The organism is Pseudomonas atacamensis, from assembly GCF_017167965.1.
GTDB lineage: Bacteria > Pseudomonadota > Gammaproteobacteria > Pseudomonadales > Pseudomonadaceae > Aquipseudomonas > Aquipseudomonas atacamensis.
In genome coordinates this window covers 740,880-854,735 of sequence record NZ_CP070503.1, presented here as the reverse complement: position 1 = coordinate 854,735, position 113,856 = coordinate 740,880, and the positions used below count along the sequence as shown (strand labels likewise).

The following is a 113,856-nucleotide window of genomic DNA, read 5'->3' as shown; positions in this document are numbered from 1 at the left end:
CGCAGCCATGGCGGCGCGCAGGCTCCAGCGGCCCGGTTGCTTGACCATCAGCAGATCGCGCAGCGGGTCCATGTTGTGCACGCGAACCAGCGTCGGTTCTTCAGCGCAGACAGTGCCCAGCGTCAGGGCCATGTGCACGTCGCCTTCCACCGAATCACGATAGGTCACCAGGTTGAATTGGCCCAGTTCGCTGTCCAGCGGCTGCTCGGCAATCCGCTGAACGGTACGTTCGTGGATCATCCGGTAGTGGATCAGGTCGGCGATGGTGCCGATCTTGATGTTGTGTTCGGCGGCGAATGCTTCGAGTTCAGCGCGACGGGACATGGTGCCGTCGTCGTTCATCACTTCGCAGATCACTCCGCTCGGCTCGAAACCGGCCATGCGCGCCAGGTCGCAGGCGGCTTCGGTGTGGCCAGCGCGAGCGAGGGTGCCGCCGGCCTGCGCCATCAGCGGGAAGATGTGGCCCGGGCTGACGATATCTTCAGCCTTGGCGTCTTTAGCGGCAGCCGCTTGCACGGTGCGCGCGCGGTCAGCGGCGGAGATGCCGGTGGTCACGCCTTCGGCAGCTTCGATCGAAACGGTGAACTTGGTGCCGAAACCGGAACCGTTGCGCGGCGCCATCAGGGGCAGCTTCAACAGTTCGCAGCGCTCGCGGCTCATCGGCATGCAGATCAGGCCACGGGCGTGCTTGGCCATGAAGTTGATGTGTTCGGCCTGGCAGCATTCGGCGGCCATGATCAGGTCGCCTTCGTTCTCGCGGTCTTCGTCATCCATGAGGATAACCATCTTGCCTTGGCGGATGTCTTCAACCAGTTCTTCGATGCTATTGAGCGCCACAAGGCACCCCCTTCTTTTGAATTATTTGAGGTAGCCGTTTTGGGCCAGAAAGCTTTCGGTGATGGTGCTGCCGGCGGTCTTCTCGGCGGCCTTGTCGCCCAGCAGCAGACGCTCCAGATAACGCGCCAGCAGGTCGACTTCCAGATTCACCCGGCGGCCCGGCTTGTATGAAGCCATGATGGTTTCGCTGAGGGTGTGCGGAATGATCGTCAGCATGAATTCGGCGCCATCGACTTCGTTCACGGTCAGGCTGGTGCCGTCGACGGTGATCGAGCCTTTGTGGGCGATGTACTTGGCCAGCTCTTTCGGCGCGCGGATGCGAAATTCCACGGCGCGGGCATTGTCGCTGCGCGATACCACTTCGCCGACACCATCGACGTGGCCGCTGACCAGATGCCCGCCGAGGCGAGTGGTCGGGGTCAGGGCTTTTTCCAGATTGACCGGGCTGCCGCTTTTCAAGTCATTCATGGCGGTGCAATCGAGGGTTTCGCGGCTGACGTCGGCGGCAAAGCCGTCGCCCGGCAACTCGACGGCGGTCAGGCAAACGCCGTTGACCGCGATGCTGTCGCCGAGTTTGACGTCACTCAGATCGAGCTTGCCGGTTGCGACGTGCACCCGTACATCACCGCCCTTTGGGGTCAGTGCGCGGATACTGCCGATGGATTCGATGATGCCGGTGAACATGGGGTTCTCCTTGAGAACGAGGCCAGCGCTAACGCAATGGCCGGGAATTATACGCGGGCCGAAGGGACAGGGATCGCAGTGACTCGCCAGTCATCGCCCACCGCGCGGATTTCAGTGATTTTCAGTTCCGGCGCATCTTTCATCTGCGCCAGCGGCCAGTCGAGCAGCGGACGCGCCGTGGAGCCAAGGAACTTGCCGGCAATGAAGATCACGAATTCGTCGACCAGCCCCAGTTGCGCAATGGCGCCGGCCAGACGCGGCCCGGCCTCGACCAGCACCTCATTGGTGCCACGATGAGCCAGTTCGATGAGCAATTGATGCAGATCGACCTGGCCGTCGTCACCCGGCACGATCAGGCATTCCGGGCCATTGGCATATTGCTCCTCGACCGCGACACAGGTGGCGACCAGCGCCGGCCCGGCCTTGAAGAACGGTGCATCCAGCGGCACCCGCAGGCGGCCGTCGATCAATACGCGCAATGGCGGGCGACTCATGGCCAGCGCTGTTTGCTCGGTATTCAGGCCCAATTCGTCCGCGCGTACGGTCAACCGCGCGCCATCGGCCAGCACCGTGTCGGCGCCGGTCAGCACTACTGCCGCCTCAGCGCGCAAACGCTGTACCGCTGAACGCGCCGCCGGGCCGGTGATCCATTGGCTCTCGCCGCTTTCCATCGCTGTGCGCCCGTCGAGGCTCATGGCCAGCTTGACCCGCACGAACGGCAAGCCATGTTCCATGCGTTTCAGAAAACCTTGATTGAGCTTGCGTGCTTCAGCCTCCAGCACACCACTTTCGGTGGCGATACCGGCCTCGGCCAGGCGCTGCAAACCGCGCCCGGCGACTTGCGGATTGGGATCACGCATCGCCGCCACGACCCGGGCAACGCCAGCGGTCACCAAGGCATCGGCGCACGGCGGCGTGCGCCCGTGGTGGCTGCAAGGCTCGAGGGTCACATACGCCGTGGCGCCCCGGGCCTGCTCGCCAGCGGCGCGCAGGGCGTGGACTTCGGCATGGGGTTCGCCGGCGCGCTCATGCCAGCCTTCGCCGACAATCTGGCCGTCACGCACCACCACGCAACCGACTCGCGGATTGGGATGGGTGGTGTAGTGGCCTTTGCGCGCCAGTTCCAGCGCGCGGGCCATGAAGTGGGCGTCGAGGATCGCCTGCTCGGCGGCGGTGGTCATTCTTTCACCGGTTCGCGGGCGAGGCGGTCGATCTCTTCGCGGAATTCATTGAGGTCCTGGAAGCGCTTGTACACCGAGGCAAAACGGATATAGGCGACTTCATCGAGCTTTTGCAGCTCGGCCATCACCAGCTCGCCGACCACGAGGGATTTGACCTCGCGTTCGCCGGTGGCGCGCAGCTTGTGCTTGATATGGACCAGAGAGGATTCGAGGCGCTCGACGCTGACCGGACGTTTCTCCAGCGCGCGTTGCATGCCGGCGCGGAGTTTTTCTTCGTCGAACGGTTGGCGGCTGCCGTCGGTTTTGATCAGGCGCGGCAACACCAGTTCGGCCGTCTCGAACGTCGTGAAACGTTCGCCGCAGGCCAGGCATTCACGCCGGCGGCGCACCTGTTCGCCCTCGGCGACCAGACGCGAGTCGATGACCTTGGTGTCGTTGGCACCGCAGAAGGGACAGTGCATGGTGGCTGGCAACAAAAAATGGGAGGGCCATGGTAGCGCATCCCCGTGGCAAGACAAGCCATAGGCTTTGCGGTATACAGAACGGCATGATCGTCTGATCCATGGAATTCATTCTGCCGGAGCCTCCAATGCCGTTACGTCCGCTCGTTCTGCTCAGTCTTTTCAGCCTGCTGGTGGCCTGTGGCAGCGACGCACCCAAGCCGCAACCGCCGACCCCAGGCCCCGCGCCGCAACAGGCGCAGAAAAAAGCCAAAGAGGCCGCCGAACTCGGCCCGCTGCCAGCCCATCAGCGCGAATTGAGCGGCACCCTGCAGGGCGTGCCGGCCGGCGCCGAGGTCGAACTGGCGCTGCTGGTGATCGATGAAAAGGATCGCCCGCAACAATTGCTCGCCAGTTCCAGCCTGATCGGCAACAACCAGATCCTGCCGTTTCACCTGCGCTTCAACCCCGAGGCATTTCCGGCCGGCGCACGGGTTGAACTGCGCGGTCGCGCGAGCCAGTCCGGACAACTGATTCTGCACCTGCCGTCGCAGACCATCACTCAACCGACCACTCAGGCTTTGGGCCAGCTGCAATTCGTCAAAGCGCCATGACAGCACCGCTCGACCTGCGACAGGCCTTGGGGGAATTGCTCGGCGACGCCAGACTGAAAGCCTGTGCGTTGCCGGGCACTGATTTGCAGCTGTGGTTGATCGACGGCGACAACATGGCCCGCGAATTCAGCCAGGAAGAAACCCAGCGGATCCTGCATGAACCGCCGTATTGGAGTTTTTGCTGGGCCAGCGGCTTGGCCGTGGCGCGTTATCTGGCACAGTTTCCAGAGTGGGTGCGCGGCAAGCGCGTGCTGGATTTCGGCGCCGGTTCCGGGATCGCCGGCATCGCGGCGGTGAAGGCCGGGGCGCTGGAAGTGGTGGCCTGCGATCTCGATCCGTTGGCGATCGCCGCGTGCAAGGCGAACGCCGAGCTCAACGATGTGCAGATGAGTTATTCGACGGATTTCTTTGCCGAGGCCGATCGCTTCGATCTGATTCTGGTTGCCGACGTGTTGTATGACCGCGCCAATCTGCCGTTGCTCGACGCGTTTCTCAGTCGCGGACGCGAAGCGCTGGTGGCGGATTCACGGGTGCGGGATTTTCGTCATCCGTTGTATGAGCGAATTGAAGTGCTCGAGGCGATGACCTTGCCGGATCTGGCCGAGCCGGAAGAGTTTCGGCATGTGAGCCTTTACCACGCCACCCGCGCATGATCGTTCCCACGCTCTGCGTGGGAATGCAGCCCGGGACGCTCCGCGTCCCTTCGTACGGCGTAACGCAGAGCGTCACCGGAGGCATTCCCACGCGGAGCATGGGAACGATCAGTGTTACAGCTTTCAGCAGCCCCTCGCGAAGCTTTATAGTGAGCCCATCCACGCTTTGACGAGATCCCCCATGAGTCAGCAAACGCCGTACATCTTCGACGCCACGACTGCCGATTTCGACCAGTCGGTGATCGAAGCCTCCTTCAACAAACCGGTGCTGGTGGATTTCTGGGCCGAATGGTGTGCGCCGTGCAAGGCGTTGATGCCGATGCTGCAGGGCATTGCCGAGAGCTATCAGGGCGAGTTGCTGCTGGCCAAGGTCAACTGCGACATCGAGCAGGACATCGTCGCCCGCTTCGGCATTCGCAGCCTGCCGACCGTGGTGCTGTTCAAGGACGGTCAGCCGGTCGACGGCTTTGCCGGGGCACAACCGGAATCCGCCGTGCGCGCCCTGCTCGAACCGCATGTGCAGATGCCGCCACCGGCCGCTGCCGACCCGTTCGAACAGGCTCAGGCGATGTTCGACGAAGGTCACTTCGCCGAGGCGGAAGCGGTGCTGGTGACCATTCTCAATGAAGACAATACCAACGCCAAAGCGCTGATCCTTTACGCACGCTGCCTGACCGAACGCGGTGAGCTGGGCGAAGCGCAAACCGTGCTCGACGCGGTCAAGAGCGATGAGCACAAAGCCGCACTCGCCGGGGCCAAGGCGCAGATCCAGTTCCTCGGCCTCGCCCGCGACCTGCCGGACGCCGCCGACCTGAAAAGCCGCCTGGCGCAAAATCCGCAGGATGATGAAGCGGTGTACCAACTGGCGATCCAGCAACTGGCGCGCCAGCAATACGAAGCGGCGCTGGACGCCCTGCTGAAGCTATTCATCCGCAACCGCAGCTACGGCGAAGGCTTGCCGCACAAGACCTTGCTGCAGGTGTTCGAACTGCTGGGCAATGATCATCCGTTGGTGACGGCTTACCGTCGCAAAGTGTTTGCGGCGCTGTATTAAGGCCTCACCCGATCCAGCTATAGAGCGGCGTATCCCCGCCGCTCGCCACTTTCACATCGGCACTGTGGCGCAAACGCACCAGCAAACGCTTGCCCGCTGCCGCACTGCCGGTGAGCGCCTCCAACTGATCGAGCAGATCCGGCCCGCTAAGTTGCCCGGCGTTGCGCAGCAAGTCTTTGGCCACCTGCCACAGCGCATCGTCCTGATTCACCGGCTTCGCCGCCGGGGCCGACGCCACTGCCTCAGACTGCACGACCGGCGCCTGCCCGCTCAGCGCCGAACCCAGCCTCGCCCAATCGCTGTCATCCAGCTCCACCGTCAAATCCACCGGCACCTCGCCGACCGTTCCGCGTATCCGCAACATCGAGTTCGCTCCTGCATTTTTCTGACCTGCATGCTCCCACGGGACTTGTGCAACGCCAAGTAAAGGGCGCCAAACACATCTGGTAATTCCCGGTTAATCGGCTAAATTAATCTCTTTTTGCGGGAAGGATTCCCAATGTCTTCAGGACGAAAACTGGCCTCTAAAGGAGGCCCGACCTCTACAGGTGGCGTGATACTTGAAGGAAATGAGAACCTCAATATCGAAGGAAGAATAATCGCTTCCATTGGACAACTCGCCAGTTGTCCGGTCTGTGGGCCTGGCAAAGGCCCCATCGTAGCAGTGGGTGAAAGAACGCTGATTTTACCTGCCGGACCAGCTGCGCTAGAGGGTGACTACGTCGCCTGCGGTTGTCCGCCTATGACCAATAAGCTGCTCACTCAGCAACACAGTGGTTTCGCAGGAATTGGCCGGCCCGCTCCAATTGACATGGGGCCACCGATTGCTGCCCTGACCTCTTATCGCTACTTGCAGGTCATCATCGAACGCCTTGATGACACGGAAAAGCCAGGTTGGGCTTACAAAATCAAGGACAAGGCGAAGGTTGCCGTTTTACAAGACAGCACTTGCAACCTCACAGGCGAAGGCTGCGAACACCCGGTAAAAAACGCTTCGGATTACGACACCCTGTTGGTAGGGGAAGATTCCGAATGGACTTTCTATGCCTATGAAGAGCCCCTGACACAGGATTTGTCATGAAATCGGAAATCAAACTCATCTTTAAAGACTTTCTGATGCAGCCACCGCCAGGCGTAAAATTTCAGCTGCTTATCGACGGTCAGGTCGTAGATGACAACATCGTTCAAAACGATGACAGGCCTCGCATTTATTCATTGATATCCAAAAACGGCCAGATCGCTATAACGCTCGCGGGCAAGGAACTACCGTCGATCAAAACCCGAGACACCCACGAAGTGACGGTTCAGATTGTGGGGAACTCCGGTACAAAAAAAGGTATGCACACTGCTACGTTGAATCCAGGGAAGTCTCTTTCGATCGTAGCGATATCACCGTGGGTAAAAGTCCCGCTAACGACCAGCGGCGCTGTCTCGAACGACGCGTTCTACGAAGTCGAATATGGTGTGAAACGTACAAATGAAACCCGAACGGTGAAAGTCGTCATTCAGGACATGCCGCGCAGGATACTGATGGAGGCGCTGTCACACCGGGGATCAACACAGTGGGCAGGGAATAAAAGCAAAAAGTCGCTGCCACACCCTACTCTCAGGCAGAGCGTGGAATTTCCACCAAACACAAATAAATGCAATCTGTTCGTCTACGACGTGCTGACCGCAATTGGGGTCAACGTGGCGTTGATTGAACATGGCAAATCGAAATACCTGCCATATTTCTCCAAGGTTAGTCCTCCGCTTGCGGGTGAATGGGCGAATGGACAACGATTGCTCAATAGCTGGAAAGTCGAGCGCACGCCGTTGCCCGGGGACGTCGGCGCTTACGCAATGAATTATTCCGACGCCAGCGGCCATGTCGGCTTCGTTCTAACGAAGGGCGTATGCATTTCTGCAGGGTGGGAAAAAGTTGAAGTTAACGACGCAGGTTTTCGCCATGCGACCGGTAATGCAAATCCCAGCGACCATGACTTCACTATTTTCCGACGCTATAAACACAGCACGCCACAATGAAACGCCCTTATTCGCTCCTCCTCATAATTCCGTTTTTGCTCATCGTGGCATGGCGCATCTGGTTGCCTGCCGATCTTTCGGCTTGTCCCGCTGACGGGGAAACTGCAGGTCCACTGACCCTTGTTATTCGTGATTACTTTGAGCGCAATAACCGGACCGACTGGCGAGACATGGATGATCGTTTCGACATACTTTCAACCCCCGAAGGCCAGAGCATAGCGAGTCAACCGAATTCACACACTTGCGAAGCATTGCGGGTACTGCAGAGTCCGGCGTTCAGTCAGAGTGAAAAAATCTTCACCATGGCACTTATGTTCAGACTGCCAATCGACCAGTACATGGCCCTGATGGATCGCAGTCATCAACTCTACACGCAGGGCAAAATGGATAAGGAGGTGCTGACTCTGGTGGTATTTCCGCGCGGAACAGCCATCAACTACTGGTGGCTTCCGGCTTGGCGACAGCGTTTCAGTCGCGATGCGCCGAGCGTGCTCGACGCAAATCTGATCAACGATGTTCTTTCGGGACACTATTGGTTCGACTATCCCGGCGCAGGCTTCTGATTCTGCAAGCATGACATCCAATCCCAGCACCGCCCGCGAACTCATCCCGGGCGGTGCTTAGCCATGTCTTGCGCAATCTCAAGCGCACGGGCACACTCTGCGGACTTTCGTTATAAGATTACATAACAAACTTTTCATTTTTCTCGGAGTCCGTCATGCGTCGTTTGCTGCTCGCTTTGCCGTTTGCCCTGTTGCCGCTGGCCGCTGCCCATGCGGTTGATGAGCACGATCATGATCATGAGCACGGCAGCCTCGGCGCTCACGAACATGGTGTGGGTCGCCTGAACGCCGCGCTCGATGGTCAGACCCTAGAGCTGGAGCTGGAAAGCCCGGCGATGAATCTGGTCGGTTTTGAACACGCCGCCACGTCCGATGCCGACAAGGCCAAAGTCGCTGCCGCTCGGGCGCAACTGGAAAAACCATTGGCCCTGTTCAGTCTGCCCGCTGCGGCCGGCTGCAAGGTGGTCAGCCAGGAATTGGAAAGCCCGCTGTTCGGCGACAAGCCGGACGCCGATGATCACGACGAAGATGAAGCGGACAAGGACGGTCACGAGCATCACCACGACCACAGCGAAATCCATGCGCATTACCAATTCAGCTGCGCCACACCGGGGGCACTGAACACGCTGAACCTGACGAACATCTTCAAGACCTTCCCGGCGACGCAGAAGATTCAGGTACAACTGATCAGCGCGACCGGCCAGCAAGGTACCGAAGTGACGGCCAAGTCGGCTGCGCTGAAATTCTAGGATCCACCGAAATCCCCTGTGGGAGCGAGCCTGCTCGCGAAGGCGGCGTGTCAGCTGACATGTGGGTGTCTGACCCAGCGCTTTCGCTAGCAGGCGCGCTCCCACAGGGTTATGTGTTCACTTCATGAAAATCGGTGCCATGACCCAAGCACTCATCGAACTTTCCGACCTTGGCTTCAACTGGCCCGGTCACCCGCCGCTGCTGGAGATCCCGGCGTTTCGTCTGGAAGCCGGCGAAACCCTGTTTCTCAAAGGCCCCAGCGGCAGCGGCAAGACCACTCTGCTCGGCCTGCTCGGAGGGGTGCAGAAGCCCGGTCGCGGCAGCATTCGCCTGCTCGGCCAGGAGCTGACCGAACTGTCTGCCGGCAAGCGCGATACGTTTCGTGTCGATCACACCGGCTACATTTTCCAGCAATTCAACCTGCTGCCGTTTCTCTCGGTGCGCGAGAACGTTGAGTTGCCGTGTCACTTCTCGAAACTGCGTGCGCAACGGGCGAAACAGCGCCACGGCAGCGTTGATCAGGCCGCCGCCACCCTGCTCGCGCACTTGGGTCTGAAGGACGAAAGCCTGCTCAGTCGCCGCGCCGACTCCTTGTCCATCGGCCAGCAACAACGGGTCGCTGCCGCCCGCGCGTTGATCGGCCAACCGGAACTTGTGATCGCCGACGAACCAACCTCGGCACTGGATTACGACGCCCGCGAGAACTTCATTCGCCTGCTGTTTGCCGAGTGTCGCGAGGCCGGATCGAGTCTGTTGTTCGTCAGCCACGACCAGAGCCTGGCGCCGCTGTTCGACCGTCATCTGTCCCTGGCCGAACTCAATCGCGCCGCCACGTCCGCCGAGGTCTGAGATGTATCTGTTTCGTCTGGCCATGGCCAGCCTGGCCAACCGCCGTTTCACCGCATTGCTCACCGCCTTCGCCATCGCCCTGTCGGTGTGCCTGCTGCTCGCCGTCGAGCGCGTGCGCACCGAAGCCAAGGCCAGTTTCGCCAGCACCATCAGCGGCACTGACCTGATCGTCGGTGCTCGTTCGGGGTCGGTAAACCTGCTGCTGTATTCGGTGTTCCGCATCGGCAACGCTACCAACAACATCCGTTGGGACAGCTTTGAACACTTCGCCAACAACCCGAAAGTGAAGTGGGCAATCCCCATGTCCCTCGGCGATTCCCATCGCGGCTATCGCGTGATGGGCACCACCGAAGCCTACTTCGAGCACTACCAGTACGGGCGCCAGCAACACCTGGCGCTGGCCGACGGTCGCGCGTTTGCCACCGATCCTTTCGAAGTGGTGCTCGGCGCCGAAGTCGCCGAAGCGCTGCACTACAAGCTCGGCGACAAACTGGTACTGGCCCACGGCGTGGCGGCGATCAGCCTGGTCAAGCACGACGACAAACCCTTCACCGTGGTCGGCATCCTCCAGCGTACCGGCACGCCGGTGGACCGCACGTTGCACATCAGCCTCGGCGGCATGGAGGCGATCCACATTGACTGGCACAACGGCGTGCCGGCGCGCGGCAACGGGCGGATCAGCGCTGATCAGGCGCGCAACATGGACCTGACCCCGCAAGCGATCACCGCGTTCATGCTCGGCCTCAACAGCAAGATTTCCACCTTCGCCTTGCAGCGCGAGATCAACGAATACCGGGGCGAACCGATGCTGGCGATCCTGCCGGGCGTGGCCTTGCAGGAATTGTGGAGCCTGATGAGTACGGCCGAGAAAGCCTTGTTCGTGGTCTCGCTGTTCGTTGTGCTGACCGGGCTGATCGGCATGCTCACGGCGATTCTCACCAGCCTCAACGAGCGTCGCCGCGAGATGGCGATTCTGCGTTCGGTGGGCGCACGGCCGTGGCACATCGCAAGCCTGCTGGTGCTGGAAGCTTTCGCCCTGGCGCTGACCGGGGTGATTGCCGGGCTGGCGTTGCTGTACGTCGGCATCGCCGCTGCGCAAGGGTACGTGCAGGCCAATTACGGTTTGTACCTGCCGCTGGCATGGCCGAGCGAGTATGAATGGACGCTGCTCGGTGGCATTCTGGCGGCCGCGCTGCTGATGGGCAGCGTGCCGGCCTGGCGCGCGTATCGCCAATCCCTGGCCGATGGCCTGTCGATCCGTTTATGAGGACGTTCACCATGCCCCGCGCCCTGCTTGCGCTGCTGATGCTGGTCGCCCTGCCCGTGTGGGCGGCGGCGCCGAAAGACCTGACATGGTCGGAAATGATCCCGCCGGACGCCGCGCCGGAAGTGCCGAACATGACCCCGCTGCACGACCTGTCGAAGATGGGCGACGCACTCTCTGCCGAGTCCGCGCCGGCGGCCAAGCAGGACATGCCGAATGCGCCGGTCGTGAAGAGCCTCGACGGACAGAACATTCGCCTGCCCGGTTACATCGTGCCGCTGGAAGTCAGCGAAGAGGGGCGCACCACCGACTTTTTGCTGGTGCCGTATTTCGGCGCCTGCATCCACGTACCGCCACCGCCGTCGAACCAGATCGTCCATGTGAAAAGCGAACTGGGCGTGAAGCTTGATGAGCTGTATCAGCCGTACTGGGTTGAAGGACCGTTGCAGGTGAAAGCCTCGAGCAGTGAGCTGGCCGATGCCGGGTATCAGATGGAGGCGGAGAAGATTTATGCGTATGAACTGCCGGAGTAATTCCCGGTAGTTTTGTATTGGCTGGTCTATCGTCTTCGCGAGCAGGCTCGCTCCCACAGGTGATCACATTCCAAGGTGGGAGCGAGCCTGCTCGCGAATAGGCCCTCAAAGGTTCCACAAAACCCCGCCCCTTCACTGTTTCATTGAGCTGAGTCAAAACACCGTATCAGACGGCTTCGTACCCTAGGACATCGAATTTTTATGTCCTTTCGGAGCCCCCATGAACAAGTCCTTGCTCAGCGCCTCGCTGTTTGCCCTCGCGCTCGCAGCCCCGCTCGCCCACGCCCACGAAGCCGGTGACATCCTTGTGCGCGCTGGCGCGATCACCGTCAACCCGAAGGCCGACAGCTCCAGCGTCAAGGTCGATCAGGGTCCGCTGAGCGGCACCAATCTGGGCGGCAAGGCGACCATGAGCAGCGACACCCAACTGGGTCTGAACTTCGCCTACATGCTCACCAACAACATCGGTATCGAACTGCTGGCAGCCACGCCGTTCGAGCATGACGTCAAGCTCCAGGGCACCGCCCTGCCCGCCGCCAACGGCAAGCTGGGCACCTTGAAACACCTGCCGCCGACCCTCAGCGTCGTCTACTACCCGCTGGATTCGAAATCGGCTTTCCAGCCGTATGTCGGCGGTGGCATCAACTACACCTGGATCTACGACGAACACGTCGGCAGCGAAGCCAGCGCCAACGGCTTCAGCAACTTCAAGGCGAAAAACTCCTGGGGTCTGGCCTGGCAGGTCGGCGCCGACTACATGATCACCGACAACATCATGCTCAACGCCCAGGTGCGCTATATCGATATCGATACCCGCGCGACCGTCGAGAACAACGCCGTCGCCCCCGGCACCCGCGCACGGGTGAATGTGGATGTCGATCCGTTCATCTACATGGTCGGTTTGGGCTATAAGTTCTAAGTCGATTTTTTACTGAACGTTCACGTGGTGGTGAATGAGGCTTGGTGGCGGGCAGGCACAGACCTGACGAAGACCGTACGCAGTCGATCGGGGGATAACATCCCCTCGCCACAGGGATAGCAATATTCCGGCCGTGAAAAAGGCGCCTGATGAAGGGCGCCTTTTTCATGTCCGAAAGCTTGTTTCATCCGCGCCCGAGCAACCGCGCCAAGCCCACACTCATCGGCGTCTGCGGCGGCATTTCGAAGCGTTCCAGCAAACGCCGGTTATCGGCTCGCGAATGGCGGATATCACCCGAACGCGCAGGCCCGTAACTCACGGGCGGCAACTCACCGATTACCGATTTCAACGCTTCGAGCATCTGCTTCAGGCTCATCGCCTGATTCCAGCCGATATTGACCGCGCCTTCCTGTACATCAGGCTTTTCCAGCGCCTGCACCAGCAAATCGACCAGATCACCGACATAGAGGAAATCGCGAGTCTGCTCGCCATCGCCAAACACGGTGATCGGCAAACCCTTCGAGGCGCGCTCGCTGAAAATGCTGATCACCCCGGAATACGGCGAGGACGGATCCTGGCGTGGGCCGAAGATGTTGAAGAAGCGAAAAATTGCCGGTTCCAGGCCATGCTGGCGACGGTAGAAATCGAAGTACTGCTCACCGGCCAGTTTGTCCGAGGCATAGGGTGTCAGCGGCGCTTTTGGCGTGTCTTCATCAATCGACTCGCCCTCGCCATTGTTGCCGTACACCGCCGCGCTGGAGGCGTACACCACACGCTTGACCCCGGTCAGGCGCATGGCTTCGCAGACATTCAGGGTGCCGATGAAATTGCTCTGGTGGGTTTTCACCGGATCGTCCACCGAGGCCTGCACCGAAGCCACGGCCGCGAGATGCGCGACAGCGTTGCAACCTTGCATGGCGCGGGCGACCAAAGCGGCATCGGCGACATCGCCGACCATCAGTTCAACCTTGGGATTGTCCAGCGGCAGGTTGCTGCGCTTGCCGGTCGACAGATCGTCAAGCACGCGTACCGCATAGCCCTTGGCGAGCAAGGCATCGGTCAGGTGCGAGCCGATGAATCCGGCGCCGCCAGTGATTAGAACCGTTCCTTCAGCCATGTCGATAGAACCTGTCCAGTAGACCCGGGAGCGCGGCACGCCAGGCGCGCGGCTTGATCCCGAAAGTGTGGAGAATTTTCTTGCAGGCCAGCACCGCGTGTTGCGGTTCTTCGGCGGCGTCCGGGCGCGCGGCGTGGGCCTGCGCGGTCGGTGCTTCGATCGCCAGCGGATGCAGGCTGCGTGCTTCGGTGAGAATCGCCTGGCCCAGCGCCAGCGGTGTGGTCGCTTCGTGGCCGGCGTAATGGTAAGTGCCCCACAGCGGCGCGGCGCAGTCGAGTTGCTTGAGCACGGAGATGATCACTCGCGCGGCGTCATCGACCGGAGTCGGATTGCCGCGCCGATCATCGGCCAGCAGCAACTCTTCGGGTTGTTCCGCACGGGCGAGGAAGCGCCCGAGGGTGCCGTCCGGGCTGTCGTCGAGCAGCCAGCCGAAACGCAGCAGTACATGTTGCGGGCAGGTCGCGCGCACGCTTTGCTCGATGCGCCACAAGGCCTGACCGCGCAGGCCCAGCGGCACCGGTTCGTCTTTTTCGCTGTAGGCCGTGGCCCGCGAGCCGTCGAACACGCGATAGCTCGACGGCTGCACGAGGACAATGTTGTGGTGCTGGCACAGTTCGGCCAGCCGCTCGATGGCGCGTTCCTGACCGCTCATGCGGCTTTCGCTGACGCTCTCGGCCTGGAACCAGTCGAAATAGTAGGCGAGGTTGATCAACGCATCGGGACGGGTGTCGTCGAGCAGTTGGGTGAGGCTCGCGGCATCCCAGCCGTTTTCGGGCGGGCGGGGGGCGAGGAAACCGATGTCTTCTTCCGCACCGAGGCGAATCAGCGCCTGCCCAAGGGCATTTCCGCCGCCCAGTAACATAAGGCGCATTCGCATAGAGTCAGCAGGCCCAGTCTGATTGGAACGATGGCTTTGGCGACGGTTCTCGTGGAACCGTCGTCGATAATTGCCGGAATCGTTGCATTTTGCGGGTTTAGTGCGCAACCGTCATCCGTAAAGTGTAGATGCGGGGATTTGTATTGAGGCAACCGGCCTCATCGCTGGCAAGCCAGCTCCCACAGTTTTGTGCCAGGCATGAATCCTGTGGGAGTTGGCTTGCCGACGATAAGGGCCTGACTGTCGCTGAAGATCCCCAGCGGTACTTGCATCTTCCCGCCCTCGCCCGCATAACTTCAGTCATGAATCTGCCCCTCCCCGCCACCAGTGCGCTGGCCGGCTTTCACCCCGCCGTCAGCGCCTGGTTCAACAAGACTTTCCCGGCGGTCACCACCGCTCAGGCCCGTGCGTGGCCGTTGATCCGCCAGCGCCGGTCGACGCTGATTGCCGCGCCCACCGGCTCCGGCAAAACCCTGACCGCGTTCCTCGCCGTGCTTGATGAGCTTGTCCATCGAGGTCTGGAACAGCCCGATGGTCTGCCCGCCGAAACCCTGGTGGTCTATGTCTCGCCGTTGAAGGCACTGTCCAACGACATTCAGATCAACCTGCAAAATCCGCTCGCTGGCATTACCGCGCAATTGCGCGAAATGGGCCTGCCGGAGCTGACCATCACCACCGCCGTACGCACTGGCGACACGCCGCAGAAAGACCGCGCCGCCATGCGCAAGACCGCGCCGCACATTCTCGTGACCACCCCGGAATCGCTGTACGTGCTGCTTGGCTCGGAATCCGGGCGCAGGATGCTCGGCACCACGCGCACGGTGATCATTGACGAAATCCACGCCATGGCCGCCGGCAAGCGCGGCAGTCATCTGTCCTTGAGCCTCGAGCGTTTGCAAGCACTCTGCGCCGAACCGCTGACCCGCATCGGCCTGTCCGCCACGCAGAAGCCGGTAGAAGCCGTGGCGCAATTCCTGGTCGGTCACGATCGCCCCTGCGAAATCGTCGACATAGGCCACGCCCGCCCTCGGGATCTGGGCATCGAAGTGCCGCCGGTGCCGTTGTCGGCGGTGATGGCCAATGATGTCTGGGAACTGGTGTATGAGCGCCTCGCCGAACTCGCCCGCGAGCACCGCACCACACTGATTTTCGTCAACACCCGACGCCTTGCCGAGCGCCTCAGCCGGCATCTGAGCGAGCGCCTCGGCAAGCAGGCCGTAGCGGCGCACCACGGCAGCCTGGCCAAGGAGTTTCGTCTCGACGCCGAACAACGGCTCAAGCGCGGCGAGTTGCAGGTGCTGATCGCCACTGCATCATTGGAGTTGGGCATCGATATCGGTGAAGTCGACCTGGTCTGCCAGATCAGTTCACCGCGTTCGATCGCCGCGTTTCTGCAAAGGGTTGGCCGTTCCGGACACCAGGTCGGCGGCACGCCCAAGGGTCGTTTGTTCGCCACTACCCGCGACGATCTGATCGAGTGCGCCGCCCTGCTCGACTGCGTGCGCCGGGGCGAGCTGGATACGCTGCAGATTCCGGAAAAGCCGCTGGACGTGCTGGCGCAGCAGATCATTGCCGAGGTCAGTTGCCAGGAATGGTCGGAGGACGCGTTGCTGGCGATGTTCCGCCGAGCGTGGCCGTATCGCGATCTCGACGAAAAACACTATCAGGCCCTGCTGAGCATGCTCGCCGAGGGTTACAACGGCCGTCAGGGCATTCGCAGCGCCTACCTGCACCGCGACGCCGTCAGCCGCACATTACGTGGCCGGCGGGGCGCGCAACTGACTGCCGTGACCAGCGGCGGCACCATTCCGGACAACGCCGACTACAGCGTGCTGCTGGAACCCCAGGGCTTGAACATCGGCAGCGTCAACGAAGACTTCGCCGTGGAAAGTATCGCCGGCGACGTGTTCCAGCTCGGCAATACCTCGTACCGCATCCTGCGGGTGGAAAGCGGCAAAGTGCGGGTCGAGGATGCGCAGGGGATGCCGCCGACCATTCCGTTCTGGCTCGGCGAAGCGCCGGGGCGCAGTGATGAACTGTCGGCGGCCGTCGCGCGCCTGCAAGCGCAGTTGGACGAATTGCTCAGCGCCAGCCCCGGGAATCTGCAACCGGCGCTCGACTGGCTGACCACCATACTCGGCCTCAACCTCGCCAGCGCCGAGCAACTGGTCGAATATCTGGCGCGCGCACGGCAAACCCTCGGCGCCCTGCCCTCGCAGGACACGCTGTTGATGGAGCGGTTTTTCGACGAGTCCGGCGGCACCCAACTGATCATTCACACGCCGTTCGGCAGCCGCATCAACCGCGCCTGGGGCTTGGCCCTGCGCAAGCGTTTCTGCCGCACCTTCAACTTCGAATTGCAGGCCGCCGCCAGCGAAGACGCGATCGTGCTGTCGCTGTCCACCAGCCACAGCTTCGAGCTCGACGAAGTCTGGCGTTACCTGCACAGCAACAGCGCTGAACACACGCTCATTCAAGCGGTGCTTGATGCGCCATTGTTCGGCGTGCGCTGGCGCTGGAATGCCGGGGTGGCGCTGGCGTTGCCGCGCTTCACCGGCGGGCGCAAAGTCGCTCCGCAGCTGCAACGGATGAAGAGCGAAGACCTCATCGCCAGCGTCTTCCCCGACCAGATCGCCTGCCTGGAAAACCTCGCCGGCGAGCGCGAAGTCCCCGAGCATCCGTTGGTGGAACAGACCCTCGACGATTGCCTGCACGAAGCGATGGACAGCGAAGGCTGGCTGACCCTACTGCGGCGCATGGAGCGTGGCGAGGTGCGCTTGATCGCCCGTGATCTGCCGGCACCGTCGCCACTGGCGGCAGAAATTCTCAGCGCCCGGCCGTACACGTTTCTCGACGACGCACCGCTGGAGGAACGCCGCACGCAAGCGGTGATCAATCGACGCTGGAGCGATCCGCAGTCGACCGATGATCTCGGCGCACTCGATGCCGATGCGATCACCGCAGTGCGCGAAGAAGCCTGGCCGTCGCCCAATTCCATGGATGAAATGCACGAAGCGCTGATGAGCCTCGCCTGCATCAGCGACACCGAAGCGCGCGCCAACGCGGGTTGGCTGGACTGGCTGCAAACGCTGATGGCCAGCGGCCGCGCCTGCCTGTTGCAGATCGACGCCGAGCATCAGTTATGGCTGGCCCGCGAACGCCTGAGTTGTCTGCAAGCACTTTATCCACATGCGACGTTGCTGACTGAGGCGGTGGCGCTGCCCGGATTCGACGACACGTGGGCATTCGATGAGGCGCTGGTCGAAGTGATCCGCGCCCGCCTCGGCGCCTTTGGGCCAATCCCGTTGCCCGCCATTGCCGAGCCGCTCGCGCTGCCAGCCGCGCAAGTCAATCAGGCCCTCGCGCAACTGGAACGCGAAGGCTATGTGTTGCGCGGCCAGTTCACGCCGAACAGCGCGATTGAAGAATGGTGCGAACGCCATCTGCTGGCGCGCATCCATCGCTACACGGTCAAGCGCCTGCGTCGGGAAATCGAACCGGTGGCATTGCAGGACTTCATGCGTTTTCTGTTCGACTGGCAGCATCTGACGCCGGCCACCCAAGGTCAGGGCAGTGCGGTGCTGCCGGCGATTGTCGGCCAGTTCGAAGGCTACCCGGCGGCAGCTTCGGCGTGGGACAGCGACATCCTGCCGGCGCGCCTCAAGGACTATTCGCCGAGCTGGCTGGACGAACTGTGCCGCAACGGCAAACTGGTGTGGACGCGCATCAATGCGCGGCAGAAGGTCAGCGGCTCGGCATTGCGCAGTACACCGATTGTGCTGCTGCCGCGTAGCCAGGTGGGTTTGTGGAGTGCATTGGCGGAACAGACGCCAGTGAGCGAGTTATCGCCGAAAACACAGAAAGTCTTTGAGGCGCTGAGTCAGCATGGCGCGCTGTTTTTCGATGAGTTGATTCATGAAGCGCGCCTGCTGCGCAGCGAACTGGAAATCGCCTTGCAGGAACTGGTCGCCGCAGGTTTGGTGAACGCCGACAGCTTCGCCGGCTTGCGTGCGCTAATCACTCCTGCAAGCAAGCGCCAGCAGCGCAGTAGCCGACGCGGGCGCGGCGCGTTTATCGGCGGCATGGACGATGCCGGGCGCTGGGCATTGCTGCGCCGGGGTTCGTCAGCCGATGCCGCCGAGACACTCGAACATGTCGCCATGACCCTGCTGCGCCGCTACGGCGTGGTGTTCTGGCGTCTGCTGGAACGCGAAGCAGACTGGTTGCCGAGCTGGCGGGAATTGCTGCGCACCTTTCATCGTCTGGAAGCGCGGGGCGAGATTCGTGGCGGGCGGTTTGTCAGTGGTCTGGCTGGCGAGCAATTCGCCTTGCCCGAAGCCATTCCCTTGCTGCGCGAAGTACGCCGACGCCCGCAGGACGGCAGCCTGGTGGCGGTGTGTGGGGTTGATCCGCTGAATCTGGCCGGGACTTTGCTGCCCGGGGTGAAAGTGCCGGCGCTGGTGAGCAATCGGCTGGTGTATCGCGATGGGATTCCAGTGGCCGCTATGGTTGCGGGCAAGCCGCAGGTTTGGGTAGAGGCGGATCAGGTAGTCGTTGAGCAGATAGGCAGGAAACTCATCCGCAATTGAGGGTTTCTGTTCTGGCCTCATCGCGGGCAAGCCCGCTCCCACAGGGTTCTGCGGCGTACACAAAACCAATTTGGGAGCGGGCTTGCCCGCGATGAGGCCGGGAAATTCAACGCAAAGCTCAGATCAGGTCCGCGACTCCTGCGGCACCTCACCCGCAACCACCGCCCCCTCCTCCTGCCGCTTCGGCAACAGAACCTGCTGTGGATAAGTCTGCGCAAAATGCACATTCGGTGTGTTATCCACAAGCTTCTTCAAGCGCTGGTTGAACGCGCGGCTCACCGCATATTGGCCACCGGACACCGTGCGGAATTGCGCCGTCAACACCACGCCGTTGAGGTCCATCTTGTCCACCCCGAACACATCCAGCGGCCCTTGCAGGTTGTACTTGAGGAACGGGTCTTCGCGGATCGAATCGCCGGCCTCGCGGATCAGCTCGATGGCTCTGTCGACATCGGTGTCGTAGGTGAACTGCACCGAGAAGAATGCGAAGGCGAACTGGCGTGATTGGTTGGTCACAGCCTTGATCTGGCCGAACGGCACTGAATGCACAAAACCCTTGCCGTCGCGCAGGCGCAAGGTGCGGATGGTCAAACCTTCCACGGTGCCGGCGTGGCCGGAATCGAGCACCACCCAGTCGCCGATCGACAGGGTGTCTTCGATGATGATGAACAACCCGGTGATGACGTCCTGCACCAGTTGCTGCGAACCGAAACCGATCGCCAGACCGACCACGCCCGCACCGGCCAGTAGCGGCGCGACGTTGATGCCGAGGTTGGCCATGGTGGTAATCGCGCAGATCACCACGAGGATGATTTTGATCGCGTTGCGCAGCAGCGGCAGGATGGTTTTTACCCGCGTGCTCGGCTGGCGTGCCGCGCGTTTGCTCAGCGGCGGTTTCAGCGCTTCCTGAATCGCCGTGTCGAGCACCACCCACAGCAGCCACGTCACCAGGAAGATCAGACCGATGCTGCTCAAGGCATTGCTGATCGCCCGGCCGACCGTGCTGCTCTGGGCGAAATCGAGCAGCGACACGCCCCAGATCCGCCCGAGAATATCGATGAACACAATCGCCATGACGATCCGCAGCAACGCATGCAACAGGCTGAGAAAACGTTCCTTGTAGGCACTGCTGCGCTGGATCGCCTCGGCCTTGCGTGATTTGAACAGGTGCTGCAACACCGTGCTGAGAAACACCGTGGCGATCAGCAGCACGGTAGTGAACAAGGCGCAGCGCAGGGCTTTCTGATTGTCCTCGCCGATGCCGATCAGGCTGACTGCCGAGACCAGCACCATCAGCACGATCGGCCAGTACCACAGCCCGGAAAATATCCGCAGCGACTCCTGCAGCGACGGTTGTTTCAAACGCTGAGCGAGCGGGCGATTGCGGATCAGATGCGCCACGGGCCGGCGCAGGCGAATCACCAGCAAACCGAAGATGACCGAGGCGATCAGCCCGGTGAACACGGCGATGCTGCTGGTGATATTGCCGCCCAATTGTCGGGCGATCTGCGGGCTGGTCAGGGCATCGCTGAGGGCGGCGAGAAAGCCGATCAGGAACAGCGGGCGCGGGCAGTATTCACGGATGATTCGCGCGGCGGCGCGCTTGTGGCCGACGTTGAACATCACCACCACGCACAACAACATCGACGTGGAAAAAATGCCGCTGCTGGTGGCGTAGGCCAGACACAGTGCCAGCGCGCGGCCCACCGAAGCTTGCAGAAAGTGGCTGACATACAGCGTCAGCGGCAGGCAGATCAGCGCCGGCACGGTGTAAGGCAGCACGTAGCCGAGCAGATCCTGACTGCGCTGGCGGGTGCGCAACCAGCGGCCCTCACGCAGACGCTTGGCCAACAGACTGCCGAGCACGGTCAGCAGGGCGAAACTGCCCAGCCACACTCCCGACAACGTGAGGAAATCCCCGGCCACGCTCCAGCCCGAGCGGTTTGACGGTTGCTTGACCAGCCGATCGACCTCATCCGCCGCGCGGTCGGCGCGCAGCCGCCAGGCATCGACCAGGTGTTCGTTGAGATCGAGTTTGTCCTGCACATCGTCGATGCTCGTACTGATCGCCCCGAGCAGACCGCCCTGCACCAGCGGTTCCGGTTCGGCGGGTTTCTCCGCCGTGTCGGCGGCAGCCGGAACGCCCGGTAGCGCGACGGCTTGCGATGTATTGACGCCCAAGCACAGCAGCGCTCCCAGCAGAATGGCGATCCTGAAATTGCGCAAAGCTCCGATCTCCCGTGGCTGACCCTGGTAAGGAACTGATCGGTAATTGCGCGGCAAGTTCAAGAGCCCCCTCACCCCAGCCCTCTCCCCCAGGAGAGGGAGCCGACCGAGTTGCATGACCAAAATCACCAACTGCACGTCTTGAGTCGAACTCAAGTCCTGAACACCATGCAGATCTGCTCCCTTCACAGTCGTACGCGATTTCAGGAGACATGAAGATCTGCTCCCTTCCCCCTCGCCCCCTTGGGGGAGAGGGTTGGGGTGAGGGGGTAAGCTCTTGATCTTCGCTTCACCCGCGACCGTCCGTAACACCACCGAAACTTTCCCGCCCCCGCCGCAGTCATCACAGAACATCGGCAACACGAGGACTTTCTACGGGAGGATGGGATGGCGACGATTCACATCGGTATTTCAGGCTGGCGCTACGCCCCGTGGCGCGGGGATTTCTACCCGGAGGGACTGGCGCAGAAGCGCGAATTGCAGTTCGCCTCCCGCGCGGTCAACAGCATCGAAATCAATGGATCGTTCTACGCCCTGCAACGCCCCGAACGTTACGCCCAGTGGTACGCCGAAACGCCCGATGACTTCGTGTTCAGCGTCAAGGCGCCGCGCTTCATCACCCACGTGCGCCGCTTGCGCGAAATCGAAAAACCGCTGGCGAATTTCTTTGCCTCGGGCGTGCTGGAGCTGAAGGAAAAACTCGGGCCGATCCTCTGGCAGTTTCCGCCAAACTTCAAATTCGACGCCGAGCGTTTCGACCAGTTTCTCGCGCAACTGCCCCACGACACCCAAGCCGCAGCAGCCCTCGCCCGCCAGCACGATTCGCATCTGCCCGGCCACGCCAGCGTCAAAGCCTGGAGTAAAAAGCCGTTGCGCCATGCCGTGGAAATTCGTCACGAGAGTTTTATCGACCCGGAGTTCGTACGCCTGCTCAAGCGCCATAACACCGCGCTGGTGGTCGCCGACACCGCCGGCAAATGGCCGTACCGCGAAGACCTCACCAGCGACTTTGTCTACCTGCGTTTGCATGGCGCCGAAGAGCTCTACGCCAGCGGTTATTCCGAACAAGCGCTCAAGCGCTGGGCCGAGCGCATCGACGCCTGGCATCACGGTAAACAGCCAGAGGACGCCCACCTGATAGCGCCACGCCTGAAACCCCGCGCGCGCAAATCCCGCGAAGTGTTCTGCTACTTCGACAACGACATCAAAGTCCGCGCGCCCTACGACGCACGCAACCTCTTGCAGCGCTTCGACCTCGATAAAGACCTCGCCACGACTCCCGGGCAAGTTGCCGCAGAAGGAGTTCTGTCATGAGCATTCCCGAACCGGTCGGTTTTACCGACGAAGGCTCCGTGGTTGCGCCCTCGGTGCGCACTTTCACCGTACTGACGGTCAACACCCATAAGGGTTTCACTGCACTGAACCGGCGTTTCATTCTGCCGGAGCTGCGTGAAGCGGTGCGCAGTGTGGCTGCCGACGTGGTGTTTCTGCAGGAAGTCCACGGTACTCACGAGCAGCATCCGAAACGCTACGACAACTGGCCGACGATGCCGCAGTACGAATTTCTCGCCGACAGCCTCTGGCCGCAATTCGCCTACGGGCGCAACGCCGTGTACCCGGCGGGCGATCACGGCAATGCGCTGCTGTCGAAATTCCAGATCATCCGCCACGACAACCTCGACGTGTCGATCAGCGGCCATGAGAACCGCGGCCTGTTGCATTGCGTGCTGCGCCTGCCTGGCGACGGCACCGAAGTGCACGCGATCTGCGTGCATCTGGGCCTGCGCGAGAGCCACCGCAATGCGCAACTGGATCTGCTGATGCAACGTCTCGCCGAATTGCCCGCCGATGCCCCAGTGATCGTCGCTGGCGATTTCAACGACTGGCGCCAGCGCGCCGATGCGCAGCTCAAGCCCTGTGGCCTGCGCGAAGTGTTCGCCGAGCAGTACGGCAAGCCGGCGCGCAGCTTTCCCGCGCGGCTGCCAGCGCTACGACTCGACCGCATCTACGTACGCAACCTCAAGGCCAGCCGGCCAAAAGTATTGACGAACCGGCCCTGGTCCCACCTTTCCGACCACGCACCGTTATCGGTGGAGATTGAACTATGAACAGTGCGCCACTGGAAAAATCCGCCGTCGACCCGGTTCCGCTAAACCCGCCGGTGCGCGAACCCGGCCACGTTGACGTCGAGTATCAATGGCACAGCAATAACCGCGTAGAGCTGCTGGAGAACGGCGAGGAATATTTCCCCCGGGTATTCGAAGCGATGCGCGCAGCCAAGAGCGAGATCCTGCTGGAGACCTTCATCGTCTTCGAAGACAAGGTCGGCGCCGAGTTGCAGCAAATCCTCATCGAAGCCGCCCAGCGCGGCGTGCGCACCACGGTCAGCCTCGACGGCTTCGGCTGTGGCGAGCTGAGCACCGGCTATCTGTCGGCCTTGAGCGATGCCGGCGTGCATTTGCAGATCTTCGATCCGGCGCCAAAGCACTTGGGCATCCGCACCAACTGGTTCCGCCGCTTGCACCGCAAGATCGTGGTGGTCGACGGCTTGATCGCGTTCATTGGCGGGATCAATTTTTCCGGCGATCACCTGGCCGATTTCGGCCCTGAAGCCAAGCAGGATTACTCGGTTGAGATCCAAGGCCCGGTGGTCGCCGATATCCATCACTTCGCCCTGCTGCAAAGCGGTCGTCCCGGACGCGCGCGGTTCTGGTGGCAGCGCCGGCGCCAGCGTCTGGAGGAAATGGCCTTCACCGATCACGACGGCCAGGTGCGCCTGGTGTTCCGCGATAACGATCAACACAACACCGATATCGAAGACGTCTATCTGCAGGTGCTGCGCAAGGCCAAGCGCCGGGTGATCATCGCCAACGCCTACTTCTTTCCCGGCTACCGTTTGCTGCGCGAAATCCGCAACGCCGCCCGCCGTGGCGTCGAGGTGCGGCTGATCCTGCAAGGCCAGCCGGACATGCTCGTGGCGAAACTGGCGGCGCGCATGACATACGATTATCTGCTGCGTGCCGGCGTGCAGATTCACGAATACTGCCAGCGCCCGCTGCACGGCAAGGTCGCGCTGGTCGACGATGACTGGAGCACCGTGGGCTCGAGCAATCTCGACCCGCTGAGCCTGTCGCTGAATCTGGAAGCCAACGTGCTGATCCGCGATCGCGCGTTCAATCAGCACCTGTACGAACGCCTCGAAGACCTCAGCCAGAACCACTGCAAAGCCATGGACGCCAAACTCTTGCCGCGTGGGCGCATCTGGCACATGACCGTGGGGTTTCTGGTGTTCCACTTCCTGCGGCACTTTCCGGCCATGGCCGGTTGGCTGCCGGCGCATAAACCGCGTCTGAAGCCTTTCCGAGGTGCGCGTCCATGAGTCATTCCGAAGTGCACTCCGATAGCCATTCGGCACAGGCGGCGCCGTCGAAATGGAGCCGCTGGAAACGTCCGCTGACCATCCTGTTTTTCCTCGCGCTGATCGTCCTGTTGACGATGTTCGCCACGCGCATCGAATGGGCCGAGGTGCTGGAAACCCTCGCCGATTTCAAGGTGCGCACGCTGATCATCGCCGCCAGCCTGACCCTGCTGAGTTTTCTGGTGTACGCCAGTTTCGACCTGATCGGCCGCACCTACATTCGTCAGGACCTGACCTGGAAGCAGATCCTGCCGGTGGGCATCATCAGCTACGCCTTCAACCTCAATCTCAGCGCCTGGGTCGGCGGCATCGCCATGCGCTATCGCCTGTATTCGCGGCTGGGCGTAAGCAAAGGCAACATTGCCAAGATTCTCGGCCTGAGCCTGGCGACCAACTGGTTCGGCTACATGACCATCGCCGGCGTAGTGTTCAGCAGCGGTCTGGTGACGATGCCGCCGGGCTGGAAGCTCAGCAGTTCGGCCTTGCAACTGGTCGGTGTGTTATTGCTGCTGGTCAGCGCCGGCTATCTGGCGGCGTGTCAGTTTTCCAAGCGCCGCGAGTGGTCGATTCGCGGCGTGGAAATCAACCTGCCGTCGCTGCGCATGGCTGTGCTGCAATTGCTTTTGGGCGCGCTGAACTGGTCGCTGATGGCGGCGGTGATCTTCACTCTGCTGCCGAGCAAACTGGATTATCCGCTGGTGCTCGGCGTGCTGTTGATCAGCGCGATTGCCGGGGTCATCACGCACATTCCGGCGGGGCTGGGTGTGCTTGAGGCAGTGTTCGTGGCGCTGCTGCAGCACGAGGCATCACGCGGCAGTCTGGTCGCGGGATTGCTGGCGTATCGGGCGATCTATTTTCTGCTGCCGCTGTTGATTACGGTGGTGATGTATCTGGTGGTGGAAGCCAAGGCCAAGGCGTTGCGCATCGAGAAGAAACCGTCCTGACCGTGCATTGCTGCTGATGGCCCCTTCGCGAGCAGGCTCGCTCCACAAACTGTGGGAGCGAGCCTGCTCGCGAAGGGGCCGGTACATGCGAAACATCATCTGGATTGGATAATGCTCAACCGCTCCCCCACCACCATCTCGGTAATCCAGTCCACCAGAATCGAGGTGTAGGCCTGCTGCGAAACCGGATCGCTCAATGCGTGATCCGCGCCATCGATGATCCGGTGGGTCAACGAGTGAGTCTGCTGACATGCGGCGCGGTAACTCATGATCGTCGCGTGGGGCACGAAATCGTCGGTTTCCGATTCCACCAACAGCACGTCGCCAGTGAATTGCGAGCAGGCATGCAGGGCGCGATTGCTGTCGGCGCGCACCAGCGTGCCGCGATAATCGCGCAGGTCGGCCTTGTCCAGATCGCGTTTGGGCGTGTGCCATTGCTCGTCGCGGTACAGCGCCGGTACGCGCAGCGCCAGCCAGCGCACCGGGCGCAATGACGTCAGGATCGAGGCCAGATAGCCGCCATAACTGGTGCCGACCACAGCGATCGCCGAGGTATCCAGCGCCGGGTGCGCCAGCAAGCGATCGTAGGCCGCCAGCAAATCACGCAGATTGTCTTCACGGGTCACCCGGGTCAGCGGAATTCCGGTGCCGCCGGTGTGCCCGCGCAGGTCGAAGGTCAGGCAAACGCAACCCAGGCCGGCGATACCTTTGGCCCGTTCCAGATCACGTTCCTGACTGCCGCCCCAACCGTGAACAAACAACACCCCCGGGACTTTCGATTTGGGACTGAGAAAAGTCCCGCTCATCTGTTCGTCATCAATGTCGATTTGAATGCTTTCGCTTCTAGCCGTCATAGGATTGGACCATCACATATTTGAGAAGAAACGCGCTGTTTTCAGCCGGACCGCGATAGACCTCGATGGCGTCCGCCGGCAGCGCCTGATCGGTATAGGTTTCCACCGACGACACGCGAATCGCGCGCATCTGTGGATCGTTGACGAAGCTTTGCAGCGCCGCCACTTCGGCGCTGCTGGCACCGCCCATGCGCCAGGATTGTTCGAGCACGCCGCTGCGCGGGTTGCCGCTGGCGTCGAGGCCCTGGGCGATATCGTAATTGCGCCGCGAGGCGAAGAAGCGCGGGTAAGCTTCGTTGGCGGCACTGTCGAAGACCTGCGCCTGCTCGATGGCCAGACGCACATCATCAGGCAGATCCAGCGCGAGCAATTGGTCATAGCCCCCTTGCACCACCAGCAGATTCGAACCGCCGTAGACCTCTTCGCCCACGCCGTCCTCGGTCAAGTATTGATCACCGCAGTAGCTCAACACTTTGCCGCCGATGAACGACTGGCCGACGCTGTGGGTGACGACGTTGCTCAAGTCCTGCTCCAGCACTACGCCGTCCTTGAACAGATTTTGCGCCTCGGGCCGCGCGAGGATCTCATCGAACGCGTCGAGGCTTTTGATCACTTCCTGACCGCGACCGGCGCAAGCGTGAACCGGCTTCAAGCGAATCGGCCCGGCGTACAGCAAATGTTCTGCGGCGGGCCGTGCATCTTCCAGGGCAAATACGCTGACACCGTCGAGCACAACGTTGCGCACCCGCTCCGAAAACAGCGGCGACCAGCCCTGCGGCGCGTGCGCCAGATGACTGCGCAAACCGTGGCTGATGGCTTTGGTGCAGATGAAATCGTATTCGACGTAACCGCCCCACAAGTCATCGGGGCCGTTGATGCCAAGTGCTTGCGCGTGGGCCGCGCCGACGATGGTTTGTGTCGGCAGCAGATAGACGTCGCGACCCGAATGTTTGGCCGGGTCGTAACTGCCGCCGAACTTGCAACCGAGAATCTGCGCCAACCAGCGCGCCAGAGCCTTGTTGGTCTCGACTTCATGTTGCGGCGCCTCGGCACGCACCGAATGGGCAACGACGATTTTGTTGCTGGGTGTCGGGGTCATGCGTTCCCCTTGCATCAGTCGATGGGTTCACTCAGGGAATTTGCAGAGATCAGGCCAATCAACGATCCCCACGAACCGCCCGATAATCGGGAGCTTGCCGTGACTGTGCTGGCATCACGCCTGTTTCAAACTGCACGACAGCGGGCAAAACTCCGGCAAATTGCACGATCTCTCATCCTCGCCGCGATCATTGTGGGAGCGAGCCTGCTCGCGAAAGCGTAGTGTCAGCCGACTACAATTCTGTGGATCCAGCGCCTTCGCGAGCAGGCTCGCTCCCACATTAGTTCATGGTCGTTCTGGGAGCGGGGTTCACACCAAACCGCCCCCGGTACTCACTCGGCCCCAACCCGGTAATCTTCTTGAAAATCGCGCGAAACGCGCCCGGATCCTGATAGCCCACCGTCCAGGCAATGTGGTCGATCGTGCCATTGGTGAACTCGAGCATTTCTCGCGCTTTGCCAACCCGCAGGTGCTGGCAATACTCGGTCGGTTTCAAGCCTGTAGCGGCGCGGAATCGGCGCAGGAAAGTGCGTTCTTCAAGGCCCGCGCGCTCGGCCATCGCGTTCAGCGAAACATCCGTCGCCCCGGTGCTTTGCAGCCAGTGCTGGACCTTGAGAATCGCCGCGTCGCCATGGCTGAGAATCGGCGCAAAATTGCTTCCGCATTCGCTGGCGCTGTCGCTGTGTTCCATCACCAGAAAACGCGCGGTCGCGGTGGCGATGCTCGGGCCGAGCAAGCGATCGACCAGGCGCAGTCCCAGTTCCGACCAGGCCATCAGCCCCGCCGTGGTAATCAGGTCACCGTCGTCGACAATCGGCGTGTCGGCCTTGAGTTTGATCTTCGGGTAACGCTCGGCAAACGCCTGGGCCGAGGTCCAGTGGGTGGTGGCGCTGCGACCGTCGAGCAAGCCGCTTTCGGCGAGCATCAACGAGCCCACACAAACACCACCAAGGGTTGCGCCGTGCGCATGCTGATCGCGCAGCCAGTGCGCGAGACTCGCGGTCATCTGCGCCGCATCGAACCCGCCAAGGGACGGCGGAATCAGCACGGCGAGCAAAGCGTCTTCGGCACCGGGATGACTGTCATAGACCCGCATGGGCGACTGCTCGCCCTCGACCTGCCAGTGACTGACTCGCAGCACGGGCAACTGCACAGCCTGATACTCGGCGGCAATGCGGTTGGCCACCGCGAACAGGTCGGTCAGACCGTGCACCGCCGCCAGTTGCGCGCCGGGGTAAATCAGCACGCCCATTTCAGCGGTGGCGGCTCTTTGTGCAGCCATTGTCAGTTTTCCCCCGTCTATTGTCGGTGCGGCCAATCCTCGAATCCTCGGCCAGCGTCAATACTGAGGCCACACCCAATCACCGTCTCGAGGACAATCCCATGGCCAAGCAAGCGCTCATCGTAGTCGATATCCAGAACGACTACTTCCCCCAAGGCAAGTGGCCGCTGGTCGGCGCCGACGCCGCTGCCGACAACGCCGCACGGCTGATCGCAGCCTTTCGCGAAACGGGCAATCCGGTGGTGCACATTCGGCATGAATTCACCTCCGAGGATGCGCCGTTTTTCACTCCCGGCTCCGAAGGCGCGAAACTGCATCCGAAAGTGCTCAACCGCGCCGACGAGCCGGTGGTGCTCAAGCACTTCGTCAACTCGTTCCGTGAAACCGAACTGAAAGCGGTGCTCGACGAACACGGCATCACCGACCTGGTGGTGGTCGGCAGCATGAGCCATATGTGCGTCGATGGCATCACCCGCGCGGCGGCGGACATGGGGTATGCGGTCACGGTGGTTCACGATGCCTGCGCCAGCCGTGATCTGGAATTCAATGGCCTGACGGTGCCGGCCGCCCACGTGCACGCAGCATTCATGGCGGCGCTGGGTTTCGCCTATGCCAGCGTGGTATCGACTGAGCAGTTCCTGGGCAGCAACGCCTAGCAACAACTGCGCAATCCCCTGGCCCGCCGCGTTGCGGGCCTTTTTGCGTCTGTCACGAAAATCTCACGCGTGAGTCATTGATGGCACTTTGCATTGGTTGTAGTGTGGCCCACGCGTGAGACGCTCATAACCGGATTCCAGCCATGACAAGCCGCACTCGGACGACTGCCGCAGCCAGCCCCAAGGGCGAGCGTGGCAAGACGTCGGCGAAAAAACCATCGAGCTTCTACATGAAGCAGATGCGCGCAGGCCTGGCCGCCGCCGGTTATGTGAAACACGAAACTTGGGTGCTTCCGGAAAACCGAAGCTTGCTCAAGCAAATGGAGCAACAGCTACGCCAACCGATTCTGGCTGGCTCTTTCATGTCGGAGAAATACATGAGCGCAGGCAACAACTGGACCATCGACAGCCTCTTCAATGCCCTCAAGGCGCTGGAAGAGGTGGCTTCCCAAGAGATTTCGCTGTCCCTGATCCAGAGCTCCGAGCCGAGCATCAAGCTGGAAATGAACGAATTCGGCGGCCTGCCGATTCACATCGCCCTGGCCGGTCAGCAGATCATCGTCGACACCGTGCTGGTGGACATCGATTCGATCAGCAACGTCCAGGCGTTCAACGATGCCGTGCTGCGCAGCCGCGAGATGTTCCCGCTGTCGTCGATCGGGATCGAGTCGATGCCGAACGGGCAGACCGTCTACAACATGTTCGGCGCCCTCAGTGCTGATTCGAGCCTGACCAACGTGGTCACCGAGGTGAAAACCCTGGTCGACAACGTGCAGCGCGCCAGCGAAGCCTTCGAACACTTCTTCAAGTAATCAACAGGGAATATCCAATGACTCAGTCCATCTGGAGCAAGTTGTTCACCGCACTGCGCGGCGGCGCCAATGAAGTCGGCGAAGCCATCGCCGACCAGCAGGCCCTGCGCATCCTCGATCAGGAAATCCGCGACGCCGACACCGCGCTGTCCAATGCCCGCCGCGAACTGGTGACGATCATGGCCAAGCACAAACTGGCCGCCGACCGCGTCAGCGAATACGACGCCAAGATCAAGGACCTCGAAGCCAAGGCTGTAGCCGCGTTGAATGCCGGCCGTGAAGACCTGGCGCTGGAAGTGGCCGAAGCGATTTCGACCCTGACCAACGACCTCGCTGCCGAGAAGAAACTCAGCGATGAATTCGGCGCCTACGCCGACAACATGCGCAAAGACATCAGCAAAGCCGAATCGCGAATCAAGAGCCTGCGCCAGCAAGTGGACATGGCCAAGGCCCGCGATAGCGTGCAGAAAGCCCAGGTCAGCGCCTCGATTGCCAGCGGCGGCGCCAACGGCAAACTGGAAACCGCAGTCGGCACCCTGAACCGCCTGCAAGCCAAGCAGCAGCAACGCGCTGCCGAACTGAACGCCGCAGACGAACTGGCCGACGCCTCCACCGGTAACGATCTGGAACGCAAATTGCGCGACGCCGGCATCACGCCGAACGAAGGCAGCGCCAATGCGATCCTTGAGCGGCTGAAGCAGAAGTCCGCGCAGTAATCACTGAACGGTAACTTGTGGGAGCGAGCCTGCTCGCGAAAGCGTCGTGACAGTCAAATAATCGAGTGACTGACACAACCCATTCGCGAGCAGGCTCGCTCCCACATGGTTTCACGGCGTAATTGCCTCTGCTCGTTCACCGCTTCGCCCGTTACACTACCGCCACTTTTTCACCCCCGAACACCTCCACCCGCTTCAAGGAACGTACCCATGGGATGGTTTAAAGACTTGCTCGGCACCAGCAATTGGCAGACCGCTGCGCCAACGAGCACCGGCGCCAGCGGTCCACTGGGCATGGCACAAGGCAAAGGCGTGCGCTTCGACACGACCCTGGCATTGCTGCTGGAAGGCTCGACTTCGGTGCGGGTGCCATTCGATCAAGCGGTGTGGAGCGCCGGCTGGGTCGATCTCGGCCAGTCCAACAAGCTGCACCGCTACTACATGAACGACGAGGATTTCTGGGTGCAGATCCACGTCACCGGCGACGATCAGGTCGAGTCGGTCACCCTGTTCAATTACCTCAGCTATGTAACGGTCAACAGTGACGCCGAACTGCAGCGTCTGGCTGGCCCCAACAGCCTGATCGGTCTGCCGACCTACCACCACGACGGTGTTGAATACACCCGTGAATGGGGCACCGAACTGCATCAGACCGAACTGGTGCCAATGACCGAACACGTGGTCAACCCGGACGAGTCCTACACCATCAAGCACCACGCCATGCTGTATGCCCGCGACACCGGTCTGACCGATCGCCGCGAACTGCTGCTGTTCTCCGTCGAACAGGACGAAGAAGGCACCGTCAGCCTGAGCACCTCGCTGGGCATCTCGCTGTACACGACTGATTTGAGCGCCATTTAAAAAAGGAAGTTTTTCATGCTGGAAGTCTTGGCCGTTTCCCTGAACAAAACCGCGCTGGTCGGTTTTGTCGTCTACCTGATCGGCGCCGTGTTGCTGTTCATGCTGTTTCAATTCGTCTACACGCGCATTACCGCGCACAAGGAATTCGAACTGATCCGTGCCGGCAACACTGCCGCCGCCATTGCCCTGTCCGGGGCGATCATCGGTTTCGCCATTCCGGCGAGCAACGTGATCGCCTACTCGGTCAACGTGCTCGACTTCGTCCTCTGGGCGGTCATCGCCGCCGTCGTGCAGCTGTTGGCGTTCGTTGCGACCGGGCTGGTGCTCAAGGGCACGTCCCAGCGCATCGCCAACGGCGAAGTCGCCGCCGGCATTTATGTCGCCGCCGTGGCGATCAGCGTCGGCATGCTCAATGCCGCGTGCATGACACCGTCCCACTGACCGGCAGGAAGCCTCTCGATGAAACGCAGCAAATACGTGCAATTGTCCCTCGCCGCGTCGGTGGCGATGGCGATTTCCGGTGAAGCAGCGGCGCTGGATCAGCCGCGCAACTTCCAAAGCGTTGAACAGTGTGTCGACGCCGAAGTGGCCGCCGATCTCTGCTCCAGCGCCTACGTCGCCGCCCTGAACGAACACCGGCGCATCGCCCCGTCCTACACCGACAAGGCCAAGTGCGACGCAGACTTTGCCGCTGGCTGGTGTCAGAAAAATTCCGATGGCCGTTTCGTGCCGAAACTCGGCGGCTTCAAAGTGCCCGGCAATGCCGAGACGCCGCAAGATCTCGATGCCATCGCCAATTCGCAAATGCCGGCGGGCGACTCCACCACCAGCAGCAGCAGCGCAAGCCACGGCGGCTCGCACTATTCCGGTGGCTCAGGTGGCGGCGGCAATGGCTGGCTGACCGGCTGGCTGATCGGCAACGCAATGAGCAACAACGCCGAACGCACCGTTTACCGTGATCGCGAAACGCGCCAGCCGTACAACACCTCAACGCAGTACCGCCGAGCTGACACAACCTCGCGCAGCCAGTCGGATTACGAGAGCAGCAAGAGCAAACCGGTGAACGTTGCGTCGTCGACTTCGCGCGGCGGCTTCGGCAGCCAGTCCAGCGCCCGCAGCGGTTGGGGTGGCTGGGGCAGCAGTTCCGGACGCTCGAGCAGCTGACATGAAAAAGATCCACTGCGCCGAGCGCCCCGACTGGAAACACACCGCCGAAAGCCTCGGTTTCCTGTTCCACACCATCGACGACGAACCGTACTGGGACGAAAGCGCCTACTACCAGTTCAGCCTCGCGCAGATCGAAAACGATCTGGAAGACCCGACCACCGAACTGCACGAGATGTGCATGGATCTGGTTGATCGCGTGGTCAACAGCGAGGAGTTGCTCGATCGCCTCAGCATCCCGGCGGCATACTACGACATGATCCGCACCTCCTGGCGCGAGGGTCATCCGCATCTGTACGGTCGCATGGACTTTTCCTACAGCGGCAACGGGCCGGCGAAACTGCTGGAGCTCAACTACGACACGCCGACCAGCCTCTACGAGGCGGCGGCGTTTCAGTGGGGCTGGCTGGAACAATGCATCGAACGCGGCACCTTGCCCCGGCATGCCGACCAGTTCAACAGCATCGACACCAAGCTGCATCAGGCTTTCGCCGAGTTGCAGTTGAAGCGGCCGTTCTACTTTGCCTCGATGAAGGACTCGGTCGAGGACAAAGGCACCACCGATTACCTGCGGCTGATCGCGGAAAAGGTCGGCATCGAATCACGCCACATCGATATCGAAGACATCGGCCTGACGGCTGAGGGTCGTTTCGTCGATCTACAGGATCGCTGGATCCCGCATCTGTTCAAGCTGCACGCCTGGGAATTCATCTTCCACGAACCGTTCGGCGCGGCGATCGCCGAATGCGATACGCAGTTTTTCGAACCGGCGTGGAAGGCGATCCTGTCGAACAAAGGTGCGCTGCCGCTGCTGTGGGAATTGCACAAGGGACATCCGAATCTGCTCGCCGCGCACCTTGATCCGAATCCGCAGAGTGGCGTGCCGAAGGGCTGGGTGCGCAAGCCGTACTTTTCCCGCGAAGGTGCCAACATCGAACTGCAAACAGCGGAAGGTCTGATTGTCAAAGAGGACGGGCCTTACACCGATGCGCCGTTCATCCTGCAGGAGTTCGCGCCGCTGCCGAAGTTTGGCGACAGCTACACGCTGATTGGCTCGTGGGTGATTGGTGATGAGGCGGCAGGGATTGGTGTGCGCGAGGACAACAGTCTGATCACCAAGGATTCAAGTCGATTTTTGCCGCACCTGATCTTGGATTAAGACGAAGTTACCTTGTGGGAGCGAGCCTGCTCGCGAAAGCGTCCTGTCAGTTACAGGTGCATCGACTGATCTGACGCATTCGCGAGCAGGCTCGCTCCCACAGGTAATCGAACATAACCGTAAATATTGCCTCACAAAAAAGGCCCGTCGTTTAAGCGACGGGCCTTTTTCATTCAAAGCGGTTACAGCGGTAAATCAGAACGGAATATCGTCATCGAAGCTGTCGAAATCCGGAGCCGGTTGCGGTGCGGCCTGCTGAGGCGCCGGAGCCGAACGCTGCTGTGGAGCCGACTGCTGCGGGCGTGGAGCCTGCTGACGTGGCGCCTGCTGCTGGTAGTTGTTGCCGCCTTGCTGGTCGCCCTGTTGTGGACGGCCGCCGAGCAGTTGCATGGTGCCTTGCATGTCGACCACGATTTCAGTGGTGTAACGCTTGATGCCGTCCTTTTCCCACTCGCGGGTCTGCAGCTTGCCTTCGATGTACACCTGCGAACCCTTGCGCAGGTATTCACCGGCGATCTCGGCCACCTTGCCGAACATCGATACGCGGTGCCATTCGGTCTTCTCGACCTTCTGACCGGTCTGCTTGTCGGTCCATTGTTCGCTGGTGGCCAGACTCAGGTTGGTCACGGCGTTACCGTTAGGCAGGTAGCGAACTTCGGGATCCTGGCCGCAAGTGCCGACCAATATGACTTTGTTAACCCCACGGGCCATAACGTTCTCCTAAGCGTCGCACGCAGCCCCGGCCGGGTTGTTGACCAGGCGTTCGAGGGTGGTGCGATCCACTAATTCTTTGTCCAGTTTGATGTAAACAGCCGCCTCTTCGGCGACTATCACTGCATCTGTTACCCCTACCAGGGCCTTGAGGCGCTCGACCAGACCCGCTTCGCGGATCGCTTCGGGCGACAACGGCAAGCGCAGGCTCGTCACGTAGGGAGGTTCGCGCATGGTAACAGCAAAGGCCAGCCAAAGTGCAGCCAGCGCGGCGCATCCGAGGAACACAACCGACAGACCGCCATGCTGGAACAACCAGCCGCCGAGTATCCCGCCGAGTGCCGAACCGAGGAACTGGCTGGTGGAGTACACGCCCATTGCCGTGCCCTTGCCGCCTGCCGGTGAAACCTTGCTGATCAGCGACGGCAACGACGCCTCGAGCAGGTTGAACGCGGTGAAGAACACTACCGTGCCGATCACCAGAGCGCGCAGGCTGTCGCCGAACTGCCAGAAGAATAGTTCAGTCAGCATCAGTGTCATGACGGCGCCGAGCAAAACTCGTTTCATTTTGCGTCGCTTCTCGCCGTAGATGATGAAAGGGATCATGGCGAAGAACGAAATCAGCAGCGCGGTGAGGTAGACCCACCAGTGCTGTTCCTTGGGCAGACCGGCTTTTTCCACCAGTGCCAGCGGCAAGGCGACGAAGCTCGACATCAACATGGCATGTAACACAAAGATGCCCAGATCCAGGCGCAGCAGGTCCGGGTGCTTGAGCGTCGGCATCAGCGCCTGCCGGGCCACGCCGGATTCCCGGTGCTGCAACGGCCCGGTGGATTGCGGCACCATGAACATGATGATCAGGATGCCGAGCAGCGCCATGGCGCCAGTGGCGAGGAACAGCCCGGACAGCCCGAACGCACTGGTCAGTAACGGCCCGACCACCATGGCCACGGCGAACGACAGGCCGATGGTCATGCCGATCATCGCCATGGCTTTGGTCCGATGCTGCTCGCGGGTCAGGTCGGAAAGCAGCGCCATCACCGCTGCGGAAATCGCCCCGGCGCCTTGCAGGATCCGCCCGGCGATCACACCCCAGATCGAATCGGCCTGGGAAGCCAGAACACTGCCGAGAGCGAAGACGATCAGGCCGAGGTAGATCACCGGCCGGCGACCGATGCGGTCGGAAATGATCCCGAACGGAATCTGGAAAATTGCCTGGGTCAGACCGTAAGCGCCAATCGCCAGCCCGATCAGGGCCGGGGTCGCTCCCGCCAGATCCATGCCATAGGTCGCCAGCACCGGCAACACCATGAACATGCCAAGCATACGGAAGGCGAACACCAGGGCCAGACCGCTCGCCGCGCGGGTCTCGCTGCCACTCATGCGTTCGCTGTGGGGATCGTGCATGGAAAAACCTCGTGTGAACCGGCGGCGATTCTACCAGTCCCATCGGAAGACGGGGTATATCGCGACGCTATGACGCGTATAGATGAAACTCTCTTCATGAACGGCAAAACGCCCTTCGTTGGATAGTGTGCATCCATCCAGTATTTGCCCGTATACTCCTACGTTTTCGACGCCCGCCAAGCGAGGCCACTTTGGACAAGATCCTGATACGTGGGGCCCGTACCCACAACCTGAAGAACATCGACCTGACCCTGCCGCGGGACAAACTGATCGTCATCACCGGCCTGTCCGGATCCGGCAAGTCGTCCCTGGCGTTCGACACGCTGTATGCCGAAGGTCAGCGCCGCTATGTCGAATCGCTGTCGGCCTATGCCCGGCAGTTCCTGTCGATGATGGAGAAACCCGACGTCGACACCATCGAAGGCCTGTCGCCGGCGATCTCCATCGAACAGAAGTCGACCTCGCACAACCCGCGCTCCACGGTCGGCACCATCACCGAAATCTACGACTACCTGCGCTTGCTCTATGCCCGCGTCGGTACGCCGCGTTGCCCGGATCACGACATTCCACTGGAAGCGCAGACCGTCAGCCAGATGGTCGATCTGGTGCTGGCGCAGCCGGAAGGCAGCAAACTCATGCTGCTGGCGCCGGTGATCCGCGAGCGCAAGGGCGAACACCTGTCGGTCTTCGAAGAATTGCGTGCGCAAGGTTTCGTCCGCGCCCGGGTCAACGGGCGGATCTGCGAGCTCGACGAGCTGCCGAAGCTGGATAAACAGAAGAAGCATTCGATCGATGTGATCGTCGACCGCTTCAAGGTCCGCGCCGATCTGCAGCAACGTCTGGCCGAATCCTTCGAAACCGCGCTGAAACTTGCCGACGGCATTGCCCTGGTCGCGCCGATGGACGACGAGCCCGGCGAAGAAATGATCTTCTCCGCACGCTTCGCCTGCCCGATTTGCGGCCATGCGATCAGCGAGCTGGAACCCAAGCTGTTTTCCTTCAACAACCCGGCCGGCGCCTGCCCGACCTGTGATGGCCTGGGTGTGAAACAGTTCTTCGACATCAAGCGTCTGGTCAATGGCGAGCTGACCCTGGCTGAAGGTGCAATACGCGGCTGGGACAGGCGCAACGTTTATTACTTCCAGATGCTCGGCTCACTCGCCTCGCACTACAAGTTCAGCCTGGATAAACCCTTCAACGAGCTGAGCGCCGAGCAGCAGAAGTTCATCCTGCACGGTAGCGGCTCGCAGAACGTCGACTTCAAATACCTCAACGACCGTGGCGACATCGTCAAACGCTCGCACCCGTTCGAAGGTATCGTGCCGAATCTTGAGCGTCGTTACCGCGAAACCGAATCGGCGAGCGTGCGCGAAGAGCTGGCCAAGTTCCTCAGCCATCAGGCCTGCCCGGATTGCCGTGGCACGCGTCTGCGCCGTGAAGCCCGGCACGTCTGGGTCGGGGAGAAAACCCTGCCGGCAGTGACCAATCTGCCGATCGGCGATGCCTGCGAATATTTCGGTGCGCTGAAGATGACCGGTCGGCGTGGCGAGATCGCCGACAAGATCCTCAAGGAAATCCGCGAGCGTCTGCAATTTCTGGTCAACGTCGGCCTCGACTATCTGTCGCTGGATCGCAGCGCGGACACGCTCTCCGGTGGCGAGGCGCAGCGGATTCGTCTGGCCAGCCAGATTGGCGCCGGCCTGGTAGGTGTTCTGTATATCCTCGATGAACCATCCATTGGCCTGCATCAGCGCGACAACGATCGGCTGCTCGGTACGCTCAAGCATTTGCGCGATATCGGCAACACGGTGATCGTGGTCGAGCATGATGAAGACGCGATTCGTCTGGCTGACTATGTCGTCGATATCGGCCCGGGCGCAGGTGTACACGGCGGGCGGATCGTTGCCGAGGGCACGCCGGATGAAGTCATGGCGCACCCGGATTCGCTGACTGGCAAATACCTGTCCGGCCGGGTGAAGATCGAAGTGCCGGCCAAACGCACGCCGCGCAACAAGAAGCTCAACCTGTCGCTCAAAGGTGCGCGTGGCAACAACCTGCGCAACGTCGATCTGGACATCCCGATCGGCCTGCTGACTTGCGTGACTGGCGTATCCGGTTCGGGCAAATCGACCCTGATCAACAACACGCTGTTCCCGCTCAGCGCCACTGCACTGAATGGCGCGACCACGCTGGAAGCGGCTGCGCATGACAGCATCAAAGGTCTGGAACATCTCGACAAAGTCGTCGATATCGACCAGAGCCCGATCGGCCGTACGCCGCGCTCCAACCCGGCGACCTACACCGGGCTGTTCACACCGATCCGCGAACTGTTTGCCGGCGTGCCCGAGTCGCGCTCCCGGGGTTACGGCCCGGGGCGTTTCTCGTTCAACGTCAAGGGCGGTCGCTGCGAAGCGTGCCAGGGCGATGGCCTGATCAAGGTGGAAATGCACTTCCTGCCGGACATCTACGTGCCCTGCGACGTGTGCAAGAGCAAGCGCTACAACCGCGAAACCCTTGAGATCAAATACAAGGGCAAGAGCATCCATGAAACCCTCGAAATGACCATCGAGGAAGCACGGGAGTTCTTCGATGCGGTGCCGGCACTGGCGCGCAAGCTGCAAACGCTGATGGATGTCGGCCTGTCCTACATCAAGCTCGGGCAGTCGGCGACGACCCTGTCCGGCGGTGAAGCACAGCGGGTCAAGTTGTCGCGCGAACTGTCCAAGCGCGATACGGGCAAAACCCTGTATATCCTCGATGAGCCAACCACCGGCCTGCACTTCGCCGATATCCAGCAATTGCTCGACGTCCTCCATCGTCTGCGCGACCACGGCAACACCGTGGTGGTGATCGAGCATAACCTCGATGTGATCAAGACCGCTGACTGGTTGGTGGACCTCGGTCCTGAAGGCGGTTCCAAGGGCGGGCAGATCATTGCCACCGGTACGCCGGAGGAAGTTGCCGAGATGAAGCAATCTCACACCGGCCATTACCTCAAGCCGCTGCTGATCCGCGATCGGGCTTAACTGCCAGGCATGAAAAAACCCCTGTCACCGTTGAAGTGACAGGGGCTTTTTTGTAGCCGTGCAATCAGGACGCGTGGGACTGCAGGTAGTTCTCGAGACCGATCAGCTTGATCAGGCCCAGCTGCTTTTCCAGCCAGTAGGTGTGATCTTCTTCGGTGTCGTTGAGCTGAACCCGCAGAATTTCGCGGCTGACATAGTCCTTGTGTTGCTCGCAAAGTTCGATGCCTTTGCACAGCGCAGCGCGGACTTTGTATTCGAGGCGCAGATCAGCTTCGAGCATCGTAGGCACCGTGGTGCCGACATCCAGATCATCCGGACGCATGCGCGGCGTGCCTTCGAGCATCAGAATCCGCCGCATCAATGCATCGGCATGGCCGGCTTCTTCTTCCATCTCGTGGTTGATGCGCTCGTAGAGCTTGGTGAACCCCCAGTCCTCATACATCCGCGAATGAACGAAATATTGGTCACGCGCGGCCAGCTCGCCGGTCAGCAACGTATTGAGGTAATCGATTACATCTGGGTGGCCTTGCATCGCCCTACATCTCCCTTCCTGAAAGTCTGTAGTTTGAACCAACCTGACCGGAAGGTCACTCGCTTCGCGCAATAAAAGCGAAGATATTCTGAGAAAAGCGGGCCAAATAACGCAAAAACCGCCCAAATGAGGGCGGTTCTGCTTCTCGTTTAGACTACGTTAAGCTGTCAGTTGAGCAGCTTTGCGATTGCTTCTCCATACGCCGGATCGGCTTTGTAGAAATGCTGCAACTGGCGATCGACGACGTCGCTGGAAACACCCGCCATCGCACCGGCAATGTTGCTGACCAGCAATGCTTTCTGCTCGTCGCTCATCAAGCGGAACAAGGCACCGGCATGGCTGTAGTAGTCGGTGTCTTCGCGGTGATCATAACGATCGGCGGCACCGCTCAAGGCCAGCGCTGGCTCAGCGTAATGTGGCGCTTGCTTCGGCGACTCAACGTAGCTGTTCGGTTCATAGTTCGGCGCCGCGCCACCATTGCTGCCGAAAGCCATGGAGCCGTCACGCTGATAAGTATTCACCGGGCTGCGCGGAGCGTTCACCGGCAATTGCTGGTGATTGGTGCCCACACGGTAACGGTGCGCGTCAGCGTAGGCGAATACACGGCCTTGCAGCATGCGGTCTGGCGACAGACCGACACCTGGCACCATGTTGCTCGGGCCAAACGCAGCCTGTTCAACTTCAGCGAAGTAGTTCAACGGGTTGCGATTCAACTCCAGCTCACCAACTTCGATCAACGGAAACTCCTTCTGCGACCAAGTCTTGGTCACGTCGAACGGATTCTCGTAATGAGCCGCCGCTTGCGCTTCGGTCATGATCTGAATGCACACGCGCCATTTCGGGAATTCACCGCGCTCGATGGCCTCGAACAGGTCACGCTGCGCATAGTCCGGGTCGGTACCGGCCAAACGGGCGGCCTCGGCTGGCGCCAGGTTCTTGATGCCCTGCTGGGTCTTGTAGTGCCACTTCACCCAGTGACGCTCTCCTTTGGCGTTGATCAGGCTGTAGGTGTGGCTACCGAAGCCGTGCATGTGACGGTAGCCGTCAGGGATGCCACGATCAGAAAACAGGATGGTGACCTGGTGCAGCGCTTCAGGCGAATGCGACCAGAAATCCCACATCATCTGCGCGCTTTTCAGGTTGCTTTGCGGCAGACGCTTTTGCGTGTGGATAAAGTCAGGAAATTTCAGCGGATCGCGGATGAAGAACACTGGCGTGTTGTTGCCGACGATGTCCCAATTGCCTTCCTCGGTGTAGAACTTCAAGGCGAAGCCGCGCGGATCGCGCTCAGTGTCGGCCGAACCACGCTCGCCACCTACGGTGGAAAAGCGCAGAAAGGTTGGCGTTTGTTTGCCTACCGATTCGAACAACTTTGCGCTGGTGTATTCGGTGATGTCACGGGTGACGGTGAACGTACCGTAAGCGCCCGAGCCCTTAGCGTGGACACGGCGTTCTGGAATGTTTTCACGGTTGAAGTGCGCAAGTTTTTCGATCAGATGGAAATCGTCGAGAAGCAGCGGACCGCGTGGGCCGGCGGAACGGGAATTCTGGTTGTCAGCGACTGGCGCGCCACTGGCGGTTGTAAGCGTCTTGGTCTGGCTCATGCGGTCTTCTTCCTCTGTCAGTCTTGAACTGCCGGCTAATGGGCTTGGCGGGAAGTATTGATCATCGACGTTACAGCTACAAATTCATTAACTTGCAGGCATCGATAGATAATTACTAATTATGTTTTCCCGGCACATAGTGGCAGTTCAACCATGTCAGAAACTTGTACGGACGACGCATTTCTTACAGGCACAAAAAACCGGGCACTAGGCCCGGTTCTTTGTTTCAGACTGACGTCTTACTCGGCGGATACAGCTTCGCCAGCAGTAGCACGATCAACCAACTCGACGTACGCCATAGGCGCGTTGTCGCCAGCGCGGAAACCGCACTTGAGGATGCGCAGGTAGCCACCCTCACGGGTAGCGTAACGCTTGCCCAGGTCGTTGAAGAGCTTACCAACGATAGCTTTCGAACGAGTACGGTCGAAAGCCAGACGGCGGTTAGCCAGGCTGTCTGTCTTGGCCAGAGTGATCAGCGGCTCGGCAACGCGGCGCAGTTCTTTGGCTTTTGGCAGAGTAGTTTTGATCAGCTCGTGCTCGAACAGCGACACCGCCATGTTTTGGAACATGGCCTTGCGGTGCGAGCTGGTGCGGCTCAGGTGACGACCACTTTTACGATGACGCATGGTTCATTCCTTACCAAACACTACGTTCGGTGATTACGACGATCAGGCAGTCGCCTTGTCGTCCTTCTTAAGACTTGCAGGCGGCCAGTTGTCGAGGCGCATGCCGAGGGACAGACCGCGGGAGGCCAGAACGTCCTTGATTTCAGTCAAGGATTTCTTGCCCAGGTTCGGAGTCTTCAACAGCTCTACTTCGGTACGCTGAATCAGGTCGCCGATGTAGTAGATGTTTTCCGCCTTAAGGCAGTTAGCCGAACGTACAGTCAGTTCCAGATCGTCAACCGGGCGAAGCAGGATCGGATCGATCTCGTCTTCCTGCTCGACAACCAGCGGCTCACTTTCACCTTTGAGGTCGACGAACGCAGCCAGCTGCTGTTGCAGGATGGTTGCAGCGCGACGGATAGCCTCTTCAGGATCCAGGGTACCGTTGGTTTCCAGATCAATAACCAGCTTGTCCAGGTTGGTACGCTGTTCGACACGGGCGTTTTCCACCACGTAAGCGATACGGCGAACCGGGCTGAACGAAGAGTCGAGCTGCAAGCGACCGATGCTGCGGCTTTCGTCTTCATCGCTCTGACGCGAGTCGGCTGGTTCATAACCACGACCACGAGCTACGGTGAGCTTCATGTTCAGGGCGCCGTTAGACGCCAGGTTAGCGATTACGTGATCGGGATTAACGATCTCGACATCATGATCCAGCTGAATATCGGCAGCGGTAACCACCCCCGAACCCTTCTTCGACAAGGTCAGCGTAACTTCGTCACGACCGTGCAGCTTGATGGCCAGACCTTTAAGGTTCAACAGGATTTCAATTACGTCTTCCTGTACACCTTCGATGGCGCTGTACTCGTGGAGCACACCGTCAATCTCGGCCTCGACTACTGCGCAGCCGGGCATTGAGGACAACAGGATGCGGCGCAGCGCGTTGCCCAGGGTGTGGCCAAAACCACGCTCGAGAGGCTCGAGAGTGATCTTGGCGCGGGTTGGACTGACAACCTGCACATCAATGTGGCGGGGTGTCAGGAACTCATTTACCGAAATCTGCATGGATGCACCTATTTTCTAGCCCTTACTTGGAGTAGAGCTCGACAATCAGGCTTTCGTTGATGTCGGCGGACAGATCACTGCGAGCAGGAACGTTCTTGAAAACGCCCGACTTCTTCTCAGTGTCTACTTCTACCCATTCTACGCGGCCACGTTGGGCACACAGATCGAGAGCTTGGACAATGCGAAGTTGGTTTTTTGCTTTCTCGCGAACTGCAACCACGTCACCAGCACGAACCTGATACGACGGAACGTTTACGGTCTGACCGTTTACGCTGATCGACTTGTGCGATACCAGCTGGCGGGATTCGGCACGAGTCGAACCAAAGCCCATACGGTATACAACGTTGTCCAGACGGCATTCGAGCAGTTGCAGCAGGTTTTCACCGGTTGCACCTTTCTTGCCAGCAGCTTCTTTGTAGTAGCCGCTGAACTGACGCTCGAGAACGCCGTAGATACGACGGACCTTCTGCTTTTCACGCAGTTGGGTGCCGTAGTCGGACTGGCGACCGCGGCGTTGGCCGTGGATACCAGGTGCTGCTTCAATGTTGCACTTCGATTCGATCGCGCGCACGCCGCTCTTCAGGAAGAGATCGGTGCCTTCGCGACGAGCGAGTTTGCATTTTGGACCAATGTAACGAGCCATTCTTTACAATCTCCTGGATTACACGCGGCGCTTCTTCGGCGGACGGCACCCGTTGTGCGGGATTGGCGTCACGTCGGTGATGCTGGCGATCTTGTAGCCACAGCCGTTCAAAGCGCGGACTGCGGATTCACGACCTGGACCTGGACCCTTGACGTTTACGTCGAGGTTTTTCAGGCCGTATTCCAGCGCAGCTTGACCAGCACGCTCAGCAGCTACTTGAGCAGCGAACGGGGTGGACTTGCGGGAACCGCGGAAACCCGAACCACCGGAGGTAGCCCAGGAAAGAGCGTTACCTTGACGGTCGGTAATGGTCACGATGGTGTTGTTAAAAGATGCATGGATGTGGGCGATGCCATCAACCACTGTCTTTTTAACTTTTTTACGAGGACGAGCAGCAGGTTTTGCCATGATTAAATTCCTGTCGATTCGCTGGGGCGATTACTTGCGGATCGGCTTACGCGGACCTTTACGGGTACGCGCGTTGGTCTTGGTACGCTGACCGCGTACTGGCAGACCACGACGATGACGCAGACCGCGATAGCAACCGAGGTCCATCAAGCGCTTGATTTTCATGTTGATTTCGCGACGCAGGTCACCTTCAGTGGTGAACTTCGCCACTTCGCCACGCAGCTGTTCAATTTGCTCGTCGCTCAGATCTTTGATCTTTGCTGCTGGGTTTACCCCAGTCACTGCACAGATCTTCTGTGCAGTAGTGCGACCAACACCATAGATGTAGGTCAGCGAGATAACAGTATGCTTGTTATCTGGAATGTTAACGCCTGCAATACGGGCCATTCAGTGGGACTCCAATTGACAGCTACCTACGCCCCGGAAGCCAAGAAATAGGGCGCGAGATAATATCGCTGTAATAACAAATAATCAACCCGGTAGCGCACTAGCTACCGGGCTTGAAGCACAATCACACTCAGCCTTGGCGCTGTTTGTGACGCGGTTCCGCGCTGCAAATTACTCGAACAACACCTTCGCGGCGAATAATCTTGCAGTTACGGCACAGCTTTTTCACCGATGCACGAACTTTCATCACCAACTCCTCGAACCTTATGGGTACTCAGCGCAACATGCCGCTGCCGTAACCCTTCAGGTTGGCTTTCTTCATCAGGGATTCGTACTGGTGCGAAACGAGGTGCGATTGTACTTGGGACATGAAGTCCATCACAACCACGACCACGATCAGCAACGAGGTCCCGCCAAGGTAGAACGGAACGTTTGCTGCAACCACCAGGAATTGGGGCAACAGGCACACGGCCGTCATGTAAAGAGCACCGAACAGGGTCAAGCGGGTCAGAACGCCATCAATATAGCGCGCAGACTGCTCACCTGGACGGATGCCCGGAATAAAGGCACCGGACTTCTTCAGGTTTTCCGCTACGTCTTTCGGATTGAACATCAACGCCGTATAGAAGAAGCAGAAGAAAATAATCCCTGCACTAAACAGCAGAATATTCAACGGCTGACCAGGAGCGATCGACTGCGAGATGTCCTGCAACCAGCCCATACCTTCAGACTGACCGAACCAGGCACCCAACGAAGCCGGAAACAGCAAGATGCTGCTCGCGAAAATAGCCGGAATAACACCGGCCATGTTCACCTTCAGCGGCAAGTGGCTTGTCTGCGCAGCAAAAACCTTGCGGCCCTGCTGACGCTTGGCGTAGTGAACAGCAATACGACGCTGACCACGCTCAATGAACACCACGAAACCGATAATCGCTACTGCCAGCAAACCGATGGCAACCAGTGCGAAGATGTTGATATCACCCTGACGCGCAGACTCGAAAGACTGCCCGATTGCTCTCGGAAGACCGGCGACGATACCCGAAAAAATCAACATCGAGATACCGTTGCCAACACCACGCTCAGTAATCTGCTCACCCAGCCACATCATGAACATCGCACCAGCCACAAATGTGGTTACCGCGACGAAATGGAAGCCAAAGTCACCAGTGAACGCGACGCCCTGCCCGGCCAGACCAATGGACATGCCAATAGCCTGGACCAGAGCGAGAGCGACGGTGAGGTAGCGGGTGTACTGGCTAATCTTGCGACGGCCAGCTTCACCTTCCTTCTTCAACTGCTCCAGCTGCGGGCTGACGGCGGTCATCAGTTGCATGATGATCGATGCCGAAATGTACGGCATGATCCCCAGTGCAAAGATGCTCATCCGTTCCAGCGCGCCGCCGGAGAACATGTTGAACAAGCTAAGAATGGTCCCCTCATTCTGTCGAAACAGGTCTGCGAGTCGGTCCGGGTTGATACCTGGAACCGGGATGTGTGCGCCTATTCGGTAGACGATAATCGCCAGGAACAGAAAACGCAGACGAGCCCAGAGTTCAGACATACCGCCTTTGCCGAGCGCAGAGAGAGCACCTTGCTTAGCCATTTATTCCTCGAACTTGCCGCCAGCTGCTTCGATAGCCGCACGCGCACCTTTGGTGGCGCCGATTCCCTTGCCGATAGTGACAGCGCGAGCCACTTCACCGGACAGCATGATTTTCACACGCTGTACGTTGACGTTGATCACGTTGGCATCTTTCAGGGACTGCACAGTAACGATGTCGCCTTCCACTTTGGCCAGCTCGGACAAACGCACTTCTGCGCGATCCATGGCTTTCAGGGAAACGAAACCGAACTTAGGCAGGCGACGATGCAGCGGCTGTTGACCGCCTTCAAAGCCTGGAGCGATGGTGCCACCGGAGCGGGAGGTCTGACCTTTGTGACCACGGCCACCAGTCTTGCCCAAACCACTACCGATACCACGGCCCGGACGATGCTTTTCGCGACGGGAACCCGGCGCTGGACTCAGATCATTGAGTTTCATCGATTAACCCTCGACACGCAGCATGTAGTAAGCCTTGTTGATCATCCCGCGATTCTCGGGAGTATCCTGGACTTCTACAGTGTGACCGATGCGACGCAGACCCAGACCCTTAACGCACAGTTTGTGGTTAGGGATGCGGCCGGTCATGCTTTTGATCAGCGTAACTTTAACGGTAGCCATGATTACTTGATCTCCTCAACACGCAGGCCACGCTTGGCAGCGATGGACTCAGGAGACTGCATAGCCTTCAGACCCTTGAAAGTGGCGTGAACCACGTTTACCGGGTTAGTCGAGCCGTAGCACTTGGCCAGAACGTTCTGAACGCCAGCAACTTCGAGGACAGCACGCATAGCGCCGCCAGCGATGATACCGGTACCTTCAGAAGCAGGCTGCATGTACACCTTCGAAGCGCCGTGAGCGGACTTCATTGCGTACTGCAGAGTGGTGCCATTCAGGTCAACTTGAATCATGTTGCGGCGAGCAGCTTCCATTGCCTTCTGGATCGCAGCAGGCACTTCACGCGACTTGCCACGGCCGAAGCCAACACGCCCTTTACCATCACCAACCACGGTCAACGCGGTGAAAGTGAAGATACGGCCGCCTTTAACGGTTTTGGCTACGCGGTTAACTTGAACCAGCTTCTCGATGTAGCCTTCGTCGCGCTTTTGGTCGTTATTTGACATAACTTAGAACTCCAGCCCAGCTTCACGAGCAGCATCAGCCAGCGCTTTAACGCGGCCGTGGTACTTGAAGCCAGAGCGGTCGAAAGCCACTTGCGATACGCCAGCGGCCTTAGCACGCGTAGCGACCAGCTGGCCAACCTTTGTGGCCGCGTCGATGTTGCCAGTGGCACCATCACGCAGTTCTTTATCCAAAGTCGAGGCACTTGCCAGGACTTTGTTGCCGTCGGCCGAGATGACCTGGGCGTAGATGTGCTGCGACGAGCGGAACACGCAGAGACGCACGACTTCGAGTTCGTGCATTTTCAGGCGTGCTTTGCGAGCGCGACGCAGTCGAGTAACTTTTTTGTCGGTCATTTGCTATGCCCTACTTCTTCTTGGCTTCTTTACGACGGACGACTTCGTCCGCGTAGCGCACACCTTTGCCTTTGTACGGCTCTGGTGGACGGAAGTCGCGGATCTCGGCGGCCACTTGACCTACCAGCTGCTTGTCGATGCCCTTGATCAGGATATCGGTCTGGCTAGGAGTCTCAGCGGTGATGCCTTCCGGCAGTTCGTAATCCACTGGGTGCGAGAAGCCAAGAGCCAGGTTCAGAACCTGACCTTTTGCTTGCGCTTTGTAACCAACACCGACCAGCTGGAGCTTGCGCTCGAAGCCTTGGCTTACGCCCTGGACCATGTTGTTCACCAACGCACGCGTGGTACCGGCCATTGCGCGAGTTTGTTGATCGCCATTGCGAGCAGCGAAACGCAGCTCACCAGCTTCTTCAACGATCTCAACGGACGAATGGATGTTCAGTTCAAGAGTACCCTTGGCACCCTTCACCGAAAGCTGTTGGCCTGCGAATTTGACTTCGACACCGGCTGGCAGCTTAACGGGGTTCTTAGCGACGCGAGACATGCTTATCCCCCCTTAGAACACAGTGCAAAGAACTTCGCCGCCGACACCGGCAGCGCGCGCAGCACGATCCGTCATCACACCTTTGTTGGTGGAGACGATAGACACGCCAAGACCGCCACGAACTTTCGGCAGATCTTCAACGGACTTGTACTGACGCAGGCCTGGACGACTAACGCGCTTCACTTCTTCGATAACCGGACGGCCTTCGAAGTACTTCAGCGAGATGGACAGCGACGGCTTGGCGTCGGTGGTGATCTGAAAATCCGCGATGTAACCTTCGTCCTTCAGGACTTTTGCTACAGCTGCCTTCAACGTGGAAGACGGCATGCTTACGACAGACTTTTCAGCCATCTGGGCATTACGGATTCGAGTTAGCATGTCCGCTAACGGGTCCTGCATACTCATGGGCTAGACGCTCCTAATACAAAAAAATTAGCCTTGCGGCTACTACTTGTCGCCGAGAACTTCCGGGCAGAAAAACACGGGCTCAGGCGAGCCGGTCATTCTAGACACACCCCAGAAATGAATCAAGCCCCAAAAGGGGCTTGATTCAGATTCAAGGCCACCGATGGTCAGGTTCTTGCGAACCCGAACATCGAGACTTTGATAACTGTTACCAGCTGGCTTTAACCAGACCTGGCACGTCACCACGCATTGCAGCTTGACGCAGCATGTTACGGCCGAGGCCGAACTTGCGGTACACGCCGTGCGGACGACCAGTCAGGCGGCAACGGTTACGCATGCGCGAAGCGCTTGCGTCACGTGGTTGCTTCTGCAGAGCTACGGTAGCTTCCCAACGCGCTTCTGGACTTGCGTTCAGATCGACGATGATAGCTTTCAGCGCTGCACGCTTGGTGGCGTACTTGGCAACGGTGAGCTGACGCTTCAGCTCACGGTTCTTCATGCTCTTCTTGGCCATTTTCCTACTCCAATCAGTTGCGGAACGGGAATTTGAAAGCACGCAGCAGAGCGCGGCCTTCATCATCGTTCTTGGCAGTGGTGGTCAGGGTAATGTCCAGACCGCGGAGAGCATCGATCTTGTCGTAGTCGATTTCCGGGAAGATGATCTGCTCTTTCACGCCCATGCTGTAGTTGCCACGACCATCGAAGGACTTGGCATTCAGGCCGCGGAAGTCGCGAACCCGAGGCAGGGAGATCGACAGCAGACGATCCAGGAACTCGTACATACGCTCACGGCGCAGGGTCACTTTGACGCCGATCGGCCATCCTTCGCGGACTTTGAAGCCAGCGATGGATTTACGAGCGTAGGTCACAACGACTTTCTGGCCGGTGATCTTTTCCAGGTCAGCAACAGCGTGCTCGATGACTTTTTTGTCGCCGATCGCTTCGCCCAGACCCATGTTCAGGGTGATTTTGGTAACGCGCGGAACTTCCATCACGTTCGAAAGCTTAAGTTCTTCCTTAAGTTTCGGAGCGATTTCCTTCCGGTAAATCTCTTTTAGTCGTGCCATGGTCTTCTACCTAGCAGTGTTCAAGCATCAACCGCTTTTTGGGTCGACTTGAAGACACGAATTTTCTTACCGTCTTCTACTTTGAAACCAACGCGGTCAGCCTTGTTGGTTTCGCCGTTGAAGATGGCGACGTTGGAAGCGTGCAGTGGCGCTTCTTTCTCGACGATACCGCCCTGTACGCCCGACATCGGGTTAGGCTTGGTATGACGCTTGACCAGGTTCAGACCACCAACAACCAGACGGTTGTCAGCGAGAACCTTCAGCACCTTACCGCGCTTACCTTTGTCTTTGCCGGCGATCACGATGATCTCGTCGTCACGACGAATCTTTTGCATGTCGGATCTCCTTACAGCACTTCTGGGGCGAGCGAGACGATCTTCATGAACTTCTCAGTACGAAGTTCACGGGTCACTGGCCCAAAGATACGGGTGCCGATCGGCTCTTGCTTGTTGTTCAGAAGAACAGCAGCGTTGCCATCAAAGCGGATAATGGAGCCATCAGCACGACGTACGCCGTGACGAGTGCGGACTACAACAGCAGTCATCACTTGGCCTTTTTTCACCTTACCGCGAGGAATTGCTTCCTTTACGGTAACTTTGATGATGTCACCGATACCAGCGTAACGACGATGGGAGCCACCCAGCACCTTGATGCACATAACACGGCGAGCGCCGCTGTTATCGGCCACATCGAGCATGGATTGAGTCTGAATCATATAATTTCTCCGACCCCTAGCCCTTAGACTTCCACAGCGCGTTCGAGAACATCAACCAGCGCCCAAGACTTGGTCTTGGCCATCGGACGAGTTTCACGAATAGTGACTTTGTCGCCGATGTGGCACTGATTGGTTTCGTCGTGCGCGTGCAGCTTAGTCGAACGCTTAACGTATTTACCGTAGATCGGGTGCTTTACGCGACGCTCGATCAGAACGGTGATGGTTTTGTCCATCTTGTCGCTGACAACACGGCCAGTCAGCGTACGGACAGTTTTTTCGGCTTCAGCCATGATCACTTACCTGCCTGCTGGTTGAGCACAGTCTTCACGCGAGCGATGTCACGCTTAACTTGCGAGAGCAGATGAGACTGCCCCAACTGGCCAGTTGCTTTCTGCATGCGCAGATTGAACTGGTCGCGCAGCAAGCCGAGCAGTTGCTCGTTCAGCTGCTGTGCGGATTTTTCACGAAGTTCATTCGCTTTCATCACATCACCGTCCGTTTAACAAAGGAGGTGGCGAGCGGCAGCTTTGCAGCAGCCAGGGCGAAAGCCTCACGCGCCAGCTCTTCAGAAACACCCTCGATTTCATACAGGACTTTGCCTGGCTGAATCTGGGCAACCCAGTACTCCACGTTACCCTTACCTTTACCCATACGAACCTCGAGAGGTTTCTTGGAGATCGGCTTGTCCGGGAATACACGGATCCAGATCTTGCCGCCACGTTTTACGTGACGGGTCAGAGCACGACGCGCTGACTCGATCTGACGAGCGGTGAGACGACCACGAGCAACAGACTTCAGCGCGAACTCGCCGAAGCTGACTTTGCTACCGCGCAGTGCCAGACCACGGTTGTGGCCGGTCATCTGCTTGCGGAACTTCGTACGCTTTGGTTGCAACATTTGGCGTACCCCTTACTTAGCAGCTTTTTTACGAGGCGCTGGTGCTTGTGGTTTCAGTTCTTCTTGGCGACCACCAATAACTTCGCCTTTGAAGATCCAAACCTTTACACCGATCACACCGTAAGTGGTGTGAGCTTCGTAGTTGGCATAGTCGATGTCGGCACGCAGGGTGTGCAGTGGCACACGACCTTCGCGATACCATTCAGTACGTGCGATTTCAGCACCGCCGAGACGACCGCTCACTTGGATTTTGATGCCTTTGGCACCAATGCGCATGGCGTTCTGTACAGCGCGCTTCATAGCGCGACGGAACATTACACGACGCTCCAGCTGCTGAGCTACGCTCTGCGCAACCAGCATACCGTCGAGCTCCGGCTTGCGGATCTCTTCGATATTGATGTGCACAGGCACACCCATTTGCTTGGTCAGGTCCTGACGCAGTTTCTCAACATCTTCACCTTTCTTCCCGATAACGATACCTGGACGAGCGGTGTGGATGGTGATGCGTGCAGTTTGGGCCGGACGATGGATATCGATACGGCTTACGGACGCGCTTTTTAGTTTGTCTTGGAGATACTCACGCACTTTCAGATCTGCGAACAAGTAGTCCGCATAAGTCCGACCGTCTGCGTACCAGACGGAGGTGTGCTCCTTGACGATTCCCAGGCGAATGCCAATGGGATGTACTTTCTGACCCATCTCTTCGACTCCGTTACTTGTCAGCAACCTTGACAGTGATATGGCAAGACCGCTTGACGATGCGATCAGCACGGCCTTTGGCACGTGGCATGATGCGCTTCAGCGAACGCCCTTCGTTGACGAAAACGGTGCTGACCTTCAGGTCATCAACGTCTGCGCCTTCGTTATGCTCGGCGTTGGCTACGGCCGACTCCAGCACTTTCTTCATGATCTCGGCGGCTTTCTTACTGCTGAAAGCCAACAGGTTGAGCGCTTCGCCCACCTTCTTCCCGCGGATCTGGTCGGCGACCAAGCGGGCTTTCTGGGCGGAGATTCGAGCGCCCGACAACTTAGCGGCTACTTCCATTTCCTTACCCCTTAACGCTTGGCTTTCTTGTCAGCCACGTGCCCGCGATAGTTGCGGGTACCGGCGAACTCGCCCAGTTTGTGGCCGACCATGTCTTCGTTAACGAGAACTGGGACGTGCTGACGACCGTTGTGTACTGCGATGGTCAGACCGACCATTTGTGGCAGGATCATCGAACGACGCGACCAGGTTTTAATTGGTTTGCGATCGTTCTTTTCCGCCGCCACTTCGATCTTCTTCAGTAGGTGAAGATCAATAAAAGGACCTTTTTTCAGAGAACGTGGCACTGTCGTATCCCTCTATTTACTTGCGACGACGGACGATCATTTTGTCGGTACGCTTATTACCACGAGTCTTCGCGCCCTTAGTCGGGAAGCCCCATGGCGATACCGGATGACGACCACCAGAGGTACGACCTTCACCACCACCATGTGGGTGGTCAACCGGGTTCATGGCAACACCACGAACGGTTGGGCGAACGCCACGCCAGCGTTTGGCACCAGCTTTACCCAGCGAACGCAGGCTGTGCTCGGAGTTCGAGACTTCACCCAGGGTCGCACGGCATTCAGCCAGGACTTTACGCATTTCACCGGAACGCAGACGCAGGGTCACGTAGACACCTTCACGAGCGATCAGCTGAGCCGAAGCACCAGCGGAACGAGCGATCTGTGCACCTTTACCTGGCTTCAATTCGATGCCGTGTACGGTAGAACCGACTGGAATGTTGCGCAGTTGCAGAGCGTTGCCTGGCTTGATTGGAGCCAGAGCGCCTGCGATCAGCTGGTCGCCAGCACTCACGCCTTTAGGGGCGATGATGTAGCGGCGCTCGCCGTCTGCGTAGCAAAGCAGTGCGATGTGAGCAGTACGGTTTGGATCGTATTCGATACGCTCGACAGTGGCGACGATGCCATCTTTGTCGTTGCGACGGAAATCGACCATACGGTAATGCTGCTTATGACCACCACCGATGTGACGAGTGGTAATACGGCCATTGTTGTTACGACCACCAGACTTCGATTTTTTCTCGAGCAGCGGTGCGTGAGGAGCGCCTTTATGCAGCTCCTGGTTGACCACCTTGACCACAAAACGGCGGCCAGGGGAAGTCGGTTTGCATTTAACGATTGCCATGATGCACCCCTTCCTTACTCAGCACTGCTGCTGAAATCGAGATCTTGGCCTGGCTGAAGGGAGATAACTGCCTTCTTCCAGTCATTACGCTTGCCCAGACCGCGAGCAGTGCGCTTGCTCTTACCCAGAACGTTCAGGGTAGTGACGCGCTCTACTTTCACGCTGAACAGGCTTTCGACGGCCTTCTTGATTTCCAGCTTGGTTGCATCAGTAGCAACCTTGAAAACGAACTGGCCTTTCTTGTCTGCCAGAACCGTAGCCTTCTCGGAAACGTGCGGGCCAAGCAGAACTTTAAATACGCGTTCCTGGTTCATCCCAGCAGCTCCTCGAATTTCTTCACGGCCGACACGGTGATCAACACCTTGTCGTATGCGATCAGACTAACTGGATCGGAACCTTGCACATCACGTACATCTACGTGCGGCAGGTTGCGAGCAGCCAGGTACAGGTTCTGATCAACAGCGTCCGACACGATCAGAACGTCGGTCAGGCTCATGTTGTTCAGTTTGCCCAGCAGATCTTTGGTTTTCGGAGTTTCAACAGCGAAATCCTGAACCACGACCAGACGATCAGTACGCACCAGCTCAGCAAGGATGGAACGCATTGCTGCGCGATACATCTTCTTGTTCAGCTTCTGGGAGTGATCCTGTGGACGAGCTGCGAAAGTGGTACCGCCGCCACGCCAGATTGGGCTACGGATAGTACCGGCACGAGCACGGCCAGTACCTTTCTGACGCCATGGGCGCTTGCCGCCACCACGAACGTCGGAACGGGTCTTCTGCTGCTTGCTACCTTGACGGCCGCCGGCCATGTAGGCCACGACCGCTTGGTGAACCAGCGTCTCGTTGAATTCGCCGCCAAATGTCAGTTCGGAAACTTCGATCGCTTGAGCGTCATTTACATTTAATTGCATGTCAGCTTCCCCTTAACCGCGAGCCTTGGCTGCTGGACGTACAACCAGGTTGCCGCCAGTAGCGCCAGGAACAGCACCCTTGACCAACAACAGATTGCGTTCAGCGTCCACGCGCACTACTTCCAGGGACTGCACGGTCACGCGCTCAGCGCCCATATGACCGGACATTTTTTTGCCCTTGAATACACGACCAGGAGTCTGGCACTGGCCGATAGAGCCTGGGACGCGGTGGGATACGGAGTTACCGTGGGTGTTATCTTGCCCGCGGAAATTCCAACGCTTGATCGTACCCTGGAAGCCTTTACCCTTGGACTGACCGGTTACATCAACCAGTTGACCAGCGGCGAAGATTTCAGCGTTGATCAGATCGCCAGCCTGGTACTCGCCTTCTTCAAGGCGGAATTCCATGGTGGTGCGACCAGCGGCAACGTTCGCTTTAGCGAAGTGGCCAGCCTGAGCTGCTGTTACACGCGAAGCGCGACGCTCGCCGACAGTGACTTGCACTGCACGATAGCCATCGGTCTCTTCAGTTTTGAACTGGGTGACGCGATTCGGCTCGATCTCAATGACCGTGACCGGAATGGAGACACCTTCTTCGGTGAAAATACGGGTCATACCGCATTTACGACCGACTACACCAATAGTCATGTTGTAAACCTCATGAGTGTACGGGGCTTTCACCCGCTATGGCCGCCCATTTCAGAGCGTTACACGACCAAGACCGAGTCTTAGCCGAGGCTGATCTGCACTTCCACACCGGCCGCAAGATCAAGCTTCATCAGCGCGTCAACGGTTTTATCCGTTGGCTGGACGATATCCAGAACACGCTTATGAGTGCGGATCTCGTACTGGTCACGCGCGTCTTTGTTGACATGCGGGGAAACCAGAACGGTGAACCGCTCTTTACGGGTAGGCAGTGGAATTGGACCACGCACTTGAGCACCAGTACGTTTCGCGGTTTCCACGATTTCCTGGGTTGATTGGTCGATCAGGCGATGGTCAAAAGCCTTCAACCTGATACGGATTTGCTGATTTTGCATTGGATTTCAGACTCCGGCTGCTATTCCCACCGGGCGCAATACGCCCGTTAAAAGGAGGCGCAATTCTATAGACGCCCCCGATAGGTGTCAACCCAATAAAAAAGCCCCCGCTGAGCGGGGGCTTTTTCAATCCATCAAGCTGACTTTAAAAGTCTTACTCGATGATTTTGGCTACGACGCCGGCGCCGACGGTACGACCGCCTTCACGGATAGCGAAACGCAGACCGTCTTCCATCGCGATGGTTTTGATCAGGGTAACAGTCATCTGAATGTTGTCACCTGGCATTACCATTTCAACGCCTTCTGGCAGCTCGCAGTTACCAGTCACGTCAGTAGTACGGAAGTAGAACTGTGGACGGTAGCCTTTGAAGAACGGAGTGTGACGACCGCCTTCTTCCTTGCTCAGAACGTAAACTTCTGCGGTGAACTTGGTGTGCGGCTTGACCGAACCTGGCTTGACCAGAACCTGGCCACGCTCAACGTCGTCACGCTTGGTACCACGCAGCAGAACGCCGCAGTTCTCGCCAGCACGACCTTCGTCGAGCAGCTTGCGGAACATCTCAACACCGGTGCAGGTGGTGGTGGTGGTGTCACGCAGACCAACGATTTCCAGAGCATCCTGAACGCGAACGATACCGCGCTCGATACGACCAGTCACAACAGTACCGCGACCCGAGATCGAGAATACGTCTTCGATTGGCATCAGGAATGGCTTGTCGATCATACGAACTGGTTCTGGGATGTAGGTATCCAGAGTTTCAACCAGTTTACGAACGGCAGTGGTGCCCATTTCGTTGTCGTCTTTGCCTTCCAGCGCCATACGAGCCGAACCGATGATGATCGGAGTGTCGTCGCCTGGGAAGTCGTAGGTCGACAGCAGGTCACGAACTTCCATCTCAACCAGTTCCAGCAGCTCAGCGTCGTCTACCAGGTCAGCCTTGTTCAGGAAAACCACGATGTACGGAACGCCTACCTGACGGGACAGCAGGATGTGCTCACGGGTTTGTGGCATCGGACCATCAGCGGCCGAGCAAACCAGGATCGCGCCGTCCATCTGGGCAGCACCGGTGATCATGTTCTTCACATAGTCAGCGTGACCTGGGCAGTCAACGTGAGCGTAGTGACGAATAGTCGAGTTGTACTCAACGTGAGCGGTGTTGATGGTGATACCGCGAGCTTTTTCTTCTGGTGCGCTGTCGATCTTGTCGAATTCAACGACGGCCGAACCGAAAACTTCGGAGCAGACGCGAGTCAGAGCAGCAGTCAGAGTGGTTTTACCGTGGTCAACGTGACCAATGGTGCCAACGTTGACGTGCGGTAGGGAACGATCAAATTTTTCTTTAGCCACGACAATTAACTCCTAGCCTAAAGGGGCTGAATCAGCCTTGTTTTTTGGTTACGGATTCGACGATGTGCGACGGAGCCGTATCGTATTTTTTGAATTCCATAGAGTAGCTTGCGCGACCCTGGGACATGGAACGAACGTCGGTCGCATAACCGAACATCTCACCCAGTGGAACCTCGGCACGGATAACCTTGCCGGACACTGTGTCTTCCATACCCTGGATCATGCCGCGACGACGGTTAAGGTCGCCCATCACATCACCCATATAGTCTTCAGGCGTAACAACCTCTACCGCCATGATCGGCTCGAGCAACTCACCACCACCCTTCTGGGCCAGTTGCTTGGTCGCCATGGAAGCAGCCACCTTGAACGCCATCTCGTTGGAGTCGACGTCGTGGTAAGAACCATCGAACACGGTAGCCTTCAGGCCGATCAGCGGATAGCCGGCAACAACGCCGTTCTTCATCTGCTCTTCGATACCCTTCTGGATAGCCGGGATGTATTCCTTAGGAACCACACCACCTACAACTTCGTTCACGAATTGCAGACCTTCCTGACCTTCGTCAGCAGGAGCAAAACGGATCCAGCAGTGACCGAACTGGCCGCGACCACCGGACTGACGAACGAACTTGCCTTCGATTTCACAGTTCTTCGTGATGCGCTCACGATACGAAACCTGAGGCTTGCCGATGTTGGCTTCGACGTTGAACTCACGGCGCATCCGGTCAACCAGGATGTCCAGGTGCAGCTCGCCCATGCCGGAGATGATCGTCTGACCAGTCTCTTCATCAGTTTTAACGCGGAAAGACGGGTCTTCCTGAGCGAGTTTGCCCAGAGCGATACCCATTTTCTCCTGGTCATCCTTGGTCTTAGGCTCTACGGCAACCGAAATAACCGGCTCCGGGAAGTCCATGCGAACCAGGATGATTGGCTTGTCAGCGTTGCAGAGGGTTTCACCGGTGGTGACGTCCTTCATGCCGATCAGGGCCGCGATGTCACCAGCGCGCACTTCCTTGATCTCTTCGCGAGCGTTTGCGTGCATTTGCACCATACGACCCACGCGCTCTTTCTTGCCTTTGACCGAGTTGATCACGCCGTCGCCGGAGTTCAACACGCCCGAGTAAACGCGGACGAAGGTCAGGGTACCCACGAATGGGTCGGTAGCGATCTTGAACGCCAGAGCCGCGAAAGGCTCGTTGTCGTCTGCATGACGCTCCATCTCTTCTTCCTCGTTATCAGGGTTGGAACCCTTGATAGCGGGAATGTCGGTCGGAGCAGGCAGGTAGTCGATAACGGCGTCGAGAACCAGGGGAACGCCCTTGTTCTTGAACGAAGAACCGCAAACGGCCAGAACGATTTCGCCGGCGATAGTACGCTGACGCAAAGCAGCCTTGATCTCTTCGATCGACAGCTCTTCGCCTTCCAGGTACTTGTTCATCAGCTCTTCGTTGGCTTCGGCAGCAGCTTCAACCATGTTGTTGCGCCACTCTTCAGCCAGCTCTTGCAGCTCGGCAGGAATGTCCTTGCGAACAGGGACCATACCTTTGTCGGAGTCGTTCCAGTAGACAGCTTGCATGTTGATCAGATCGATCTGACCCTGGAAGTTGTCTTCGGAACCGATGGCCAACTGGATCGGCACCGGAGTGTGACCCAGACGCTGCTTGATCTGACCGATCACGCGCAGGAAGTTGGCGCCGGCACGGTCCATCTTGTTTACGTAAACAAGACGTGGAACGCCGTACTTGTTGGCTTGACGCCATACGGTTTCCGACTGCGGCTCAACACCCGAAGTACCGCAGAACACGACGACAGCGCCGTCGAGTACGCGCAGGGAGCGCTCAACTTCAATGGTGAAGTCAACGTGGCCCGGGGTATCGATTACGTTGAAACGGTGCTCGTGAGAGTACTGCTTCTCGGAACCTTTCCAGAAGGCGGTAATGGCAGCAGAAGTAATGGTAATACCACGCTCCTGCTCCTGAACCATCCAGTCTGTGGTCGCGGCGCCATCATGCACCTCGCCCATTTTGTGACTTTTGCCGGTGTAAAACAGTACGCGCTCGGTGGTGGTGGTTTTACCAGCATCCACGTGAGCGACGATACCGATGTTACGGTAGCGGCTAATCGGAGTAGTACGAGCCATAAAGCCCTCGCAAAATTAGTGAAGCTAAAATTAGAAGCGGTAGTGCGAGAAAGCTTTGTTAGCTTCGGCCATACGGTGCACGTCTTCACGCTTCTTAACAGCAGCACCTTTACCTTCAGCAGCATCCAGCAGTTCGCCAGCCAAACGCAGAGCCATAGACTTCTCGCCGCGCTTACGGGCGAAGTCTACCAACCAGCGCATTGCCAGAGCGTTACGACGGGAAGGACGAACCTCGACCGGAACCTGGTAAGTAGCACCACCAACGCGGCGCGACTTCACTTCGACCAGCGGAGCGATGGCGTCGAGTGCTTTTTCGAAGAGTTCCAGGGGATCGGTGCCAGCCTTACGGGCCGCAACGGTTTCCAGGGCACCATAAACGATACGCTCGGCAACGGCTTTCTTGCCGCTTTCCATAACGTGGTTCATGAATTTGGCGAGGATCTGGCTTCCGTATTTCGGATCGTCCAGAATCTCACGCTTTGCTGCTACGCGACGTCTTGGCATGATAAGCCCTCAAGCGGTCTTCAGGTTAGCTCGGGACAGATCCAGAGGATGCGTGCCCGACCTTACTCTTATCGACTCAATAAAATAAAAATCTGCAAAACGGCCGATTACTTCGGACGCTTGGTACCGTACTTCGAACGACCCTGGTTACGGCCTTTAACGCCGGAAGTATCCAAGGAGCCGCGAACGGTGTGGTAACGAACACCTGGCAAGTCCTTTACACGACCGCCGCGGATCAGTACCACGCTGTGCTCTTGCAGGTTGTGGCCTTCACCACCGATGTACGAGGAAACCTCGAAACCGTTGGTCAGACGCACACGGCATACTTTACGCAGTGCCGAGTTAGGTTTTTTCGGCGTGGTGGTGTACACACGGGTGCACACGCCACGACGTTGCGGGCAGTTCTGCAGCGCAGGTACGTCGGATTTCTCGACGATACGCTTACGCGGCTGACGTACCAGCTGGTTGATAGTTGCCATCTACTAGCTCCACTGTTGTCTTGCGACGCTATTGTCTTGCAAGAAAAGCAAAATGGCAGGAACGAATTCCCGCCAAATTTAGGGGATCAAGAGTCTAAAGAGGATCTTGATCCCAGTCAAGGCAAGGCCCCGACCTCCCCGCCCATCGAACCTTGACTTAATGTCTCGATTCGACGAACGGAGCGATCAGGGCCTCACGCTCGTTTATCGCAGAACTCAGTTACCGCTCGAGTTCAGCGCTTCGGTCAGTGCCGCTTCCACTTCACTGGCGCTCACGCGCAACGGCTTGTCGGCATCACGGCGACGCTTGCGCTCGCTGTGATAGGCAAGACCGGTACCGGCCGGGATCAGACGACCCACGACTACGTTTTCTTTCAGGCCGCGCAGGTAATCGCGCTTGCCGGTGACTGCCGCTTCGGTCAGTACGCGGGTGGTTTCCTGGAAGGAAGCCGCCGAGATGAACGATTCGGTGGACAACGACGCCTTGGTGATACCCAGCAGAACGCGAGTGAACTTGGAGACAAACTTGTCTTCCGCGCTCAGACGCTCGTTCTCTACCAGCACGTGAGTCAGTTCCATCTGGTCGCCCTTGATGAAGCTGGAATCGCCGGACTCGGAGATCTCAACTTTACGCAGCATCTGACGCAGGATGGTCTCGATGTGCTTGTCGTTGATCTTCACGCCTTGCAGACGATAAACGTCCTGGATCTCGTTGACGATGTACTTGGCCAGCGCGCTTACACCCAGCAGACGCAGGATGTCGTGCGGATCGCTTGGACCGTCGGAGATAACTTCGCCGCGGTTTACCTGTTCGCCTTCGAAGACGTTCAGGTGACGCCACTTCGGAATCAGCTCTTCGTACGGATCGCTACCGTCGTTCGGGGTAATGACCAGACGGCGCTTGCCCTTGGTCTCTTTACCGAACGCGATGGTGCCGCTGACTTCAGCCAGAATCGACGCTTCTTTCGGACGACGGGCTTCGAACAGGTCGGCAACACGCGGCAGACCACCGGTGATGTCACGGGTCTTCGAAGTTTCCTGCGGGATACGAGCGATAACATCACCGATCGCAATCTTCGCACCGTCAGCCACACCGACCAGGGCGTTTGCTGGCAGGAAGTACTGAGCGATAACGTCAGTGCCTGGCAGCAACAGATCCTTGCCGTTGTCGTCGACCATCTTCACTGCTGGACGGATTTCCTTGCCGGCAGCTGGACGATCTTTCGCGTCGAGTACTTCAATGTTGGTCATACCGGTCAATTCGTCAGTCTGACGCTTGATCGTGATGCCTTCTTCCATGCCCACGTAGGTCACGGTACCTTTCATTTCGGTAACGATCGGGTGAGTGTGCGGATCCCACTTAGCCACGATTGCGCCAGCGTCGACCTTGTCACCTTCCTTAACCGAAATCACAGCACCGTACGGCAGCTTGTAACGCTCGCGCTCACGACCGAAGTCGTCCGCAATTGCCAGCTCACCGGAACGGGACACCGCAACCAGATGGCCATCCACTCGCTCAACGTGCTTCAGGTTGTGCAGACGGACGGTACCGCCATTCTTCACCTGAACGCTGTCGGCTGCGGAAGTACGGCTTGCCGCACCACCGATGTGGAACGTACGCATGGTCAGCTGAGTACCCGGCTCACCGATGGACTGGGCAGCGATAACGCCGACCGCTTCACCGATGTTCACCTGGTGACCACGAGCCAGATCACGGCCGTAGCACTTGGCACAGATGCCGTAGCGGGTTTCGCAGCTGATCGGCGAACGCACGATCACTTCGTCGATGCTGTTCAGCTCGATGAACTCGACCCACTTCTCGTCAACCAGAGTGCCGGCAGGAACGATAACGTCCTCGGTACCCGGCTTGAATACGTCACGGGCAATGACACGACCCAATACGCGCTCACCCAGCGGCTCTACAACGTCACCGCCTTCAATGTGCGGAGTCATCAGCAGACCGTGTTCGGTGCCGCAATCGATCTCGGTAACTACCAGATCCTGCGCCACGTCTACCAGACGACGCGTCAGGTAACCGGAGTTAGCGGTTTTCAACGCGGTATCCGCCAGACCTTTACGAGCACCGTGAGTCGAGATGAAGTACTGAAGTACGCTCAGACCTTCACGGAAGTTCGCAGTAATCGGCGTTTCAATGATGGAACCGTCCGGCTTGGCCATCAGACCACGCATACCGGCCAGCTGACGAATCTGTGCTGCGGAACCCCGCGCACCCGAGTCGGCCATCATGTACATCGAGTTGAAAGACTCTTGGTCGACTTCGTCGCCGTGACGGTCGATGACTTTCTCTTTCGAGAGGTTGGCCATCATCGCCTTGGAAACTTCGTCGTTCGCTTTCGACCAGAGGTCGATCACTTTGTTGTACTTCTCGCCCTGGGTTACCAGGCCGGAGGCGTACTGGCTCTCGATCTCTTTCACTTCGTCGGTGGCTGCACCGATGATGCGGGCTTTTTCATCCGGGATAACGAAGTCGTTAACACCGATGGAAACGCCGGAGATGGTCGAGTAAGCGAAACCGGTGTACATCAACTGGTCAGCGAAGATCACGGTCTCTTTCAGACCAACCACGCGGTAGCACTGGTTGATCAGCTTGGAGATCGCCTTTTTCTTCATCGGCAGGTTGACGACGTCGAACGACAGACCTTTCGGCACAACCTGGAACAGCAGCGCACGGCCGACAGTGGTGTCGACGATACGGGTACCGCTCACGCTGTTGCCGTCACGGTCGTTGACGGTTTCGTTGATACGAACCTTGACCTTGGCGTGCAGTGCGGCTTCGCCGGCACGGAACACACGGTCGACTTCCTGCAGATCCGCGAACACACGACCTTCGCCCTTGGCGTTGATCGCTTCACGAGTCATGTAGTACAGACCCAATACAACGTCCTGCGACGGAACGATGATTGGCTCACCGTTGGCTGGCGACAGAATGTTGTTGGTCGACATCATCAACGCACGGGCTTCGAGCTGGGCTTCCAGCGTCAGCGGTACGTGCACGGCCATTTGGTCGCCGTCGAAGTCGGCGTTGTACGCGGCGCAGACCAGAGGGTGCAGCTGGATAGCCTTACCTTCGATCAGTACCGGTTCAAACGCCTGGATACCCAGACGGTGAAGGGTCGGTGCACGGTTGAGCAGAACCGGGTGTTCGCGAATCACTTCAGCGAGAACGTCCCAAACCTCTGGCAACTCGCGCTCGACCATTTTCTTGGCCGCTTTGATGGTGGTCGCCAGACCACGCATTTCCAGCTTGCCGAAAATGAACGGCTTGAACAGCTCGAGAGCCATCTTCTTCGGCAGACCGCACTGGTGCAGACGCAGGGTCGGGCCTACGGTAATTACCGAACGACCGGAGTAGTCAACACGCTTACCGAGCAAGTTCTGACGGAAACGACCTTGCTTACCCTTGATCATGTCAGCCAGGGATTTCAGAGGACGCTTGTTGGAACCGGTGATTGCGCGGCCACGACGACCGTTGTCGAGCAGTGCATCGACCGCTTCCTGCAACATACGCTTTTCGTTGCGCACGATGATGTCCGGCGCGGACAGATCCAGCAGGCGCTTCAAACGGTTGTTACGGTTGATCACTCGACGATACAGATCGTTGAGGTCGGAGGTCGCGAAACGACCGCCATCCAGCGGGACCAGTGGACGCAGATCTGGCGGCAGAACCGGCAGAACGGTCAGCACCATCCACTCTGGCAGGTTGCCGGAACCCTGGAAGGCTTCCATCAACTTCAGACGCTTGGACAGCTTCTTGATCTTGGTTTCCGAGTTGGTTTGCGGAATCTCTTCGCGCAGACGGCCAATCTCGTGCTCCAGGTCGATAGCATGCAGCAGTTCACGGACAGCTTCGGCACCCATGCGGGCGTCGAAATCGTCACCAAACTCTTCCAGCGCTTCGAAATACTGCTCGTCGTTCAGCAGCTGACCTTTCTCAAGGGTGGTCATGCCTGGATCGATAACGACATAGCTCTCGAAGTAGAGAACGCGTTCGATATCACGCAGGGTCATGTCCATCAGCAGGCCGATACGCGACGGCAGCGATTTCAGGAACCAGATGTGGGCAACCGGCGAAGCCAGTTCGATGTGCGCCATGCGCTCACGACGAACCTTTGCCAGTGCGACTTCAACGCCGCACTTCTCGCAGATCACACCACGGTGCTTCAAGCGCTTGTACTTACCGCACAGGCACTCGTAATCCTTTACCGGACCAAAGATCTTGGCGCAGAACAGGCCGTCACGCTCGGGTTTGAACGTACGGTAGTTGATGGTTTCCGGCTTTTTAACTTCACCGAACGACCACGAACGGATCATCTCCGGCGAGGCCAATCCGATGCGGATGGCGTCGAACTCTTCGACTTGACCCTGGTTTTTCAGCAAATTCAGTAGGTCTTTCAAGGCCTTTCCTCCTGGCGGAGCAGAGAGCGGGCATTCCTGCCCCGCTCTCGATTCGCGTCACGTGTTATTCGGTTTCCAGATCGATATCGATGCCGAGGGAACGAATTTCCTTGATCAACACGTTGAAGGACTCGGGCATGCCCGGCTCCATACGGTGATCGCCATCCACGATGTTCTTGTACATCTTGGTACGGCCGTTCACATCGTCCGACTTCACTGTGAGCATTTCTTGCAGAGTGTAAGCAGCACCGTATGCTTCCAGTGCCCAGACCTCCATCTCCCCGAAACGCTGACCACCGAACTGCGCCTTACCACCCAGCGGCTGCTGGGTAACCAGGCTGTAAGAACCGGTAGAACGCGCGTGCATCTTGTCGTCTACCAAGTGGTTCAGCTTCAGCATGTACATGTAGCCAACGGTAACTGGACGCTCGAACTTGTTGCCGGTACGGCCGTCGGTCAGCTGCATCTGGCCGCTTTCCGGCAGGTCTGCCAGTTTCAGCATGGCCTTGATTTCGCTTTCCTTGGCGCCGTCGAACACTGGAGTGGCCATTGGAACGCCGCCACGCAGGTTGTTCGCCAGATCGAGGATTTCCTGATCGGAGAAGCTGTCCAGATCTTCGTTACGACCGCCGATCTGGTTGTAGATCTCGTCCAGGAAGGTGCGCAGTTCAGCGACTTTACGCTGCTCTTCGACCATCCGGTTGATCTTCTCGCCCAGACCTTTGGCCGCGAGGCCCAGGTGGGTTTCGAGGATCTGACCAACGTTCATACGCGAAGGTACGCCCAGCGGGTTGAGGACCACGTCGACCGGGGTGCCATTGGCATCGTGCGGCATGTCTTCAACCGGCATGATCACGGAGACCACACCCTTGTTACCGTGACGACCGGCCATCTTGTCGCCCGGCTGGATGCGGCGACGGATTGCCAGGTAAACCTTGACGATTTTCAGCACGCCTGGAGCCAGGTCATCGCCCTGCTGCAGTTTGCGCTTCTTGTCTTCGAACTTGTCGTCCAGCAGACGGCGACGATCAACGATGTAGGCCTGAGCCTTCTCGAGCTGCTCGTTCAGCGCATCTTCAGCCATGCGCAGTTTGAACCACTGGCCGTGCTCAAGACCGTCGAGTACTTCGTCGGTGATGTCCTGCCCCTTCTTCAGGCCGGCGCCGCCTTCGGCCTTGTGGCCTACCAGTGCGGAACGCAGACGCTCGAAAGTCGCGCCTTCAACGATGCGGAACTCTTCGTTCAGATCCTTGCGGATCTCGTCCAGCTGGGACTTCTCGATCGACAGTGCACGAGCATCACGCTCAACGCCGTCACGGGTGAAGACCTGTACGTCGATGACAGTACCTTTGGTGCCGGTTGGCACGCGCAGGGATGTGTCTTTAACGTCGCTGGCTTTTTCACCGAAGATTGCACGCAGCAGTTTTTCTTCCGGAGTCAGTTGGGTCTCGCCTTTGGGAGTGACCTTGCCAACCAGGATGTCGCCTGCGCCTACTTCAGCACCTACGTAAACGATACCGGCTTCGTCCAGCTTGTTCAGTGCAGCTTCACCCACGTTCGGGATGTCCGCAGTGATTTCCTCTGGGCCAAGCTTGGTGTCACGGGCCACACAGGTCAGTTCCTGAATGTGGATCGTGGTGAAACGGTCTTCCTGAACCACACGCTCGGACAGGCAGATGGAGTCTTCGAAGTTGAAGCCGTTCCATGCCATGAACGCGATGCGCATGTTCTGACCCAGCGCCAGCTCACCCATGTCGGTGGACGGGCCGTCGGCCATGATGTCGCTACGCTGAACGCGATCACCTTTACGCACCAGCGGACGCTGGTTGATGCAGGTGTTCTGGTTCGAGCGGGTGTACTTGGTCAGGTTGTAGATGTCGACACCGGCTTCACCGGTTTCAACTTCGTCATCGGCAACACGAACCACGATACGGCTGGCATCGACGGAATCGATCACGCCACCACGACGAGCCACGACGCAAACGCCGGAGTCACGGGCTACGTTACGCTCCATGCCGGTACCTACCAGCGGCTTGTCAGCGCGCAGAGTCGGTACAGCCTGACGCTGCATGTTCGAACCCATCAACGCACGGTTGGCGTCGTCGTGCTCGAGGAACGGAATCAGCGACGCTGCAACCGACACAACCTGCTTCGGCGAAACGTCCATCAGGGTGACGTCTTCCGGCGCCTTGACGGTGAATTCGTTCAGGTGACGTACGGCAACCAGTTCGTCGATCAGGACTTTCTGCTCGTTCATGGTCGCCGAAGCCTGCGCGATCACGTGATCGGCTTCTTCAATAGCGGACAGGAACACGATCTCGTCGGTGACTACACCCTCTTTCACCACGCGGTACGGGCTTTCCAGGAAGCCGTACTGGTTGGTGCGAGCGTACGCAGCCAGGGAGTTGATCAGGCCGATGTTCGGACCTTCCGGCGTTTCAATCGGGCAGACACGACCGTAGTGAGTCGGGTGTACGTCACGGACTTCGAAGCCTGCGCGCTCACGAGTCAGACCGCCAGGGCCGAGTGCAGAGACACGACGCTTGTGGGTGATCTCGGACAGCGGGTTGTTCTGGTCCATGAACTGCGACAGCTGGCTGGAACCGAAGAACTCTTTCACCGCCGCAGCCACTGGCTTGGCGTTGATCAGGTCTTGCGGCATCAGGCCTTCGCTTTCTGCCATCGACAGACGCTCTTTGACCGCACGCTCAACACGTACCAGGCCAACGCGGAACTGGTTCTCGGCCATTTCGCCTACGCAGCGAACACGACGGTTACCCAGGTGGTCGATGTCATCGACGATGCCTTTACCGTTGCGGATGTCGACCAGAGTCTTCAGGACCGCGACGATGTCTTCCTTGCACAGCACGCCCGAACCTTCGATCTCGGTACGACCGATACGACGGTTGAACTTCATCCGGCCGACCGCAGACAGGTCATAGCGCTCAGGGCTGAAGAACAGGTTGTTGAACAGGGTTTCGGCAGCGTCTTTGGTTGGCGGCTCGCCTGGACGCATCATGCGATAGATCTCGACCAGCGCTTCCAATTGGTTGCTGGTGGAGTCGATCTTCAGCGTGTCGGAGACGAACGGACCGCAGTCGATGTCGTTGGTGTACAGGGTCTCGATGCGAACGACCTGAGCCTTGGCGATTTTTGCCAGGACTTCAGTGTTCAGCTCGGTGTTGCATTCGGCCAGGATTTCTCCGGTAGCCGGGTGCACGATAGCCTTGGCGGTGGTGCGGCCAAGGACGTAGTCGAGTGGCACGTCCAGCGTCTTGATACCGGCTTTTTCGATCTGGTTGATGTGGCGCGCGGTAATACGGCGGCCTTGCTCAACGATGACCTTGCCCTTCTCGTCCTGGATGTCCAGAACCGCAACTTCACCACGCAGGCGCGATGGCACCAGTTCCAGGCTGAGGGTTTCGCCGCTCAGGTGGAATACGTTGGTGGTGTAGAACGCGTCCAGCACTTCTTCGGTGGTGTAACCGAGTGCGCGCAGCAGTACCGAAGCCGGCAGTTTGCGACGACGGTCGATACGCACGAAGACGCAGTCTTTCGGGTCGAATTCGAAGTCCAGCCACGAACCGCGGTAAGGAATGATGCGAGCCGAGTACAGCAGTTTGCCGGAGCTGTGCGTCTTGCCGCGGTCGTGGTCGAAGAACACGCCCGGGGAACGGTGCAGCTGGGAAACGATAACACGCTCGGTACCGTTGATTACGAAGGTACCGTTCTCAGTCATCAGGGGGATTTCACCCATGTAGACTTCTTGCTCTTTGATGTCCTTGATCGCTTTGTTCGACGATTCTTTGTCGAAAATGATCAGGCGCACTTTTACCCGCAAAGGTACGGCGAAAGTCACACCGCGCAATACGCATTCTTTGACATCAAATGCCGGTTCGCCCAGGCGATAACCGACGTACTCCAGCGCAGCATTGCCGGAGTAGCTGATGATCGGGAAAACGGATTTGAAGGCCGCATGCAGGCCCACGTCGCGGAACTGATCTTTAGTCGCTCCCGCTTGCAAGAATTCACGATACGAATCCAGCTGGATGGCCAGGAGGTAAGGCACATCCATGACGTCCGGCAACTTGCTAAAGTCCTTGCGGATACGTTTTTTCTCAGTATATGAGTAAGCCATCAGCGTTCCCCAGCTTGGTCACCTGCTTGTTTGGCCCCTCCCGACGGGAGCAGCCAGAAAATCGTGCAAACCCCATGGTTTGCGCCACCGCATCGGGTGGTTACAGCGCCTTTATCAGCACCGACCCAGTCGGCTGCCAATAACGGAAAAAGGCCGGTGGCAAGAGCCACCAGCCATCAGCCTGTCGCTTGACGCTCGGGCTGGAGGAGCAAAGTCGATGCTTACTTCAGCTCGACTTTAGCGCCTGCTTCTTCCAGCTTCTTCTTGGCGTCTTCAGCCGCTTCTTTCGAAACGCCTTCAGCTACAACCTGAGGAGCGCCGTCTACTTTCTCTTTGGCTTCTTTCAGGCCCAGACCGGTCAGTTCACGAACTGCCTTGATCACGTTAACCTTCTTCTCGCCAGCTTCCAGCAGAACAACGTTGAACTCGGTTTGCTCTTCAACAGCAGCAGCAGCTACAGCTGGGCCAGCCGAAGCGGCAGCAGCGGTAACACCGAAGGTTTCTTCCATCGCTTTGATCAGCTCAACGATTTCCACTACGGATTTCTGGCCGATTGCTTCGATGATTTGTTCGTTAGTCAGAGACATGACTCAATTCCTGAATTGGGGGACGGCCTACGCGACCATCGAAATAAACAAAAAACGCGAGAAGTGACGAGCCTTAGGCTGCGGCAGCTTCTTTCTGGTCGCGAATTGCCGCCAGAGTACGAGCCAATTTGCTGGTTGCGCCTTGAATCACGCTCATCAGCTGGGAAATTGCTTCGTCACGGGTCGGCAGAGTTGCCAGTACGTCGATCTGATTAGCTGCGAGGAACTTGCCCTCGAACGCAGCTGCCTTGATCTCGAACTTGTCCTGACCCTTGGCAAACTCTTTGAAGATACGGGCAGCAGCGCCCGGATGTTCGTTCGAGAATGCAATCAGGGTCGGGCCGGTGAACACGTCGTTGAGGACACTGTATTGAGTGTCAGCAACAGCGCGCTTGAGCAGGGTGTTACGTACGACACGTACGTAAACGCCAGCTTCACGAGCCTCTTTACGGAGTCCGGTCATTGCGCCTACTGTTACGCCACGTGCATCAACCACGACAGCGGACAGAGCGACTTTGGCAGCCTCGTTGACTTCAGCGACGATGGCCTTCTTGTCTTCGAGATTAATTGCCACGGGTTTAACTCCTGCTTGTTACCGTTTCATTCGATCGGAACCGAATGTCGTTTTGGTGTCTGATTCGGTAAGGAACCGGGAGCACCATCTGCGTAGGCTTGAGGTTTAAGGCTTGCGCCGCCTACGGTCTTGGATAGCCCCCGCCAGGCAGGGACCCCAATCTTTCAATTGGCGCGGCAAACCGCGCCAACCTTTGTCTTACGCGTCGAGCGAGCTCTGGTCGATAACCAGACCTGGGCCCATGGTGGTGCTCAGGGTGACGCGCTTGACGTAAATACCTTTCGAGGAAGCTGGCTTGATACGCTTCAGATCAGCGATCAGGGCTTCAACGTTTTCCTTCAGCTTCACGGCGTCGAAGCCGATCTTGCCAACGGAAGTGTGGATGATGCCGTTTTTGTCGGTGCGATAACGAACCTGACCAGCCTTGGCGTTCTTGACCGCGTTGGCTACGTCTGGAGTTACGGTGCCGACTTTCGGGTTAGGCATCAGGCCACGTGGACCGAGGATCTGACCCAACTGACCTACAACGCGCATGGCATCCGGGGATGCGATCACTACGTCATAGTTCAGGTCGCCGCCTTTCATTTCGGCAGCCAGGTCGTCCATACCTACACGGTCAGCGCCGGCAGCCAGAGCGGCCTCAGCAGCTGGACCCTGGGTGAACACAGCAACGCGAACGGTCTTGCCAGTGCCGTGTGGCAGCACAGTAGCGCTACGAACAACCTGGTCGGATTTACGCGGGTCTACACCCAGGTTTACAGCAACGTCGAACGACTCGCTGAACTTGACAGTCGACAGCTCGGCCAGCAGAGCAGCGGCGTCTACAATGTTGTAGGCCTTGCCTGCTTCGATTTTGCCGGCGATAGCCTTTTGACGCTTGGTCAGCTTAGCCATTACACACCCTCCACGTTAAGGCCCATGCTACGAGCAGAACCGGCGATAGTACGCACGGCTGCATCCATATCAGCTGCAGTCAGATCCGCGTTTTTGGTTTTCGCGATTTCTTCCAGCTGAGCACGGGTAACAGTGCCAACCTTAACGGTGTTCGGACGAGCGGAACCGCTGGTCAGACCGGCCGCCTTCTTCAGCAGAACCGAAGCAGGGGTGGATTTGGTTTCGAAAGTGAAGCTACGGTCGCTGTAGACAGTGATGATCACTGGAGTCGGCAGACCCGGCTCAAGACCCTGAGTACGGGCGTTGAAAGCCTTGCAGAATTCCATGATGTTCACGCCGTGCTGACCCAGAGCAGGACCAACCGGTGGACTTGGGTTAGCCTGAGCGGCCTTCACTTGCAGCTTGATGTAAGCGGTAATCTTCTTGGCCATGAGGCACTCCAATTACGGGTTCGAACGCCTCGAAAGGCTCCCCGGTTACTTGCGCGTTTATCCCAGTGACGACAAAACCCCACAGCCTAAGGCTGCGGGGTTGGGATTGCTTGTCCAGTTAGACCTTCTCGACCTGACTGAACTCGAGCTCCACCGGAGTAGAGCGACCGAAAATGAGCACTGCCACTTGGATCCGGCTCTTTTCGTAGTTAACTTCTTCCACAACGCCATTGAAATCAGCGAATGGACCGTCATTGACACGTACCGTCTCGCCTGGCTCGAACAACGTCTTCGGCTTCGGCTTGTCGCTACCATCAGCAACGCGACGCAGAATCGCTTCTGCCTCTTTATCGGTAATCGGCGCAGGCTTGTCAGCGGTACCGCCGATGAAACCCATCACCCGAGGAGTATCCTTGACCAAGTGCCAAGTACCCTCGTTCATATCCATCTGGACCAGCACATAGCCTGGGAAGAACTTCCGTTCGCTTTTGCGCTTCTGGCCGTTACGCATCTCAACCACTTCTTCAGTGGGAACCAGAATCTCGCCGAAGCCATCTTCCATGCCAGCCAGCTTTACGCGCTCGATCAGCGAGCGCATCACATGCTTCTCGTAACCCGAGTAAGCATGCACAACATACCAACGCTTAGCCACGGGACACCCTTAGCCGACAATCAAGGAAACAAGCCAGCCGAGCAGGGAATCAAGACCCCACAACAGCAACGCCATAACCAGAACAACAGCCACGACAATCAGCGTGGTCTGCGTGGTTTCTTGGCGAGTTGGCCACACGACTTTACGAATCTCGGTGCGAGCTTCCTTAACCAGTACAAAGAAAGACTTGCCCTTCGCGGTTTGCAGGCCTACAAAGACAGCTACAGCAGCAATGGCAAGCAAAGCGAGTACACGGTACAGGATCGGCGAAGCAGCGTAATACTGATTGCCAACAACGCCAACAACTACCAAAGCGACTACTACAAGCCACTTGAGCAGATCGAAGCGAGAGCCTTGAGCTTCAGCTTTAGGAGTCATCTATGAAGATCCTGTGAAAAGAAAGCCAGACACACCGAGTGAATCTGGCAGGTCAGGAGGGAATCGAACCCCCAACCTACGGTTTTGGAGACCGTCGCTCTGCCAATTGAGCTACTGACCTAAAACAAAATCAGGCCGACCATTATGCCGGCCCGAAAAATACATTACAACCGCTTATTCGATGATTTTGGCTACGACACCAGCGCCGACGGTACGACCGCCTTCACGGATAGCGAAACGCAGACCATCTTCCATCGCGATGGTTTTGATCAGGGTAACAGTCATCTGAATGTTGTCACCTGGCATTACCATTTCAACGCCTTCTGGCAGCTCGCAGTTACCAGTCACGTCAGTAGTACGGAAGTAGAACTGTGGACGGTAGCCTTTGAAGAACGGAGTGTGACGACCGCCTTCTTCCTTGCTCAGAACGTAAACTTCTGCGGTGAACTTGGTGTGCGGCTTGACCGAACCTGGCTTGACCAGAACCTGGCCACGCTCAACGTCGTCACGCTTGGTACCACGCAGCAGAACGCCGCAGTTCTCGCCAGCACGACCTTCGTCGAGCAGCTTGCGGAACATTTCAACACCGGTGCAGGTGGTGGTGGTGGTGTCACGCAGACCAACGATTTCCAGAGCGTCCTGAACGCGAACGATACCGCGCTCGATACGACCAGTCACAACAGTACCGCGACCCGAGATCGAGAACACGTCTTCGATTGGCATCAGGAATGGCTTGTCGATCATACGAACTGGTTCTGGGATGTAGGTGTCCAGAGTTTCAACCAGTTTACGAACGGCAGTGGTGCCCATTTCGTTGTCGTCTTTGCCTTCCAGCGCCATACGAGCCGAACCGATGATGATCGGAGTGTCGTCGCCCGGGAAGTCGTAGGTCGACAGCAGGTCACGAACTTCCATCTCAACCAGTTCCAGCAGCTCAGCGTCGTCTACCAGGTCAGCCTTGTTCAGGAAAACCACGATGTACGGAACACCTACCTGACGGGACAGCAGGATGTGCTCACGGGTTTGTGGCATCGGACCATCAGCGGCCGAGCAAACCAGGATCGCGCCGTCCATCTGGGCAGCACCGGTGATCATGTTCTTCACGTAGTCAGCGTGACCTGGGCAGTCAACGTGAGCGTAGTGACGAATAGTCGAGTTGTACTCAACGTGAGCGGTGTTGATGGTGATACCGCGAGCTTTTTCTTCTGGTGCGCTGTCGATCTTGTCGAATTCAACGACGGCCGAACCGAAAACTTCGGAGCAGACGCGAGTCAGAGCAGCAGTCAGAGTGGTTTTACCGTGGTCAACGTGACCAATGGTCCCAACGTTGACGTGGGGCAGGGAACGATCAAATTTTTCCTTAGCCATCGATATCACCCTCTACAGAAGAAATTAGACAAACAATATCAACCATTAAAACAAAGGCAGATATTTTCATATCTGCCTTGTTATATGGAGCTCTTGAGCGGATTTGAACCGCTGACCTCACCCTTACCAAGGGTGTGCTCTACCAACTGAGCTACAAGAGCAAAACCCTTTTGCACAACCTGCAAACTTGGAGCGGGTAGCGGGAATCGAACCCGCATCATCAGCTTGGAAGGCTGAGGTTCTACCACTAAACTATACCCGCGGAGCCTGCAGCTCACGCTTAAATCTGGTGGAGGGAGAAGGATTCGAACCTTCGAAGTCGTAGACGTCAGATTTACAGTCTGATCCCTTTGGCCGCTCGGGAACCCCTCCTAATCAGGCCGGCATTCTATATCATGCCAAACCCCTGTCAAGCATTTTCTCATTTAAAAACCTGAGGTTAGCTGCGTTGACACGCTTCACTTCGAATCCCGTTTAAGGTGTTCGCTGTGGAGCGGGCGCCATTCTATGCAAACTATTGAGCAGGTGCAACCCCTTCGCACAGCATTATTTTATGTTTTAACTCATTGAATTCCTTGGAAAGGTTTTGCAACTGCTGTTCGCCCAACAAAGGCTGGCCATCCGGCGCAACTGCAAGCCAGTAACCGCTTCCTGCAGCAGCTTTCGGCACGGATTGAGCATTGACCTTCATCGCCACCAAGCGCTGTTGCAACCTGGCAATTGAATCCTCTTCAGAAAATCCACCAACGAAGAGACACTGCTGACGCGGCACCACCTGCCCTCTCCCGCTTTCACCAGCAGTTTCGCTCAGTAGACGGATATCCTGCTGCGCACCGCGATACAGACTAAGGGGCGTTACATCTTTGGCTCGCAAGGGCGCTTCCTGCTGATGCCAGACATAGTAAAAAACATTGAGAACCACTAGGAGCAGGAACAACCAACGCATATAAACCTCAGGACAAGGGACACGCCATCGCCAAGCCGACAAAAACCAGGTCGGGCACGACCCTGGCGTCAGGCGCGACGCCTTTAACCAACTCGGCATCCCCTCCCGTAATAAAGACGGTGAATTGCTCTCCCCAGTACGCTCGAGCCAGCTCTAATTGAGTGAGAACAAAGCCCCTCAGCATCAAAGAACAACCGCGCTCCACCGCTTCCACGGTGGTACGCCCCGGGACATGACTGGAAAGGGCGCGCTCTGCCGCCTCATCACCATAACGAATTTTACGGGTATGGGTGCGAAGCTGGTTTCGCATCAAAGGCATGCCTGGACAAATGAACCCACCGAGATGCTCACCGTCAGGCCGCACAAAATCGGCAGTAACCGCGGTACCGAAGTCGAGAACCAGACAAGCACTCCCGGCAGCCAGGTGAAAGCCGCCAAGCATCGCCAGCCAGCGATCAAGCCCCAGACGCTCATAGTCTTCGTAGCCGTTTCGAACACCAGACATCTCGCGAGCGGGCTTCGCACACGAGATAGGAATACTGAACTCGCGCTCAAGCATTTCGGTTAAAGCACTGGTTTCCTCGTTGGTCCTGACGCTTACCAAACGACACTTGCGCAGCGAGAGTGACTTTATGATGCGTAGGCTCTCAAGCAAAGCCTGATTGGAATCTACAACTCCTTCCGAGACCAGCTCGCTCGCCGACGCATCCAGCACGCGCCATTTTATAAAGCTATTGCCGCAGTCAAGCTCAAGAATCATCACGCAACCTCAGGCTGAGCTCTCCGCCACTAAAGGCCTTTTCGACACCATCTACAATCAAGCGCAACCCGCCTTGGTTATCAATCCCGAGCACTACTCCATCGATACGGCTGTTACCCGCGATCAACGACACGGAGCGCCCCTGCCACAGATGATTTTCCGCCCATTCTGCCTGCAGACTCGCGAACCCGTTGAGCTGGTGTTTATGGATATAAGTCTTGAGTTGATTACTCAATTCAACCACCAGAGCATTGCGATCGCAGGCTTTGCCTGACTCCAGTTTTATAGAAGTCCATTGCTGGTCGACCTCATCGGCAACCTGCATATTCACGTTGATTCCTATACCCAATACAACATGACACACATCCGCCGGATCGCCGACGAGTTCGAGCAGAATGCCAGCTATTTTCTTGTTACCCACCAAAACATCATTGGGCCACTTCAAACCGGCATTGGGCACACCGGTGTTTCGCAAGGCCTGCATCACCGCCAAGCCAACAACAAGGCTCAATCCCTCAAGCTGACGCATGCCGCCTTCGATGCGGAGTACAAGGCTGTAATAAAGATTTTCTGCAAATGGGCTTACCCACTTACGACCTCGACGACCACGGCCTGCCAATTGTCGCTCCGCGAGCACCAAAAACGGCGCAGCGGCGCCGTCACTGATGGAGCGCAGAGCCTCGGCATTTGTCGAGTCAACAGAGTCGAACACACGCACCGGCCATTGAGGCATCTTCCTGGTTATTTCCAGAGGATCAAGGAGCGTCAGAGGCGTCGACAATTGATATCCGCGACCGCGAACTTTATGGATCGACAGGCCAAGTTCAGCTTCAAGCTGTTGTAGCTGCTTCCATACAGCACTTCGGCTTATTCCCAGGGCAACGCCCAGGTCCTGTCCGGAATGGAATCGTCCATCCTTCAGTAGATTCAACAACGTCAGCATGCAGGTATCGCCTCACAATGAGGCCCGCATAATAGCCATGCCCCGGGCCGTTGCATAGAAATCAAGCGGACACATTTCTCGCAGGCAAAACAAAACCCCAACTGCTTTCGCAATTGGGGTTTCGGAATTTAATCTTGACGATGACCTACTCTCACATGGGGAAACCCCACACTACCATCGGCGATGCATCGTTTCACTGCTGAGTTCGGGATGGGATCAGGTGGTTCCAACGCTCTATGGTCGTCAAGAAATTCGGGTACTGACTCGTGACCAGACGGCCTCGCTTCAGCATATTGGGTATGTGACAGCTTTCGGTGTTTGTGCGTTTCGAACTTTCGGTTCGTTTCGTCTTCACACACCGCAATCTGGTGCCTTTTCAGGTCAGCAAATTGCTTGGGTGTTATATGGTCAAGCCTCACGGGCAATTAGTATTGGTTAGCTCAACGCCTCACAGCGCTTACACACCCAACCTATCAACGTCGTAGTCTTCGACGGCCCTTCAGGGAACTCAAGGTTCCAGTGAGATCTCATCTTGAGGCAAGTTTCCCGCTTAGATGCTTTCAGCGGTTATCTTTCCCGAACATAGCTACCCGGCAATGCCACTGGCGTGACAACCGGAACACCAGAGGTTCGTCCACTCCGGTCCTCTCGTACTAGGAGCAGCCCCTCTCAAATCTCAAACGTCCACGGCAGATAGGGACCGAACTGTCTCACGACGTTCTAAACCCAGCTCGCGTACCACTTTAAATGGCGAACAGCCATACCCTTGGGACCGGCTTCAGCCCCAGGATGTGATGAGCCGACATCGAGGTGCCAAACACCGCCGTCGATATGAACTCTTGGGCGGTATCAGCCTGTTATCCCCGGAGTACCTTTTATCCGTTGAGCGATGGCCCTTCCATACAGAACCACCGGATCACTAAGACCTACTTTCGTACCTGCTCGACGTGTCTGTCTCGCAGTCAAGCGCGCTTTTGCCTTTATACTCTACGACCGATTTCCGACCGGTCTGAGCGCACCTTCGTACTCCTCCGTTACTCTTTAGGAGGAGACCGCCCCAGTCAAACTACCCACCATACACTGTCCTCGATCCGGATAACGGACCTGAGTTAGAACCTCAAAGTTGCCAGGGTGGTATTTCAAGGATGGCTCCACGCGAACTGGCGTCCACGCTTCAAAGCCTCCCACCTATCCTACACAAGCAAATTCAAAGTCCAGTGCAAAGCTATAGTAAAGGTTCACGGGGTCTTTCCGTCTAGCCGCGGATACACTGCATCTTCACAGCGATTTCAATTTCACTGAGTCTCGGGTGGAGACAGCGCCGCCATCGTTACGCCATTCGTGCAGGTCGGAACTTACCCGACAAGGAATTTCGCTACCTTAGGACCGTTATAGTTACGGCCGCCGTTTACCGGGGCTTCGATCAAGAGCTTCGCGTTAGCTAACCCCATCAATTAACCTTCCGGCACCGGGCAGGCGTCACACCCTATACGTCCACTTTCGTGTTTGCAGAGTGCTGTGTTTTTAATAAACAGTCGCAGCGGCCTGGTATCTTCGACCGGCATGAGCTTACGGAGCAAGTCCTTCACCCTCACCGGCGCACCTTCTCCCGAAGTTACGGTGCCATTTTGCCTAGTTCCTTCACCCGAGTTCTCTCAAGCGCCTTGGTATTCTCTACCCAACCACCTGTGTCGGTTTGGGGTACGGTTCCTGGTTACCTGAAGCTTAGAAGCTTTTCTTGGAAGCATGGCATCAACCACTTCGTCACCCAAAGGGTAACTCGTCATCAGCTCTCGGCCTTAAGATCCCGGATTTACCTAAGATCTCAGCCTACCACCTTAAACTTGGACAACCAACGCCAAGCTGGCCTAGCCTTCTCCGTCCCTCCATCGCAATAACCAGAAGTACAGGAATATTAACCTGTTTTCCATCGACTACGCTTTTCAGCCTCGCCTTAGGGACCGACTAACCCTGCGTCGATTAACGTTGCGCAGGAAACCTTGGTCTTTCGGCGTGGGTGTTTTTCACACCCATTGTCGTTACTCATGTCAGCATTCGCACTTCTGATACCTCCAGCAAGCTTCTCAACTCACCTTCACAGGCTTACAGAACGCTCCTCTACCGCATCATCCGAAGATGATACCCGTAGCTTCGGTGTATGGTTTGAGCCCCGTTACATCTTCCGCGCAGGCCGACTCGACTAGTGAGCTATTACGCTTTCTTTAAAGGGTGGCTGCTTCTAAGCCAACCTCCTAGCTGTCTAAGCCTTCCCACATCGTTTCCCACTTAACCATAACTTTGGGACCTTAGCTGACGGTCTGGGTTGTTTCCCTTTTCACGACGGACGTTAGCACCCGCCGTGTGTCTCCCATGCTCGGCACTTGTAGGTATTCGGAGTTTGCATCGGTTTGGTAAGTCGGGATGACCCCCTAGCCGAAACAGTGCTCTACCCCCTACAGTGATACATGAGGCGCTACCTAAATAGCTTTCGAGGAGAACCAGCTATCTCCGAGCTTGATTAGCCTTTCACTCCGATCCACAGGTCATCCGCTAACTTTTCAACGGTAGTCGGTTCGGTCCTCCAGTCAGTGTTACCTAACCTTCAACCTGCCCATGGATAGATCGCCCGGTTTCGGGTCTATTCCCAGCGACTAGACGCCCTATTAAGACTCGCTTTCGCTACGCCTCCCCTATTCGGTTAAGCTCGCCACTGAAAATAAGTCGCTGACCCATTATACAAAAGGTACGCAGTCACAGAACAAAGTCTGCTCCCACTGCTTGTACGCATACGGTTTCAGGATCTATTTCACTCCCCTCTCCGGGGTTCTTTTCGCCTTTCCCTCACGGTACTAGTTCACTATCGGTCAGTCAGTAGTATTTAGCCTTGGAGGATGGTCCCCCCATATTCAGACAAAGTTTCTCGTGCTCCGTCCTACTCGATTTCATGACTAAGAGATTTTCGCGTACAGGGCTATCACCCACTATGGCCGCACTTTCCAGAGCGTTCCGCTAATCTCAAAGCCACTTAAGGGCTAGTCCCCGTTCGCTCGCCACTACTAAGGGAATCTCGGTTGATTTCTTTTCCTCAGGGTACTTAGATGTTTCAGTTCCCCTGGTTCGCCTCTTGCACCTATGTATTCAGTACAAGATAACCATCTTATGATGGCTGGGTTCCCCCATTCAGACATCTCCGGATCAAAGTCTGTTTGCCGACTCCCCGAAGCTTTTCGCAGGCTACCACGTCTTTCATCGCCTCTGACTGCCAAGGCATCCACCGTATGCGCTTCTTCACTTGACCATATAACCCCAAGCAATCTGGTTATACTGTGAAGACGACATTCGCCGAAAATTCGAATTTCTCAACTAAGAGAACTCACAAATTTTACCTTAGCCTGATCCGTTACCAGTGAAAGTAACGTTCAGTCTATCTTTCTATCACATACCCAAATTTTTAAAGAACGATCTAGTCAAAGACTAGAAATCAACATTCATCACCAACCGGTGGAATGCTCATTTCTAAGCTTTCAAACTTCAGAAGCAGTAGTGGTGGAGCCAAGCGGGATCGAACCGCTGACCTCCTGCGTGCAAGGCAGGCGCTCTCCCAGCTGAGCTATGGCCCCGTATTTCTACAGGCGTTTCCCACACAAAATTGGTGGGTCTGGGCAGATTCGAACTGCCGACCTCACCCTTATCAGGGGTGCGCTCTAACCAACTGAGCTACAGACCCAATTTCGGGCTGCTTCTATCGTCTTCTTCAATGAATCAAGCAATTCGTGTGGGAGCTCATGCAGCAGCTGATGTCGTCGATTAAGGAGGTGATCCAGCCGCAGGTTCCCCTACGGCTACCTTGTTACGACTTCACCCCAGTCATGAATCACACCGTGGTAACCGTCCTCCCGAAGGTTAGACTAGCTACTTCTGGTGCAACCCACTCCCATGGTGTGACGGGCGGTGTGTACAAGGCCCGGGAACGTATTCACCGCGACATTCTGATTCGCGATTACTAGCGATTCCGACTTCACGCAGTCGAGTTGCAGACTGCGATCCGGACTACGATCGGTTTTATGGGATTAGCTCCACCTCGCGGCTTGGCAACCCTTTGTACCGACCATTGTAGCACGTGTGTAGCCCAGGCCGTAAGGGCCATGATGACTTGACGTCATCCCCACCTTCCTCCGGTTTGTCACCGGCAGTCTCCTTAGAGTGCCCACCATTACGTGCTGGTAACTAAGGACAAGGGTTGCGCTCGTTACGGGACTTAACCCAACATCTCACGACACGAGCTGACGACAGCCATGCAGCACCTGTCTCAATGTTCCCGAAGGCACCAATCCATCTCTGGAAAGTTCATTGGATGTCAAGGCCTGGTAAGGTTCTTCGCGTTGCTTCGAATTAAACCACATGCTCCACCGCTTGTGCGGGCCCCCGTCAATTCATTTGAGTTTTAACCTTGCGGCCGTACTCCCCAGGCGGTCAACTTAATGCGTTAGCTGCGCCACTAAGAGCTCAAGGCTCCCAACGGCTAGTTGACATCGTTTACGGCGTGGACTACCAGGGTATCTAATCCTGTTTGCTCCCCACGCTTTCGCACCTCAGTGTCAGTATCAGTCCAGGTGGTCGCCTTCGCCACTGGTGTTCCTTCCTATATCTACGCATTTCACCGCTACACAGGAAATTCCACCACCCTCTACCATACTCTAGCTTGCCAGTTTTGGATGCAGTTCCCAGGTTGAGCCCGGGGATTTCACATCCAACTTAACAAACCACCTACGCGCGCTTTACGCCCAGTAATTCCGATTAACGCTTGCACCCTCTGTATTACCGCGGCTGCTGGCACAGAGTTAGCCGGTGCTTATTCTGTCGGTAACGTCAAAATTGCAGAGTATTAATCTACAACCCTTCCTCCCAACTTAAAGTGCTTTACAATCCGAAGACCTTCTTCACACACGCGGCATGGCTGGATCAGGCTTTCGCCCATTGTCCAATATTCCCCACTGCTGCCTCCCGTAGGAGTCTGGACCGTGTCTCAGTTCCAGTGTGACTGATCATCCTCTCAGACCAGTTACGGATCGTCGCCTTGGTGAGCCATTACCTCACCAACTAGCTAATCCGACCTAGGCTCATCTGATAGCGCAAGGCCCGAAGGTCCCCTGCTTTCTCCCGTAGGACGTATGCGGTATTAGCGTTCCTTTCGAAACGTTGTCCCCCACTACCAGGCAGATTCCTAGGCATTACTCACCCGTCCGCCGCTGAATCCAGGAGCAAGCTCCTTTCATCCGCTCGACTTGCATGTGTTAGGCCTGCCGCCAGCGTTCAATCTGAGCCATGATCAAACTCTTCAGTTCAAACATCTTTGGGTTTTTAAGAAACCCTAAACTTGGCTCAGCAATCGTTGGTTACATCTTTGATTTCTCGCGGAGTAACTTGTGATGCTGATAATCTTGTTGACTATCAGTCTGACTGCACAAGCACCCACACGAATTGCTTGATTCAGTTGTTAAAGAGCGGTTGGTTAAGATCTTTCGTCTCAACCGAGGCGCGCATTCTACAGCAGCCTCATTTGCTGTCAAGTGATTATTTTCAGAAGCTTTCGAAGAATTCTTCAACAACTTCAACCACTTGCGCTTCCGATCTCTCGTTAGCGGGAGGCGAATTCTACAGCGTTAATCGCTGCTGTCAACACCTCTTTTTCTCCGCTTTCGACCGAGAAGATCGAACCGTTAAAAGAGCCAAACATCACCGCTCTTTCAACTCCTTCCAGGCTTCGATGACCTGAAGCAAGCCGCTGTCGAAAACTGTGTAACTCTTTGAATCTCAAGGAGTTTTCCGTTTCGACTGCGCCGGAAGTGGGGCGAATTATAGACCTCTGGAATTCGCCGTCAACCCCCAATTTCAACTTTATTCAGATTTCAGCGTAATACGTGCAAAAGCCTTCTTGCCGGCCTGGCAAACGTGAGTCGTGCCCAGTACATATATAAAGGAGCGATCAACCACTTCGCCATCGACCCGGACTCCGCCCGCCGCCAACAGATCTCGCGCCGCCGCTGAGTTCTTCACCAAGCCTGCCTTATTAAGGACGGCAGCGATCGGCATATCCTCAATCGAAGACAGCTCGATCTCAGGCAAGTCATCTGGAAGTTCGCCATCCTTCATGCGGTTGCCAGCGCCTCGATGAGCGTTCGCCGCAGCCTCTTCACCATGGAAACGCGCAACGATCTCTTCAGCGAGTTTGATTTTGATATCACGTGGATTCGCCCCAGCTTCGACGTCAGCCCGGAATGCGTTGATATCATCCATCGAACGGAAGCTGAGCAACTCGAAGTAACGCCACATCAGCGCATCCGGGATGGAAACCAGCTTGCTGTACATGACGCCCGGCGCTTCCTGGATACCGACATAGTTACCCAGCGACTTGGACATCTTCTTCACGCCATCCAGACCTTCCAGCAATGGCATGGTCAGAATGCACTGTGCCTCCTGACCATACCCACGCTGCAACTCGCGACCCATCAGCAAATTGAATTTCTGATCGGTACCGCCCAGCTCGACATCGGCGCGCAGCGCGACCGAGTCATAACCCTGAACCAGCGGATAGAGGAACTCGTGAATAGCGATCGGCTGGTTGGTGGTATAGCGCTTGTCGAAGTCATCGCGCTCGAGCATGCGAGCAACGGTGTATTGCGAAGTCAGGCGAATGAAATCCGCCGGCCCCATCTTGTCCATCCAGGTGGAGTTGAAGGCAACTTCGGTTTTCGCCGGATCAAGGATTTTGAAAACCTGAGTCTTGTAGGTCTCAGCATTTTCCAGAACCTGCTCACGCGTCAGTGGCGGACGCGTGGCGCTCTTGCCACTCGGATCGCCGATCATCCCGGTGAAGTCACCTATAAGGAAGATCACCTGGTGCCCCAGCTCCTGGAACTGACGCAGCTTATTAATAAGCACGGTATGACCAAGATGCAGATCCGGAGCGGTAGGGTCGAAACCAGCCTTGATACGCAGCGGTTGGCCGCGCTTGAGCTTCTCGACCAGCTCGGACTCGACCAACAGTTCTTCCGCACCACGTTTAATCAGCGCTAGCTGCTCTTCAACCGACTTCATAACAGACCCGCAAGGCTCAGATTCAAAGGGAACCAACCATACAAGAACGCGCACCAATTACAAGTTTTGCCCGGCGCACGGACACCAATCCACAGACCCGAGGTCTGTAGACTTGCTTCAGCGATGATTTGGTTATATTTTATACAGTTATTTCATCTTCATCATGTCATTCATCTTTTCCAATTCATCTATTTCAAAGTCAAAAATTACCTATGACCACAGAACCGTCTAAAGCGCCCCCGCTTTACCCGAAGACCCACCTGCTCGCCGCAAGTGGAATCGCCGCCCTTCTCAGCCTGGCGCTGCTGGTATTTCCCTCCAGCGATGTTGAAGCCAAAAAGACGACTCTGAGTCTTGAACTGGAAAGTCCCGCTGAACAACTGACACAAGATCAAGACGCTGCTGATGCGACTCAAGCCACAAACGAGCCCGTAGCTTCTCCGTTCGCACAAATCGAAAACAGCGACGAAAACGCCGCGCAAACCGCTGAAACCGCGCCGTCACCTGTAGCCCCTGCTGAGAAACCAAAAGAGCCTGGGCACCGCGAGGTCGTGGTTTCCAAAGGCGATACGCTGTCTACCCTGTTTGAAAAAGTCGGCCTACCGGCAGCCTCCGTGCACGAAATACTGGCAAGCGACAAGCAAGCCAAGCAGTTCAGCCAACTCAAGCGCGGTCAGAAACTCGAATTCGAACTCAGCCCGGAAGGCCAGTTGACCAGTCTGCACAGCAAGGTCAGCGACGTTGAAACCATTACTTTGACCAAGAACGATAAGGGCTATTCGTTCAACCGAGTGACTGCCAAGCCAACCGTTCGCACTGCCTACGTCCACGGCGTCATCAACAGCTCACTGTCGCAGTCCGCAGCCCGCGCCGGCCTTTCTCACAGCATGACCATGGATATGGCCAGCGTCTTTGGCTACGACATCGACTTCGCGCAGGACATTCGTCAAGGCGACGAATTCGATGTGATCTACGAGCAGAAAGTCATCAACGGTAAGGCGGTCGGCACCGGCCCGATCCTGTCGGCGCGTTTCACCAACCGCGGGAAGACTTACACCGCTGTTCGCTACACCAACAAACAAGGCAACAGCAGCTATTACACTGCCGATGGCAACAGCATGCGCAAGGCCTTCATCCGTACGCCGGTTGACTTCGCCCGCATCAGCTCGAAGTTCTCCATGGGCCGTAAGCACCCTATCCTCAACAAGATCCGCGCGCACAAAGGTGTCGACTATGCAGCGCCGCGAGGCACGCCGATCAAGGCTGCCGGTGACGGCAAAGTGTTGCTGGCCGGTCGTCGTGGTGGTTACGGCAACACCGTGATCATTCAGCACGGCAACACTTACCGTACGCTCTACGGCCATATGCAGGGCTTTGCCAAAGGCGTGAAAACCGGCGGCAGCGTCAAGCAAGGTCAAGTCATTGGCTATATCGGCACCACCGGCCTGTCCACCGGCCCGCATTTGCACTATGAGTTCCAGGTCAACGGCGTTCACGTCGACCCGCTCGGCCAGAAGCTGCCAATGGCCGATCCGATCGCCAAGTCCGAACGCGCGCGCTTCCTCGCGCAGAGCCAGCCGCTGATGGCGCGCATGGATCAAGAGAAGGCCACCATGCTGGCCTCGAGCAAGCGCTAAGCCATGGCCCTGTATATCGGTGTGATGTCCGGAACCAGTCTCGACGGGCTGGACATCGCCCTGATCGAGCAGACCACGGCGATCAAACTGATCGCCACCCACTACCTGCCAATGCCTGACTCCCTGCGCGCCGAGCTGCTTGGCTTGTGCGCCAGCGGCCCCGACGAGATCGCCCGCTCGGCGATTGCCCAGCAACACTGGGTCGAACTTGCCGCGTCGGGCATTCACAGCCTCCTCGCGCAACAACAACTCAAGCCCGATGCCATCCGTGCCATCGGTAGCCACGGTCAGACCATTCGCCATGAGCCGGCGCGCGGATTTACCGTGCAGATCGGTAATCCAGCCCTGCTGACTGAGTTGACCGGTATTACCGTCGTCAGTGATTTCCGCAGTCGCGATGTCGCAGCGGGTGGCCAAGGTGCGCCTCTGGTACCAGCCTTTCATGAAGCGTTGTTTGAAGAGCGTAGCGGTAACCAGGCCGTCTTGAATGTCGGCGGATTCAGCAATCTCAGCCTGATTGAGCCGAACAAACCTGTAGCCGGTTTCGACTGCGGCCCGGGAAATGTTCTGATGGACGCCTGGATTAGCCGGCAACGGGGCGAGAACTATGACCGGGACGGCAAATGGGCTGCGACCGGCAAGGTTGAACCAGCCCTGCTCACGGCACTGCTAAACGACCCGTTCTTCGTCACCAAAGGCCCGAAAAGTACCGGCCGGGAAGTCTTCAATCTGCCATGGCTGGAACAGCATCTTTCGCGTCTGCCGACTTTCGCTGCCGAAGACGTTCAGGCCACGCTGCTCGAACTGACGGCGCTGACCATCGTCGAGTCGCTACAAAGCGCTCAACCGGACACTCAGGAATTGCTGGTTTGTGGCGGCGGCGCTCACAACGCCACGCTGATGCAACGCCTGGCCGCTCTACTGCCAGACACCAAGGTCGCCAGCACCGCAACTCACGGTGTTGACCCTGACTGGGTGGAAGCCATGGCCTTCGCCTGGCTGGCTCATTGCTGCCTCGAAGGCATCGCCGCCAATCGGCCAAGCGTCACCGGCGCTCGCGGCCTGCGCGTACTTGGCGCCATCTACCCGGCCTAAACTTCAGATACAAAAACGCCGCAGAACCGAAAGGCTCTGCGGCGTTTTTTTGTGTGCGGTGAAGCGCGATCAGATCGAGAACGACGAACCGCAACCACAAGTCGTGGTGGCATTCGGGTTCTTGATCACGAAGCGCGAACCTTCCAGACCTTCTTGATAATCCACCTCGGCACCGGCCAAGTACTGGAAGCTCATCGGATCGACCACCAGGCTCACGCCTTCGCGCTCGACGATGGTGTCGTCATCGGCCACGTCTTCATCGAAGGTGAAACCGTATTGAAACCCTGAACAACCGCCGCCCGTAACAAATACGCGCAGCTTCAAGCGATCATTCCCCTCTTCATCGACCAGGCTCTTCACCTTGTGCGCAGCACCTTGAGTGAATTGCAAAGCCGTGGGGGTGAAGGATTCGACGCTCATGCTGACTATCTCCCGGCGTTACGCCGCCATAATGCGTGATAACGCGCATTATCCGCTTGTCCTAGAAAATTGGTCAACTATTAGAGGAGCAGCGGCAAGCTTCAAGCGGTGAGCTTAAAGCTTGCTTCTGATCACTTGTAGCTTGTGGCTTGAAGCTCGTAGCTGCTTTTAAGGCAGCATGCCGGCGTGTGACAGGCCGAAGCGCTCGTCCAGGCCGAACAGAATGTTCATGTTCTGCACCGCCTGGCCCGAGGCGCCCTTGACCAGATTGTCGATCACCGACAGCACGACCACCAGATCGCCATCCTGTGGACGATGCACGGCGATGCGGCAGACGTTGGCGCCGCGCACGCTACGGGTTTCCGGGTGGCTGCCGGCTGGCATGACATCGACGAACGGTTCGTTGGCATAGCGCTTTTCGAACAGTGCCTGCAGATCAACCGAGCGATCCGCTACTGTCGCGTAGAGCGTGGAGTGAATACCGCGAATCATCGGCGTCAGGTGGGGGACGAATGTCAGGCCGACTTCCTTGCCCGCCGCGCGACGCAGGCCCTGGCGAATTTCCGGCAGATGACGATGACCTTTTACCGCATAGGCCTTCATGCTTTCCGACGTCTCGGAGTACAAAGAACCTACAGCCGCACCACGCCCGGCACCACTGACACCGGATTTGCAGTCGGCGATCAAACGCGATGCGTCGGCCAGACCTGCTTCCAGCAACGGCAGGAAACCCAATTGCGTTGCGGTCGGATAGCAACCCGGCACCGCGATCAGGCGCGCTTTCTTGATCTGCTCGCGATTGACTTCCGGCAGACCATAGACCGCTTCGTCCAGCAATTGCGGTGCGCCGTGTGGCTGGCCGTACCACTTGGCCCATTCATCAGCATCTTGCAGACGGAAGTCAGCGGACAGGTCGATGACCTTGGTGCCCGCCGCCAGCAGCTCGCCTGCCAAGGCGTGAGCCACGCCGTGTGGCGTGGCGAAGAAAACCACATCGCAGGCGCCAAGGGTTTTCACGTCCGGCACGCTGAACGCCAGCCCGTCATAGTGACCGCGCAGGTTCGGGTACATGTCAGCCACGGCCAGACCGGCCTCGGATCGGGAAGTGATGACGACCACTTCTGCCTGCGGATGCTGTGCCAACAGACGCAGCAGTTCGACACCGGTGTAACCCGTGCCGCCGACGATACCGACCTTGACCATAAACCTGCCCTCAACGAACCCACTGGAAAGCCGTCGATAATAGGGGCCGCGCGCGCCTGCGACAACCGCCAAGGTGACGCGCGGACGCTCAAGCCTCTACTATCTGGCTACCGTGAATGAGGGAATAACCAAAAATGCTCTATCTATGGCTCAAAGCGTTTCACATTGTCAGCGTCGTCTGCTGGTTTGCCGGGCTGTTCTACTTGCCGCGCCTGTTCGTTTACCACGCGCAAAGCACCGACACGATCAGCCAGGAACGCTTCAGCGTCATGGAGCGCAAGCTGTATCGCGGCATCATGGGCCCGGCGATGATCGCCACGCTGATCTTCGGTGGCTGGCTGATCTACCTCAACCCGAGCCTTTTCAGCCAGGGCGGCTGGATTCACGCAAAACTGACCCTGGTCGTGTTGCTGATCGGCTACCACCACATGTGCGGCGCGCAGGTAAAACGCTTTGCCCGTGGCGAAAACACCCGCAGCCATGTCTTTTATCGCTGGTTCAATGAAGTGCCGGTTCTGATATTGCTGGCTATCGTAATTCTGGTCGTGGTCAAGCCGTTCTAACTTCAACCAATACAGATCCTCGGGGTGTTCTCAATGTCGCTGCCCGCTCTGCTCGAACAACGTCTGCGTCTGCCCGTAGTAGCAGCGCCGATGTTCCTGATCTCCAATCCGGAACTGGTGCTCGCCTGCTGCCGCAACGGCGTGGTCGGCAGCTTTCCGGCGCTGAACCAACGCGAAAGCAGTGGGTTCAAGGCCTGGCTGGAACAGATCGAAGCGGGCCTGGCGACGCTGGCTAATCCGGCCCCTTATGCGGTGAACCTGATTGTTCACCACAGCAACCCGCGTCTGCAGGCGGATCTGGACATCTGCGTCGAGCACAAGGTGCCGATCGTGATCACCAGCCTCGGCGCGGTGAAGGAACTGGTCGACGCGGTGCACAGCTACGGCGGTCTGGTGTTTCACGACGTGACCACGCGGCGCCATGCCGAGAAAGCCGCTGAAGCGGGTGTCGACGGGCTGATTGCCGTCGCGGCCGGCGCCGGCGGGCATGCCGGCACCTGGAGTCCGTTTGCGCTGATTTCCGAGATCCGTGAGTTTTTCGACAAGACGCTGTTGCTTGCAGGATGTTTGAACCACGGCCATGAGATTCTCGCCGCACAGTTGCTCGGTGCGGATTTGGCCTACTTCGGTACGCGATTTATCGGCACCACCGAAAGTCACGCGCCTGACGCTTATAAAGAGATGCTGCTGACAGCCAAGGCTGCCGACATCATTCATACTCCAGCGGTGTCGGGAGTGCCGGCCAGTTTCATGCGCCAGAGCCTGGAGGCGGCCGGTTTCGACATGGCGGCCCTGCAAGGCAAGGGCGAGGTCAATTTCGGCGACAAGCTCAAGCCGATCAACGATGAAGCCAAAGCCTGGAAGACCGTGTGGTCGGCGGGTCAGGGTGTTGGCCAGATTGGTGATCTGCCAAGCGTGGATCAGTTGATCGCGCGGCTCGACGCCGAATATCGTCAAGCCCAAGCGCGCGCTGCACAGTTGCCACAACGCTGGCCGCGCTGAAAAACATATCTGGCCAGTCCTGATCAGACTGGCTGCCAAATGAATCGCGACAAGGATGCCTCGGCCATGAGCGACACCCGTTACAAGATCGTCTTCGACGGCGCACTACAGCCCGGCGTCGACCTCACCACCGCCAAAATGAATCTGGCAGATCTGTTCAAAAGCGATGTGGCCGCCATCGAGCGCCTGTTCAGTGGCCGCACCGTCGCCCTCAAACGTGATCTGTCCCACAGCGATGCCCAGACGTATTTGCAGGCGTTGAACAAAACCGGGATCGATGCGCGGATCGAAGCGGAAACCGCCATCGAGCTGAATCTCGCGGATGTCCACGATAACCCTGCAGCGGTGGCGGAACCGGACTCGCCTTACGCACCGCCGCGCGCCAATGTCGGTGAAGCTCTGCCGCCATTCGCCACGCTCAAGCCATTCAGCGTCGAAGGCCGGATCGGTCGCCTGCGCTTTCTGGCCTGGACCATGGTCTTGAGCCTGGTGACCCTGCCCATCGTCGGCGTGTTTGCTTTGATTGCGTTGGGCTTGGTCAGCGGCGACTCGACTACCGGGCTGATCCTCGGCGGCATTCTGGCGGTCTTCCTGTTCCTCGGCTTCATGATCGTCAGCATTCTGTTCAGCGTTCAGCGCCTGCACGATATCGGCTGGTCGGGCTGGCTGTGGCTGTTGAACCTGGTGCCGTTCGTCGGCAGTATCTTCCCGCTGGTAATGATGGTCGTACCCGGCAATGCCGGCGCCAACCGCTATGGCCCGCCGCCGCCACCGAACAGCACGGCGGTGAAAGTGCTGTGCTCGTTGTGGATCGTATTCTTCGCACTGATTTTTGCCGGCGGCCTGCTTGGCGGCTTCTCGGCTGTGCAGGAAGAATATGAAAGCAATGTGGAGAGCAGCTATGACAGCGGCTCGGTGACCACCGACGAAGTTGAGGTTGTCGAGCCGCCAGCGATTTCCGCCGACGAGGCAGCCGAACCGGCGCAGGCCCCTGTAGACTCTGCGCAAGAATGAACAGCGCTCCCTGCCGCGACAACCGCGTCGCCGGCGCGGAGCTGTTGCGATGGAGAACTGCATGACCCGTTACGCTCTGATCACTGGCGCTTCCAGCGGCATTGGCCTGGCCATGGCCGAAGCGCTGGCCCGGCGCGGCCGCAGCCTGATTCTGGTGGCACGACAGCGTGATCAGCTGGAAAGTATCGCCATCGAGCTGACCCAGCGTTTCGATGTCGAAGTATTATTTCGCGCCTGCGACCTCGGCGAACCGTTGCGCCTGTCAGGCTTTTTGCTGGAGCTGGAAGAAGGCGACCGGCAGATCGATCTGCTGGTCAATTGCGCCGGCATCGGCACCTGCGGGCCATTCCTCGCGCAAGACTGGATGACCGAGCAGGACCTCATCGAGGTCAATATCCTCGCCCTCACCCGCCTCTGCCATGCGGTGGGTAACAGCATGGCGCTGCTGGGTGGCGGGCAGATCCTCAATGTCGCGTCGGTGGCTGCGTACAGCCCCGGCCCATGGATGAGCACCTACTACGCCAGCAAAGCCTATGTGCTGCATTTTTCCGAAGCCCTGCGCGTGGAGCTCAAACAAAGCGGCGTGAAAGTCTCCGTGCTTTGCCCCGGCCCGACGCGCACACCGTTCTTCCGAACCGCACAGATGAGTAGCGAAAAGATCGAAAGCAGCCACTCGCTGATGAGTCCGGAAGAAGTGGCACTGCATGCCGTACGCGCACTGGCTAAAAACCGCGCCATCATTATTCCGGGACGGCGCAACCGCTGGCTGGCGTTCCTGCCGCGACTAGGTTCGCGCTGGCTTAACCGGACGATTGTCGGCATGGTCAATAAAGCTTACTGCCCCCGCTAGGAACACGACTTCGAAGCGGTACACTCGATTCAGCCCAACTCAACGGAGAAACAGCAGTGGAAACTCTGTTCACCAAGATCATCAACCGGGAAATCCCGGCCAATATCATCTACGAGGACGACCAGGTTCTGGCCTTCCACGACATCGCCCCACAGGCTCCGGTGCACTTTCTGGTGATCCCGAAAAAACCGGTGCGCACGCTTAACGACCTGACCGAAGACGACAAGGCACTGGCCGGGCACATCCTGTTCACCGCGCAGCGTCTGGCGCTGGAACTGGGTTGCGAAGAAGGCTTCCGCGTGGTGATGAACTGCAATGAACTTGGCGGGCAGACTGTCTATCACATCCATATGCACGTGCTGGGTCAGCGCCAGATGAACTGGCCGCCGGGCTGATTGGCGACAACCAACCGTGGGAGCGAGCCTGCTCGCGAAGGCGCCGATACATTCAACACTTCAGTATCCGATAATCCGCTTTCGCGAGGAGGCTCGCTCCCACAAAAAAGCCTGACCGCCCAGCAAGTGACCCAGCGCAAACCCTCGACGGCCGATTCGGTTAAACTGGCCGCCGAGATTCTTCCCGGAGGTCAGCATGACTACCCAACGTCACTACTCGCCCATAGACCGTCTGCTGCTGCAAGCCGATGCCGCGATGCGCACCCTGTTGCCCTTCAGTGGCCAGCCGTACCGCCCGTCGCCGGCGATTCTGCAGCCGGATACGCAGATGAGCGATGAAGACACCCGCCACGTCGCCGGTTTGATGCGCATCAACCATACCGGCGAAGTCTGCGCCCAGGCGCTGTATCAGGGGCAGGCGCTGACCGCCAAGTTGCCGCAGGTACGCGCAGCCATGGAGCACGCGGCTGAAGAAGAGATCGATCATCTGGTCTGGTGTGAACAGCGCATCCATCAGCTGGGTAGCCACACCAGCGTGCTGAATCCACTGTTTTACGGCATGTCGTTCGGTATCGGCGCGGTCGCCGGGCTGATCAGCGACAAGGTCAGCCTTGGTTTCGTAGCGGCAACCGAGCATCAGGTCTGCAAGCACTTGAACGAACATCTGCAGCAGTTGCCAGCCGAGGACGAAAAATCCCGGGCAATTCTCGAGCAAATGCGCATCGATGAAGAACACCATGCGGAAAGCGCGTTGGATGCGGGCGGATTTCGTTTTCCGGCGCCGGTAAAGTTCGGCATGAGTTTGTTGGCGAAGGTGATGACCAAGAGTACTTATCGGATCTGAGATCCGTGTCGGTGCTGATGACCTCTTCGCGAGCAGGCTCGCTCCCACAGAGGTTTTGTGTGAGGCATGAAAAAGGCGACCAGGAGGTCGCCTTTTTTGTTTCCGGGAATCTTAGGTCGGCATGTTGCGCGCGTAGAAGATTTCCAGCATTTCGTGTTTCACACGGTCGGTCACCTGGGCACGCTGCTCGGGCGAGAGGTTGCTGGTGGCGTCGCCGAACAGGTAGTTATCCAGTTCGAAGTTCTTCAGCAGCATTTTGGTGTGGAACAGGTTTTCCTGGTACACGTTCACGTCGGTCATCTGGTACGCGTCGCGGGTGTCTTCGGAGAGGTAGTTCTGGATCGAGTTGATCTCGTGGTCGATGAAGTGTTTGTTGCCTTCAACGTCACGGGTGAAGCCGCGCACACGGTAATCCACGGTCACGATGTCCGAATCGAACTGGTGAATGAGGAAGTTGAGTGCTTTGAGCGGTGAAATGACACCACAGGTCGACACGTCGATATCCACACGGAAGGTCGCAATACCGTCGTCCGGATGGATTTCCGGATAGGTGTGCACCGTGATGTGGCTCTTGTCGAGGTGGGCCAGAATGATTTCGGGCAACGGGCCCGGCGATTCTTCGATCTGGCTGTCAGTCGGGGTCACCGGCTCTTCCGAAATCAGAATCGTGACGCTGGCGCCCTGGGGTTCATAGTCCTGACTGGCGATGTTCAGGATGTTGGCACCAATGATCTCGACAACTTCTGTGAGAATCTGCGTCAGGCGTTTCGCGTTGTACTCTTGATTGATGTACTCGACGTAAGCCTGCTGGTCTTGCGGGGTTTCCGCGTAGCAGATGTCATAGATGTTGAAGCTCAAGGTCTTTGTCAGGTTATTGAACCCGTGGAGCTTGAGTTTGCTTTTCACCGTTAAAAACTCTCTATGTATGCGGCGCGGCCGCGTGATCAAGCATGCCCGTCAAGTGCGAACAACGCACCTGCGTAGGACGGTTAACACCTCTTCGCGATGGCGATTTTGGTTATCTGTTCAGGCGGATGACCCGTCGGCTGACCGATCACTGCCCTGAAAAAAGTGGCGCATTATGCAGACGTCAGCGGGGGATCGCCAGAGTCTGCACTGCTTTTATGATAGTTGAATGTCGGTTCAGCCGAGTTCGACGATTTCATAATCGTGGGTGATTGCCACGCCAGCCGCGCCGAGCATGATCGACGCCGAGCAATATTTCTCGGCCGACAGTTCGATGGCGCGCTTGACCTGAGCTTCTTTCAAGCCCCGGCCCTTGACCACGAAGTGCATGTGGATCTTGGTAAACACCTTCGGATCTTCAGTCGCACGCTCGGCGTCGAGGAAGGCTTCACAGCTTTCAACGGCCTGGCGCGACTTCTTCAGGATGCTGACCACATCGAAATTGCTGCAACCGCCGACACCCAGCAAGAGCATTTCCATCGGGCGAACCCCGAGGTTACGGCCGCCGGCGTCCGGCGGGCCGTCCATCACCACGACATGACCGCTGCCGGATTCGCCGAGGAACATGGCTTCGCCAGCCCATTGGATGCGTGCCTTCATCGCCCAGACTCCACTGTAAAAAAAGGGTCGCCAGCTTAGCACAGCGCTTTGTCCCGACAGGAACGACGTCCTAGGACGGATGCTTTCTGGCTGTAGGTAATTTCTCGAATTTACGACGAAGTGTCTGGTAAGCTGGCGCCAATTCGCTGGCGCCAATTCGTCAGCTCTGTAGCGACCGCCTTCAGCGCCTCATAACAACTCAAACATCACCGTGCAGTCTTTTCGGGATACAACCATGGTTGCTATTACCCCCACACCCAAAATCAAGAACATCGACAAGCTGTTGATGCATTGCCAGCGCCGGCGTCATGCGGCCAAGAGCAACATCATCTGCGCCGGGGATCGCTCGGACACGCTGTACTTCATCATCAAGGGTTCGGTCACCATCCTCATCGAAGATGACGATGGCCGCGAGATGATCATCGCCTACCTCAACGCCGGGGATTTCTTCGGCGAATTGGGTCTGTTCGAGCAGGCAGGTCAGGAGCAGGAACGCAGCGCCTGGGTGCGGGCCAAGGTCGAATGCGAAACCGCGGAAATCAGTTACGCCAAGTTCCGCGAGTTATCGCAGCAGGATCCAGACATTCTTTACGCGCTCAGCGGACAAATCGCACAGCGTCTGCGCAACACCACACGCAAAGTCGGCGACCTGGCGTTTTTCGACGTCACCGGCCGCGTCGCCCGCTGCCTGCTGGAGCTGTGCAAACAGCCGGACGCCATGACACACCCGGATGGCATGCAGATCAAGGTGACCCGTCAGGAAATCGGCCGGATTGTCGGTTGTTCACGGGAGATGGTCGGCCGCGTGCTCAAGGATCTGGAAGAACGCAACCTGGTCGATGTGAAAGGCAAGACGATGGTGGTCTTCGGCACGCGCTAGACGTAAATCTGCGCCAGCATCAAACGAAACAATTCATCGAGACGCGCCAACGCCTGTGGCGCGTTGAATTTCTCATGCAGGGCAATGTGGCTTTGCGCCCTCACCCGCTGCTCCAGGCCACAGGCTTCATTGAAGCGATTGACCGCAGCAACCATCGCTTCGCGCTCGTCATCCATCAGCATTGCACCGTGCACCAAGCCCACCGGACGCAGGCCGCCCTGGCTCTGGCGCCAGCGCTGGGCGGTGCCGACCATCTTGCGACCGTCGAGATTGACGTTGAAACGTCCATCACAGAATGCGCCTTCGATTTCGCCCACGGACGAGGTGCCACCCAACTCATCCAGCAACTGACAGATCGGATCGCACAGGCGGCGGTAGCCGGTTTCGATGCGGTTCAGATCGCCTTCGCTGCGAGGCGGGGCATACACCAAGGCAATGTTGATGGTCGCAGCGGATTGCGGGACGGGCTCACCGCCCGTTTCACGCAACAGCACCGGCCAGCCAGCGGCAGCGGAGACTTCGCAGGCGTGGTCGAATTGCGCGAGTCGGTTGAGGCGGCGCGGCATGACCAGGGCGCGGTCGGTGGGTTGCCAGAACAGCAGGCCAAATTCGGCGTCGCCAGCGCAGACCGAGGCCAGCAAGTCCTGTTCGGCTTGCAGGCCGGATTCGATGGTCAGCGGGGTTGGCAGCGACATAACAGGCTCCGGCAACATGGAAATCTTTAGCGGTTTCGATGGCCCCTTCGCGAGCAGGCTCGCTCCCACACTGGAATGCAATCCTCTGTGGGGGCGAGCCTGCTCGCGAATGAGGTCGACTCGGTCAGTCGAGGGTCGAACCACTGATCGGCACACCACGCTCCGGGAAAAACAGGCGCTGCAATTCAATCCCCGGATTTTCCGCGCGCATGAACGCTTCGCCGACCAGGAACGAGTACACATCGCTGATTTCCATCAGCTCGACGTCGGCCCGATTGAGGATGCCGCTCTCGGTGATCACCAGGCGATCGCGCGGGATGCGCGGCAGCAGGTCGAGGGTGGTTTCCAGGCTGACATCAAAAGTATGCAGGTTGCGGTTGTTGACCCCGACCAGCGGCGTGTCGAGGGTTTTCAACGCGCGCTCAAGTTCGTCACCGTCGTGCACTTCCACCAGGACGTCGAGACCCACGCCTCTGGCTACGGCGGCCAGCTCGGCCATCTTCACGTCGTCCAGTGCGGAGACGATGAGCAGCACGCAATCGGCGCCCAGCGCGCGGGCTTCAACGATCTGGTACGGATCGATCATGAAGTCCTTGCGGATCACCGGCAATTTACAAGCGGCGCGCGCCTGTTGCAGGTAGGCATCGGCGCCCTGGAAGTAATCGATGTCGGTCAGCACCGACAGACAGGTCGCCCCGCCCTTTTCGTAGCTCTTGGCGATGTCGGCCGGCACGAAGTCTTCGCGGATCACGCCTTTGCTCGGCGAAGCCTTCTTGATTTCGGCAATCACGGCCGGTTGTTTCTTCTTCGCTTGCGCCAGCAAAGCCTGGGCAAAACCACGGGGTGCATCGGCCGCCTTGGCCAGACTTTCCAGCTCGCTCAGGCTGACCCGGGCGCTGCGCTCGGCGACTTCCTCAACCTTGCGCGCCAGAATGTTTTCCAGAACCGTCGGTACACTCATCCTTCATTCTCCACTTTGAATACCGCGGTAAAGGCACCCAGCTCCTCGAGCTTTTCCCGAGCGAGGCCGGTGTGCAGCGCGTCGTGCGCCAGCTCCACACCTTGTTTCAGACTGCTTGCCAGGTCGGCGGCGTACAGCGCCGCACCGGCATTGAGCACAATCATCTCGGCAGCTTTCTGACCGTTTTCCGTCTTGCGCTTGCCGAGGGCATCGCGGATCAGCGCCAGCGACGCTTCCGGGCCTTCGACCGACAGACCGTGCAGGCTCTGGCTCTTCATGCCGAGGTCTTCCGGTTCGACCCAATACTCAGTGATTTCGTTGTTCTTCAACTCGGCAACAAAGGTCGGCGCGGCGAGGCTGAACTCATCCAGACCGTCCTTCGAATGCACGACCAGCACGTGTTTGCTGCCCAGCCGTTGCAAGACTTCGGCCAATGGCCGGCACAGCGCCTGGGTGAATACGCCGACGACCTGATGTTTCACACCGGCCGGATTCGTAAGCGGGCCGAGCATGTTGAACAGCGTGCGCAGGCCGAGTTCGCGGCGCGGGCCGGCGGCGTACTTCATCGCTTTGTGGTGGGTCTGGGCGAACATGAAACCGATGCCGACGTTGTCGATGCAGCGCGCGACCTGCACCGGGGTCAGGTTCAGATAAATGCCGGCAGCTTCCAGCAGATCGGCGCTGCCGCTCTTGCCGGACACTGCGCGGTTGCCGTGCTTGGCCACGGTGCAACCGGCCGCTGCGACAACAAAGGAAGATGCGGTCGATACGTTGAAGATGTTCGCACCGTCACCGCCGGTGCCGACCACATCGACCACGCCGTCGAGGGTTTTCAGCTCGACCTGATCGGCCAGCTCGCGCATCACCGACACCGCGCCGACGATTTCGTCGATGCTCTCGCTCTTCATGCGCATGGCCATCATGAACGCGCCGATCTGCGCTTCGGTGCACTGCCCGGTCATGATCTCGCGCATCACATCGCGCATTTCATCGGTGCTCAGGTCGAGGTGTTCGACGATACGGCTGAGGGCTGTCTTGATGTTCATGGGAAGTCCTTAGCGCGTGCCGCCGGTTTGTTTGAGGAAGTTGGCAAACAATTCATGACCCTGCTCGGTGAGGATCGATTCGGGGTGGAACTGCACACCCTCGATGTTCAGGGTCTTGTGACGCAGGCCCATGATCTCGTCGACCGAGCCGTCATCGTGCTGGGTCCATGCGGTCAGCTCGAGGCAATCGGGCAGGCTGTCGTGCTTGACGATCAGCGAGTGGTAACGGGTAACGGTGAGCGGATGATTGAGGCCGGCGAACACGCCCTTGTCCTCGTGGAATACCGGGCTAGTCTTACCGTGCATGACCTGGCGGGCACGCACCACATCCCCGCCGAAGGCCTGGCCGATGGACTGGTGGCCGAGGCAAACGCCGAGGATCGGCAGCTTGCCGGCGAAGTGCTTGATCGCATCAATGGAAACGCCCGCCTCGGTGGGCGTGCACGGCCCCGGGGAAACCACGATGCGCTCGGGATTCAGCGCTTCGATTTCGGCGATGGTCAGTTCGTCGTTGCGCACCACTTTGACCTCGGCACCCAGCTCGCCGAAGTATTGCACAACGTTGTAGGTAAAGGAGTCGTAGTTGTCGATCATCAGCAACATGGCGTTTCGAACCTCTTGAATTCTGACTTGATGACAGCCTTCAGATGACTTGCCCGCAGGGCGCTGCGCGATGTCGGACGCGCACAGGGCGCCAGCACAGCGGCATTTCAAACAGACAAGGAAGGCAAAGCGATACAGATCCGGCGGAGCCGGCAGAGAAGATTCAGGCGCGCCAACGCCAGCGGGCGTGTGCCTTGATGACTTGATCCAGAAGTTTGCTGGTGATCAACACGGGGAAGGTCTCGTTCATACGTTCCGGCACAGTAACTTAGCTGGGCGGAGCGTGCAATATGGCGGGGCCTGCGCGTTATAAAACGGCAGAGGGATTCACAACCGATGGCAAAATGCCGAACGTTTTTGGTACTGTCGTTTCGTTCACCTACAACAATAAATAAACGGACTTGCTCATGATCAGACAGACGTTGTTTGTACCGCTGGCCAGCTGCTTGCTCGCACTCGCTTGCGCCCAGGCCAATGCAGCGCCCAATCCTTATTCCAGTTTCATTGTGTTCGGCGACAGCCTCAACGATGCCGGCACCTTCGCCGACACCGGCGGCCCGGCGGGCTCCACCGAGCGTTACACCAACCGTACCGGGCCGGTGTATCAGGATGGCAGCGGCGAAGTTTTTTCATTGAATTCCACCCAGTTGCTCGGCGGCCGCCTAGGCTTTTCGCCCGACCAGACAGCCTCTTCCAGCTCCGCAGTGCGCGCGGAAAACGGCCAGCCCGACGGCAACAACTGGGCGGTCGGTGGTTATCGCACCGACCAGATTCTCGACTCGATCACCACCCAATCGGCCACCGGCGAACGCACCCGCGCCGGATACCTGCCGTCGAACGGCTTCCGCGCCGACCCGAATGCGCTGTATTACATTTCCGGTGGCGGCAACGACTTCCTCCAGGGCCGCATTCTCAGCCTGCCCCAGGCCAACGCCGCAGCCGATCGACTGGCCGACAGCGTGCAGACCCTGCAGACCGCCGGCGCCAAATACGTGATGGTCTGGCTGCTGCCCGACGTGGGCCTGACCCCGGCCCTCAATGGCACGCCGCTGCAAGCGTTCAGCAGCACCCTAGCCAACCAGTTCAACAGTCAGTTGGTGACGCGCCTGCAAGGCATCAACGCTGAAGTCATTCCGCTGAACATTCCGGTACTGCTCTCGGAAGTCTTCGCCGACCCGGGGCGCTTTGGCCTGGCTACCGACCAGAACCTCACCGCGACTTGCTTCAGTGGCAATAGCTGCACGGAAAACGCCCGCTACGGGATCAACAGCGCCACGCCGGATCCGACCAAACTGATCTACAACGACGGCGTACACCCGACCGAATCCGGGCAGAAACTGATTGCCGATTACGCCTATTCGTTGCTGGCAGCGCCATGGGAATTGAGCCTGCTGCCGGAAATGGCCAACGGCACCGTGCGTGCGCATCAGGATGAATTGCGCAACCAATGGCAGGCGGACTGGGAGAACTGGCAAGCGGTCGGCCAATGGCGCGCGATTGTCTCGGCCGGCGGACAGCATCTGGATGTCGACAGCCAAAGCAGCGGCGCCAGCGCCGATGGCAGCGGTTACAACCTCAACGTCGGCGGCAGCTATCGCTTGAACGAGGCCTGGCGCGTGGGCGTGGCGGCCGGTTTGTACCGACAGAATCTCGAGGCCGGGCACAACGATTCCGACTACAAACTCAACAGCTACATGGCCACCGCATTCGCCCAGTTCCAGCAGAACCGCTGGTGGGCCGACGCGGCGCTGACCGGCGGCAAACTCGACTACGACAACCTCAAGCGCAAGTTCGACCTCGGCGCCAGCGAGGGCGCCGAGAAAGGCAATACCGACGGCAGCCTGTGGGCGTTCAGCACCCGCCTGGGCTATGACATTGCGCAACCGGGCAGCCAATGGCATCTGTCGCCGTTTGTCAGCGCCGATTACGCCAGTGTCGATGTCGACGGTTACTCGGAAAAGAGCAACCGCGCCACCGCGCTGACCTTCGATGACCAGAGCCGCGATTCGAAACGCCTCGGCCTGGGCATCCAGGGCAAGTACAACTTCACCGCGCAAACCCAGGTGTATGGCGAGTACGCCCACGAGCGTGAGTACGAAGATGACGTGCAGAAGGTCAACATCGCGCTTAACACCCTGCCGGCCAATGACTTCACCCTTGAAGGCTACACACCGGCAAGTCACCTGAACCGCTTGAGCCTGGGCGTCAGTCACAAGCTGACGGCGGATCTGGCGCTGCGTGGGGGGTATACGTTCCGCAAGGATGATGACTTCAAGCAGCAGGGCCTGAATGTCGGGGTTGTGCTGGACTTCTGAGTCGTAGATGCAAAAAAGCGGCGCCTGTCAGGGCGCCGCTTTTTTTATGCCTCAACACAAAACCCAATGTGGGAGCGAGCCTGCTCGCGAAAGCGCTGGGTCAGTCAGCATCCACGGTGACTGACTCACCTCTTCGCGAGCAGGCTCGCTCCCACATGGGAAATTGCGTGGATCAGGCGTCCGGGGTCTGCTCGGCCAGGGCCACGGCGCGGAACATCGCGCGGCGTTTGTTCAGGGTTTCTTCCCATTCCAGCGCCGGCACCGAGTCGGCGACGATGCCGCCGCCGGCCTGTACGTGCAATTCACCGTTCTTGATCACCGCCGTGCGAATGGCAATGGCGGTGTCCATGTTGCCGTTCCAGGCGAAGTAACCGACCGCGCCGCCGTACACACCGCGCTTGACCGGCTCCAACTCGTCGATGATTTCCATCGCGCGAATCTTCGGTGCGCCGGACAACGTACCCGCCGGCAGAATCGCCCGCAGTGCGTCCATCGCGGTCAGGCCCGACTTCAACTGGCCGGTGACGTTGGAGACGATGTGCATTACGTTGGAATAACGCTCGATGACCATTTTCTCGGTGAGCTTCACCGAGCCGATTTCCGAAACGCGCCCGGTATCGTTGCGGCCCAGATCGATCAGCATCAAGTGCTCGGCGATCTCCTTGTCATCCGAGAGCAGATCCTGCTCCAGCGCCACATCGGCTTCTTCGGTGGCACCGCGTGGGCGCGTGCCGGCGATCGGGCGCACGGTGATCAGGTTGTCTTCGACGCGCACCAGCACTTCCGGCGAACTGCCGACGACGTGGAAATCGCCGAAGTTGAAGAAGTACATGTACGGCGTCGGGTTGAAGCAACGCAGCGCGCGATACAGATCGATTGGCGCTGCCTTGAAGTCGATCGACATGCGCTGCGATGGCACCACCTGCATGCAGTCGCCGGCGAGGATGTATTCCTTGATGGTGTCGACGGCTTTTTCGTAATCGTCCTGAGTGAAACTGGAACGAAACACCGGATCGGCCGATTGCTGTTTGCTGAAATCCAGGCCACGACGCGGGGTGATCGGCTGACGCAGTTGCTCGAGCAGTTCCTGCAGACGCGCCTGGCCTTGCTCGAAGGCATCGGCCTGCGCAGGGTCGGCGAGGACGATCGCGTGCATCTTGCCGGCCAGGTTGTCGAACACCACAACGGCGTCGGAAACCATCAGCAGAATGTCCGGCACGCCCAGCGGATCCGGGTTCGGGCATTTGCCCAGACGCTTCTCGACATAGCGCACACAGTCGTAACCGAAGTAACCGACCAGTCCACCGTTGAAGCGCGGCAGGCCGGCGATGGTCGGCACGTTGTAGCGCGCTTTGAAGGTTTCCACGAAGGCCAGCGGGTCTTCGACGTCATGGCTTTCGGTCTCGACGCCATCGACGGTGATGCTGACGTGATGATCATGAACCCGCAGCACTGTGCGGCACGGCAAGCCGATGATCGAATAACGGCCCCATTTCTCGCCGCCCTGCACCGATTCGAGCAGGTAGGAGTTGGGCTGATCGGCCAGTTTCAGGTAGATCGACAGCGGCGTGTCGAAGTCGGCCAGGGTTTCGCAGGCCAGCGGGATGCGGTTATAGCCGTCAGCGGCCAGACGCAGGAATTCTTCGCGATTCATAAGGTGCCTCGTGGTGTGAGGTGCAATCAGTCAGGTATGCAAACGCGCCGGCACGGCCGGCCAGAATCAGTCAGGCGCGCCAACGCCAGCGGGCCAGGGCCTTGATGACTTTCATCCAGAGTTTGCGGGTGACCACCACGATGGCGTTTCCAGAAGGGGGTTGAACAGCGTCGGGCAACGTTATCCCACCGGCCAGATCCAGGCAACCGGGAATTAGTTTGCGCAAATCGTCGATCACCAGTGCCGGGGATTCCTCGGCAATCGGCCGGCCATGGTTGTAGCCATAACTCAGCGCGACACACTTGACCCCCGCTGCTTTCGCCGCCTGCACATCGCTGCGCGAGTCGCCGACGAACAACGATTGCGAGGCCGGAATGTTGGCCATTTTCATCACGAAAAACAGCGCCGCCGGGTCAGGCTTCTTCTGCGGCAGGGTATCGCCGCCGATGATCCACTTGAAGTAGCGGCCGATCTTCATCTGATCGAGCAGAGGCGCGACGAAGCGCTCGGGCTTGTTGGTGATCAGCGCCATGGCCACGCCTTGCTTGTGCAGCCACTTGAGCGTGTCGCGCACACCGGGATAGACCACGGTCAGCTCATGGCTGGCGCCGTAAGCCTCCATGAAAATCTCCAGTGCGCGCTCGGCTTCAGCGTCGTCCACTGCCGAGTCATCGATACCACCCGCCAAGGCCCGACGCACCAGCACCGGCGCGCCATTGCCGACCCATTCGCGCACCGCTTCGATACCTGCCGGCGGACGGCCGAGGGAGAGCAGCATGGTGTCCACCGCCGCTGCCAGGTCGGGAACCGAATCGATCAGCGTGCCATCCAGATCGAACATCACCAACCGTGGCAGCTGCCCCGGGAACAACTGCTCAAAACCGCTCATGGGCGTGCCAGTGCCAGTTCGGAACGCATCTTGTCGATGACTTCCTGATAGTTCGGCGCGTTGAAAATGGCCGAGCCGGCGACGAAGGTGTCAGCACCAGCAGCGGCAATTTCGCGGATATTGTTGACGTTGACGCCGCCGTCGATTTCCAGGCGGATGTCGCGGCCCGAGGCGTCGATGATCGCCCGCGCTTCACGCAGTTTGTCGAGGGTGCCGGGAATGAACTTCTGCCCGCCGAAGCCCGGGTTGACGCTCATCAGCAGGACCATGTCGACCTTGTCGATCACGTACTTGAGCACGTCCAGCGGAGTCGCCGGATTGAACACCAGACCGGACTTGCACCCGCCTTCGCGGATCAGTTGCAGCGAGCGATCGACGTGCAGCGTGGCTTCCGGGTGGAAGGTAATGTAGGTCGCGCCGGCTTCGATGAAGTCGCCGACGATGCGGTCCACCGGGCTGACCATCAGGTGCGCGTCGATCGGCGCGGTGACGCCATACTTGCGCAGTGCCGCGCAGACCATCGGGCCGATCGTCAGGTTCGGTACGTAGTGGTTGTCCATGACATCGAAGTGGACGAAGTCGGCGCCGGCGGCGAGAACGTTGTCCACTTCCTCGCCGAGGCGGGCGAAGTCGGCGGAGAGGATCGACGGAGCAATTACGAAGGGCTGCATGACGCACCTGTGCTGAGCTAAATCACGATGGCGCGCATTGTATACCTCAAGTTTCCACGCGCGCACCGGGACCGCGATGATTGGGTTGTGCCATGAGCCTTCAGCGATCGCGCCTCAGTAAGCCGCGCGGTAGATCTTCTCGATATCGCCGGCGCTGAGTTTGCGCGGGTTGTTGCGCATCAAGCGCTCGATGCCGGCGGCCTCCACCGCCATCGCCGGGATTGCTTCCTCTGGCACGCCGAAACTGCGCAGCCCGGCAGGGATTTCCACCGCCGCGCACAGGTCGGTCATGGCCTGCACGGCTTTGTCCGCAGCTTCGCTGGCGCTCAGATGCGCGGTCTTCACGCCCATGGCTTCGGCAATATCCTGCATGCGTTCGACGCAGGCCATTTTGTTCCAGGTCATCACATAGGGCAGCAGCAAGGCGTTGCTGACACCGTGGGCAATGTTGAAGCGCCCGCCCAGCGGATACGCCAACGCATGCACCGCACCGACCCCGGCGTTACCGAACGCCATGCCGGCCATCAGGCTGGCGGTGGCCATGTCTTCACGCGCTTGCAGGTTGGCGCCGTTGGCGTAGGCCTTGGGCAGAGCGCTGGCGATCAGCTTGATTGCGCCGATGGCGAGGGAGTCGGTGATCGGCGAGGCGTTCACCGACAGATAGGATTCGATAGCGTGCACCAGTGCATCGACACCACTGGCGGCGGTGACGCTGCGCGGACAGGTCAGGGTCATTTGCGGACTGACCAGCGCCACGTCCGGCAACAGATAGTCGCTGACGATGCCTTTCTTCAACTGCGCGACCTTGTCCGAGAGGATTGCCACGTTGGTGACTTCAGAACCAGTGCCGGCGGTGGTCGGAATGGCGATCAGCGGCGGGCCCTTGCGCGGCACCTGATCGACGCCGAACAGATCTTCCAGCGCGCCGTGGTAACCGGCGTAGGCGGCGACACTCTTGGCAATGTCGATGGCGCTGCCACCGCCAAGGCCGATCAAACCGTCATGCCCGCCTTCGCGATAGGCGCGCATGCAGTCCTCGACGATGGCGATTTCCGGGTCGGGCAGCACACGGTCGAAAATCTCGTATTCGCGCCCGCCGAGTTGCACCAGCGCCAGCTCGACAGTACCGGACTTGACCAGCGCGGCGTCGGTGACGATCAACGGGTTGTCGATGTCGAGGCGGGTGAGTTCGGCAGCCAGTTGCTCGATGGCTGCGGCGCCGGTGATCAGTTTGTGAGCGATTTTGAACTGGGACAGACTCATGGTGCGCAGCCTCTTATAGATGTGGGAGCTGGGCACAAGATTAGCTGGGGATTTGGGGTTGTCTGCTATTCACCCTATGAATGGCCAGATCGAGAAGACCACGATCAACTGTGGGAGCGAGCGTGCTCGCGAATACGGTAGCCCTTTCAACTGATATGCCAGCTGACACACCGCCTTCGCGAGCAGGCTCGCTCCCACATTTTTGACCGCTTTCGAAGTCAGACTTGCGCGGTGCGGAGTTTCTCGCTGCGCCCGCGCAGCCATTCCAGCGTCAGCAGCAAGATCACCGAGAAGGCAATCAGCAACGTCGCCGCCGCGGCAATCGTCGGGCTGAGGTTTTCGCGAATCCCGCTGAACATCTGCCGAGGCAATGTCGCCTGCTCGGGCCCGGCAAGGAACAGCGTCACCACCACTTCATCGAAAGAAGTGGCAAAGGCAAACAGCGCCCCGGAAATCACTCCCGGCGCAATCAGCGGCAAGGTCACCCGGCGGAACGCTGTCAGTGGTGAAGCACCGAGACTCGCAGCAGCACGCACCAGGTTGTGATTAAAACCCTGCAATGTCGCCGACACGGTGATGATCACAAACGGCACACCCAATACCGCATGCACGACGATCAGCGAGAAGAAGCTGTTACCCAGCCCCAGTGGCGCGAAGAACAGATAGCTCGCCACGCCGATGATCACCACCGGCACCACCATCGGCGAAATCACCAGTGCCATCACCAGTGACTTGCCGGGGAAGTCGCCACGGGTCAGGCCGATCGCCGCCAGGGTGCCGAAGATCATCGCCAGCACCGTCGCCGCCGGAGCGACGATGATGCTGTTCTTCAGCGCACGCATCCATTCCGCCGAGGCGAAGAAGTCGTGGTACCACTGCAGCGAGAAACCTTGCAGCGGATAGACCAGGAAACTCCCCGAGTTGAACGACAGCGGAATGATCACCAGCACCGGCAGGATCAGGAACAACAGAATCAGGCCGCAGAGAATCCGCAGGCTGTAGAACCACACCCGTTCGATGGGCGACATGTAAGGACTCAGCATCGCAAATTCCCCTTAGCTCAGGCGCAGGCGACTGGCGCCGACCAGCCAGCTGTAGATCAGATAAAGCACCACGGTCGCCAGCAACAGCAGCCCGCCGAGTGCAGTGGCCATGCCCCAGTTGATGCTGGTGTTGGTGTAGAAGGCGACGAAGTAACTGACCATTTGGTCGTTCGGGCTGCCGAGCAGCGCCGGGGTGATGTAGTAGCCAATCGCAAGGATGAACACCAACAGGCAGCCGGCGCCGACACCAGCGTAGGTCTGCGGGAAGTACACCCGCCAGAAGCTGGCGAACGGATGACAGCCGAGGGAAATTGCCGCGCGCATGTAGGTGGGCGAGATGCCTTTCATCACGCTGTAGATCGGCAGAATCATGAACGGCAGCAGAATGTGCACCATCGAGATGTATACGCCGGTGCGGTTGAACACCAGTTCCAGCGGTTTATCGATGATGCCCATGGCCAGCAGCGCACTGTTGATCAGACCGCCGGATTGCAGCAGCACGATCCACGCTGCGACCCGCACCAGAATCGAAGTCCAGAACGGCAGCAGCACCAGGATCATCAGCAGGTTGCTCTGCCGCGAAGGCAGGTTCGCCAGCAAATAAGCCAGTGGATAGGCGAGCAGCAGGCAGATCACGGTGATGACCAGGCCCATCCAGAACGTGCGAGCGAAGATGTCGAGGTAGATCGCCTGATCCGGGGTGGCTGGAGCCAGTTCGCCGAGGTCATCGATGCGGTGATCGACCGCCGCCAGCAGGTAATACGGAGTGATGCTGCTGGTGTTGCGTTTCACCGCTTGCCAGTAGGCCGGGTCGCCCCAGCGTTCGTCGAGCGCTTCCAGCGCTTCTTTATAAGAAGCCGGTTCGCTGGCGAACGGCAGCGCCCGGGCGGTTTTGGTCAGCAGGCTGCGGTAGCCGGCCAACTCCATGTTCAAGCGCTTGGACAGATCGCCCAGCGTCTGGTTTTTGCGGGCTTCGGCGAGGTCTTCGCTGGCCGCCTTGTACACCGGCTCGGCGGGCAGACCACGGCCGTCCCAACTGGCGATGGCAGTGACAGTGCGCGGCATGCCGCCAACCACTTCCGGGTTGCCGACACTTTTATAGAGAAGCGCCACGATCGGCACCAGAAACACCAGCAGCAGAAACAGCACCAGCGGCGCAATCAGCGCCTGGGCTTTCCAGCGGTTGACCCGCTCGGCGTGCTTGAGCTTCTGCTTCAAGGTGGGGCTGGCGCCCTCGTTCAGGGGAACGGCGATGGCCATGACGTACTCCGCAAATCTTTGATCGTTACAGAGGTGGTGAACCACCTCGAACTTTTGCCAGTGATCGTTCCCACGCTCTGCGTGGGAATGAATCCAGTGACGCTCTGCGTCACACAGGGACGCGGAGCGTCCCGGGCGGCATTCCCACGCAGAGCGTGGGAACGATCATCCGGAAAGCCATCGGTCCGCATGCTTGGCTTATTTGGCAGCCCAAGAGTTGAAACGCTGTTCCAGTTGCTCGCCGTTGTCAGCCCAGAAGCTGACGTCGATCTGCACCTGGTTGGCGATGTTTTCCGGGGTGGTCGGCATGTCTTTCAGGACATCCTTGGCCAGCAGCGGCACGGCTTGGGTGTTGGCCGGGCCGTAGGCGATGTTTTCCGAGTAGGTCTTCTGCTGCTGCGGCTGCACCGAGAAGGCGATGAATTTCTTCGCCGCTTCGGCGCGCTTGGCGTCCAGACCTTTCGGGATAGCCCAGGCGTCGAAGTCATAGATGCCACCGTTCCACACCACTTTCAGGTTGGATTCTTTCTGCACCGCCGCGATGCGACCGTTGTAGGCCGAGCTCATCACCACGTCGCCGGAAGCGAGGTATTGCGGCGGTTGTGCGCCGGCTTCCCACCACTGAATGCTTGGCTTGAGCTCATCGAGTTTCTTGAAGGCACGATCCTGACCATCCTTGCCTGCCAGCACTTTGTAGACATCCTTCGGCGCCACACCATCGGCCATCAGCGCGAATTCGAGGGTGTACTTGGCGCCTTTGCGCAGGCCGCGCTTGCCCGGGAATTTCTTGGTGTCCCAGAAATCCGCCCAGCTGGTCGGTGCGGTTTTCAGTTTGTCGGCGTTGTAGGCCAACACGGTCGACCAAACGAAGAAGCCCACGCCGCACGGCTGAATGGCGCCTTTGACGTAGTCTTCGGTCTTGCCGAACAGGGCCGGGTCGAGTTGCTCGAACATGTCTTCGTCGCAACCACGGGACAGCTCTGGCGATTCAACTTCGACCAGATCCCACGACACGCTCTTGGTGTCGACCATGGCTTTGACCTTGGCCATCTCGCCGTTGTATTCGCCGGCAACGATCTTGCCATTACCCGCCGCTTCCCACGGTGCATAGAAGGCTTTGACTTGCGCCGCCTTGTTCGCCCCGCCAAACGACACCACGGTCAAGTCCGGGCCGGCGGCCATTGCGCCGGTCGCACCCATCAGGCCCAGAGTCAGGGCGGTGAACTTCAGGGATCTCAACATTTATTGTTCTCTCCACGTGCAGGGTTGGTGTTGGTATTGCCGGGGCGCTTAGTGCGCCTCTAAAAGCGGATCGAGCGCACGAACGTGCTCGACCTGCCAGCCAAGCGGTACCACGTCGCCGACAGCGAGCGCAGGATCGAGCTCGGCAATCGGTTGTTTCACGAAGAAGTCGGTCTTGCCGCAGACTTCCAGGCGCACCCGGACGTGGTCGCCCAGATAGATGAATTCCGCCACCCTCCCTGAGAAGCGGTTGACGCATTGATCGCTCGAACCGTTGAGGCTGACGCGTTCCGGACGGATCGACAGAGTCACCGGTTCGCCGGTCTGGCCAACGTTGACGGCCAGCGCCTCGACCTTTTCACCGCGCCCCAACTCGACCACGCAGCGCTCGCCGCTCTGGCTGAGCAGGCGGCCGTTGAGGCGGTTGTTCTCGCCAATGAAGTTGGCGACGAAGGTGTTTTTCGGTTCTTCGTAAAGCGTGCGCGGTGGCGCGATCTGCTGAATCTCGCCTTGATGGAACACGGCAACGCGGTCGGACATGGTCAGCGCTTCACCCTGATCGTGGGTCACGTAGACCACGGTCACGCCGAGGCGCTGGTGCAGGTGCTTGATCTCCATCTGCATGTGTTCACGCAGTTGCTTGTCGAGGGCGCCCAGCGGCTCGTCCATCAGCACCAGTTGCGGTTCGAACACCAGCGCGCGGGCCAGTGCCACACGTTGCTGCTGACCACCGGACAACTGCGCCGGATAGCGCGAAGCGAAGGCATCGAGCTGAACCATGCTGAGGACTTTCTTCACCCGCTCGCTGACGTCGCTTTTATTCAAGCCGCGCACGGTCAACGGGAAAGCAAGGTTCTCCGCGACAGTCATGTGCGGGAACAGCGCGTAGTTCTGGAACACCATGCCGATATCGCGCTTGTGCGGCGGCACGTTGTTGATCGAACGCCCGGACAGGAGGATTTCACCGGCGGTCGGCGTTTCGAACCCGGCGAGCATCATCAGGCTGGTGGTCTTGCCGGAACCGGACGGCCCGAGCAGGGTGAGGAATTCGCCCTTGCGAATGTCCAGGTTGAGGTCTTTGACGATCAGGTTCTCGCCGTCGTAGCTCTTCTGCACACCACGAAAGCTGACCAGCACATCACTGGTCCCTGCGCTTGTATCGACCTGGCTCATACCCACACCTTTGTTGTTGATGACTGCTTGTTCATCAAGCCTAGTGGCTGGCGGCGGCCACGCAAATCGGGGCGCAGGAGAGAATCGCTTAAGTGCAATGGAAGGTTGGGGGTAGGGATTGCCCTACAAGGATGGCGCTAATGGATAAAGCAGTGGTGAGCGGTGGGCTGCAAGCCGCGAGCAAGGGCAAAAGCGTTTGTCGCTAACAGATATGCCAACTCCGAACCTGTGGGAGCGAGCCTGCTCGCGAATGCGGTGGGTCATCAAACTGAATGGCTGACTGTTACGCCGCTTTCGCGAGCAGGCTCGCTCCCACATGAGGGCGGTGACGGTCAGAGGAGTTTGTGCTCCATCGCATATTTCACCAGTTCGGCCAAGGAGGTGATGTTGAGCTTCTGCATCAGCCGCGCCTTGTGGGTGCTGATGGTCTTGCTGCTCAGGGCCAGTTGCTGGGCGATGTCGTTGACGTTGGCGCCTTGGGCCAGGCGTTCGAACACCGAGAATTCGCGTTCTGACAACAGCGAATGCAGCGGCCGGGTATCGGTCAGGCCGACTTCGAAGACCATGCGGTCGGCCAGTTCCGGGTCAATGTAACGCCCACCTGCCGCGACTTTGCGAATCGCCGTGAGCAGCAGCGCCGGATCGCTGTCCTTGGTCGCATACCCGGCCGCGCCGACCTTTAACGCGCGCGCGGCCATTTGCGCTTCGTCGTGCATCGACAGCACCAGAATCGCCGGCGGATTGTTCAGCGCACGGATACGCGGGATCGCTTCCAGGCCATTGACCCCGGGCATGGAGATGTCCAGCAACACCACCTCGCACGGCACGCTGCGCAGGGTTTCGAGCAGTTGCTCACCATTGCTCGCCTCCCCCACCACTTGCAGATCCTTGGCCAGGCCGATCAGTTGCTTGATGCCCTCGCGGACGATGGTGTGGTCTTCGGCTACCAGTACACGGATCACGTTCTTCTCCAGATTTCAAGTACACACCAATCCCTGTGGGAGCGAGCTTGCTCGCGAAGGCGCCAGTCCAGACACCGCAACATGTCAAACCTCACTCACCGGCACTCGCACCACCAGACTGGTGCCCTCCCCCGGCTCACTCACCAGCTCCAGCCGCCCGCCCATGATCAGCACCCGCTCACGCATGCCGACCAGGCCAAACGACGTCGGCCTACCCTCGGCCGCGACAAATCCTACGCCATCATCGCTGACGGTCAGACACAATTCATCGCCCGCAAGCTCCAGCGTCAGCTCCACCGTGTGCGCCTGAGCATGGCGCATCACGTTGGTCAGCGCCTCCTGCAAAATCCGGAACAGCCCCACCGCTTTGGCATCGCTGAGTGCCGGCAGGTTGTCCGGCACCTGCACCAGACACGGTATCTGTGTGCGCGCCTCGAAACGCCGAGCCTGCCACTCGATGGCCGAGGCAATCCCGGCATCAAGGATCGGCGGGCGCAACGCCGTCGCCACATCGCGTACCAGCTGAAACAACTGCGCGATCAGGCGTTTCATGCTGTTGAGCCGCTCGTTGAGTCCCGGATCAAGCTGCGCGTAGGCCAATTCGCACATCGATGTCTCCAGTTTCAGCACGGTGAGCATCTGTCCCAACTCATCATGGACTTCCCGGGCGATGCGCGCCTTCTCTTCTTCGCGCACGCTTTCCAGGTGCGCCGACAGTTCGCGCAGTTGCTCGCGCGAGGCCGCCAGTTCCAGCTCGATGCGTTTGCTTTCGCTGATGTCCCAGACGATGCCGTCCCACACATAGGCGCCGTCCTCCAGCTGGCGGGTGATCGCTTTGATCTCGGCCCAGCGCTGCTCACCCTGGCGCGTGACGATGCGGCCCTGCCACGACCAGTCGCTGTCAGTGTCCAGCGCCTGATCCTGGGTGCGGTGATAACTGGCCTTGTCGTCGGGATGCACCAGGCTGCGCAGGCCCATGTCGCGATGAGCGATGGCTGCCGGCGCATAACCGACCAGACTTTCGCTGCCCTCGCTGATGTAGGCAAAGTCGATCTGCCCGGTGACCGGTGCCCGCTCCAGCCTGAACACCAGACCCGGAACGTTGGCGGCGATGCCTTGCAGGCGCGCCTCGCTTTCCTGCAAAGCGGCGAGCGCGCGGCGGCGATCGGTGACGTCGGTGAGGTAGACCACCAGATATTCACTGTCGCGAAAACGCAGGAAGCTCAGGGAAACGTCCGCCGGCAGCACACTGCCATCGGCGCGCAGGCAACTGGTTTCGAAGCTCAAGGGCCCTTCTTCACTGGCCCGTGCACGCTTCCACAGATTGAGCCAGCGATCCATGTGCAGGCCGGGCTCGAAATCGATCAGCGGCCGCTCGATCAGCCCGCCCGAGGGATAGCCGAGCATGTTTTCCGCCGCGCGGTTGGCGTAGCGCACATGGCTGTCCCAATTGACCCAGAGAATGCCGACGGTGCTTTGGTCGATGGAAAACTGTGTCAGCCGCAGCGCCTCTTCACTGGCCGCGCGCAACGCAATGTCTTCGCGGGCGCTGAGCAGGCGTTGTTCGAGGCTGTGCTGTTGGCGCCGCTGCCACGCCACGATTGCCGCGCAACTGAGCAGCATCACCGCGAACAACAGGCTGAGGTTCTGCCAAAACCCCGGCGACTCGGTCAGCCGTGGGTATTTCGGCTGCAGCCATTGGTTGTGCAGTTGTTCCAGATCCTTGGCCGGGATCGCGCGCAAGGCGCTCTGGACGATGCCGGCCAGCTCCGGCCAATCGCGCCGCGAGGCCACACGCAGCAGTTGCGGCAGGCCGATATCGCCAACCACCACCAGTTCGGCAAACTCCGGCTCCACCGACAGCCGGCCCAACTGTGCTTCGTCGACCACCGCGTAGGAGGCTTGCTGACTCAACAGCAGTTGCAACGCTTGCCGTTCCAGCGGCACGCCTTGCAGATTCAAGTGCGGATAGTTGCTGCGCAGGTAATCGGCGGTGCTGCTCGGCATGCGCACGGCGACGCGGGTCTGGCTGTCGAGCTTTTCCAGATCGACCGCGCCGCTGCTTTTCTGGTCGCTGACCACCAGTTGCGGCACGCGCATGTACGGGTCGGAAAACTGCCAGAGGCGCAGCGCGCTCGGGGTCTGGCTGAGGCCCGGAGCGATGTCGATCTCGCCCTCGCGCAAAGCGTTTTCCAACTGCCCGAGATCCTGAAAGTTGCGCCAGCTCAGTTCCACGCCGAGGGTTTTGGCCAGCAGTTTCATCAACTCGACATTGGCCCCGGACAATCGCTGCAGGCGCCGATCGTAGGTCGCGTAGGGCGCCTGCAACACCAGGCCGACGCGCAATTCGTTGTGCTGCGCCAGCCATTGCTGCTGCTCTGGCGACAATTGCGCGGCATGATCCGGTGGCGCAGGCGCCGCCCAGCCCATCAAGGGAAACCACAAACAGCCGATAACCCACAGGCAGCAAAATCGCTTCATTAAAGTCTCATACACTGACAAATTCTGACCAACCCATTAGGCTGCCGGGATACTTTTCTGGCCTGGAATAACCGATGCCCTCTGTCTACCGCCTGGCACTGCCAGCATTGTGCCTGTCGCTGATCCTGCCTTGTGCGTTTTCCGTCGAAGCCGCCGACCCGGCGCCTGCCGCCACGGATAAACCCGCCGAAGAAAAACCGGCCGAGCGCCAGCCACTGCTTGAGCGTAGTCAGGAAGAGGCCGCCGCACTGCAACGTAAACTGCCAGCGCAAGAGCAGCAACAACTGCAGGCTGGCAGCGACACTTTCCTCGCCCTGTGGAAACCGGCCAACAGCGCCGAGCCCAAAGGCGCGGTGATCATCGTTCCCGGTGCCGGCGAAACCGCTGACTGGCCGCAGGCAATCGGCCCGTTGCGACGCAAATTGCCGGACGTCGAGTGGAGCAGCCTGAGTATCACCCTGCCGGATCTGCAAGGCGACGCCATTGCTCCGCGCGTGATCGAACCGGCCGCGGCGCCGAAAGCCCCGGAAACCACAAGCAAGGATGCCGCCACCGCACAACCGATCGAACAGGCCGCTGGCGGTGAAGCGGAGGTCGCCGAACAGGTGGTCGCCGAAACCAGCGAAGAACAGGCCAAGGCCGACGCCGAGCGCATTTTCGGACGCATCGACGCAGCGATTGCCTACGCCGAACAGCAGAGCGCGCGCAGCATTGTCGTGCTCGGCCACGGCACCGGCGCTTATTGGGCGGCGCGTTTTCTGAGCGAGCGGCAGACGCCGCAGGTGGAGAAACTGGTGATGGTTGACGCGCAAGCACCGGCCAAAGCCCTGCCGCCACTCGCCGAACTGACGCCGACGCTGAAGCTGCCGACGGTGGATATTTTCTACATGGACAAAGCGCTGGATCGCAACGCGGCGCTGGAGCGCATGCAGGCGAGCAAGCGCCTGAAGACCTCGGCGTTCAGCCAGGTGGCGCTGAAGGTATTGCCGGACAAGAAGGCTGAGCAGGAACAATTGTTTCGGCGGGTGCGGGGCTGGTTGAATCCTCAGGCTGTTGACTGAATAACCGAGTCGCCCCATTCGCGAGCAAGCTCGCTCCCACATCTAACCGTGTTTT

General features: G+C 58.6%; 113 protein-coding genes, 6 tRNA genes and 3 rRNA genes (1 of these 122 cut by a window edge). 35 read left to right on the top strand and 87 right to left on the bottom strand.

The window, feature by feature from the left end:
* The 4 genes in view from ribBA to nrdR are tightly spaced (at most 47 nt apart) and all read right to left on the bottom strand, a layout consistent with a single transcriptional unit that may run on beyond the window.
* Positions 1-837, bottom strand: partial view of a bifunctional 3,4-dihydroxy-2-butanone-4-phosphate synthase/GTP cyclohydrolase II gene (gene ribBA / locus JWU58_RS03980; protein ID WP_024014490.1) — the 5' portion only. The gene continues 255 nt to the left of window position 1, outside the view; 837 of the gene's 1,092 nt are visible here — the first part of the coding sequence; its start codon is at positions 835-837; its stop codon lies off the left edge, out of view.
* 21 nt (positions 838-858) lie between these two features.
* Positions 859-1,521 carry a riboflavin synthase gene (locus JWU58_RS03975; protein ID WP_016772981.1) on the bottom strand — a complete coding sequence of 221 codons (663 nt, stop codon included), beginning with the start codon at positions 1,519-1,521 and terminating at the stop codon, positions 859-861.
* Positions 1,522-1,568: 47 nt separating this feature from the next.
* Complete coding sequence (gene ribD / locus JWU58_RS03970; protein WP_206421499.1) at positions 1,569-2,702, bottom strand: bifunctional diaminohydroxyphosphoribosylaminopyrimidine deaminase/5-amino-6-(5-phosphoribosylamino)uracil reductase RibD; 1,134 nt, start codon at positions 2,700-2,702, stop codon at positions 1,569-1,571.
* Positions 2,699-3,163 carry a transcriptional regulator NrdR gene (gene nrdR, locus JWU58_RS03965; RefSeq protein ID WP_007910946.1) on the bottom strand — a complete coding sequence of 155 codons (465 nt, stop codon included), beginning with the start codon at positions 3,161-3,163 and terminating at the stop codon, positions 2,699-2,701. The genes ribD and nrdR overlap by 4 nt, the downstream gene beginning before the upstream one ends.
* Positions 3,164-3,291: 128 nt before the next feature.
* On the opposite strand from nrdR, the gene JWU58_RS03960 reads away from it, so the two are divergent.
* The 3 genes from JWU58_RS03960 (at position 3,292) to trxA (ending at position 5,463) form a co-directional block, all read left to right on the top strand.
* Positions 3,292-3,756, top strand: coding sequence for a YbaY family lipoprotein (locus JWU58_RS03960; RefSeq protein WP_042610623.1), 465 nt, complete (start codon positions 3,292-3,294; stop codon positions 3,754-3,756).
* Positions 3,753-4,409, top strand: coding sequence for a class I SAM-dependent methyltransferase (locus JWU58_RS03955; protein WP_206421498.1), 657 nt, complete (start codon positions 3,753-3,755; stop codon positions 4,407-4,409). The genes JWU58_RS03960 and JWU58_RS03955 overlap by 4 nt, the downstream gene beginning before the upstream one ends.
* Positions 4,410-4,590: 181 nt before the next feature.
* Positions 4,591-5,463: a thioredoxin gene (gene trxA / locus JWU58_RS03950; RefSeq protein ID WP_016772977.1), complete on the top strand. Its 873-nt coding sequence runs from the start codon at positions 4,591-4,593 to the stop codon at positions 5,461-5,463.
* Positions 5,464-5,467: 4 nt separating this feature from the next.
* Here trxA and JWU58_RS03945 read toward each other — a convergent pair whose 3' ends face one another.
* Entirely contained in the window at positions 5,468-5,827 is a 360-nt protein-coding gene (locus JWU58_RS03945; RefSeq protein ID WP_136494101.1) for a hypothetical protein, read from the bottom strand.
* Positions 5,828-5,962: 135 nt separating this feature from the next.
* On the opposite strand from JWU58_RS03945, the gene JWU58_RS27210 reads away from it, so the two are divergent.
* From JWU58_RS27210 to JWU58_RS03900, 8 genes are all read left to right on the top strand, one after another.
* Positions 5,963-6,544: a PAAR domain-containing protein gene (locus JWU58_RS27210; RefSeq protein ID WP_225914395.1), complete on the top strand. Its 582-nt coding sequence runs from the start codon at positions 5,963-5,965 to the stop codon at positions 6,542-6,544.
* The gene (locus tag JWU58_RS03930; protein ID WP_056790741.1) at positions 6,541-7,488 is read left to right on the top strand and encodes a CHAP domain-containing protein; all 948 of its coding nucleotides are present in this window, start codon (positions 6,541-6,543) and stop codon (positions 7,486-7,488) included. Before JWU58_RS27210 ends, JWU58_RS03930 begins: the two co-directional genes overlap by 4 nt.
* Positions 7,485-8,051 (top strand): hypothetical protein, encoded by a 567-nt coding sequence (locus JWU58_RS03925; RefSeq protein WP_038860944.1) that lies wholly within the window; start codon positions 7,485-7,487, stop codon positions 8,049-8,051. Before JWU58_RS03930 ends, JWU58_RS03925 begins: the two co-directional genes overlap by 4 nt.
* A 155-nt stretch (positions 8,052-8,206) precedes the next feature.
* Complete coding sequence (locus JWU58_RS03920) at positions 8,207-8,800, top strand: DUF2796 domain-containing protein (protein WP_133339259.1); 594 nt, start codon at positions 8,207-8,209, stop codon at positions 8,798-8,800.
* A gap of 139 nt (positions 8,801-8,939) precedes the next feature.
* Positions 8,940-9,650 (top strand): ABC transporter ATP-binding protein, encoded by a 711-nt coding sequence (locus JWU58_RS03915; protein ID WP_125925908.1) that lies wholly within the window; start codon positions 8,940-8,942, stop codon positions 9,648-9,650.
* Between the two features lies 1 nt (position 9,651).
* Positions 9,652-10,917, top strand: coding sequence for an ABC transporter permease (locus JWU58_RS03910; RefSeq protein ID WP_024014501.1), 1,266 nt, complete (start codon positions 9,652-9,654; stop codon positions 10,915-10,917).
* Between the two features lie 11 nt (positions 10,918-10,928).
* Complete coding sequence (locus JWU58_RS03905; protein WP_024014502.1) at positions 10,929-11,447, top strand: DUF3299 domain-containing protein; 519 nt, start codon at positions 10,929-10,931, stop codon at positions 11,445-11,447.
* 220 nt (positions 11,448-11,667) lie between these two features.
* Positions 11,668-12,366 carry an OmpW/AlkL family protein gene (locus tag JWU58_RS03900; RefSeq protein ID WP_206421497.1) on the top strand — a complete coding sequence of 233 codons (699 nt, stop codon included), beginning with the start codon at positions 11,668-11,670 and terminating at the stop codon, positions 12,364-12,366.
* Between the two features lie 184 nt (positions 12,367-12,550).
* Here the strand turns inward: JWU58_RS03900 and JWU58_RS03895 are convergent, their stop codons facing one another.
* Positions 12,551-13,483, bottom strand: a complete 933-nt coding sequence (locus JWU58_RS03895; protein ID WP_206421496.1) for an NAD-dependent epimerase/dehydratase family protein — start codon at positions 13,481-13,483, stop codon at positions 12,551-12,553.
* On the bottom strand, positions 13,476-14,360 hold the full coding sequence (locus JWU58_RS03890) for a sugar nucleotide-binding protein (protein ID WP_038860943.1): 885 nt from the start codon (positions 14,358-14,360) through the stop codon (positions 13,476-13,478). The genes JWU58_RS03895 and JWU58_RS03890 overlap by 8 nt, the downstream gene beginning before the upstream one ends.
* 302 nt (positions 14,361-14,662) lie before the next feature.
* On the opposite strand from JWU58_RS03890, the gene JWU58_RS03885 reads away from it, so the two are divergent.
* The gene (locus JWU58_RS03885) at positions 14,663-18,949 is read left to right on the top strand and encodes a DEAD/DEAH box helicase (protein WP_206421495.1); all 4,287 of its coding nucleotides are present in this window, start codon (positions 14,663-14,665) and stop codon (positions 18,947-18,949) included.
* Positions 18,950-19,072: 123 nt separating this feature from the next.
* Here the strand turns inward: JWU58_RS03885 and JWU58_RS03880 are convergent, their stop codons facing one another.
* The gene (locus tag JWU58_RS03880) at positions 19,073-21,175 is read right to left on the bottom strand and encodes a mechanosensitive ion channel family protein (protein ID WP_123443240.1); all 2,103 of its coding nucleotides are present in this window, start codon (positions 21,173-21,175) and stop codon (positions 19,073-19,075) included.
* A 387-nt stretch (positions 21,176-21,562) separates the two neighbouring features.
* Here JWU58_RS03880 and JWU58_RS03875 point away from each other — a divergent pair, with 387 nt between their 5' ends.
* The 4 genes from JWU58_RS03875 to JWU58_RS03860 are packed head-to-tail and all read left to right on the top strand — an operon-like array spanning position 21,563 to position 25,537.
* Positions 21,563-22,489 carry a DUF72 domain-containing protein gene (locus JWU58_RS03875; protein ID WP_123443239.1) on the top strand — a complete coding sequence of 309 codons (927 nt, stop codon included), beginning with the start codon at positions 21,563-21,565 and terminating at the stop codon, positions 22,487-22,489.
* On the top strand, positions 22,486-23,283 hold the full coding sequence (locus JWU58_RS03870) for an endonuclease/exonuclease/phosphatase family protein (RefSeq protein WP_056790768.1): 798 nt from the start codon (positions 22,486-22,488) through the stop codon (positions 23,281-23,283). The genes JWU58_RS03875 and JWU58_RS03870 overlap by 4 nt, the downstream gene beginning before the upstream one ends.
* Positions 23,280-24,554, top strand: a complete 1,275-nt coding sequence (clsB, locus tag JWU58_RS03865; protein WP_016772961.1) for a cardiolipin synthase ClsB — start codon at positions 23,280-23,282, stop codon at positions 24,552-24,554. The genes JWU58_RS03870 and clsB overlap by 4 nt, the downstream gene beginning before the upstream one ends.
* A complete protein-coding gene (locus JWU58_RS03860; RefSeq protein WP_024014510.1) occupies positions 24,551-25,537 on the top strand; it encodes a lysylphosphatidylglycerol synthase domain-containing protein in 987 nt (328 codons plus the stop codon). The genes clsB and JWU58_RS03860 overlap by 4 nt, the downstream gene beginning before the upstream one ends.
* Positions 25,538-25,632: 95 nt before the next feature.
* Here the strand turns inward: JWU58_RS03860 and JWU58_RS03855 are convergent, their stop codons facing one another.
* From JWU58_RS03855 to JWU58_RS03845, 3 genes are all read right to left on the bottom strand, one after another.
* The gene (locus JWU58_RS03855) at positions 25,633-26,391 is read right to left on the bottom strand and encodes an alpha/beta hydrolase family protein (protein ID WP_016772959.1); all 759 of its coding nucleotides are present in this window, start codon (positions 26,389-26,391) and stop codon (positions 25,633-25,635) included.
* Entirely contained in the window at positions 26,381-27,490 is a 1,110-nt protein-coding gene (locus JWU58_RS03850; protein WP_206421494.1) for a DUF3182 family protein, read from the bottom strand. The genes JWU58_RS03855 and JWU58_RS03850 overlap by 11 nt, the downstream gene beginning before the upstream one ends.
* Positions 27,491-27,770: 280 nt before the next feature.
* Positions 27,771-28,772 carry a GlxA family transcriptional regulator gene (locus JWU58_RS03845; RefSeq protein ID WP_110603735.1) on the bottom strand — a complete coding sequence of 334 codons (1,002 nt, stop codon included), beginning with the start codon at positions 28,770-28,772 and terminating at the stop codon, positions 27,771-27,773.
* A 101-nt stretch (positions 28,773-28,873) separates the two neighbouring features.
* Between JWU58_RS03845 and JWU58_RS03840 the strand changes: the two genes are divergently transcribed.
* The 7 genes from JWU58_RS03840 (at position 28,874) to JWU58_RS03810 (ending at position 34,140) form a co-directional block, all read left to right on the top strand.
* Positions 28,874-29,428 (top strand): cysteine hydrolase family protein, encoded by a 555-nt coding sequence (locus JWU58_RS03840; RefSeq protein WP_206421493.1) that lies wholly within the window; start codon positions 28,874-28,876, stop codon positions 29,426-29,428.
* 230 nt (positions 29,429-29,658) lie between these two features.
* Positions 29,659-30,240, top strand: coding sequence for a YjfI family protein (locus JWU58_RS03835; protein WP_223631314.1), 582 nt, complete (start codon positions 29,659-29,661; stop codon positions 30,238-30,240).
* Positions 30,241-30,257: 17 nt separating this feature from the next.
* Complete coding sequence (locus tag JWU58_RS03830) at positions 30,258-30,956, top strand: PspA/IM30 family protein (protein ID WP_016772954.1); 699 nt, start codon at positions 30,258-30,260, stop codon at positions 30,954-30,956.
* Between the two features lie 210 nt (positions 30,957-31,166).
* Positions 31,167-31,817: a DUF2491 family protein gene (locus tag JWU58_RS03825; RefSeq protein ID WP_024014515.1), complete on the top strand. Its 651-nt coding sequence runs from the start codon at positions 31,167-31,169 to the stop codon at positions 31,815-31,817.
* Between the two features lie 15 nt (positions 31,818-31,832).
* Positions 31,833-32,258 (top strand): DUF350 domain-containing protein, encoded by a 426-nt coding sequence (locus JWU58_RS03820; RefSeq protein ID WP_016772952.1) that lies wholly within the window; start codon positions 31,833-31,835, stop codon positions 32,256-32,258.
* An 18-nt stretch (positions 32,259-32,276) separates the two neighbouring features.
* The gene (locus JWU58_RS03815; protein WP_016772951.1) at positions 32,277-32,981 is read left to right on the top strand and encodes a DUF1190 domain-containing protein; all 705 of its coding nucleotides are present in this window, start codon (positions 32,277-32,279) and stop codon (positions 32,979-32,981) included.
* Position 32,982: 1 nt separating this feature from the next.
* Entirely contained in the window at positions 32,983-34,140 is a 1,158-nt protein-coding gene (locus JWU58_RS03810) for a glutathionylspermidine synthase family protein (RefSeq protein ID WP_123443235.1), read from the top strand.
* 195 nt (positions 34,141-34,335) lie between these two features.
* Here the strand turns inward: JWU58_RS03810 and JWU58_RS03805 are convergent, their stop codons facing one another.
* The gene (locus JWU58_RS03805) at positions 34,336-34,851 is read right to left on the bottom strand and encodes a single-stranded DNA-binding protein (RefSeq protein ID WP_016772950.1); all 516 of its coding nucleotides are present in this window, start codon (positions 34,849-34,851) and stop codon (positions 34,336-34,338) included.
* 9 nt (positions 34,852-34,860) lie between these two features.
* On the bottom strand, positions 34,861-36,258 hold the full coding sequence (locus JWU58_RS03800; protein WP_016772949.1) for an MFS transporter: 1,398 nt from the start codon (positions 36,256-36,258) through the stop codon (positions 34,861-34,863).
* Between the two features lie 191 nt (positions 36,259-36,449).
* Here JWU58_RS03800 and uvrA point away from each other — a divergent pair, with 191 nt between their 5' ends.
* On the top strand, positions 36,450-39,284 hold the full coding sequence (gene uvrA / locus JWU58_RS03795; RefSeq protein WP_016772948.1) for an excinuclease ABC subunit UvrA: 2,835 nt from the start codon (positions 36,450-36,452) through the stop codon (positions 39,282-39,284).
* 64 nt (positions 39,285-39,348) lie between these two features.
* Here the strand turns inward: uvrA and bfr are convergent, their stop codons facing one another.
* From bfr to tyrS, 56 genes are all read right to left on the bottom strand, one after another.
* Positions 39,349-39,816 (bottom strand): bacterioferritin, encoded by a 468-nt coding sequence (bfr, locus tag JWU58_RS03790; protein ID WP_016772947.1) that lies wholly within the window; start codon positions 39,814-39,816, stop codon positions 39,349-39,351.
* Positions 39,817-39,983: 167 nt separating this feature from the next.
* The gene (locus JWU58_RS03785; protein WP_024014520.1) at positions 39,984-41,420 is read right to left on the bottom strand and encodes a catalase; all 1,437 of its coding nucleotides are present in this window, start codon (positions 41,418-41,420) and stop codon (positions 39,984-39,986) included.
* Between the two features lie 239 nt (positions 41,421-41,659).
* Positions 41,660-42,046 (bottom strand): 50S ribosomal protein L17, encoded by a 387-nt coding sequence (rplQ, locus tag JWU58_RS03780; protein ID WP_003176402.1) that lies wholly within the window; start codon positions 42,044-42,046, stop codon positions 41,660-41,662.
* 42 nt (positions 42,047-42,088) lie between these two features.
* Entirely contained in the window at positions 42,089-43,090 is a 1,002-nt protein-coding gene (locus tag JWU58_RS03775; RefSeq protein ID WP_016772946.1) for a DNA-directed RNA polymerase subunit alpha, read from the bottom strand.
* A 22-nt stretch (positions 43,091-43,112) separates the two neighbouring features.
* Positions 43,113-43,733 (bottom strand): 30S ribosomal protein S4, encoded by a 621-nt coding sequence (gene rpsD, locus JWU58_RS03770; RefSeq protein WP_003176404.1) that lies wholly within the window; start codon positions 43,731-43,733, stop codon positions 43,113-43,115.
* Between the two features lie 18 nt (positions 43,734-43,751).
* Complete coding sequence (rpsK, locus tag JWU58_RS03765) at positions 43,752-44,141, bottom strand: 30S ribosomal protein S11 (RefSeq protein ID WP_002555466.1); 390 nt, start codon at positions 44,139-44,141, stop codon at positions 43,752-43,754.
* Between the two features lie 30 nt (positions 44,142-44,171).
* Positions 44,172-44,528, bottom strand: a complete 357-nt coding sequence (rpsM, locus tag JWU58_RS03760) for a 30S ribosomal protein S13 (RefSeq protein ID WP_003186020.1) — start codon at positions 44,526-44,528, stop codon at positions 44,172-44,174.
* Between the two features lie 130 nt (positions 44,529-44,658).
* The gene (rpmJ, locus tag JWU58_RS03755) at positions 44,659-44,775 is read right to left on the bottom strand and encodes a 50S ribosomal protein L36 (RefSeq protein WP_002555468.1); all 117 of its coding nucleotides are present in this window, start codon (positions 44,773-44,775) and stop codon (positions 44,659-44,661) included.
* 27 nt (positions 44,776-44,802) lie between these two features.
* Entirely contained in the window at positions 44,803-46,131 is a 1,329-nt protein-coding gene (secY, locus tag JWU58_RS03750; protein WP_016772945.1) for a preprotein translocase subunit SecY, read from the bottom strand.
* Positions 46,132-46,569 (bottom strand): 50S ribosomal protein L15, encoded by a 438-nt coding sequence (gene rplO, locus JWU58_RS03745; RefSeq protein ID WP_011336169.1) that lies wholly within the window; start codon positions 46,567-46,569, stop codon positions 46,132-46,134. It abuts the gene before it with no gap.
* A 3-nt stretch (positions 46,570-46,572) separates the two neighbouring features.
* Positions 46,573-46,749: a 50S ribosomal protein L30 gene (gene rpmD, locus JWU58_RS03740; RefSeq protein WP_003176408.1), complete on the bottom strand. Its 177-nt coding sequence runs from the start codon at positions 46,747-46,749 to the stop codon at positions 46,573-46,575.
* Positions 46,750-46,751: 2 nt separating this feature from the next.
* Complete coding sequence (rpsE, locus tag JWU58_RS03735; RefSeq protein ID WP_007955637.1) at positions 46,752-47,252, bottom strand: 30S ribosomal protein S5; 501 nt, start codon at positions 47,250-47,252, stop codon at positions 46,752-46,754.
* 3 nt (positions 47,253-47,255) lie between these two features.
* Entirely contained in the window at positions 47,256-47,606 is a 351-nt protein-coding gene (gene rplR, locus JWU58_RS03730) for a 50S ribosomal protein L18 (protein WP_003186037.1), read from the bottom strand.
* A gap of 10 nt (positions 47,607-47,616) precedes the next feature.
* Positions 47,617-48,150 carry a 50S ribosomal protein L6 gene (rplF, locus tag JWU58_RS03725; RefSeq protein WP_003228722.1) on the bottom strand — a complete coding sequence of 178 codons (534 nt, stop codon included), beginning with the start codon at positions 48,148-48,150 and terminating at the stop codon, positions 47,617-47,619.
* A 12-nt stretch (positions 48,151-48,162) separates the two neighbouring features.
* Entirely contained in the window at positions 48,163-48,555 is a 393-nt protein-coding gene (rpsH, locus tag JWU58_RS03720; protein ID WP_016772944.1) for a 30S ribosomal protein S8, read from the bottom strand.
* 208 nt (positions 48,556-48,763) lie between these two features.
* The gene (gene rpsN, locus JWU58_RS03715) at positions 48,764-49,069 is read right to left on the bottom strand and encodes a 30S ribosomal protein S14 (protein WP_003186042.1); all 306 of its coding nucleotides are present in this window, start codon (positions 49,067-49,069) and stop codon (positions 48,764-48,766) included.
* A gap of 13 nt (positions 49,070-49,082) precedes the next feature.
* Complete coding sequence (gene rplE, locus JWU58_RS03710; protein WP_003210069.1) at positions 49,083-49,622, bottom strand: 50S ribosomal protein L5; 540 nt, start codon at positions 49,620-49,622, stop codon at positions 49,083-49,085.
* A 20-nt stretch (positions 49,623-49,642) separates the two neighbouring features.
* A complete protein-coding gene (gene rplX / locus JWU58_RS03705) occupies positions 49,643-49,957 on the bottom strand; it encodes a 50S ribosomal protein L24 (protein WP_003186046.1) in 315 nt (104 codons plus the stop codon).
* An 11-nt stretch (positions 49,958-49,968) separates the two neighbouring features.
* The gene (rplN, locus tag JWU58_RS03700; protein WP_002555479.1) at positions 49,969-50,337 is read right to left on the bottom strand and encodes a 50S ribosomal protein L14; all 369 of its coding nucleotides are present in this window, start codon (positions 50,335-50,337) and stop codon (positions 49,969-49,971) included.
* A 23-nt stretch (positions 50,338-50,360) separates the two neighbouring features.
* Positions 50,361-50,627: a 30S ribosomal protein S17 gene (gene rpsQ / locus JWU58_RS03695; protein ID WP_003194644.1), complete on the bottom strand. Its 267-nt coding sequence runs from the start codon at positions 50,625-50,627 to the stop codon at positions 50,361-50,363.
* Between the two features lie 2 nt (positions 50,628-50,629).
* Positions 50,630-50,821: a 50S ribosomal protein L29 gene (rpmC, locus tag JWU58_RS03690; RefSeq protein WP_002555481.1), complete on the bottom strand. Its 192-nt coding sequence runs from the start codon at positions 50,819-50,821 to the stop codon at positions 50,630-50,632.
* Positions 50,821-51,234 (bottom strand): 50S ribosomal protein L16, encoded by a 414-nt coding sequence (gene rplP, locus JWU58_RS03685; protein ID WP_003228729.1) that lies wholly within the window; start codon positions 51,232-51,234, stop codon positions 50,821-50,823. The genes rpmC and rplP overlap by 1 nt, the downstream gene beginning before the upstream one ends.
* Positions 51,235-51,246: 12 nt before the next feature.
* Positions 51,247-51,933: a 30S ribosomal protein S3 gene (gene rpsC / locus JWU58_RS03680; RefSeq protein ID WP_003176422.1), complete on the bottom strand. Its 687-nt coding sequence runs from the start codon at positions 51,931-51,933 to the stop codon at positions 51,247-51,249.
* Between the two features lie 13 nt (positions 51,934-51,946).
* Complete coding sequence (gene rplV / locus JWU58_RS03675; protein WP_003103908.1) at positions 51,947-52,279, bottom strand: 50S ribosomal protein L22; 333 nt, start codon at positions 52,277-52,279, stop codon at positions 51,947-51,949.
* Between the two features lie 11 nt (positions 52,280-52,290).
* Positions 52,291-52,566, bottom strand: a complete 276-nt coding sequence (gene rpsS / locus JWU58_RS03670) for a 30S ribosomal protein S19 (RefSeq protein ID WP_011336172.1) — start codon at positions 52,564-52,566, stop codon at positions 52,291-52,293.
* 16 nt (positions 52,567-52,582) lie between these two features.
* Positions 52,583-53,407 (bottom strand): 50S ribosomal protein L2, encoded by an 825-nt coding sequence (rplB, locus tag JWU58_RS03665; protein WP_016772943.1) that lies wholly within the window; start codon positions 53,405-53,407, stop codon positions 52,583-52,585.
* Positions 53,408-53,421: 14 nt separating this feature from the next.
* Positions 53,422-53,721 (bottom strand): 50S ribosomal protein L23, encoded by a 300-nt coding sequence (rplW, locus tag JWU58_RS03660; protein WP_002555488.1) that lies wholly within the window; start codon positions 53,719-53,721, stop codon positions 53,422-53,424.
* Positions 53,718-54,320: a 50S ribosomal protein L4 gene (gene rplD / locus JWU58_RS03655; protein WP_003228735.1), complete on the bottom strand. Its 603-nt coding sequence runs from the start codon at positions 54,318-54,320 to the stop codon at positions 53,718-53,720. The genes rplW and rplD overlap by 4 nt, the downstream gene beginning before the upstream one ends.
* 12 nt (positions 54,321-54,332) lie before the next feature.
* The gene (rplC, locus tag JWU58_RS03650; protein ID WP_003228738.1) at positions 54,333-54,968 is read right to left on the bottom strand and encodes a 50S ribosomal protein L3; all 636 of its coding nucleotides are present in this window, start codon (positions 54,966-54,968) and stop codon (positions 54,333-54,335) included.
* An 80-nt stretch (positions 54,969-55,048) separates the two neighbouring features.
* Entirely contained in the window at positions 55,049-55,360 is a 312-nt protein-coding gene (gene rpsJ, locus JWU58_RS03645; protein WP_003186070.1) for a 30S ribosomal protein S10, read from the bottom strand.
* A gap of 154 nt (positions 55,361-55,514) precedes the next feature.
* Positions 55,515-56,708 carry an elongation factor Tu gene (gene tuf / locus JWU58_RS03640; RefSeq protein ID WP_024014521.1) on the bottom strand — a complete coding sequence of 398 codons (1,194 nt, stop codon included), beginning with the start codon at positions 56,706-56,708 and terminating at the stop codon, positions 55,515-55,517.
* A gap of 31 nt (positions 56,709-56,739) precedes the next feature.
* Positions 56,740-58,845: an elongation factor G gene (fusA, locus tag JWU58_RS03635; RefSeq protein ID WP_016772942.1), complete on the bottom strand. Its 2,106-nt coding sequence runs from the start codon at positions 58,843-58,845 to the stop codon at positions 56,740-56,742.
* A gap of 30 nt (positions 58,846-58,875) precedes the next feature.
* Positions 58,876-59,349: a 30S ribosomal protein S7 gene (gene rpsG, locus JWU58_RS03630; RefSeq protein WP_016772941.1), complete on the bottom strand. Its 474-nt coding sequence runs from the start codon at positions 59,347-59,349 to the stop codon at positions 58,876-58,878.
* A 107-nt stretch (positions 59,350-59,456) separates the two neighbouring features.
* Positions 59,457-59,828, bottom strand: coding sequence for a 30S ribosomal protein S12 (rpsL, locus tag JWU58_RS03625; RefSeq protein ID WP_003186084.1), 372 nt, complete (start codon positions 59,826-59,828; stop codon positions 59,457-59,459).
* Between the two features lie 216 nt (positions 59,829-60,044).
* Positions 60,045-64,244 (bottom strand): DNA-directed RNA polymerase subunit beta', encoded by a 4,200-nt coding sequence (gene rpoC, locus JWU58_RS03620; RefSeq protein WP_016772940.1) that lies wholly within the window; start codon positions 64,242-64,244, stop codon positions 60,045-60,047.
* Between the two features lie 64 nt (positions 64,245-64,308).
* On the bottom strand, positions 64,309-68,382 hold the full coding sequence (rpoB, locus tag JWU58_RS03615) for a DNA-directed RNA polymerase subunit beta (RefSeq protein WP_016772939.1): 4,074 nt from the start codon (positions 68,380-68,382) through the stop codon (positions 64,309-64,311).
* 221 nt (positions 68,383-68,603) lie between these two features.
* Positions 68,604-68,969 carry a 50S ribosomal protein L7/L12 gene (gene rplL / locus JWU58_RS03610; protein WP_007962228.1) on the bottom strand — a complete coding sequence of 122 codons (366 nt, stop codon included), beginning with the start codon at positions 68,967-68,969 and terminating at the stop codon, positions 68,604-68,606.
* A gap of 73 nt (positions 68,970-69,042) precedes the next feature.
* Positions 69,043-69,543, bottom strand: a complete 501-nt coding sequence (gene rplJ / locus JWU58_RS03605) for a 50S ribosomal protein L10 (protein WP_008081912.1) — start codon at positions 69,541-69,543, stop codon at positions 69,043-69,045.
* A gap of 198 nt (positions 69,544-69,741) precedes the next feature.
* Positions 69,742-70,437: a 50S ribosomal protein L1 gene (gene rplA, locus JWU58_RS03600; RefSeq protein WP_024014523.1), complete on the bottom strand. Its 696-nt coding sequence runs from the start codon at positions 70,435-70,437 to the stop codon at positions 69,742-69,744.
* Positions 70,437-70,868 (bottom strand): 50S ribosomal protein L11, encoded by a 432-nt coding sequence (gene rplK / locus JWU58_RS03595; protein ID WP_003176435.1) that lies wholly within the window; start codon positions 70,866-70,868, stop codon positions 70,437-70,439. The genes rplA and rplK overlap by 1 nt, the downstream gene beginning before the upstream one ends.
* Before the next feature lie 118 nt (positions 70,869-70,986).
* Positions 70,987-71,520, bottom strand: coding sequence for a transcription termination/antitermination protein NusG (gene nusG, locus JWU58_RS03590; RefSeq protein ID WP_007957598.1), 534 nt, complete (start codon positions 71,518-71,520; stop codon positions 70,987-70,989).
* Positions 71,521-71,529: 9 nt separating this feature from the next.
* Positions 71,530-71,898, bottom strand: a complete 369-nt coding sequence (gene secE / locus JWU58_RS03585; RefSeq protein ID WP_123443233.1) for a preprotein translocase subunit SecE — start codon at positions 71,896-71,898, stop codon at positions 71,530-71,532.
* Positions 71,899-71,943: 45 nt separating this feature from the next.
* Positions 71,944-72,019: transfer RNA gene (locus JWU58_RS03580), tRNA-Trp, on the bottom strand.
* Positions 72,020-72,072: 53 nt separating this feature from the next.
* Complete coding sequence (tuf, locus tag JWU58_RS03575; protein WP_024014521.1) at positions 72,073-73,266, bottom strand: elongation factor Tu; 1,194 nt, start codon at positions 73,264-73,266, stop codon at positions 72,073-72,075.
* 85 nt (positions 73,267-73,351) lie between these two features.
* Positions 73,352-73,427, bottom strand: a tRNA-Thr gene (locus tag JWU58_RS03570).
* 27 nt (positions 73,428-73,454) lie between these two features.
* Positions 73,455-73,528 (bottom strand) — tRNA-Gly (locus JWU58_RS03565).
* 25 nt (positions 73,529-73,553) lie between these two features.
* A tRNA-Tyr gene (locus tag JWU58_RS03560) sits at positions 73,554-73,638 on the bottom strand.
* 142 nt (positions 73,639-73,780) lie between these two features.
* A complete protein-coding gene (locus JWU58_RS03555) occupies positions 73,781-74,212 on the bottom strand; it encodes a hypothetical protein (RefSeq protein WP_123443232.1) in 432 nt (143 codons plus the stop codon).
* 7 nt (positions 74,213-74,219) lie between these two features.
* A complete protein-coding gene (locus JWU58_RS03550) occupies positions 74,220-74,972 on the bottom strand; it encodes a pantothenate kinase (RefSeq protein ID WP_206421492.1) in 753 nt (250 codons plus the stop codon).
* The gene (gene birA / locus JWU58_RS03545; protein WP_016772932.1) at positions 74,962-75,915 is read right to left on the bottom strand and encodes a bifunctional biotin--[acetyl-CoA-carboxylase] ligase/biotin operon repressor BirA; all 954 of its coding nucleotides are present in this window, start codon (positions 75,913-75,915) and stop codon (positions 74,962-74,964) included. The genes JWU58_RS03550 and birA overlap by 11 nt, the downstream gene beginning before the upstream one ends.
* A 132-nt stretch (positions 75,916-76,047) precedes the next feature.
* Positions 76,048-76,163, bottom strand: a 5S ribosomal RNA gene (rrf, locus tag JWU58_RS03540).
* Positions 76,164-76,319: 156 nt separating this feature from the next.
* Positions 76,320-79,213 (bottom strand): 23S ribosomal RNA (locus JWU58_RS03535).
* A gap of 246 nt (positions 79,214-79,459) precedes the next feature.
* A tRNA-Ala gene (locus JWU58_RS03530) sits at positions 79,460-79,535 on the bottom strand.
* Between the two features lie 30 nt (positions 79,536-79,565).
* Positions 79,566-79,642 (bottom strand) — tRNA-Ile (locus JWU58_RS03525).
* Positions 79,643-79,723: 81 nt separating this feature from the next.
* Positions 79,724-81,260, bottom strand: a 16S ribosomal RNA gene (locus JWU58_RS03520).
* The 16S, 23S and 5S rRNA genes sit together here with 2 tRNA genes alongside, the layout of an rRNA operon.
* Positions 81,261-81,813: 553 nt before the next feature.
* Positions 81,814-83,013: a tyrosine--tRNA ligase gene (gene tyrS, locus JWU58_RS03515; protein ID WP_206421491.1), complete on the bottom strand. Its 1,200-nt coding sequence runs from the start codon at positions 83,011-83,013 to the stop codon at positions 81,814-81,816.
* 212 nt (positions 83,014-83,225) lie between these two features.
* Between tyrS and JWU58_RS03510 the strand changes: the two genes are divergently transcribed.
* On the top strand, positions 83,226-84,650 hold the full coding sequence (locus JWU58_RS03510; protein WP_016772930.1) for a peptidoglycan DD-metalloendopeptidase family protein: 1,425 nt from the start codon (positions 83,226-83,228) through the stop codon (positions 84,648-84,650).
* A gap of 3 nt (positions 84,651-84,653) precedes the next feature.
* On the top strand, positions 84,654-85,745 hold the full coding sequence (locus JWU58_RS03505) for an anhydro-N-acetylmuramic acid kinase (protein ID WP_206421490.1): 1,092 nt from the start codon (positions 84,654-84,656) through the stop codon (positions 85,743-85,745).
* 69 nt (positions 85,746-85,814) lie between these two features.
* Here the strand turns inward: JWU58_RS03505 and erpA are convergent, their stop codons facing one another.
* Positions 85,815-86,165, bottom strand: a complete 351-nt coding sequence (gene erpA, locus JWU58_RS03500) for an iron-sulfur cluster insertion protein ErpA (RefSeq protein WP_007918905.1) — start codon at positions 86,163-86,165, stop codon at positions 85,815-85,817.
* Positions 86,166-86,333: 168 nt separating this feature from the next.
* Positions 86,334-87,368, bottom strand: coding sequence for an N-acetyl-gamma-glutamyl-phosphate reductase (argC, locus tag JWU58_RS03495; protein WP_110646338.1), 1,035 nt, complete (start codon positions 87,366-87,368; stop codon positions 86,334-86,336).
* A gap of 134 nt (positions 87,369-87,502) precedes the next feature.
* On the opposite strand from argC, the gene hemJ reads away from it, so the two are divergent.
* The 6 genes from hemJ to coq7 all read left to right on the top strand — a co-directional run bounded on the left by hemJ (position 87,503) and on the right by coq7 (position 92,036).
* Positions 87,503-87,931, top strand: a complete 429-nt coding sequence (gene hemJ, locus JWU58_RS03490; RefSeq protein WP_016772928.1) for a protoporphyrinogen oxidase HemJ — start codon at positions 87,503-87,505, stop codon at positions 87,929-87,931.
* A gap of 33 nt (positions 87,932-87,964) precedes the next feature.
* Positions 87,965-88,933 carry an NAD(P)H-dependent flavin oxidoreductase gene (locus tag JWU58_RS03485; RefSeq protein ID WP_206421489.1) on the top strand — a complete coding sequence of 323 codons (969 nt, stop codon included), beginning with the start codon at positions 87,965-87,967 and terminating at the stop codon, positions 88,931-88,933.
* 66 nt (positions 88,934-88,999) lie between these two features.
* Positions 89,000-89,947, top strand: a complete 948-nt coding sequence (locus tag JWU58_RS03480) for a DUF805 domain-containing protein (RefSeq protein WP_206421488.1) — start codon at positions 89,000-89,002, stop codon at positions 89,945-89,947.
* Between the two features lie 61 nt (positions 89,948-90,008).
* On the top strand, positions 90,009-90,797 hold the full coding sequence (locus JWU58_RS03475) for an SDR family NAD(P)-dependent oxidoreductase (protein ID WP_206421487.1): 789 nt from the start codon (positions 90,009-90,011) through the stop codon (positions 90,795-90,797).
* 56 nt (positions 90,798-90,853) lie between these two features.
* Positions 90,854-91,192, top strand: coding sequence for a histidine triad nucleotide-binding protein (locus tag JWU58_RS03470; RefSeq protein ID WP_123443851.1), 339 nt, complete (start codon positions 90,854-90,856; stop codon positions 91,190-91,192).
* Positions 91,193-91,388: 196 nt separating this feature from the next.
* Positions 91,389-92,036, top strand: a complete 648-nt coding sequence (gene coq7 / locus JWU58_RS03465; RefSeq protein WP_206421486.1) for a 2-polyprenyl-3-methyl-6-methoxy-1,4-benzoquinone monooxygenase — start codon at positions 91,389-91,391, stop codon at positions 92,034-92,036.
* 111 nt (positions 92,037-92,147) lie between these two features.
* On the opposite strand, the gene speD is transcribed toward coq7, so the two are convergent.
* Complete coding sequence (gene speD / locus JWU58_RS03460; RefSeq protein WP_024014530.1) at positions 92,148-92,942, bottom strand: adenosylmethionine decarboxylase; 795 nt, start codon at positions 92,940-92,942, stop codon at positions 92,148-92,150.
* Positions 92,943-93,179: 237 nt separating this feature from the next.
* Positions 93,180-93,602, bottom strand: coding sequence for an OsmC family protein (locus JWU58_RS03455; RefSeq protein WP_016772921.1), 423 nt, complete (start codon positions 93,600-93,602; stop codon positions 93,180-93,182).
* A 235-nt stretch (positions 93,603-93,837) separates the two neighbouring features.
* On the opposite strand from JWU58_RS03455, the gene crp reads away from it, so the two are divergent.
* Positions 93,838-94,482, top strand: a complete 645-nt coding sequence (gene crp / locus JWU58_RS03450; RefSeq protein ID WP_016772920.1) for a cAMP-activated global transcriptional regulator CRP — start codon at positions 93,838-93,840, stop codon at positions 94,480-94,482.
* On the opposite strand, the gene JWU58_RS03445 is transcribed toward crp, so the two are convergent.
* The 4 genes from JWU58_RS03445 to JWU58_RS03430 form a co-directional block, all read right to left on the bottom strand.
* Positions 94,479-95,177: a lipoate--protein ligase family protein gene (locus JWU58_RS03445; protein WP_125925546.1), complete on the bottom strand. Its 699-nt coding sequence runs from the start codon at positions 95,175-95,177 to the stop codon at positions 94,479-94,481. The two genes, crp and JWU58_RS03445, sit on opposite strands and share 4 nt — an antisense overlap.
* A gap of 124 nt (positions 95,178-95,301) precedes the next feature.
* A complete protein-coding gene (trpC, locus tag JWU58_RS03440) occupies positions 95,302-96,138 on the bottom strand; it encodes an indole-3-glycerol phosphate synthase TrpC (RefSeq protein ID WP_123443849.1) in 837 nt (278 codons plus the stop codon).
* Positions 96,135-97,184: an anthranilate phosphoribosyltransferase gene (trpD, locus tag JWU58_RS03435; protein ID WP_041476682.1), complete on the bottom strand. Its 1,050-nt coding sequence runs from the start codon at positions 97,182-97,184 to the stop codon at positions 96,135-96,137. Before trpD ends, trpC begins: the two co-directional genes overlap by 4 nt.
* Before the next feature lie 9 nt (positions 97,185-97,193).
* On the bottom strand, positions 97,194-97,787 hold the full coding sequence (locus tag JWU58_RS03430) for an aminodeoxychorismate/anthranilate synthase component II (RefSeq protein ID WP_206421485.1): 594 nt from the start codon (positions 97,785-97,787) through the stop codon (positions 97,194-97,196).
* A gap of 407 nt (positions 97,788-98,194) precedes the next feature.
* Between JWU58_RS03430 and estP the strand changes: the two genes are divergently transcribed.
* Positions 98,195-100,102, top strand: a complete 1,908-nt coding sequence (gene estP / locus JWU58_RS03425; RefSeq protein WP_206421484.1) for an esterase EstP — start codon at positions 98,195-98,197, stop codon at positions 100,100-100,102.
* A gap of 172 nt (positions 100,103-100,274) precedes the next feature.
* On the opposite strand, the gene trpE is transcribed toward estP, so the two are convergent.
* The 10 genes from trpE to JWU58_RS03375 all read right to left on the bottom strand — a co-directional run bounded on the left by trpE (position 100,275) and on the right by JWU58_RS03375 (position 112,740).
* A complete protein-coding gene (trpE, locus tag JWU58_RS03420) occupies positions 100,275-101,756 on the bottom strand; it encodes an anthranilate synthase component I (protein WP_122612453.1) in 1,482 nt (493 codons plus the stop codon).
* Positions 101,757-101,826: 70 nt separating this feature from the next.
* A complete protein-coding gene (locus JWU58_RS03415) occupies positions 101,827-102,645 on the bottom strand; it encodes a phosphoglycolate phosphatase (protein WP_122612452.1) in 819 nt (272 codons plus the stop codon).
* Positions 102,642-103,316 (bottom strand): ribulose-phosphate 3-epimerase, encoded by a 675-nt coding sequence (gene rpe / locus JWU58_RS03410; RefSeq protein ID WP_007918813.1) that lies wholly within the window; start codon positions 103,314-103,316, stop codon positions 102,642-102,644. The genes JWU58_RS03415 and rpe overlap by 4 nt, the downstream gene beginning before the upstream one ends.
* A gap of 114 nt (positions 103,317-103,430) precedes the next feature.
* Positions 103,431-104,579, bottom strand: coding sequence for an iron-containing alcohol dehydrogenase (locus JWU58_RS03405; RefSeq protein ID WP_016772910.1), 1,149 nt, complete (start codon positions 104,577-104,579; stop codon positions 103,431-103,433).
* 218 nt (positions 104,580-104,797) lie between these two features.
* The gene (locus tag JWU58_RS03400) at positions 104,798-105,622 is read right to left on the bottom strand and encodes an ABC transporter permease (protein WP_016772909.1); all 825 of its coding nucleotides are present in this window, start codon (positions 105,620-105,622) and stop codon (positions 104,798-104,800) included.
* Positions 105,623-105,634: 12 nt separating this feature from the next.
* On the bottom strand, positions 105,635-106,882 hold the full coding sequence (locus tag JWU58_RS03395) for an ABC transporter permease (RefSeq protein WP_016772908.1): 1,248 nt from the start codon (positions 106,880-106,882) through the stop codon (positions 105,635-105,637).
* A 198-nt stretch (positions 106,883-107,080) separates the two neighbouring features.
* Positions 107,081-108,124, bottom strand: a complete 1,044-nt coding sequence (locus tag JWU58_RS03390) for an ABC transporter substrate-binding protein (RefSeq protein ID WP_123443846.1) — start codon at positions 108,122-108,124, stop codon at positions 107,081-107,083.
* Positions 108,125-108,172: 48 nt separating this feature from the next.
* A complete protein-coding gene (locus tag JWU58_RS03385) occupies positions 108,173-109,297 on the bottom strand; it encodes an ABC transporter ATP-binding protein (RefSeq protein ID WP_016772906.1) in 1,125 nt (374 codons plus the stop codon).
* 332 nt (positions 109,298-109,629) lie between these two features.
* Positions 109,630-110,259, bottom strand: coding sequence for a response regulator (locus tag JWU58_RS03380; protein ID WP_003228820.1), 630 nt, complete (start codon positions 110,257-110,259; stop codon positions 109,630-109,632).
* 84 nt (positions 110,260-110,343) lie between these two features.
* Positions 110,344-112,740 (bottom strand): PAS domain-containing sensor histidine kinase, encoded by a 2,397-nt coding sequence (locus tag JWU58_RS03375; protein ID WP_206421483.1) that lies wholly within the window; start codon positions 112,738-112,740, stop codon positions 110,344-110,346.
* 74 nt (positions 112,741-112,814) lie between these two features.
* On the opposite strand from JWU58_RS03375, the gene JWU58_RS03370 reads away from it, so the two are divergent.
* Positions 112,815-113,801, top strand: a complete 987-nt coding sequence (locus JWU58_RS03370; protein ID WP_123443844.1) for an alpha/beta hydrolase family protein — start codon at positions 112,815-112,817, stop codon at positions 113,799-113,801.
* The last annotated feature ends 55 nt before the right edge of the window (positions 113,802-113,856 follow it).

Bases quoted from the DNA above. Each gene is read 5' to 3' on its own strand.
- JWU58_RS03975 (WP_016772981.1), bottom strand. From the start codon at position 1,521: ATGTTCACCGGCATCATCGAATCCATCGGCAGTATCCGCGCACTGACC.
- ribD (WP_206421499.1), bottom strand. From the start codon at position 2,702: ATGACCACCGCCGCCGAGCAGGCGATCCTCGACGCCCACTTCATGGCC.
- nrdR (WP_007910946.1), bottom strand. From the start codon at position 3,163: ATGCACTGTCCCTTCTGCGGTGCCAACGACACCAAGGTCATCGACTCG.
- JWU58_RS03960 (WP_042610623.1), top strand. From the start codon at position 3,292: ATGCCGTTACGTCCGCTCGTTCTGCTCAGTCTTTTCAGCCTGCTGGTG.
- JWU58_RS03955 (WP_206421498.1), top strand. From the start codon at position 3,753: ATGACAGCACCGCTCGACCTGCGACAGGCCTTGGGGGAATTGCTCGGC.
- trxA (WP_016772977.1), top strand. From the start codon at position 4,591: ATGAGTCAGCAAACGCCGTACATCTTCGACGCCACGACTGCCGATTTC.
- JWU58_RS03945 (WP_136494101.1), bottom strand. From the start codon at position 5,827: ATGTTGCGGATACGCGGAACGGTCGGCGAGGTGCCGGTGGATTTGACG.
- JWU58_RS27210 (WP_225914395.1), top strand. From the start codon at position 5,963: ATGTCTTCAGGACGAAAACTGGCCTCTAAAGGAGGCCCGACCTCTACA.
- JWU58_RS03930 (WP_056790741.1), top strand. From the start codon at position 6,541: ATGAAATCGGAAATCAAACTCATCTTTAAAGACTTTCTGATGCAGCCA.
- JWU58_RS03925 (WP_038860944.1), top strand. From the start codon at position 7,485: ATGAAACGCCCTTATTCGCTCCTCCTCATAATTCCGTTTTTGCTCATC.
- JWU58_RS03920 (WP_133339259.1), top strand. From the start codon at position 8,207: ATGCGTCGTTTGCTGCTCGCTTTGCCGTTTGCCCTGTTGCCGCTGGCC.
- JWU58_RS03915 (WP_125925908.1), top strand. From the start codon at position 8,940: ATGACCCAAGCACTCATCGAACTTTCCGACCTTGGCTTCAACTGGCCC.
- JWU58_RS03910 (WP_024014501.1), top strand. From the start codon at position 9,652: ATGTATCTGTTTCGTCTGGCCATGGCCAGCCTGGCCAACCGCCGTTTC.
- JWU58_RS03905 (WP_024014502.1), top strand. From the start codon at position 10,929: ATGCCCCGCGCCCTGCTTGCGCTGCTGATGCTGGTCGCCCTGCCCGTG.
- JWU58_RS03900 (WP_206421497.1), top strand. From the start codon at position 11,668: ATGAACAAGTCCTTGCTCAGCGCCTCGCTGTTTGCCCTCGCGCTCGCA.
- JWU58_RS03895 (WP_206421496.1), bottom strand. From the start codon at position 13,483: ATGGCTGAAGGAACGGTTCTAATCACTGGCGGCGCCGGATTCATCGGC.
- JWU58_RS03890 (WP_038860943.1), bottom strand. From the start codon at position 14,360: ATGCGAATGCGCCTTATGTTACTGGGCGGCGGAAATGCCCTTGGGCAG.
- JWU58_RS03885 (WP_206421495.1), top strand. From the start codon at position 14,663: ATGAATCTGCCCCTCCCCGCCACCAGTGCGCTGGCCGGCTTTCACCCC.
- JWU58_RS03875 (WP_123443239.1), top strand. From the start codon at position 21,563: ATGGCGACGATTCACATCGGTATTTCAGGCTGGCGCTACGCCCCGTGG.
- JWU58_RS03870 (WP_056790768.1), top strand. From the start codon at position 22,486: ATGAGCATTCCCGAACCGGTCGGTTTTACCGACGAAGGCTCCGTGGTT.
- clsB (WP_016772961.1), top strand. From the start codon at position 23,280: ATGAACAGTGCGCCACTGGAAAAATCCGCCGTCGACCCGGTTCCGCTA.
- JWU58_RS03860 (WP_024014510.1), top strand. From the start codon at position 24,551: ATGAGTCATTCCGAAGTGCACTCCGATAGCCATTCGGCACAGGCGGCG.
- JWU58_RS03855 (WP_016772959.1), bottom strand. From the start codon at position 26,391: ATGACGGCTAGAAGCGAAAGCATTCAAATCGACATTGATGACGAACAG.
- JWU58_RS03850 (WP_206421494.1), bottom strand. From the start codon at position 27,490: ATGACCCCGACACCCAGCAACAAAATCGTCGTTGCCCATTCGGTGCGT.
- JWU58_RS03845 (WP_110603735.1), bottom strand. From the start codon at position 28,772: ATGGCTGCACAAAGAGCCGCCACCGCTGAAATGGGCGTGCTGATTTAC.
- JWU58_RS03840 (WP_206421493.1), top strand. From the start codon at position 28,874: ATGGCCAAGCAAGCGCTCATCGTAGTCGATATCCAGAACGACTACTTC.
- JWU58_RS03835 (WP_223631314.1), top strand. From the start codon at position 29,659: ATGAAGCAGATGCGCGCAGGCCTGGCCGCCGCCGGTTATGTGAAACAC.
- JWU58_RS03830 (WP_016772954.1), top strand. From the start codon at position 30,258: ATGACTCAGTCCATCTGGAGCAAGTTGTTCACCGCACTGCGCGGCGGC.
- JWU58_RS03825 (WP_024014515.1), top strand. From the start codon at position 31,167: ATGGGATGGTTTAAAGACTTGCTCGGCACCAGCAATTGGCAGACCGCT.
- JWU58_RS03820 (WP_016772952.1), top strand. From the start codon at position 31,833: ATGCTGGAAGTCTTGGCCGTTTCCCTGAACAAAACCGCGCTGGTCGGT.
- JWU58_RS03815 (WP_016772951.1), top strand. From the start codon at position 32,277: ATGAAACGCAGCAAATACGTGCAATTGTCCCTCGCCGCGTCGGTGGCG.
- JWU58_RS03810 (WP_123443235.1), top strand. From the start codon at position 32,983: ATGAAAAAGATCCACTGCGCCGAGCGCCCCGACTGGAAACACACCGCC.
- JWU58_RS03805 (WP_016772950.1), bottom strand. From the start codon at position 34,851: ATGGCCCGTGGGGTTAACAAAGTCATATTGGTCGGCACTTGCGGCCAG.
- JWU58_RS03800 (WP_016772949.1), bottom strand. From the start codon at position 36,258: ATGCACGATCCCCACAGCGAACGCATGAGTGGCAGCGAGACCCGCGCG.
- bfr (WP_016772947.1), bottom strand. From the start codon at position 39,816: ATGCAAGGCCACCCAGATGTAATCGATTACCTCAATACGTTGCTGACC.
- JWU58_RS03785 (WP_024014520.1), bottom strand. From the start codon at position 41,420: ATGAGCCAGACCAAGACGCTTACAACCGCCAGTGGCGCGCCAGTCGCT.
- rplQ (WP_003176402.1), bottom strand. From the start codon at position 42,046: ATGCGTCATCGTAAAAGTGGTCGTCACCTGAGCCGCACCAGCTCGCAC.
- JWU58_RS03775 (WP_016772946.1), bottom strand. From the start codon at position 43,090: ATGCAGATTTCGGTAAATGAGTTCCTGACACCCCGCCACATTGATGTG.
- rpsD (WP_003176404.1), bottom strand. From the start codon at position 43,733: ATGGCTCGTTACATTGGTCCAAAATGCAAACTCGCTCGTCGCGAAGGC.
- rpsK (WP_002555466.1), bottom strand. From the start codon at position 44,141: ATGGCAAAACCTGCTGCTCGTCCTCGTAAAAAAGTTAAAAAGACAGTG.
- rpsM (WP_003186020.1), bottom strand. From the start codon at position 44,528: ATGGCCCGTATTGCAGGCGTTAACATTCCAGATAACAAGCATACTGTT.
- rpmJ (WP_002555468.1), bottom strand. From the start codon at position 44,775: ATGAAAGTTCGTGCATCGGTGAAAAAGCTGTGCCGTAACTGCAAGATT.
- secY (WP_016772945.1), bottom strand. From the start codon at position 46,131: ATGGCTAAGCAAGGTGCTCTCTCTGCGCTCGGCAAAGGCGGTATGTCT.
- rplO (WP_011336169.1), bottom strand. From the start codon at position 46,569: ATGAAACTCAATGATCTGAGTCCAGCGCCGGGTTCCCGTCGCGAAAAG.
- rpmD (WP_003176408.1), bottom strand. From the start codon at position 46,749: ATGGCTACCGTTAAAGTTACGCTGATCAAAAGCATGACCGGCCGCATC.
- rpsE (WP_007955637.1), bottom strand. From the start codon at position 47,252: ATGTCAAATAACGACCAAAAGCGCGACGAAGGCTACATCGAGAAGCTG.
- rplR (WP_003186037.1), bottom strand. From the start codon at position 47,606: ATGACCGACAAAAAAGTTACTCGACTGCGTCGCGCTCGCAAAGCACGC.
- rplF (WP_003228722.1), bottom strand. From the start codon at position 48,150: ATGTCTCGCGTCGCTAAGAACCCCGTTAAGCTGCCAGCCGGTGTCGAA.
- rpsH (WP_016772944.1), bottom strand. From the start codon at position 48,555: ATGAGTATGCAGGACCCGTTAGCGGACATGCTAACTCGAATCCGTAAT.
- rpsN (WP_003186042.1), bottom strand. From the start codon at position 49,069: ATGGCCAAGAAGAGCATGAAGAACCGTGAGCTGAAGCGTCAGCTCACC.
- rplE (WP_003210069.1), bottom strand. From the start codon at position 49,622: ATGGCACGACTAAAAGAGATTTACCGGAAGGAAATCGCTCCGAAACTT.
- rplX (WP_003186046.1), bottom strand. From the start codon at position 49,957: ATGCAAAAGATTCGTCGTGACGACGAGATCATCGTGATCGCCGGCAAA.
- rplN (WP_002555479.1), bottom strand. From the start codon at position 50,337: ATGATTCAGACTCAATCCATGCTCGATGTGGCCGATAACAGCGGCGCT.
- rpsQ (WP_003194644.1), bottom strand. From the start codon at position 50,627: ATGGCTGAAGCCGAAAAAACTGTCCGTACGCTGACTGGCCGTGTTGTC.
- rpmC (WP_002555481.1), bottom strand. From the start codon at position 50,821: ATGAAAGCGAATGAACTTCGTGAAAAATCCGCACAGCAGCTGAACGAG.
- rplP (WP_003228729.1), bottom strand. From the start codon at position 51,234: ATGTTGCAACCAAAGCGTACGAAGTTCCGCAAGCAGATGACCGGCCAC.
- rpsC (WP_003176422.1), bottom strand. From the start codon at position 51,933: ATGGGTCAGAAAGTACATCCCATTGGCATTCGCCTGGGAATCGTCAAG.
- rplV (WP_003103908.1), bottom strand. From the start codon at position 52,279: ATGGAAGTAGCCGCTAAGTTGTCGGGCGCTCGAATCTCCGCCCAGAAA.
- rplB (WP_016772943.1), bottom strand. From the start codon at position 53,407: ATGGCAATCGTTAAATGCAAACCGACTTCCCCTGGCCGCCGTTTTGTG.
- rplW (WP_002555488.1), bottom strand. From the start codon at position 53,721: ATGAACCAGGAACGCGTATTTAAAGTTCTGCTTGGCCCGCACGTTTCC.
- rplD (WP_003228735.1), bottom strand. From the start codon at position 54,320: ATGCAATTAAATGTAAATGACGCTCAAGCGATCGAAGTTTCCGAACTG.
- rplC (WP_003228738.1), bottom strand. From the start codon at position 54,968: ATGACTATTGGTGTAGTCGGTCGTAAATGCGGTATGACCCGTATTTTC.
- rpsJ (WP_003186070.1), bottom strand. From the start codon at position 55,360: ATGCAAAATCAGCAAATCCGTATCAGGTTGAAGGCTTTTGACCATCGC.
- fusA (WP_016772942.1), bottom strand. From the start codon at position 58,845: ATGGCTCGTACTACTCCGATTAGCCGCTACCGTAACATCGGTATCGTC.
- rpsG (WP_016772941.1), bottom strand. From the start codon at position 59,349: ATGCCAAGACGTCGCGTAGCAGCAAAGCGTGAGATTCTGGACGATCCG.
- rpsL (WP_003186084.1), bottom strand. From the start codon at position 59,828: ATGGCAACTATCAACCAGCTGGTACGTCAGCCGCGTAAGCGTATCGTC.
- rpoB (WP_016772939.1), bottom strand. From the start codon at position 68,382: ATGGCTTACTCATATACTGAGAAAAAACGTATCCGCAAGGACTTTAGC.
- rplL (WP_007962228.1), bottom strand. From the start codon at position 68,969: ATGTCTCTGACTAACGAACAAATCATCGAAGCAATCGGCCAGAAATCC.
- rplA (WP_024014523.1), bottom strand. From the start codon at position 70,437: ATGGCTAAGCTGACCAAGCGTCAAAAGGCTATCGCCGGCAAAATCGAA.
- rplK (WP_003176435.1), bottom strand. From the start codon at position 70,868: ATGGCCAAGAAGATTACCGCTTACATCAAGCTGCAAGTGAAGGCCGCT.
- secE (WP_123443233.1), bottom strand. From the start codon at position 71,898: ATGACTCCTAAAGCTGAAGCTCAAGGCTCTCGCTTCGATCTGCTCAAG.
- tuf (WP_024014521.1), bottom strand. From the start codon at position 73,266: ATGGCTAAGGAAAAATTTGATCGTTCCCTGCCCCACGTCAACGTTGGG.
- JWU58_RS03555 (WP_123443232.1), bottom strand. From the start codon at position 74,212: ATGCGTTGGTTGTTCCTGCTCCTAGTGGTTCTCAATGTTTTTTACTAT.
- JWU58_RS03550 (WP_206421492.1), bottom strand. From the start codon at position 74,972: ATGATTCTTGAGCTTGACTGCGGCAATAGCTTTATAAAATGGCGCGTG.
- birA (WP_016772932.1), bottom strand. From the start codon at position 75,915: ATGCTGACGTTGTTGAATCTACTGAAGGATGGACGATTCCATTCCGGA.
- tyrS (WP_206421491.1), bottom strand. From the start codon at position 83,013: ATGAAGTCGGTTGAAGAGCAGCTAGCGCTGATTAAACGTGGTGCGGAA.
- JWU58_RS03510 (WP_016772930.1), top strand. From the start codon at position 83,226: ATGACCACAGAACCGTCTAAAGCGCCCCCGCTTTACCCGAAGACCCAC.
- JWU58_RS03505 (WP_206421490.1), top strand. From the start codon at position 84,654: ATGGCCCTGTATATCGGTGTGATGTCCGGAACCAGTCTCGACGGGCTG.
- erpA (WP_007918905.1), bottom strand. From the start codon at position 86,165: ATGAGCGTCGAATCCTTCACCCCCACGGCTTTGCAATTCACTCAAGGT.
- argC (WP_110646338.1), bottom strand. From the start codon at position 87,368: ATGGTCAAGGTCGGTATCGTCGGCGGCACGGGTTACACCGGTGTCGAA.
- hemJ (WP_016772928.1), top strand. From the start codon at position 87,503: ATGCTCTATCTATGGCTCAAAGCGTTTCACATTGTCAGCGTCGTCTGC.
- JWU58_RS03485 (WP_206421489.1), top strand. From the start codon at position 87,965: ATGTCGCTGCCCGCTCTGCTCGAACAACGTCTGCGTCTGCCCGTAGTA.
- JWU58_RS03480 (WP_206421488.1), top strand. From the start codon at position 89,000: ATGAGCGACACCCGTTACAAGATCGTCTTCGACGGCGCACTACAGCCC.
- JWU58_RS03475 (WP_206421487.1), top strand. From the start codon at position 90,009: ATGACCCGTTACGCTCTGATCACTGGCGCTTCCAGCGGCATTGGCCTG.
- coq7 (WP_206421486.1), top strand. From the start codon at position 91,389: ATGACTACCCAACGTCACTACTCGCCCATAGACCGTCTGCTGCTGCAA.
- JWU58_RS03455 (WP_016772921.1), bottom strand. From the start codon at position 93,602: ATGAAGGCACGCATCCAATGGGCTGGCGAAGCCATGTTCCTCGGCGAA.
- crp (WP_016772920.1), top strand. From the start codon at position 93,838: ATGGTTGCTATTACCCCCACACCCAAAATCAAGAACATCGACAAGCTG.
- JWU58_RS03445 (WP_125925546.1), bottom strand. From the start codon at position 95,177: ATGTCGCTGCCAACCCCGCTGACCATCGAATCCGGCCTGCAAGCCGAA.
- trpC (WP_123443849.1), bottom strand. From the start codon at position 96,138: ATGAGTGTACCGACGGTTCTGGAAAACATTCTGGCGCGCAAGGTTGAG.
- trpD (WP_041476682.1), bottom strand. From the start codon at position 97,184: ATGAACATCAAGACAGCCCTCAGCCGTATCGTCGAACACCTCGACCTG.
- JWU58_RS03430 (WP_206421485.1), bottom strand. From the start codon at position 97,787: ATGTTGCTGATGATCGACAACTACGACTCCTTTACCTACAACGTTGTG.
- estP (WP_206421484.1), top strand. From the start codon at position 98,195: ATGATCAGACAGACGTTGTTTGTACCGCTGGCCAGCTGCTTGCTCGCA.
- trpE (WP_122612453.1), bottom strand. From the start codon at position 101,756: ATGAATCGCGAAGAATTCCTGCGTCTGGCCGCTGACGGCTATAACCGC.
- JWU58_RS03415 (WP_122612452.1), bottom strand. From the start codon at position 102,645: ATGAGCGGTTTTGAGCAGTTGTTCCCGGGGCAGCTGCCACGGTTGGTG.
- rpe (WP_007918813.1), bottom strand. From the start codon at position 103,316: ATGCAGCCCTTCGTAATTGCTCCGTCGATCCTCTCCGCCGACTTCGCC.
- JWU58_RS03405 (WP_016772910.1), bottom strand. From the start codon at position 104,579: ATGAGTCTGTCCCAGTTCAAAATCGCTCACAAACTGATCACCGGCGCC.
- JWU58_RS03400 (WP_016772909.1), bottom strand. From the start codon at position 105,622: ATGCTGAGTCCTTACATGTCGCCCATCGAACGGGTGTGGTTCTACAGC.
- JWU58_RS03395 (WP_016772908.1), bottom strand. From the start codon at position 106,882: ATGGCCATCGCCGTTCCCCTGAACGAGGGCGCCAGCCCCACCTTGAAG.
- JWU58_RS03390 (WP_123443846.1), bottom strand. From the start codon at position 108,124: ATGTTGAGATCCCTGAAGTTCACCGCCCTGACTCTGGGCCTGATGGGT.
- JWU58_RS03385 (WP_016772906.1), bottom strand. From the start codon at position 109,297: ATGAGCCAGGTCGATACAAGCGCAGGGACCAGTGATGTGCTGGTCAGC.
- JWU58_RS03375 (WP_206421483.1), bottom strand. From the start codon at position 112,740: ATGAAGCGATTTTGCTGCCTGTGGGTTATCGGCTGTTTGTGGTTTCCC.
- JWU58_RS03370 (WP_123443844.1), top strand. From the start codon at position 112,815: ATGCCCTCTGTCTACCGCCTGGCACTGCCAGCATTGTGCCTGTCGCTG.